The organism is Streptomyces sp. NPDC091682, from assembly GCF_044756625.1.
Taxonomy (GTDB): Bacteria; Actinomycetota; Actinomycetes; order Streptomycetales; family Streptomycetaceae; genus Streptomyces.
Genome location: NZ_JBIVTH010000016.1, coordinates 111,951 through 208,977, shown reverse-complemented (window position 1 = coordinate 208,977; position 97,027 = coordinate 111,951). Strand labels below are relative to the sequence as shown.

Here is a 97,027-nt window from a genome sequence, read left to right as displayed (position 1 = left end):
GCACCTGGACGCTCACCACGGCCACCGCATAAGCGAGAGGGCCTCCCGGCCTACGGCCGGACGGCCCTCCAACAAGATCTTCACGAGTCTTCTAGGCAGGTGTCGAAGTACGCGACCTGCTCGGTGTGGTGGATGTCCTCCAGTCCGCCGTAGCGCTTCTTCCTGCCGGTCAGCGCGTTGACGAACTCCCGAGCGCCGGTTCCGTGCCACGCCGTGGTTGCCTGTCGGATGCTCCAGGATGGTTCGGATGTCGTCCAGCCCATGGAGTTCAGCGTGTGGACGAGATCAATGAGACCGCCTTCGTCCAGACGGCGGACCGGGAGGTCCAAGGTGACCCCGTTGCCGCTGGCGATCACCCAGTCGACATCGGGCAGTTCATGGACGAAGACGAGTTCACCGAAGCTGTCGTCGGCGGTGACGTACGGCAGCGGCTCCAGGGTGTCCCCAAGCAGGGAGACGCTGGCTGCCGGCAGATCGTTGATCGGTCGGCGCTTGGTCTTCCTCGTGGTGTCCAGGCCAAGGTGGACACGACCGTGGGCGACAAGCTCCGCCTGCTTTGCCTTCAACAGGTTGGCGAGCGATTCTGGTGAACGGAGGAGCTGCAACAATTCCTTCTCACCGATGAGCAGTATGGGCTGTCGCCCTCGGAACTCGACGACCTGCTGGATGACGGATTCCGTGAAGCCCGCGATGCTGATGATCACACCGATAGTGGCGGGGCCGGCTCTCTCCACGCGGGCCCGCACGCTGTCGAAGGTGTTGACGTCAACGGGCGCCTGTTCCCATTTGGCCTCGATCACGTACCAGGCGTCGCCGTAGCCCGCGACTAGATCGGTTTGCCTTGGTCGTGCAGCGCCGGCATTTCGCTGGACGCGGAAGTGCGCGTTCTGGAACAGCCGCTCCAACAACTCCTCGAGCTTCCGGCCACGTCGATGCGCGTCCGAAGTGGACTGGAGTCGCTTGAACTCCGATACCAGCAAGGACTCCCACCCCATTGGGGTACCTCCCCATCGCCTTGGCCAGCCCACCGCAAGTAACCGCGTGCCGGCCACAACGACGCGGCATCGCTCCGGATGCTACGTCCCGGCACTGACACACGTTCAGGTCAGTGACTCCAGCAAGTCCGTGGCCGCCGTCCGGGCCAGCGCGGTCAACGGGGAGGTCGGAACATACCGCCAAGGCGTGCCATCGCCACCCGGTGAGCGAGCTCCGAGGCGACCGCTGGGCGGTGGATCTCGGAGGCCCGCAAGACGAGTGCATCCCCCGGCCAGGGCTTGATACGACGCCAGCCGTACGCAGGGGTATTGCGCGTACCGACCCCCCGTTGTCGGACCCCGCTGACACCATTGGCTCCCGGGGTTCAAGTTTGACCTGGAGGGGGCTCACATGCAGAAGGCAGTGCCGGCCGAGGTCCTACGCAAGGCCATCGTGGCGGAGCTGGTCGAATTCTCGGAGCACGTACCGGCGAGGCTCTCGGCGTTGTGCCGTCGCGTGGGCCTGGAGTCCCCGGCGGGCGTCTACCCCGAGGACGGGCTGGACGAGTACACGTGGGCCTGTACGGACGCGGTGGAGAACACGCAGGACTTGATCAACCTGGCTCAGCGCGTCGTGACGCAGGTCGGCAGCGAGGCGCTTGACAAGATGCTACGGACGCTGGGGGTTCGCGGCCGCAATGGAGAGTTCCAGAACCTAATCTTCGCGGGGGTCGGGGAGAAGCCGAAGATCGTGCTGACCGATGCGACCGAGAACCGCATCAAGCTCACGACCAACGCTCACTTGTGGCTGGTGTACGACCGGCCGCTGCTGTCGTCGGGGCTGAGCTGGCAGGCGCTGATCGACTGGTGGCGAGAGGAGCGGCCGGACATCACGGCCGGGTTAAACGATCTCAAGGTTGGGTTCCAGTTGCGGATGCGGCTGGCGCGGTCCCTGCCGCAGGAGTCGCCCCCGCAGAAGCTGTTCTTCGACGCGTACTACGAGCGCGTGGGACGCCTTCACCCGGAGGCCGGATTCGAGCAGCCGGCTCTGCTCCCCGAGGTCCACCTGCACTACGACCCTTACTCCCAGAAGGACCCCGCCAACCCGAAGGACCTGGAGCGGCAGCGCATGGACTTCCTCATGCTGCTGCCGAACGGCGAGCGGGTCGTGATCGAGGTCGATGGGGTGCAGCACTACAGCGAGAAGCATGAGCTGGCTGGACGGGAGAGGAACATCGCGTCGCCCAAGGTGTACGGGGCCATGATGGCTGCGGACCGGGACCTGAACCTGGACGGCTACCGCCTGTTCCGGTTCGGGGGTGCGGAGCTGCGGAAGGAGCGGCCGGAAGAAGCAAAGGCCATGGTGAACGACTTCTTCGACCGCCTGCTCCCCGCGCCCAAGTAGCCCCCGACGGTGGCGATCCGGAGATCCTGTACCTGAGCGCCTCCGACATCACCGCGACTGCGGAAAGGGTGGCGCCGCGGCACTGCTGGGCGATACATAGCGCACGATCCCCGGTTTCCGAAACGGTGGATCGTGCGGAAGATGGACTACTCCACCGCCACGTCCTCGCCTCCCACCGAAAGGCCCGATACCGAAACCCCGAACCGACCGCCGGGTCCGCCGGCCTATGCCGCCGCGTCGTAGGACAGCCGGAACAGCTCCATCGCCCGCTCGAGATCCTTGTCCGAGCGCAGCTGGACCTCCAGGTCGCCGGTGCCGTGATGCCCAAGCCCCGTCACGTCCCTGGTGAACCCCGGCACAAGATCGACAGCTGTAGGCGCCACCTTGAGGTATGCGAGGAGCTTGTCCTGCCGGGAGGTGACACAAGCGAGGTTGCGCAGCCGCTGGTACGCGTCGTACTGCTTGCGCTCGATCTTCGCCACGTCCTCGCCCAGCCCCAGCAGCGCCTCGTCCACGGCTGCCGCCAGTTCCGTGATCGCTTCGCACGCACGCCGAACGGGCACGGACGCGTCGGCGCGTCGGCGCCAAAGGCGCGACGGCACTTTGCCCTGCGCAGCCACTGAGGCGACGGTCTCCAACCCGATGTGATGCTGCCCGTACAGCCGATAGCGGACCAGGTCGATCGAGCGGCGATGCTCCCGCACGGCATGCAGGTCGTAGCGGGTGAAGTCGCCGGCGATGCAGATCAGCCGGGGCACGCTCCACAGAACCTGAGACGCTGCCGTCTCCCCGAGGCGCTCGCGGACCAGCGCTTGGAACTCGGTGCGGTGGTCCATCAGCCATGCCACGTAGAACAGCCCTTGCGACAGCACACCGGGGTCGGTGGATCGCTTGTACTCGACGATCACCGGAGCACCGTTCTCGTCGAGCCCCAGAGAGTCGATGCGCCCACCGTGGACAGGGCCGGTGCTGTATTCGGAGGCGAGGAATCGGACCCCGAGCATCGCCTCCATCGCCCCCTCGACCAGGCCCTGCACATCGGCCTCAGCCTCAGCCAATCGCGGCAGGACTTCGGTCACGCCGTCTTTCGTGGAGAACAGTTTCAGGCTCGACACCCCCTTGTCGTACATGCCGAGGGGTAACACCCGCAGGTTCAGGGATATTTCCGCCAGCCGGGGCCATCCGGGGATCGGACTCTCCGGGCCGGACTCCATCGGGGCAGTACTCACGCTCGAACGCTCTGAAGTCCAGCGAGCCCCAGGCCGCCCCTTCCGGAGTTCCCGTAGCCGATCTTCCCGTTCACCGCGCCGAGATGCCCCAGCCCTCCCCTCCGCCCATCCGTTCGGCCGAGCCACCGCGATGCCGATCGTGAGCAGGGCAGCTCAATGACGCACGAGGATCCCGGACGACCACCACCCCGCCAAGCCGAGCGCCCATAACTGATCAGCGCTGTTGCGTGCGGGTCCCGAAGGCCGTGACAGCGGCAGTGGTGGAGAGGATGGCCAGCAGCGCGAACAGCGCGGGGTAGCCGCCGAGGGGTCCGGCCAGGACTGCGCCGGCGAAGGGGGCGATGGCGGCGGCTGCGTGGGCTGGTGCACCGAGGAGGCCGGAAAGTCGGCCGTAGTGAATGGTGCCCCAGCGGTCGGTGACGGCTGTGGCCTGGAGGAGGGTGAGGTTTCCTCGGATCACCCCGGCGAGGACGGACACAGCAACGAGTAGAGCGTACGGGCCGGCCACGACGGCGAGCGCGGCGGTGGTGATGGCACCCAATGCGATCAGGGTGACGGTGCGGGCGGTGACACCTAGGCGGCGGGCGAGGGTCGCGTACAGGGTGCGCCGAGGGTCTGGCCCGCGCCACCGAGGCCGAGGACCCATGCGGCTTGGGTGGTGGTGTAGCCACGCGCCGTGCTGCCCGCCCTCTGCGTCACCCAGATCACCAGCTGGGGCGCCGCTCCGGCTAGGAACCATCCGGCGAAGAAGGCAGGCAGGTTGGGAGCTGCGGCGATCACCAGCAGGCCCAGGGCGCCCAGGACTGAGCCTGCGGTCATGACCAGGCGGGGGCCGCGGTGGTCCAGGACGCGGCCTACGTAGATCCCCGCTACGGCGGAGACGACGAGGGCAGCGGAAAACGCCGCGGTGGTCGCCCCCGCGCTCCAGCCGGTGTCGGCGGTGCGACATCGTCGTGGTCGGCGGCGGCGACACCGCCATGGAGGAAGCCACCTTCCTCACCCGCTTCGCCAAGTCCGTCACCGTCGTCCACCGCCGCTCCACCCTGCGCGCCTCCAAGGTCATGCAGAACCGGGCCTTCACCGACGACAAGATCTCCTTCGCCTTCGACAGCGAAATCGCCGAGATCAAGGAGACGGACGGCATGCTCTCCGGGGTCGTCCTCCGAGACACCTTCACGGGCAAGCTCCGCGACCTGGACGTCACCGGCCTGTTCATCGCGATCGGGCACGACCCGCGCACCGAACTCTTCACCGGACAGGTCGACCTCGACGACGAGGGCTACATCCAGGTCGCCTCGCCCTCGACCCGAACGAACATCCCCGGCGTCTTCGCGGCCGGCGATGTCGTCGACCACACCTACCGCCAGGCCATCACCGCAGCCGGCTCCGGCTGCGCGGCGGCCCTCGACGCCGAGCGCTACCTCGCCGCCCTGAGCGACGACAGAGCCAACATCCACGTGGCGCAGGTCAACGCCTGACTGATCGGCCCCCCACCCCAGGTGGGGGGTCGGCGCAGAACTCACTCAGTCCGTGCAGCCTGATCAGGACTCGTCCTCGGCGCGGTGGGTGTGCTCAGGTCCGGGGTGGGCTACGCCTGGGACGAGGGGATTGTCGTAGTCAAGTTCGATCTTGCCGAAGGCTGCGCCGGGGGTGGGCGCCGAGTCGTTGTCAGCGATGATCAGCTGGACCTGCGAGTCGTGGACCTCGGCGAGTGTTTGAAAGCGCTGGTAGGTCCGATGCCCGCGCGCCTGGTCGTCCAAGTTGCTCCCGGACGCCTTTCGAGGCGAGTCGATGATCAGCAGCGACGGCACCCGGACATCTGGGTGTGTGATGCCGAACTCCAGCAGGGAGAGGCTGTACGCGACGTTGATGCAGGTCACGATGCCCCCGCCGTCTGCCTGAAGGCTCTCGAATGAGACGTTGTCCACGACAGGCAGATAGGACGACGGGTCGATGGTCGCGGACTGGATCCATGGTGCGGGGCGCAGCTGGGAGATCATCGTGTTGAAGTCTCGGCCTAGGTCGCTCACGAGGGTTTGTCGCGCCGCGAGTTCGGCTGTGCGGGCCTTCTTTTCAGCGGTTGCGCGGGTTCGCTGTTCCTTGATGGCTCGGACGTCTCGTGCGATCGCGTGTGCACGCGTCCAGGAGTCTCGTAGCTGGGTTACGGAGTCGATGGCTGCTCTGAGCGAGGCCGCGCGGGCGCTGGCGTCTGCGATGGCGTCGAAGCGGGGTGCCACGAGGTCGCGGGTCTGTGCGTCGAGTTGACGGCGCAGGCTGTGGGCGAGGAAGTCGGTTTGCTGGGCTCGTTGTTGTGCGGCTTCCAGGACACCGCTATCGGCTTCGAGTACGGCTCGGGCGTCCTGGAGCTGAAGGTCAAGTGTCCTTCGGGTCTGCGCGATAGCGGCGGGATCGACGTCTTGGTCGTGTGGGTCGTCCTGCAGGCAGACCACGCAGTGGTCCTCGGGAACGGGGCGGGTGCTGAGGCGCTGCATACAACGTGGGCAGACAACGAAGTCGAAGGGTGACAGCTTCTCAATGGCGGTGGTTGAGCGGTCGAGTCGGGACAGGTCGAGCTCGACCTGGGCGACGACCGCGGCACGGGCCTCCACGAGCTCTTGTGCCGCAAGGACGTCCTGCTCGGCGTCGCGGGCACTGTCCAGTGCCGCACGCAGGTCTTGGCGAAGGACGGCGTCGGCGGCGGTGCTCTCCTCCAGTTCGTGGCGCAGGGATGCCAGCGCTGCATCTGCTCGCTGCAGCATGTCCCGCAGACTGGTGAGCTCGGCCCGCAGTTGGTCCTCGGTGCGGGGATCAGTCGCATTGAGGAAGTCCTTGACGTTCTCGTACTCGTCCGTCTTCTTGCGGAGCTCCTCCTTGAGCTCGCCCAGCTTCCGGCTGAGTTCCAGCACGGTGCTGTCGGTAAGCGCGAACATCAGCTTGAAGAGGGCGGTGCGTTTGGTCTTGAACCAGGTGTCGAGGTGTCCCACGACTTCGCGGTCGATGTTGCGGGCTTCCCGGTACACGTAGGCGAAGAGGTCGGTGAAGGTGAGGTCCCGCGTTGTGGCTTTGCCGTCGCGGCTGGAGGGGATCGTCTCGCGAGGGAAGTCGAGCGCCGCCAGAAGGTAGTCCGACAAGGGTGGCAGGTCGCCGTCCGCTTGTACGGCGTAGGTGTTGAGAGTGGCCAGGGTCCCTGGGTCCAGGACATCGACCTGGCCGGAGCGGGCGTCGTTGACGGTCCTCTTGAGGATCACGTGCTGCTCGCCGATGAAGACCTCGGCGCGGGCAGAGATGACGTGATCGCGGACGGCCGGGGTCAGTACGGCTTTGCCACCCACCACATGCTTGAGCAGCATCAGGAGGCTGGACTTGCCGGTGCCGCTGGGACCGCTGACGACGGTGGCCGGCCCGTCGAAGCGGTAGGTCTTCTCGGCGTCGGCGGTGGTGACGGTGAGGGAGCGGAAGCGAAGGTGGACTGCCATTTCAGATCTCCGTCCGCCAGGGCCTGTCGACCGCGTCCGGTAGACGGTCGTAGATGAGGGTCTTCAGGGTCGTACCTGACTTGTTGAAGTGCTTCTTGAGAAGAGTGATGCGTTTCGCCACCACGGACCACTCGTCCGTTTCTGCCAGCATTGCCGCGGCGACCGCGCCGGACGCTGTGATGCGGAACTCGGCCCGGTCAGTCCCGCTGTAGGTGATCAGGTCGCGGGCAGCCAGGGATCCCAGGACGGTGTAGTAGCGGTGGTCCCAGGGTCCGTACTTGTAGCGGGTCATGCGGCTCTCGACGGATAGGCGTTCAGCGGAGGTGGGTTGGGCTCCGTCGGGCCACGGGATTCCGTCCTCGGCCAGGAGGCGCTCCAGCATGGCCGGGTAGCGCAGCAGGAAGTCGAGCTTGGCAAGTTTGGTTAGACCTTCCAGGCCCTTCTTCGCTCCGGTGAAACGGTCGATCAGCAGCAGCACGCGGGCCTCGTGATAGTGAGCCTCATACTGCTCCTGTCGACGGGCCCGGTCTCTGAGGCGCGTGGTCGCCACCAGACGGTCGCCGGCGCTTGTCACGACGCCTCTTCCTCGGAGGGGTCGAACACGTCGGAGAAGTAGAAGTCGCAGTCGTCGCAGAGCTGGTAGGCCAAGCCCCGCAGATGACGCCCGTTGACGGGAAACGGAAGCCCGGCACCGAGTAGGTCTGGTGTCAGGAGCCGCGTCATCAGCTGGTTCATGCGGCGCCCGTAGGGTGCACCTTCGGGCGATTGCTCTTCGGCCTGCTCGCGGCAGGCGAAGACGGTGTCCAAGACCTCGTAGCTCGCGTTGGCCAGCTCCGTGGTGTCTCCCGCCAATCCCGACCGGTGCTGGGACCAGGCGACATACCAGGCTGATCGAAGGCGCTCGGCGTGGGCAGCCTCATCCGCCGGAATACGCCCGCGGGCCATCTTCTTGCGCAGGTTGCCCCCACCCGGAGCGACGATCGGCAGCTGGCCGCGGGCGAAGGTGGGCACTATGGAACGGCTGGAGACGAACGTGTCGAGGACCGTGGCCTTGGTCAGCCGGCGCCTCGCGATGCGCTGCTGGATCTGCACGCTGTGCAGGACCCTCGTCGGGTCGGCGATGTAGACAGCGAGCTGTCCGCGATCGCTCTCGTCGCGGTTCGACTGCTCGATTCGCTCGATCAGTGCGCGATAGGTGGCTTCAACATCCACATGGTCCCGCTGCAGGGCCGCGATCGCAGGAATGAGGAGACTCTGGAGATTGACGTCCGTGATGTGCCGGCGGGACGGCAGTTCATCGTCGATATGCAGCGCGGCGAAGAAGAGCTTCACCAAGTCGGTGAAACCGTCCGGGATGGCGATGTCGGCGAGTCGCGAAACCTGGGGGACTTCGGGGATGGTGGCGTAGGGCTGCTTCCATCGAACTTTCAAGAGGTACTGGGCGACGGCGCTGGCCATGTCGTCTATCCCAGAAGTGATACGCGGGTCGGGCCCGCACATCGCTTTCAGGGTGGTAGCGCCCCCCTTGCCTGTTGTGAGGCCGGCGTTCGTGGCAAGACGAAGCCGGACGTTGCTCAGGCCGTCGCACGCACGCCATCGGTCGAAGAGGTGCGCTAGCCCTCCGTCCTTGCACAGATCCGCCACGTTCCAGGGGTTCCGCCGCTTTCCGCGGTGCTTCACTGATACGAGTTCAACCGAACCGCCGGCGTACGAGACCACGAAGTCCTCGTGCCACTCGCAGACCACCGATTCGACAGAATCCTGTGTCAGCAGCGCAACGCAGATCTGGGCGGCGACCTCTGCCTGATACCGGTAGTTGCCCAGGGTGTCCGACCCGATGTCCTCCGCGGGTGCCACGCGGAAGATCGGGTGCACGAACTCCTCGTCAGACTCTGCGTCCTCTGCCGCCTCAGCCTCAATTGCCACTGCGCACCCCCCACTCCGCCGTTGGAGCTACGCCCCCAGGGCCGACGACGGAAGATCACCACAATTACCACAGCACCCATGCGCTCCGTAACCGGTCGACCACATTCGAGGCGCGCGGAAGAACGTGGGGCCTTCGCCTCGTTCGACGTCGGTGCACGGGAGTCCGGCTCCCCTGATCTTGGAACGACCGCACGTCGAGGCTGCGTGGCCTACGGCTGGGCGGCTTCCCCCTGGCCCGTCCGGTCCCGATCGCCCCCAATCTCTCTCGCTACAACCGAGACATGAACTGGGTGGGCGCCGCCGCACCAAGATCCGGACCTTTTCCGGACCAGGACCCGCCGAAGGGACGCTCCAACCGTTGTTTTTCCTGGTCAGCGTGCGTGCAGCCGCTGTACCACCAGGAGACGAAGAATCTGCTGGCACCGGCGATCCCTCGGCCAAACCGTCGGTCGGCATCCGGCGGGTGAAGTCGCCAACGACACGGTTCAGCCTGGGCGCGCTTCACAACACCTGATCAAGATGGACTACGGCCAGCTACCTACGTGCCGCTGTGCGCGTCATGCGCTCCCTGCCACGCCGCGGCTCATTAGGCCATCCTGGTGACATGGCGACCCTCCCGAAGGCTCCATGCCCCTCTTGCTTCGTACCCCACGCCTTGCTGCCTACCAAACGGATCGGCTACGGATCGGTCAAGGACCACAAGATCGAGCCCCGGGCATTGGTGCTGTGTCCCGGCAGTATGGTCCACGTCGCTTACGCCGAGGCGCGAGCGTGGCAGCTCGAGTTCGAGCGCGCACAGCAGGACGCAGCGGCGCCGACCGCGGTGGAAGAGATGCTCTTCGAGGAATGATCCCGTGAGTTCCCGAGAGGCGTCGCCGCCTGGCATTGCCGGTCCTGGGCGTCGCGTTGCTGGTGCCGTTGTGGTTCATGAAGGCCGAGTACTGCTCGTACGGCGACGGGTTGCAGAGGGCCAACTCTTATGGCAGTTCCCGGCGGGAAAAGTCGAACCGGGTGAGTCCTTCGAGGAGGCCGCGTCCGCGAGACAAAGGAGGAGGCCGGCCTGGACGTGGCCGCCGTTCGCCAGCTGGGGGAGCGCATTCATCCGATCACCGGTCGGCAAGTGTCGTACACCGTCTGCGAGGTAGTCCGCGGGACCGCGCATGTGGCGGACGCTGATGAAATCACTGAGATCTCGTGGGTGACCCTGTCCGAGATCCCGCGATACATCCCGTACGGACTCTTCAAGCCGGTCCAGCGCTACCTGGACGTGGCCCTTCGACCCTGACCGCGACTACCAGGACGCGATCCGCTGCTGTTTGACTACGCACGAACGTCCGAGATCTTGAACTGCATCCTGGCGTTGCGACCAGCATCGAACGGCGGGGGGTGAGCCCAGGTGTGGTTCGGAGGGCAACCCGCTAAGGAAGAACCTCGTCCCACAGGTGCCAGGCGGAGCGCCGCACCAGAATCACGACCGTCAACGTCAAGGCCTGCTATAAGCCACTCAATGGGCCAGCGCTCGCCGACCTCGGGGGCCTGGACAGGCGAGGGCATTGTCACTTGTGTACAAGATCCACCACGCACACGTCATCGAGAAATTGCACGCCCCGGCCGGATCCGAGGCCACGATCGCAGGAGCCGACGCCGCAGCGCCGGCCACCACTGCCCTTCGGGGCAAGGGGACCTGACCAACCGGCGGTCAGATCTACGATCGCCTCCTCGACCGCGCTGGTCGGCTTCGGCCTCGACTCGGTCATCGAGGTCTCCTCCGCAGCTGCGGTCGCCTGGCAGTTCTCCGCCCGTGAGCACGAGGTACGCGAGGCCAGGGAGAAGACAGCGCTGCGGATCATCGCCGTCTCCTTCTTCGCGCTCGCCGTCTACGTCGGCGTCGACTCCGTGCGCGCTCTGACCGGCACGGGTGAGGCCGAGCACTCCCTTACCGGTGTCGTCCTGGCCGCCGTGTCCCTCGCTGTGATGCCGTTCCTGTCGGCCGCCCAACGCCGTGCCGGCCGCGAACTCGGCTCCGCGTCCGCTGTCGCGGACTCCAAGCAGACCCTCCTGTGCACGTATCTGTCGGCGGTCCTGCTGGCCGGACTGCTGGCCAACATGCTCCTCGGATGGGCCTGGGCCGACCCGATCGCCGCCCTGGTGATCGCCACCGTAGCCGTCAAGGAAGGCCGTGACGCCTGGCGCGGCGAGTCCTGCTGCGGCCCCATGCCTGTCGGCGACGCGATCAAACCTGGCGAGACCGGGGCCAACTGCGCGTGCCCGCCCGGCTGCGACTGCTGCTGACAGCGCACGCGGTCAGCTGAGCACGTCGATCGCATACCGAAAGCCCCGTTCCCCGTTCGACACGTGCTCGCCTCCTCACGGCGATGGCGTCACCCGGCTCACGGAGTCAGCTCCCGCGGGTCCAGCGGCATTCTCCAGAAGTTGCGTCGACGGACGGCATCGAGCTCGCTCTGGAGTGGAGATGGGGGCACAACGAGAACAGGGCAGGCTGCGTGCGCGAGGCAGTAGCGGGCCACCGAGGGGCGGACGAGGCGGCGCACCGCAGCGCGTGATCCCGTGCCGACGACGAGGAGGTCGTCCACGTCGCGGGCAGCGTCCACGAGGGCCGCGCCCGGGGTCCCCCGTACCGTGAGGCCGGCGAGAGTGACACCGGGCTTTACGGCACCGAACGCCGTATCGAGGACCTCACGGAGTCTTTCGACAGCCGCGGCGCGGCATGTCGCCAGGGCGCAGGGCTCGAGGCCGTTGCGGCTTCCGAGTTCACCACCCGGTGACTGCCATGCAAGAACGACCCGCAGCTCCGCGTCGCGCACGCGGGCCTCTCCGGCCGCCCGGTGCAGGGCGGACAGACTCCCCGGCGTTCCCGTCACACCGACCACGACTCTTCGCACGGCCTCTTCCCTCTCTGCTTCGTCCACCAGTCCCCATAGAAGAGCCGGAGTGGAGGATGAGGCGATGTTGCTGATGGCCTTCTAACGCGGGGATCCGAAACCATGACGGGTTTTTGATGCCCGTGGCGCCGGCCGTCAGTGATCCGTAAGAACATGGCCGGTCGCCGTATGGGTCCCGTTACGAGGTGGCCACAGGTGCAGGGGTGCGGGGATAGCTTCGATGACGCGCCCCGGCCCGCCTCCCCGCAGCCGGGGCGCCAATCGCCACTCGTGGTTCCTCAGGGAGGGCCCCATGTGTTTGTTCCTGTACGACGACGACCCCGAGCCTGAAGAACAGGCCCCGGCCGGGCCTTTGTACGTGCCCGCCCGGCCGGGAGGAGCACACCAGGTGGTGCGGCTGTTCCGCACCCCGTTGGGAACCCGTACCGCCGTCGGCTTCACCAGCCCGGACCGGCTCGCCGCCGCGCTCGGCACGGCCCAGCCCTGGATCCGGCTCTCCGAAGCCGCTCTCCGGGCAATGTCCGAACCGCTCGGGGTGAACCTGCTGACCGTCGACCCGACCCTCACCGCTCCCCCGGTCACCGCGGCCGCGAGCACCGCCCTGCTCGCGGCACCGGTCACGCAGGCACCCGGAACCACGGCCCGGACGGCCTGAAGGGATCACACATGACTATCACCGCCCTCTCCGCCACACCGACCGACGCGCGTGAACTCTCCATATGGCCCGCGTCCATGACGCCGCTCCCGCAGGGCGGCCTGGCCGTCGGCGGGGTACCCCTCACCGAGATCGCCGACCGGTTCGACACACCGGCCTACGTGCTGGACGAGGGCGAGGTGCGCGGGCGCTGCCGGACCTACCGGGACGCGTTCCCGGACGCCGACGTGCTGTACGCCGCCAAGGCGTTCCTGTCCCGCGCGATGGTGCGCTGGGTGCTGGAGGAGGGACTGGGCCTGGACGTCTGTTCCGCCGGTGAGCTGGAGCTCGCCGTCACCTCCGGTTTCCCACCCGAGCGCATCGTGCTGCACGGCAACGCCAAGTCGCCCCGTGACCTGGAGGCGGCGCTACGCCTCGGCGTGGGGCGGATCGTCATCGACAGTCCGTCCGAGATTGCCAGGATCGCGGCCGCCGTCGGCCCCGACGGGCGCCAGAAGGTCATGGTGCGCGTGGTGCCGGGAGTCTCGGCAGGCGGCCACGACAAGATCCGCACCGGTACGGACGACCAGAAGTTCGGCCTCTCCCTCACCGACGGGGGAGCTCAGCACGCCGTCACACGAATCCTCGGCCAGCCGCAGCTCGAACTGACCGGACTGCACTGCCACATCGGCTCGCAGATCACCGACGTGAAGCCCTACCTGGTGGCCCTGCGCCGGATGGTGGGGCTGATGGCCCGCATCCGCGACGCGCACGGCGTCGTCCTGCCCGAGCTGGACATGGGCGGCGGCCACGGCATTGCCTACCGGCCCGGAGAACCCGCCTTGGACCTGACCGCGCTGGCCCGACGGCTGCGCGCGGAGCTCATTGAGGGCTGCGCCGCTGCCCGGCTGACCGTCCCCCGGCTTCTCATCGAGCCCGGGCGGGCCGTCGTCGGGCCGGCCGGAGTCGCCCTGTACCGGGTGCTCGCCGTCAAGCACACCGGCGAGAAGGTGTTCGTCGCTGTCGACGGCGGCATGAGCGACAACCCGCGGCCCGCCCTGTACGGGGTGCGCTACGCGCCCCGCCTGATCGGCAGAACCTCGGCTGCCGGACCCCGTACGACCACAGTCGTCGGCCGCCACTGCGAGGCCGGCGACGTCCTCGCCGCCGACGTGCATCTGCCCGGCGACATCCGCCCCGGCGACCTGCTCGCCGTTCCGGTTGCCGGTGCCTACCAGGTGTCCATGGCATCCGGCTACAACCTGGTCGGCCGCCCCGCCGTCGTCGCCGTCCACGAGGGCACTGCCCGGCTCCTTGTCCGGCGCGAAACCCTGCAGGACTACCGGAGCCGGGACATCGGCGTCTAGGGCCACGCCAAGGCACGTTCGCCGCCTGCGCTTCTTCATGTCTTCATGGTGAGATGCGGGAAGAAGTGGTCATGGACGATCGCGACGCGTAGCCATCCGAGCTGAGATCGCGTAGGTGCGGCGGCCGGGCGGATCGTCAGCCCTGATGACCGCCCGGTGCCTGCAGCAGCCGGTCCAGCTCCTTCCCGGCCTCTTCGTATCCGGCGTCCGAGATCCGTTGCAGCTCACGCAGGTCACCGGCTGCCACCGCGCGTCGGGTGAGTAGGAACCCGGCGTGCCGGGATCCCTCGTCCAACAGGTCGCTCAGCTCCGCGAGGTCGCCGGCTGCGTCCGCGAGGTCGGCCAGCCGGTCCAGCGCGGCCTCGTTGCCCTCGTCGGCCAGCTCGCGGAGGGTCTCCCGATCGGGATTCGTGTTCTCCATGACGCCATGCTGCAACCTTGCCCCTGGGGCAAGGTCAAGTGGGACGATGAGCGCGTGATCACCATCGGACAGCTGGCCGGCTACATCGGAGTGTCGATCAAGACCGTCCGCGTCTACCACGACAAGGGGTTGCTCCCCGAACCCGACCGCGACGCGTCCGGCTACCGGCGGTACGGTGCGAACGACGCCGTCGAACTGATCAAGATCCGGACACTGGCAGAAGCCGGCGTCCCTCTGGCTCGTATCCGGGATCTGAGAGCGGCGAGCGACGAGGAATTCCGGCAGGCGCTGGGAGAGATCGACGACGAACTCGGCGCCCGCATCCGCAGCCTGCAGGAAACACAAGGGCGGCTGCGCCGGCTCGCCGCCGGGCGGCTGGTACCGCTCCCCGGCGAAGTCGTCGCCCATCTGGAGGACCTGGCCCGTTGGGGATTCACGCCTCGATGGGTGGACCTGCAACGCGACTTGTGGATCCTCGTGTTCGCCACCCACCCGGACCGTGCGATCACCCTGTTTCACGACCAGGCCGAGATCTTGGCCGACCCAACGCTACGGCAGCTCTTCCTTGGCTACGACCACGCGCACGACCTCGACGCCGACGACCCACGCCTCGACGACCTCGCCCGCCGTATCGCCGAGGCGAATCGGGAGCGCTACGGGTCCGACGAACGGCCCGGGCTGGATACGGGCTCCGAGATCCCCGCCCTCATCCAGGGCAGGGTCAACGCTTCGTCCCCGGCGTGGGAACGGCTCGACTCGCTCATTCGCGCCCAACTGAACGCATAACATGAGCACCCGGGAGCGATCTGCGAGGCGCACCTCTTCTCGGACCGTCACAATTCCCGTGGCTGCGGCGTGGAGTTGGGTGGGCGAGGGCGCCTTCTCTTCCAGGTGGACCCGCATGGCACGGCCAGGGGTCTGTTCACCGTCCCAGTACGGCGCCGCAGACACGATCGACGCAGGCGGGCACCCCAGCGGTGGCGGACGACCGTAGACGGCCTCACCCGTCACTGGCTCGCGGTCACGCGTCCCAAGCGACCGGGAGGTACCTCACCCCGTAGGTGTCCCGCGTCTCGGGGCGCAGGACAACCTCCTCGGCCCGTACGGCCATGCGCAGCATGGGAACGCACTCGAGGAGCGCTGAGAATGCGACCCTCATCTCGACAGCCAGCTGCGCACCCAGGCACCGGTTCTCGCCGTGGCCGGAGGGCCAGGTGCTTGCCCCGCCGGACTCCCTCCGGAGGTCGAGCACGTGGGGAACGGCGTAGCGCTCGGGGGCGCGGCACCCCCACGTGTAGGCGGAGCGCCGGGGTTCGTCCCGTGCTGTCGCGATCCGCAGCGGCGCCGGGACGTCTACGTGGTCGACGACGACGCTTTGCACCACTCGATCGCGATCAGCTCGCGGCAGACGCTCGAGGCCGGCAGTGGCGCGGATCGCAGGGTCCGGTCCCCCTGTTCGCCGATTGCTGGCAACCTCCACTACTCGGTGATACCGTATAGCTGTACTCGGTACTACGCAGTACCGGTGACGCCGAGGAGGAAGACTTGAGATGGACGACCTGACGGAGATGCTGAAGGGCACCCTCGAAGGGTGCGTGCTCGAGATCATCGACCGCGAGGAAACCTATGGGTACGCCATCACCCGTCAGTTGAACGAGCTGGGCTTCACCGACGTCATCGAGGGGACGGTGTACACCATCCTGCTGCGGCTGGAGAGGAACGGACTCGTCCAGGTGACGAAGCGACCATCCGGGGTCGGTCCCCCGCGCAAGTTCTACGCGCTCAACGCCGCGGGCCGCGAGGAGCTCGCGAAGTTCTGGGCGAAATGGCAGTACGTCTCATCACGCATCGACAAGCTCAAGGAGGGCGGGCGATGAACTTCTGGGAGACCATCACAGGCAGCGATCTCACCAGGGAATGGAAGGCGTTCGAAGCCCGGGCCGCCGCCCTGCCGGGTGACTACCGGACGGCGTGGGAACAGATCAAGGTCGATCTCCTCCCCCACGGGGACTTCACCGGCCGCAACCTGATGCCGATCCTCGACGCCGCCCTGGGACTGCTCGAAGAAACAGCGGCGGACGGGCAGAGCGTCAACGAGGTGCTCGGCGACGACGTCCGGGGCTTCTGCACGGCACTGGCCGGCGGCGAAGGGGCCCGAACCTATCGCGACCGCTGGCGCGAGCAGTTGAACAGGAACGTCGCCAGGAAATTGAGCAGGCTGGGAGGCTGACATGGGAATCCAGGACATCATCGAGGGCAAGAAGCAGTGGCGGGCGCACACGGCTCGGGTCAAGGCCCTTCCACCGGACTACCAGATCGTCTACAAGGAAATGCAGAAGTACCTGTTCAAGGTCGGACCGATCGACCTGCCTGATGGGCCCCTGCTCCCCGGGATCGTCGACTTCTTCGAGGAGGGCGTCGCCGCGGGCAAGGGCGTCTTGCAACTCATCGGCAGCGACGTCGCGGCGTTCTGTGACGACCTGATCAAGGACTCTCCCACATATGCGGATGCCTACCAGGAATCCCTCAACAGGGAACCCGGCACGGCCGGGAAGTAGCCTCCACGGCTCACCTCAGTGGGCGTAGCACGCACGGCTCATCGCATCGGCGCGGCGCGCACAAATACGGTCCGACCGACCACCAGAGGCCGCCGCAGACCCTGCCCACCGAGGTGGCTGAGCAGCCCCGGCGAGGCCCGACTCAGCCCTGCCAACGCAGGCAACACCGTCGACGGTCAGGTCTCCGCGGCAGGGCGATCGTCACCCTCCCCAAGACGATGTGACATGACTGCCGTGCCGTCACAGACGTCCGCTTGAGCCGAATTCCGAAACAGCATCCCCCTGCGCCTCCTGCCTTCGAAAGGGAAGTCGCCATGCCCTCATTTGTCATGCCCACATCCAATCAGGTGGACGGTCGCCCGTCGCCGACCGCTGTCTCCGCCGTCGGACTACGCAAGTCCTACGGCGAAAAGCTCGTCCTCGACGGTATCGATCTGCACATCCCGGCCGGGTCCGTGTTCGCGCTGCTCGGCCCGAACGGCGCCGGCAAGACCACCGCCGTCAAGATCCTGTCCACGCTCATCACCGCCGACGCCGGCGAGCTGCACGTCGGCGGTCACGACCTGGCCGCCGACCCACAGGCGGTCCGTGCCGCGATCGGTGTCACCGGGCAGTTCTCCGCCGTCGACGGACTGATCACCGGCGAGGAGAACATGCTCCTCATGGCGGACCTGCACCATCTGTCCAAGAACGAGGGGCGGCAGGTCAGCCGCGAACTCCTTGAGCGTTTCGACCTGGTGGAGGCCGCGAAAAGGCCGGCGTCCACCTACTCCGGCGGCATGAAGCGCCGCCTCGACCTCGCGATGACGCTGGTAGGCAGCCCGCGGATCATCTTCCTCGATGAGCCGACGACAGGGCTCGACCCGCGCTCCCGCCACAACATGTGGGGCATCATCCGCGGCCTCGTCTCCGACGGCGTGACCGTCTTCCTCACCACCCAGTATCTGGAGGAGGCCGACGAACTGGCCGACCGCATTGCTGTGTTGAACGACGGAAAGATCGTCGCCGAGGGCACCGCCGAGGAGCTCAAGCGGCTCGTCCCGGGCGGCCACGTCCGGCTCCGCTTCACCGACCCGACCGCATACCAGTCCGCCGCTGACGCCCTGCGCGAGGTCACCCGGGACGACGAGGCACTGTCGCTGTCCATCCCCAGCGACGGCAGTCAGCGCGAACTGCGCTCCATTCTCGACCAGCTCGACTCCGCCGGCATCGAGGCGGACGAACTGACCGTCCACACCCCCGACCTCGACGACGTGTTCTTCGCCCTGACCAGCCCGGCCAACGTCCCCAACCAGCCCAAGGAGACAGCCCGATGAGCGCCCTCTCTCTCGCTGTGCGCGACTCCAACACGATGCTGCGCCGCAACCTGCTGCACGCGCGGCGCTACCCGTCAGGGACCCTGAACCTGCTGCTCACACCGATCATGATGCTGCTGCTCTTCGTCTACATCTTCGGCGACGTGATGAGCGCCGGCATCGGTGGCGGCGGCGCCGACCGCTCCGACTACATCGCCTACATCGTCCCGGGCTTGCTGCTGATGACCATCGGCAGCACCGTGATCGGGGCCGCGGTGTACGTCTCCATGGATATGGCCGAGGGCCTCATCGCGCGCTTCCGCACAATGGCGGTCTACCGCCCATCGGTACTCATCGGGCACGTCGTCGGCAGCGTGCTGCAATCCGTCATGAGCGTGGCCCTCGTCGGCGCCGTCGGCGCGGCCATCGGCTTCCGCTCCACTGACGCGACCGTCCTGGAGTGGCTGGCAGCGTTCGGGCTCATCGTGCTCTTCGCCCTGGCGCTGACCTGGATCGCTGTCGGCATGGGGCTGGCCAGCCCGAACCCCGAGGCCGCCAGCAACATGGCCATGCCGCTGATCCTTCTCCCCCTCATCTCCAGTGCCTTCATCCCGGCCGACACCATGCCTGGCTGGTTCCAGCCGATCGCCGAGTACCAGCCCTTCACCCCCGCCATCGAAACCCTGCGCGGCCTGCTCCTCGGCACAGAGATCGGCAATAACGGCTGGATCGCGATCGCCTGGTGCGTCGGCCTGATCGCGCTCGGCTACCGCTGGTCGACGGCACAGTTCAACCGCGACCCGAAGTAGCCGGGACGACCGCGCCGGCTGGCGTCCGTCCAGCTGCATGGCCTCTGGCTACAGCCGCGTGGGCCGTCCCACGGTCGTCGCGCTCCAGGACGGCACGGCCCGGGTCCTCGCACGGCGCGGACGCCGGAGGACTACCGCAACCGGGGCATCGGCAGCTAGGGGCGGTAGACGAGCTCGATCATCATCGCGGCGATCACCGCCCAGACGCCGAGGCCGAGCAGCCAGAGAGCCTCGAGGAGGGCGCCGGTGGCGATGACGGTCAGGCCGGCCGCGCCGAGGGCGAGGATTGCCGGCGGATGCCGCGATCGGGAAACCAGTCGATGGTCACGTCATGAGAATCGAGCCTGCCCCTCGCCTTGGCGAGGGGCAGGCTCGATTCCTGTCGGCATCTTGACGCCGGATCCAGGGTCAGCCGGCGTGGACGTGCGGTCGGCGGGTGCGATCGGGTTCGGCCTCGCGGATGACCTCGCGGGTGACGGGGGCTACCTCGCCCTGGCCGAAGAGGAAGAAGCGGAAGAAGTTGGCCATCGGGTTGCCCTCGGTCCACTCGAAGTAGATGTGGGGGCGCTGGCCGGTCTCGTCGCGGACGTGCAGGAGTAGCGCCGCCAGCGCGTTGGGGATGCTGGAGCTCTCCAGGGTCAGGACGCGGTAGCGGTCGTGCAGCACCTCGCCGCGCACCCGCATGCTGGATTCGAACTCGGACGCATCCAGGACGGTGACCTCGACGAACATGACGTCGTCCTCGGCCGGGATGTCGTTGTCCGCGCGGATCTGATGCTTCTTCTGCCGGTACTCGTCGAGGTCCCGACTGTCCGGCTCGTTGGCAATGAAGCGGATCGTCCGATGGGCGGTGTCGCGGATGAACCGCTGGGCCATGTCGTCGAATTCCATGTGGGTGACGCGCAGCTCGAAGACACGGGCGAGGCGGGAGAGAAGGGATAGCGCCATGATGCCGGCGATGAAGCAGGCGCCGATCTTCACGCCGTCGGGGCGCTCGGCGACGTTGACGGCGGTGGTGTAGACGAAGACCGCGGAGATCACACCGAAGCCGATCGTCCAGCCCCGCTGACCGGCCTTCCGGGCGGCGATGGTCACGGCGACCGCCGCCGAGGTGATCAGGACCAGGACACCAGTGGCATACGCGCCGCCCTGCGCGTCCACGTCCGCGTCGAAGATCCAGGTCACCAGGAAGGCGATCAGGGTGAAGACGATGACCATCGGGCGCAAGGCGCGGGCCCAGGACGGGGCCATGCCGTAGCGGGGCAGGTAGCGCGGCATCAGGTTGAGCAGGCCAGCCATCGCCGAGGCACCCGCGAACCACAGGATCAGGATCGTGGAGATGTCGTAGACGGTGCCGAAGGCGGAGCCGATGTACTCGTGCGCGAGGTAGGCCAGGGCGCGGCCGTTGGCCTCGCCGCCCGGCTGGAACTGGGCGGGCGGGATCAGCAGCGTGGTGATGAAACTGCTGGTGATGAGGAAGACGCTCATGATGAGGGCCGCGGTCGTCAGCAGCTTCTTGGCGCCGCGGATCCGGCCGGCGGGCTTCTCCTCGGTGTCGCCGGAGTCGCCCTCGACGTGCGGCATGACCGCCACACCGGTCTCGAAGCCGGACAGGCCGAGCGCGAGCTTCGGGAACACGACGAGGGCGATGGCGATCATCATGAAGGGGTTGCCGTGCTCGGCGGTCAGAGCCTCCGTCCAGTCGGTGACGACCTGCGGTTCGCTGAGCACCTCCCAAAGACCGACGGCCACGACGACGACGTTCAGCGCGAGGTAGGCAGCCACCAGGACCACGGCCACGCCGATGGCCTCGCTGAACCCCTTGAGGAACACCGCGCCGAGGAGCGCGATCATGATCAGGGTGATGAGCACCTGGTGGCCGTTGAGGGTGCTGGTGAGGTGCGGGTTCTCCACCAGGTGCGCGGTGGCGTCCGCGGCCGACAGGGTGATGGTGATGAGGAAGTCGGTCGCCGCGAACCCGAGCAGGGTCAGGACGAACAGCTTGCCCTTCCAGAACGTGAGCAGCCGCTCCAGCATGGCGATCGAGCCCTCGCCGTGCGGGCTCTCCTCGGCCACCCGCCGGTACACCGGCAGCGCACCGAAGAGGGTCAGCAGCACGAGCACGATGGTCGCGAGCGGCGACAGCAGGCCGGCCGCGAGCGCGGCGATACCGGGCTGATAGCCGAGGGTGGAGAAGTAGTCGAGACCCGTCAGGCACATCACCCGCCACCACGGCCGCCCGTGGGGCTGGGCCGCTGCCTCCTTGGCTGCGGGTGAACTGTTCTCGGCGGTCAGGCCTTCCAGCAGCCACGCGCGCAGGCGCGGGGAGCGGGCAGGGGTGGCCATCGTGGGGTGCTCCTGTCGTACGGCAAAGAATCAGCCATCGACATCGACGGCGGAGCAAGCGTACGCAGACTGATCGCTTATGCCCGCGGCTGAGCCAATCCTGACGCGTCCTTAACGCATACAGAGCCACCTGTGGAGTAGTGAACGTCTTCGCGCGCCAGTGACAGCAACCTGCCTGCGGGCGAGCGGGCAGCGGAGTGGTCATGAACGAGGAGCGGGGGCGGCCCGGCGGAGGCCGCCCCCGCAGGGGAACCAGCGGAGTGTGGATCAACGCTGGCCGGCCTTAGCGGCCGTGGTCTGAGGGGAGGAAGCCTGCGGTAAGCAGGTGGACGGCAGTGTCTGGGGGCTCAGGCGCCCCGACGTTCCTCTGATGAGCCGTTGCCGAACGTCAGCCGAGGCCGGGGATGGTGGACACCAGCAGGTCGATGAGCTTGATGCCGACGAAGGGCAGAATCAGGCCGCCGAGACCGTAGACACCGAGGTTGCGGCGCAGCAGATCGTGTGCGGAGGCCGGCTTGTAGCGGACGCCGCGCAGGGCGAGCGGGATGAGGGCGACGATGATCAGGGCGTTGAAGATGATCGCCGAGGTGATCGCGGAGGTGGGGCTGCTCAGGCCCATGATGTTCAGGGCTTCCAGTCCCGGGTAGGCCGAGGCGAACATGGCCGGGATGATCGCGAAGTACTTGGCGACGTCGTTGGTGATGGAGAAGGTGGTGAGCGCGCCGCGGGTGATGAGGAGCTGCTTGCCGATCTCCACAATGTCGATGAGCTTGGTGGGGTTGGAGTCCAGGTCCACCATGTTCCCGGCCTCTTTGGCGGCCGAGGTACCGGTGTTCATCGCCACGCCGACGTCGGCCTGCGCGAGGGCGGGGGCGTCGTTCGTACCGTCGCCCGTCATCGCGACGAGCTTGCCACCCGCTTGCTCCCGCTTGATGAGGGCCAGCTTGTCTTCCGGCGTCGCCTCGGCGAGGTATTCGTCGACGCCGGCCTCGGCGGCGATGGCGCGGGCCGTCAGCTCGTTGTCGCCGGTCACCATGACCGTACGGATCCCCATGGCGCGCAGCTCCGCGAACCGCTCCCGGATGCCCTCCTTGACGACGTCCTTGAGGTGGATGATGCCGAGGACCCGGGGCCCGTCCCAGTCGTGGACCGCTACCAGCAGAGGGGTCCCGCCGGACTGCGAGACCTGAGCGGACCATGCGGCGGCCTCCGCCTGTACGGTCCCGCCGCGCATCGCCACCCAGTCCATGACCTCCACCACCGCGCCCTTGCGGATGGCGCAGCCTGCGCCGTTGTCCCAGCTGAGGTTGATGCCGCTCATGCGGGTGCGGGCGCTGAACTCGGTGAAGCGGGGGTTGCTGAGGTCCTCGGCGGCGGCCGGCTGGAGCCCGTACTGCTGGGCCAGAGCGACGACGGACCGGCCTTCCGGGGTCTCGTCGGCGAGGGACGACAGCTGGGCGGCATCCGCGAGCTTGATGTGGTCGATCCCGGGGAGCGGGATGAAGGCGGCTGCCTCGCGGTTGCCGTGGGTGATGGTGCCGGTCTTGTCGAGGAGCAGGGTGTTCACGTCGCCGGCCGCCTCAACGGCGCGGCCGCTCATCGCGATGACGTTGCGCTGGACGAGCCTGTCCATGCCGGCGATGCCGATCGCGGAGAGCAGGGCGCCGATCGTCGTCGGGATGAGGGTGACGAGCAGGGCGACCAGGACGGTCGTGGACTGGGCGGCGCCCGCATACGCGGCCATCGGCTGGATGCCGACCACGATCAGGATGAAGATGACGGTCAGGGCGGCCAGCAGGATGTTCAGCGCGATCTCGTTCGGGGTCTTCTGCCGGGAGGCGCCCTCGACCAGCGCGATCATCCGGTCGATGAAGCTGTTCCCGGAGCGCGAGGTAACCCGCACGACGATCGAGTCCGACAGGACGGTCGTGCCCCCGGTGACACCGGACCGGTCACCGCCCGACTCCCGGAGCACCGGAGCCGATTCACCGGTGACGGCCGCCTCGTCCACCATCGCCGCGCCGTCGACCACGTCACCGTCGGCCGGAACCAGCTCCCCCGCCTCGACGAGCACGAAGTCGAAAGGCTGGAGTTCGGCCGGGGTTACGACCTCGGTCTCGGCGCTGCGCAGGTTCGTCCCGTAGGTCCAGTGCTTGAGCCGGAGCGCGACCGTGTCCGTACGCGCCTTGCGCAGCGACTCGGCCTGGGCGCGGCCGCGACCTTCGGCGACGGCCTCGGCTAGGTTGGCGAACAGGACCGTCAGCCACAGCCAGACGCTGATCACCCATGTGAAGACCGAAGGGTGGATAAGCGCCGACAGCGTGGTCAGGACCGAACCGACCGCGACGACGAACAGCACCGGCTTCTTCACCAGCTCACGCGGATGGAGCTTGGCGACGGCCTCCCTGGCCGAGGTGGCAAGGAGCTCGGGCTCCAGCACGTTCACCTGGCCGGAGCGTTTCCGGGAAGGCCGGTTGACCGGGGTCCGCGGAGGGGTGCCGAGATCCGGGGGAACGTGCTGCGCGGCGGCGGGAGGCATGAAGCGACCTTCTGGTGAGTTCGGCTGGGCACCCCCCTGCCGGCAGGGTCGGGCAAGGACTGGGTGCGGGTGAGGGGTGTCGCCGCCGGGGACTGTCTCGCATGGACCCCCTCGGCCGTCATGTGAGTAGTCGAGCTCCCCGGCGGCGCAACAGGCAGGAAACTACTGCCCGTTTCAGAGGAAAACCCCATGTGCGCGGGGGAATTGGCACCTTCTTGACGGCGGCGCACGAGACGCGTCAAGCCGCCGTCAACGGCACGTCAACGCGCGTCGGAGGTGATGCGGAAACGCAGCCGGCAGATGACCGCGTCGGTGTCGCGGCGGACCGCGTGGGCGACGACGGAGCCGCGCTGGTTCTGCAGCATCCGCTGCCACAGGCGGGCAGGTTCTGTTTCCGGGATGAGGACGGTCACCTGGGCGTCCGGGTGCGCCTGCGACAGCTCGCGCACGTACGCCGACACCGGGCGGCCGAGCGAACGGGTACCGGAGGAGACCTCGATCAGCTCGACGCCGGGCTTCCACAGCTCCCAGTCCCGGCGCAGGGCTTCGGCTGCCTGCCGGTCCTCCGGACCGGAGTGGGTGACGGTCACGGCGAGGACCTCGTCGCCGAGCGAGCTGGCGGCGGTGAGGGCTTGGCAGGTCAGTCGGGACAACCCTGAGACGGGAACGACGACCAGAGAGCGGGAACGCTGGGGCGGCTGAGGGATGCGGCCAAGCTCCAGACGTTCGCCGATCTGCGCGTAGGCGAGGTGGATGCTCTCGAAGGCAAGGACGATCAGCGGCAGGGCGAGCACGATCAGCCAAGCGCCCTCAGCGAATTTGGTGGCGGTCACGACGAGCGCCGAGACTCCGGTAAGCAGGGCGCCGAAGCCGTTGAGGGCGGCCTTGGCCTGCCAGCCCTTGGGGCGTTCGCCGTTCCAGTGCCGGACCATGCCGACCTGGCAGATGGTGAAGCCGACGAAGACCCCGATCGCGAACAGCGGGACGAGGGTGTTGGTGTCGCCGCCGGAGAACACCAGCAGGGCACCCGACACGAGCGCGAGCCACACCACTCCGTGGCGGTGCACCTGGCGGTCCGCCTTGAGGGCGAACACGTGCGGCAGGTAGTTGTCGCGGGCCAGCAGGCTCATCAGGACGGGCAGTCCGCCGAAGGAGGTGTTCGCGGCGAGCGCCAGCAGCACCATGGTGGCGAACTGGACGACGTAGAAAGCAGCGTTGTGGCCGAACGAGGCATCCGCGAGCTGGGCGAGTACGGTGACGCCCTCCACGGGCTGGAGATGGAACCGGCCGATCAGCACCGACAGCCCGATCAGCATCACGCCGAGCAGGGCGCCGAGCGCCACTTCGGTGCGCTGGGCCCGGCGGGCCGCCGGGGCGCGGAAGGACGGGACGGCATTGGCCACGGCTTCAACGCCGGTCAGGGCGGAGCAGCCGGACGCGAAGGCCTTCAGCAGCAACAGGGCGCCGACGGTGGTGGCGCCTTCCCCGAGCGCGGAGGCGTGTCCGGCGGCCGAGGCGGTGCTCACCGGTCCATCACGGAACAGTCCGACCACGACCATGGCCAGGATCGACCCGACGAACACGGCGGTCGGTACGAGGAACGCCTTGGCGGATTCCACGATCCCGCGCAGGTTCACCGCCGTGACCAGGACCAGGACCCCGAGGCAGATCCACACCCGATCCCCGTACAGCTCCGGGAAGGCCGAGGTCAGGGCGGCCACGCCGGCGGTGACGGAGACGGCCACGTTCAGCACGTAGTCGAGGATCAGCGAGGCCGCGGCCACCAGGCTGGTGCGTCGGCCGAGGTGTTTCTTGGCGACGGCGTACGACCCGCCACCGTCCGGGAACGCGGCGATCACCTGCCGGTACGAAGCCACCAGCACGGCGAGCAGTGCGGCGATCGCGAGGGTGACGGGGAGGGTGAACCCGAGGCCGTAGGCACCGGCTGCCGCCAGGACCAGCACGATCGACTCAGGCCCGTATGCGACGGAGGCCATCGCGTCGAGCGACAGCGCGGCCAGGCCTTGCAGGGCGGTCAGCCGGTGCCGGTCCGGTGCCTCGGGAGGCATCCGTACGCCGGTATCAGGAGGTTCCTCCGTGCCCGGCGCCTGTCCTGCCGCGGTCGTCTTTCCCCTGTGTATGGCCATCTTCGCTGTTCCTCCGATTGGACAAAGTGAGGACAGCGTCGGGATGGCGTGGCCGAATGACCAGTGCTCTTGGCGGAATCCATACGACCGCCGCCCCACTCTTCACGCACTCCTGACGCCGGGGCCGCAATGTCGTATGGGGGGCGTCAAGACCTCGCCAGGGTGCGTGGCTCCTTCATCGACCGGGGGCACGCTTCATATGGGCGACACATGTCCGACGGAACCAAGGGAGTACACGCTGATGGACGCGGAAAACGTGGTCGGGCTCATCGTCGCCGTCGCTCTGCTTGCCTATCTCGTGGCCGCCCTCATCAGGCCCGAGAGGTTCTGAACCAAGACCGTCATGTCCGGACGGGAGGCATCACATGTCCGGGTACCGACTCCACGACCGTGCCGTCCTGCTCGCGGCCCTCGTGATGCCCTTCTTCGTGGCGCTCGCGCTCGTGCCGTTCCGAACCGACCTTTCGGCGACCAACGAGGCTCTGATCATGGTCGTCGCGGTGGTCGCGGTCGCCGCGCTCGGCACCCGGGCAGCCGGGGCGCTGGCCGCACTCTCAGCGGCCGCCTGGTTCGACTTCTTCCTCACCAGGCCCTACCAGCAATTCGCCATCGCCGACGGTGACGAGATCCAGACAGCTGTCCTCCTGCTCGTCGTCGGGCTGATCGTCTCGCAGCTGGCCGTACGCGTACGGCGGCTCCGGACGGTGGTGGTCACCGACGCCGCGCACCTGTCCAGCCTCCAGGGAACCGCCCGGCTGGTCGAGGACGGCGGCTCGCCTGAGGCGGTGGTCGAGTGCGTGCGCCGGGAGCTCGTCGGCCTGCTGGGGTTGCGCGGCTGCCGCTTCGAGTACGGCAGGCTGCTCGGGCACCGGCCGCGCCTGGAGCACGACGGCAGCCTGTGGCTGCGCAGCGGCAGCCGGATCACCGAGTACGCCGACTGGCCGGACGGGGAGACCGAGCTGAGGGTGGTCGGCGGCGGCCACTACTACGGCCGCTTCCTCCTCGATCCGCTGCCGGACCGCCCCCTGCCCCCCGAAGGGGCCCGCCTGGTGGCTGTCGCGCTGGCCGCGCAGGTCGGCGCCGCCCTGGACACGGCCGGCCTGTCCCACCAGGGCTGACCGGCGATTCACGGCTTCACGCGTAAGCGTGGCGTTAAGAGTTCCCCTGCGCCCGTATGGACCCCGTCAAGGTGTCTTAACGCCGGGCTGAAGACACGGTTATCTCGTCATCGGCCATCTGGCCGATTCATTTCCTCCCTCTTCATCCAGGAGCTCACGGTGGCCGATCTGGCCTTCGTCGTCACCACGGTCGCGGTGTTCGCGCTGGTGGCTCTCATCGCCCGGGGGGTGACCAAGCTGTGAACGCCGAAAACATCATCGGCCTCGTGGTGGCCGTCTCCCTGCTCGGATACCTCGTCCTCGCCCTTGTGTACCCGGAGAGGTTCTAGCCACCGATGAGTCCCGTTCTCGCTGGTGTGCTCCAGCTCCTCGCACTGATCGCCGCGCTCGCGCTGGCCTACCGCCCGCTGGGCGACTACATGGCCCGCGTCTACTCCTCCGAGAAGCACTACAAGCCGGAGAAGTGGATCTACAAGGCGATCGGCGCCAACCCCGCCGCCGAGATGCGCTGGCCCGCCTACCTCCGCGCCGTCCTCGCCTTCTCCGCAGTCTCCGTCCTCTTCCTCTACGGCTTGCAGCGGGCCCAGGGCGTCCTGCCCGGCTCGCTCGGCTTCTCCGCGATTGACCCGGACCAGGCCTTCAACACCGCCGCCTCCTTCGTGGCCAACACGAACTGGCAGTCGTACTACGGCGAGCAGGCCATGGGCCACGTCGTGCAGACAGGCGGCCTGGCGGTGCAGAACTTCGTTTCCGCCGCGGTCGGCATGGCCGTCGCCGTGGCCCTCGTACGGGGCTTCGCCCGATCCCGCACCGGTGAGCTCGGCAACTTCTGGTCCGACATGGTCCGCGGAGTTGTCCGTATCCTGCTGCCGATCTCGGTGATCGGCGCGATCGTCCTGGTCGCCTGCGGCGCGATCCAGAACTTCTCCGGGATCCACGAGGTCGGCCAGTTCATGGGCGGATCGCAGCAGTGGAACGGCGGGGCGGTCGCCTCGCAGGAAGTCATCAAGGAGCTGGGCACGAACGGTGGCGGTTACTTCAACGCCAACTCGGCCCACCCGTTCGAGAACCCCACCCCGTTCTCGAACCTGTTCGAGATCTTCCTGATCCTCGTCATCCCGTTCGCGCTGACCCGCACCTTCGGCCGGATGGTGGGGAGCCTGCGCCAGGGCTACGCGATCCTCGCGACAATGGCCACCATCTGGATCGGGTTCACCGCGCTGATGATGTGGACCGAGTTCGCCCACCACGGCCCGGCCTTCGACATCGCCGGCGGAGCGATGGAGGGCAAGGAGACCCGCTACGGCATCGGCGCCTCCGCCATCTTCTCGGTCGCGACCACGCTCACCTCGACCGGCGCGGTCAACTCCTTCCACTCCTCCTACACCGGACTGGGCGGCGGTATCCAGCTGCTGGGCATGCAGCTGGGCGAGATCGCGCCCGGCGGCGTCGGCTCCGGCCTTTACGGCATGCTGATCATGGCGATCATCGCGGTGTTCATCGCCGGCCTGATGGTCGGCCGCACCCCCGAGTACCTGGGCAAGAAGATCGGCACCCGCGAGATCAAGTTCGCCGCCTGCTACATCCTCATCACCCCCGCTCTGGTGCTGGGCTTCACCGCCGCGGCCATGGCGCTGGACACCCCGGCCAACTCGATGACCAACACCGGGGCGCACGGCTTCTCCGAGATCCTCTACGCCTACACCTCGGGCGCCAACAACAACGGCTCCGCGTTCGCGGGCCTGAACGCCGACACGCAGTGGTTCAACAGCACCATCGGTATCGCGATGCTGCTGGGCCGCTTCCTGCCGATGGTGTTCGTCCTGGCGCTGGCCGGCTCGCTCGCCGAGCAGAAGCCCGTCCCCGAGACCGCAGGCACGCTCCGTACCGACAAGCCGCTCTACACGGGCCTCCTCGTCGGCACGATCCTCATCGTCACCGGTCTGACCTACTTCCCGGCCCTCGCGCTGGGACCGCTCGCCGAAGGGCTCGCATCATGAGCACCGCCACACCCACCAGGGCTCCGCACCAGGACGTGCCCACCGGCCACAAGCCGGGCGGCGGACGCGTGGGCGGCGGCCTCTTCGACCCCAAGCAGCTGCTGAAGTCATTCCCCGACGCGATCCGCAAGCTCGACCCCCGGATCATGATCAAGTCCCCGGTCATGTTCGTCGTCCTGATCGGCTCGGTCGTCACCACCGTCCTCGCGATCAAGGACCCGACGGACTGGTTCGGCTGGGCCATCACCGCCTGGCTGTGGCTCACCACGATCTTCGCCAACCTCGCCGAGGCCGTCGCCGAAGGCCGCGGCAAAGCCCAGGCCGACACCCTGCGCAAGGCCAAGACCGACTCCGTCGCCCGCCGCCTGACCAAGGACGGCAAGGGCGAGGAACAGGTGCCCGGCGCGGAGCTTCGTATCGGTGACCTGGTGGTCTGCGAGGCCGGCGACATCATCCCGGGCGACGGTGACGTCGTCGAGGGCGTCGCGTCGGTCGACGAGTCCGCGATCACGGGCGAATCGGCCCCGGTGATCCGAGAGTCGGGCGGCGACCGCAGCGCGGTCACTGGTGGTACGAAGGTGCTGTCCGACCGGATCGTCATCAAGATCACGACGAAGCCCGGCGAGACCTTCATCGACCGGATGATTGCGCTGGTCGAGGGCGCGGCCCGGCAGAAGACGCCCAACGAGATCGCCCTGAACATCCTGCTGGCGTCCCTCACCATCGTCTTCCTGCTCGCGGTCGTCACCCTCCAGCCCTTCGCGATCTACGCGGGCGCCGAGCAGTCGATGATCGTGCTCACGGCCCTGCTGGTCTGCCTGATCCCGACCACGATCGGTGCTCTGCTCTCGGCGATCGGCATCGCCGGTATGGACCGGCTGGTCCAGCGCAACGTGCTCGCCATGTCCGGCCGCGCCGTCGAGGCCGCGGGCGACGTCTCCACGCTGCTGCTCGACAAGACGGGCACCATCACCCTCGGCAACCGCCAGGCGTCGGAGTTCGTCCCGGTCAAGGGCACGACGGAGGCCGAGCTGGCGGACGCCGCCCAGCTCTCCTCCCTCGCGGACGAGACTCCCGAGGGCCGTTCCATCGTGGTCCTCGCCAAGGAGAAGTACGGGCTGCGCGAGCGCCACCAGGGCGAACTCGCCCACGCCGAGTGGATCGCCTTCACCGCACAGACCCGTATGTCGGGCGTGGACGTCGACGGCAAGCAGACCCGCAAGGGCGCGGCCGGCTCGGTCATCACCTGGGTCAAGGAGCAGGGCGGCGAGGTCTCCGACGACGCCGACACGCTCGCCAACAAGATCTCGGAAGCGGGCGGCACTCCGCTCCTCGTCGCCGTGAAGGACGACAAGGGGGCCCGTGTCCTGGGTGTCATCCACCTCAAGGATGTCGTCAAGGAGGGCATGCGCGAGCGGTTCGACGAGCTGCGCCGCATGGGCATCAAGACGATCATGATCACCGGTGACAACCCGCTGACGGCCAAGGCGATCGCGGAGGAGGCGGGCGTGGACGACTTCCTCGCCGAGGCCACCCCCGAGGACAAGATGGCCCTCATCAAGCGGGAGCAGGCCGGCGGCAAGCTCGTCGCGATGACCGGCGACGGTACGAACGACGCCCCGGCCCTCGCCCAGGCGGATGTCGGCGTGGCCATGAACACCGGCACCTCGGCCGCCAAGGAGGCCGGGAACATGGTGGACCTGGACTCCAACCCCACCAAACTCATCGAGATCGTCGAGATCGGCAAGCAGCTCCTCATCACCCGCGGGGCGCTCACCACCTTCTCCATCGCCAACGACGTCGCGAAGTACTTCGCGATCATCCCGGCCATGTTCGCCGTGGTCTACCCGGGCCTCGACAAGCTCAACATCATGGGCCTGGCCTCACCCGAGTCGGCGATCCTCTCCGCGGTCATCTTCAACGCACTGATCATCATCGCGCTGGTGCCGCTCGCTCTGAAGGGCGTCCAGTACAAGCCGACCAGCGCCGACAAGATGCTGCGCCGCAATATCGGGCTGTACGGCGTGGGCGGTCTGATCGCCCCGTTCATCGGCATCAAGATCATCGACCTGCTCATCTCCCTCATCCCCGGAATCGGCTGATCTGCCATGAACAATTCCGTATCCAGCACCGTCCGCCTGATCGGTGCGGGCCTGCGCGCCCTGCTCGTCCTGACCGTGATCTGCGGGGTCATCTACCCGCTCGCCGTCACCGGGATCGCCCAGGCCCTCTTCAACGACAAGGCCAACGGGTCCGAGATCAAGGACAAGAGCGGTCAGGTCGTCGGCTCCTCCCTCATCGGCCAGAGCTACAACCTGCCGAAGAAGGACCCTAACGACGCCGAAGAGGCGGCCAGGCCGGACCTGAAGTGGTTCCAGCCGCGTCCCTCCAACGGCCTGGGCAGCAACAGCGTCAACATGCAGTACTCGCTGATCCTGTCCGGCGCCACCAACCGCTCCGCCGACAACGGAGCCGTGGGCGGCCAGTGCACCAAGGACGCGGAGGAAGGCACGCTCTGCGCCCAGGTCGTGGATGCCAAGGACGCCGTGATCGCGGACAACTCCACCGCCGGCTACACGGTCAAGCCCGAGGACGTGCCGGCCGACGCCGTCACCTCCTCCGGATCCGGGCTCGACCCGGACATCTCCCCCGAGTACGCCAAGCTCCAGATCCACCGCGTCGCCGAGCAGAACAAGCTCGACGTCAAGCAGGTCGAGAAGCTCGTCGCCGACCACACCACCGGCCGGACCCTCGGCTTCATGGGCGAACCCCGCGTCAACGTTCTTGAGCTCAACATCGCCCTCAAGGCACTGACCAAGAGCTGATGTTCCACATCGCACGGTCTGAGCGCCGGCGGGGCGCGGAGCTCCCCCAGCTACCGCTGGGGCCCCCAGCTACCGCTGGGGGCCCCAGCGCCCCGCCGGCCTCGTGCCATGCCCGTTACGAAGGAAGGCTGCACACCCATGACCCGGGTGCTGGTGGTGGAGGACGACCCTCAGCTCGTCCGCGCGCTCAAGATCAATCTCCAGGCGCGCAAATTCGAGGTCGAGGAGGCCTCCGACGGCGGCTCGGCCCTGCGGCTCGCGGCCTCCCACAAGCCGGACGTCATAGTGCTCGACCTCGGACTCCCCGACATGGACGGCATCGAAGTCATCAAGGGTGTCCGCGTCTGGAGCAAGGTCCCCATCCTGGTCCTCTCCGCCCGTCACACCTCGGAGGACAAGATCCGGGCGCTGGACGCCGGCGCGGACGACTACGTGACGAAACCGTTCAGCATGGACGAGCTCCTGGCCCGGCTGCGGGCGGCCGCCCGGAGACATGAAGCCCCGGCGGCTTCGCCGGCCGACGAGGTCTTCGTGGTCACGACCGAAGAGTTCACCGTCGACCTGGTCGCGAAGAAGGTACGGAGGGGCGAGCGCACCGTACGCCTCACCCCGACCGAATGGCACCTGCTTGAAATCCTCATCACCCACCCCGGCCGCCTGATCACTCAGAGTCAGCTCCTTCTGGAGGTCTGGGGACCGACCTACGGGGAGAACACCAACTACCTGCGTGTATATATGGCCCAGCTACGGCGCAAACTGGAGGCGGACCCCTCCCACCCCCGGTACCTGATCACCGAACCGGGCATGGGCTACCGCTTCGAACCCTAGTCACCCGTCCGATCCACAGCAGAGAAAAAGAGTCGGAACATGGGACGCGGCAAGCTCCGCATCTACCTCGGCGCGGCGCCGGGCGTCGGCAAGACGTACGCGATGCTCTCCGAGGCGCACCGCCGGATCGAGCGGGGCACCGACTGCGTCGTCGGCTTCGTCGAGCACCACAACCGTCCGCGCACCGAGGTCATGCTGCACGGGCTCGAACTCATCGAGCGGCGCGAGCTGGAGTACCGGGACGCCACCTTCACCGAGATGGACGTCGACGCGATCCTCGCCCGCCGGCCCGCGGTCGCGCTCGTGGACGAGCTCGCGCACACCAACGTGCCCGGCTCGCGCAACGCCAAGCGTTGGCAGGACATCGAAGAGTTGCTCCAGGCGGGCATCGACGTCGTCTCCACCGTCAACATCCAGCACCTGGAGTCCCTCGGCGACGTCGTCGAGACCATCACGGGTGTGCGCCAGCGGGAGACCGTCCCCGACGAGGTCGCCCGCCGGGCCGACCAGATCGAACTCGTGGACATGTCCCCGCAGGCGCTACGGCGCCGCATGGCGCACGGCAACGTGTACAAGCCCGACAAGGTCGACGCCGCCCTCTCGAACTACTTCCGGCCCGGCAACCTGACCGCCCTGCGCGAGCTGGCGCTGCTGTGGGTCGCCGACCGGGTCGACGAGTACCTCCAGGAGTACCGCGGCGAGCACAACATCCGCTCCACCTGGCAGGCCCGCGAACGCATCGTCGTCGGCCTGACCGGCGGACCCGAGGGCCGTACGCTCATCCGCCGCGCCGCCCGCCTCGCCGAGAAGGGCGCGGGCGGCGAGGTCCTCGCCGTCTACATCGCCGCCAGCGACGGGCTGACATCCGCCTCGCCCAAGGAACTCGCCGTCCAGCGGACCCTGGTCGAGGACCTCGGCGGCACCTTCCACCACGTCATAGGCGACAGCATCCCCGACGCGCTGCTCGAGTTCGCCCGCGGGGTCAACGCCACCCAGATCGTGCTCGGCGTCAGCCGCCGCCGCTCCTGGCAGTCCGTGTTCAGCCCCGGCGTCAGCGCCACCGTCGCCCGCGAATCCGGACCCGACCTCGACGTCCACATCGTCACCCACGACGAGGCCGCCAAGGGCCGCGGCCTGCCCGTCGCCCGCGGCGCGCGGCTCGGCCGCTCCCGCATCATCTGGGGCTGGCTCGCCGGTATCGCCGGCCCCGCGCTGCTGACCGTCCTGCTGAGCCAGGTCGTCCCCGAGCTCGGCCTCGCCAACGACATGCTGCTCTTCCTCACCTTCACGGTGGCGGCGGCTCTCCTCGGCGGGCTCCTCCCCGCCCTGGCGTCGGCAGCCTTCGGGTCCCTGCTCCTGAACTACTACTTCACCCCGCCGCTGCACGAATTCACCATCTCCGACCCCTTGAACATCGTCGCCATCGCGATCTTCGTGGGAGTGGCCGTATCCGTCGCCTCGGTGGTCGACCTCGCAGCCCGGCGCACCCACCAGGCGGCCCGCCTTCGCGCCGAGTCCGAGATCCTCTCGTTCCTCGCGGGCAGCGTCCTGCGCGGGGAGAACTCCCTCGACGCCCTCCTCGAACGGCTGCGCGAGACCTTCGCCATGCAGTCGGTCACCCTGCTGGAGCGCACCAGCGACGTGGACCCCTGGACCACGGCCGCATCCGTCGGCACCAGCCCCGTCGGACGTCCCGAGGACGCCGACGTAGACCTGCCCATAGGCGACAACATGGCCCTCGCTCTGACCGGCCGGGTGCTCCCGGCCGAGGACCGGCGCGTACTCGGCGCCTTCGCCGCCCAGGCAGCCGTCGTACTCGACCGCCAGCGCCTCGTCGACGAGGCCGAGAAGTCCCGCGAACTCGCCGAAGCCAACCGCATCCGCACAGCACTGCTCGCCGCCGTTAGCCACGACCTCCGCACCCCGCTCGCCGGCATCAAGGCCTCCGTCAGCTCGCTGCGCTCCGACGACGTCGAATGGTCCGAGGACGACAAGGCCGAACTCCTCGAAGGCATCGAAGACGGCGCCGACCGCCTCGCCGCCCTGATCGGCAACCTCCTCGACATGTCCCGCCTCAACACCGGCACCGTCGTCCCCCTCATCCGGGAGACCGACCTCGACGAGGTCGTCCCGATGGCCCTGGGCGGCGTACCCGAGGACAGCGTCGAGCTGGACATCCCCGAAACGCTGCCGATGATCGCCGTCGACCGCGGCCTGCTGGAACGGGCCGTCGCCAACATCGTCGAGAACGCCGTCAAGTACAGCCCCGACGGCCAGCCCGTCAACGTCACCGCCAGCGCCCTGCACGAGCGCGTGGAACTGCGCGTCGTCGACCGCGGCCCCGGCGTCCCCGACGAGGCCAAGGACCGAATCTTCGAACCGTTCCAGCGCCACGGCGACGCCCCGCGCGGCGCCGGAGTCGGCCTCGGCCTCGCGGTCGCCCGCGGCTTCACCGAGGCCATCGGCGGCACCCTCACGGCCGAGGACACTCCTGGCGGCGGCCTCACCATGGTCATCACCCTCCCGATAGCAGTCGGCACATCGCCGGTGACCGCGGAACTCCCGACCTCGGCGGTCACCTGAACCGGCCTGCGGACCAAGCCCGATGATCGCCGGTCACATCCTGTGGCCGGCGATCGTCCCCCCGCATCAACTCAGAAGGCCCGCGATGGCCGTGAGGGCGGCGAGGTGACGCCGATAGGTAGTCATCCCCTCCTCGGTCAGAGATAGCCAGGTCCGGGGCCGACGCCCGACCTGCCCCTTCTCCACCGTCACCCAGCCCGCTTCTTCAAGGCGCGAGACCTGTTTCGACAGTGCAGAGTCCGTGATCTCCACGAGGTCCCGCACATAGGCGAACTCGGCCTTCTCCACAGGAGCGAGAGCCGCGACGATCGACAGACGCACGGCCGACGCGAGAAGGGGTGCGAGTCCGTGTCGCGGATGAGGGCCCTGACTGCCACCCACCGAGACTTCCGGCGTCATACGGCGCGCGCCTCACACCAGGCCGCCGCAGCGGCCGGCAGCGCGCAGGCGACAGCGGCCACGACCACGAAGGCGACACTGTCCAGGAAGACGGTGAAGCCGAGCACGAGCGTCAGGACGTAGGCAACCGCCCAGGCGCCGATCACCCTGAGATGCCTGCCCCCGTAGCCGCGCGGGACCACGGGCTGCCTCGTGGCGAACACGGACAACCCCATGACTACAACGGCGTTCGCCAACGTGCTGACGAGTGTCCCCGTCCGCCCGTGCCACATCAGCACCGCCGGAACGAGAGCGAGCTGCCACACGGCGAACAGCCAGAGATAGCCGACGTACCAGCCGCTTCGCCCCCGCGCGGTCGCCTCGATCCGCGCAATCCCCTTCAACGATGCGACCGCATTGGCCTGTTCAGACATGGCACACCCCTCCCGTAGTCGCCGAGCAGCCTTGAACCTGCCCACTCGGCATCTACTTTCCACATTAGCAACTACTTGCCGGGAGGGATGCCGGCTGGTGTGCGCGTTGACGGCCGAAACACACGAGCCGCCCAGCTCGGTATCCCCACACCGGAAGCTGGACGGCTCATGTGTTGTGCGACGGTTGACCAGCACGCGGTCGCATCGGCCCGTACCCCCACGGCCGGACCATGCGCATCCTCGGCGGTGTTCAGGTCACCGACCTCCAGCCGCGCGCCACCGGACCGTCACCGGCTCCGTCGCTCCGCCAGTCTGCTCCCGGCCGACGTCCGTGACAACGCTCCTTTACGCGTTCCTTCCGCACGGTCGTCGATCTTTGACGCGGCCCTGATGACCTGCGCGAAGAGCGGATTCGCGCGGTCACCCAACGGCCATCAGAAGGCCGTCAAAGTCCCGTCCAGGATCTTGCCCCGGCATCCCTGATGCGCTGGGATTGGGTCATGAACAGCGGTCCGCGCTACGACGATCGGCCACCGAATCCGGTGCAGCCGACAGCGCCCGCTGTCCGCCCGGCCCTCTGACATCGGCCGCGCGTCCTCCGCGTACCTGCCACCAGTGTCCTGAAGGACTCCGGCCAGGGCTTCGTACGCGTCCTCCCCTTCACCGCATGACCTGAGCCCTCGCCCCCTTCCCAACGCCGGGGGCGCCGGGCGCGTCAGCCATGCCTGCTTCCAGGAATCCGACATGTCTTCATCCCTGTCCGGACGTACCGTCCTCGTCACCGGCGCAACCGCCGGCATCGGCTACGAGACCGCTCGCCAGCTCGCCCAGCGCGGCGCGGTCGTCCTTCTCCATGGCCGCACCGCCGAGGAGGCCCAGGCCGCGGCCGACCGCCTGGTGACCACCGAGGGCATCGACAGCGCCCTGCTGCGCCCGCTCGCCGCCGACTTCGTCCGTCTGGAGGAAGTCGAGAACCTGGCCCACGCGGTCGTACGGGAACACCCGCGCCTCGACGTTCTCGTCAACAACGCGGCCATCGCCGCCCCCGAGCGTCACACCCTCACCGTCGACGGCAACGAGATCGCCTTCCAGGTCAACTTCCTCGCGCACTACCTCCTCACCAACCTCCTGGAACCCTCCCTCACCAGCGACCCGGGCGGGCGCGTCGTCAACGTCTCCTCCTCGCTCCACCGCACGGCCGCCATCCAGTGGAGCGACCCGAACCGGGAGCGCCGATACTCGCGGCTCGCCGCCTACGCGCAGTCGCAGCTGGCGCTGACCGTCTTCGCTTCCGACCCGCGCGTCACCGCGGTCTCCGTCCACCCCGGTGTCTGCGACACCGGGCTCCTCCCCCTCTACGGCAACGAGGGCGCGTCTGCCGCCGAGGGCGCCCAGCACGTCGTACGGCTCTGCGACCCCGCCACCGAGATCGTCAACGGCGCCTACTACGACCGCTCCGAGCGCGTCGCCCCAGCCGCCGTCGCCACCGAGGACCGCACGATCAAGCGCCTCAACAAGCTCGCCGACCTCCTCGTCGGCCACACCGCCTGAAGGGGTACCCGCACATGTCCAAGCGCGCACGCAAGAAGAGGGCCCGCCGCAAGAAGGGTTCCAACCACGGCAGCAAGCCCGCCTGCTAGCGATCAGCCCATCCCGCGGGGCGGCCCTCCGAACAGGGCCGCCCCGCCTCCATGTCCCGACAAGGAACCCTCGTGATCAACTTGCCGTCCCACCGACTCCCGGCCCTCGTCCGCTGGTTCCCCACCGGGGCCCCGGGCTCGGCCGCCCTGACCGAACACGTCCTGACCACCGAGGCCGGCCGCTGGTGGGTGGACCGCGTCATCCAGCCACGCGTGATCGCCGCCGATTGCGGGGACCACGTGCTGCTGCGCGGAGACCCGCAGGCTCTGACGCCGAAGAATCTCGCGGTCTTCGCGGACCACTACATCGAGGCACCGGGCCGCTTCCTTCCTCTGATCGGGGCCGCCTTCGACCGGGTCGTGCCGTGGAAGCGCATGGTGTACGTCAAGCGCTGCCCCGTACCAGCCACCCGAGCGCCCAGGGGTGTGACCGTACGGAGGATGCATGCCAAGGACACGCGCGCGCTCACCACCCTTCCGCCCGCGATGAGCTGGATCCACCGCACCTGGGGCGGACCTGACGCGCTCGCGCGCTCCGGCTACGCCTGGGCCGCCTTCCAGGGCGACCGCATCGTGGCCGTGGCCTGCACCTACTTCCTCGGCACCACCTACGAGGACGTCGCCTGCGTCACCGTGCCCGACCCGCGCCTCCAGTACCTGGCACTCGACTGCATCAACGCCCTGTGCTCGGACATAGCGGCCAGAGGGCACACCCCCAGCTGGACCTGCTCGGCGAGCAACCGCCCCGGCCGCCTGCTCGCCTGGACCGCCGGCTTCCGTCCCGAGCGGGAGTATGCCCACTACGCCGTCGGCACACCGGCGGCAACCGGAAGAGTGGCCGCGGGTTGAGGGGCGATACTCGCCGCGTGGACTCCGTCTACCGCAGCACGCCGGGCCGGGAGCACATCCGCCGCTGGTGCACCGACCGCCTCGACAAATGGCCGGTCCCGAACGAACGAACCATGGTGACCGCCAACGGAGCGCAGACCCACCTCGTCACTGCCGGCACCGGGCCGACCACGGTGGTCTTCGTGCCGGGTACGAACTTCAACGCCGCCGCATCCCTTCCCCTGGCCACCGCCCTTGTCGCGGCAGGCCATCGGCTCGTCCTGCCGGACGTCCCCGGACAACCCGGTCTCAGCTCCGAGGAGCGCGGGATCTCGGGCGGCCGCCTGTCGTGGTCCGGCACCTGGCTGAGCGAGGTCCTCGACGCTGCTGCCGTGACCGGGCCCGTGGTGGTGGTCGGGCACTCATTCGGCGCCGCCATCGCCCTGTCCTGCCCGTCACCGCGCATCGACCGGCTCGTGCTCGTCTCGCCCGGCGGACTGGGCAGGCTGCGCCTCACACCCGGGCTGCTCGGCGTCTCCGCCGCCTGGTTCGTCCGGCCGACTCCGGCGCGCAGCACCCGGCTCCTGCAGGCCATGCTCGCGCCCGGCCACCAGCCTCGCGAGGAACTGGTGGAGTGGATGACGCTGGTCGCACGCCACTCCCGCTCGAGTGGAGCTCCTGGCGTGGCAGACCTCCCTGCGCGGGCCGTTCCGCGACTGGTCACCACGGGAGCGCACGACACCTTCCTGCCACCGCGACGGCTCGCCCCGGCGGTCCGCACGATGCTGGGCACCGACCTGCACGTCATCCCGGACGCCGGCCACCTCGTGATCGAGGAACACCCCGGCCGGCTGGCGGCCCTTGTATGAGCGGACATCGAGCACGCCGATCTTCCCGCCCCTGCCCGCGTCCGTACTGCTCACCGGTCCCTCTCACCGGAACTCGGCCAGCCGGCGCCGCAGCCCCAGCACCGTCAACCCGGCCGTGAGCAGCAGCGACGCGCCGGCCATCGGGCCCTGCGCGTTCAGTGCCCCTCGGCCCTCCCGGACAGCGAGATCGAAGTGCCTCTGGTTGATGGCGGTGACCTGGTCCAGAGCCTTCATCCACTGCCCGAAGTGGGCGTTCGAGGTGTCCGATGCCCAGCCGATGCAGAAGACCGTGGCCTCCTGCTGCTTCCCTTCGGCCACCAGCCGCCGGAAGGTCCGGTCGTCGCGCTGGTAGACGGCGTACGCCTCGACGGTCTTCTGGGCGGCCTCCCGCTCGCCCGCGAAGGTGATGTTGTCCAGTTCGCGCCGGTACTCGCCGGTGAACCGTTTGTCCTCGTGGTTGTTCAGGTACGTGGCCCACGTGTCGGCGAGCTTCCGGTCGTACGTATCGAGTCCGACGCCCTGAATCCCGTACAGCTGATGCGACTTGTCGAGGAAGGAGAGCTCGTACGCGGGGCGGCGGTCGGGGTCCAGGAGGTAGCGGCTCTCGTCGGCGTTGGCGTCGTAGCCGATCGCTTTGGACCGTGACAGCGCGATGACGGAGTCGAAGGAGTCGCGGCGGGCGACCTTCATCCGGTCGTAGGTGATCGTGAGCAGCTGGGCGCCGCACACGACCGCGACCACGGCGCAGAGGGTGGCGGCGATCAGTCCCGGGTTGAAGACCCGGTGGAACCGGCGCGCGAGGTGGATCTGGAGCAGTACCAGCGCGGCGATCAGCAGCACGCCGAGGACGGCTTCGGCGGTCCGCTGCACGTCGAGGTCGCCTCGCGCTGCGACGTACTGCCGCTCGTACACCGCATTGTTGGCGTCAACGAGCTTGCGTGCCTCCGGGAGCAGCCGCCCCGTGAGGAGGTCGGTCGCGGTCCGGTAGTCCTCGCGGGCGGCGTCCTTGCCGCCGGGCCGGCTGTCGTTCTCCAGCGCCCGTCCGATCAGCTCCTGGTAGTGCGCGAAGTCATCGGTGAGCCGCACGACGGTCGCCTCGGTGGCCGGGTCGCCTTCTGAGGCGGCGGCGAGCGTGCGCAGGGAGCGGCTGATGATCTCCTGGGCGTCTCCGTAGTAGCCGCTCGCCTTGGCGTACGAATCTTCCAGGCGCCCCTTGCCGGTACCGGAATCACCACTGGAGAGCAGGATGTTGGCCGTCTGCGCGTCCATGTCGTTGAGTGCGAGGTTGAGCCGGGTCGCGGAGACGGTACGGGGCGCGTCGTGCTGGGCCGTTTCGTCCCAAGCGGTGGTCGCGCCCGTCGCCGCGACCGCGAGCAGGATCAGCAGCCCGGTGGCAAGCAGCACGCACGCCGCGCGAGCGAGGCGCAGCCGGCCGGGCAAGGTGGCCCAGTAGCGGTCGGCGAGCAGGCGGGCCGCCCGGGCGATCATGGTGGGAGGCCGTGGTCCCGGCGGCCCTCCTCCCAGCTCCCCTCCGGACGGCGAACGTGGGACGCTCACGCGACGGGCGTCCGGTGCGGGGCTCTGCGTGACATTCTCTGGAGCCCCCGCTCCCTGGGTCTGTTCGGTACCGGCGGTGATCGTCACTCGCGCTCCAGCTCACACCCGGGCCGTTCGTACGGCCCTGCGTGCACGCCAGCATCTGGCTCAACAGTTCGACCCACCAGGCACGTTGATGGTCTTCATACGCGGCGAGACGCAGAATTGACGGGGCCTTGACGGCGTGCCCGATCCGTCGGCTCCGCTGCACTCACGCCTCGAAGCGGTACCCCATGCCGGGGGCGGTGATCAGATGGCGCGGGTGTGACGGGTCCGCCTCCAGCTTCCGCCTGAGGTGAGCCATGTACACCCGCAAGTAGTTGGTCTGCGTTCCGTAGGACGAACCCCACACCTCCTGGAGCAGACGCCGCTGGCTGACGAGCCGGCCCCGGTTGCGGATCAGGACCTCCAGCAGATGCCATTCCGTCGGCGTGAGCCTGATGCTCTTCCCTCTGCGCCTCGCCTTCTTCGCGAGCAGGTCGACGGTGAACTCCTCGGTCTCGACGACCGCTTCGTTCGCTGCGGCCGACTCCTGAGTCGGTGTGCGGCGGATGACGGCTCCCAGCCGGGCCAGCAGTTCGTCCATGCTGAAGGGCTTGGTGATGTAGTCGTCGGCACCCGCGTCCAGGGCCTGGATCTTCTCCTCGGAGCCGTGGCGGGCGGAGACCACCAGGACGGGCACCTTCGACCATCCGCGCAGTTGCTTGATCACCTCGATCCCGTCCATGTCGGGCAGTCCGAGGTCCAGAAGGACCACGTCCGGGCGGCAGGCCGCCACGGCCTCCAGGGCCGTACCCCCGTCCTGCGCGCAGTCCACGTCGTACTTCCGCGCCTTCAGATTGATCACCAGCAACCGCGCAAGCTGCGGTTCGTCATCGACCACGAGCACCCGGGGCATTGGCGGGCCGCCTTCCTGTTGTATGTCCTGTGAGTACGGATAACCGGAGGGAACAGCGGTTTTCGGCCGCCTCGACAGGCGTTGACGACGTCCATACGGCCGTGGGTGCGACTTCGACGGCTTCCTTACGGCGAGGCTCGCGCGGCAGTGCACGGGACGGCCCGTCCGTGATGCGTCCCGGCTCCAGCCCGACCCCCCGCGGTCCGGACTGGGCGTGGTCTCGGCGCTGATCGTCACGCGCCCTCCAACCTCGCATCACGGACGGTCGTCCGCTTCCCCCTGCCACTCAGTCTGCGATCACCGTCATGTGCCAACGCACCACGTTGACGCCCTTCTTACGGCAAACCCGCACTTCCTGACGCGCTGCTGATGGCGGGCATCGGGGTGTCGTAAATGAGTCGTAAACACCACCGGCATCGGACGTAGCATCGGTGCGTTTGCTGTGATCTACGTGGTTCACGAGGGGGAATGTCATGGGCGTCGGCGGCAGGCAACGGGGGAGGTTCTTCGCCCTTGTTGCAGGTGGGGCGGTTCTTGCCTCGGGTGCGGGGTTGTACGGATTGAGCGCGACGGGCAGCTGGCCGTTCCGCGCGAGCTATTGCTGGGGGGCGTGGCAGGAGGACAGTGGTCCGTCCTTCCTCGGTGATGAGGCGCTCGGCAAGTCCGGCTCCGCGCGCCGGGCCACCGAGTCGGCGCCGCCCTCGTCCACCAGGCCGACCGCCACGTGCACGGTCACCGTCGCCTCGTCGGTCGCCGATGACGACTCCACCGAGCCGCTCACCTTCGATGAGCGCGTCACCCTCACGTACGGCCCCGTCCCGGCCTCGGCCGAGGAGCGCCGTGCGTGGATAGCCCACTTCTTCGACGGTTCGGCCTCGCCGTTGCCCGACGGACTCAACGGGCTGGTCGGCGGCGATCGGGCCATCCTGGTGCTGCCCGAGGCCTGTGATGTGGACGGCAGACCGTCCGCGGTCACCATCCGGAGCGAGAGCTGGGGCGACGGCCACCTGGGGAAGAAGGCCATGCCCTTCACCATCGGAAACCGGATGGACGTCGCCCGGATGCTGCTGGACGCGGCCGGCACCTCTGCCTCGAAGGCGGGCTGCAAGCCCGCCAAGCCGCTGCGCCTGTCCTCGCCGATGGTGGTCACCGCGGAGAAGGACGAGAGGGCCTCCAGTCCCCTGTGCAGGATTCCGGGGGTGACTTTCGAGTTCGGAAAGGACTCCGCCTATCAGCAGCAGGTGGGCGTGGTCGGTGAGCGGCTCCAGACCTGTTCGGTGGTGTGGCGCTCCCGGGGGGTGCCCGATGAGCCGGCGGCGCAGTTCGTGATGGCGTCCGAGCCCCGCATGGTCGCACTGTTCGACGGGCTTCCCGAGGGCAACGGTCAGGGACTGCTGCGGGCCACCTGTGGCGGTCGGCGGACCGTGTTCTACGGGAACGTCGAGCCCGGCCTCAAGGGCCGGAGCCGCCCGGACGACCAGCAGGTCTTCGCGAACTTCACCGCGTCCGTGGGCAAGCGCATCGGGTGCCAGGCCGGGGAGAACCGGTGACCGCAGACAACAACGGCAGCGTGGCGGACAACGGAGAGAGCGTGACACCGGCAGTGGACAGCGAAACGACCCCTGCCCGGCAGCCGGACAAGGAACTGGACCTGGTTCCCTCGGTCCCCTCTCCCGCGCGGCCCTCGTTGTTGCGCCGGCTGCTGCGGAACCACACGGTGCGGGCCACCGCCGCAGGCGTCCTGGTCGGCGGCCTGCTCGGGGCCGGCGCCGTCGCCTGGCGTACGGACACCCTGCCGCTGCTTGGCCCCGCCCCCTGCTGGGATTCCCTCAGCGACTCGACCGTGTCCTCCCTCTTCGGCGACCGCAGGACCGAGGTCGAGGAGCAGGTGCTGCAGACCGACCCCCACGGCCAAGGACTGTCCTACGGCCAGTGCCGCATCACCAGTTACAAGGACGACAGGGCCAGAAGGCAGCTGACCGTACGGGTGCACAAGCTGGACGGTCTCTACGGAAGCGACGGGCGGCAGTGGCCCGAGGAGTTCCTCGCGGCCGGCATGGTGGCACTCGGGGAAGGCCTGCCGGGCATGGCCTCCTCCTCCCGCGCCTGGGTGGCGCTTCCCCAGTCCTGTACCGGCAGGCCCGACCAGTTCGAGGGCCCGGTCGTGGTCGACGTCGGCATGGGGCCTGCGGGCCTTGACATCTCTTCGGAGTACGAGAGGGAGGACCGTGCCGCTCTGGCGCACGCCGTGGTGGACGCGGCCAACGGCGTCATACGTGAGCTGGGCTGCTCCGGGGTCTACCGGTCACCGGACCTGCCGAAGGACGTCGTCGCCTGGCGGGACACCCAGCCGGACGCCTTCTGCGGGATCAAGGGCCTCGCCCTCCCCGCTGCCTACCGCGAGAGCCTGTCACGTGCCCGGGTCAGCGGCGACGGCGGCGCTGCCCGGGTCTGCGAGGCCGCTGGCAGCTACCCCAGGGCTGCCGTTCGGATGACGACCGTCGTGGACCCGGCACTGGCCGAGGTCTTCTCCCAGGACCTCCTCAAGGGCGGCTCGTCCTTCAAGGGCACCAACGGGTTCGGCTCGTTCAACGTGAGCCGGGCCGTGTACCGGGCGCGGTGCCAGAGCGGGGACGTGATCTTCATGCTGGAGCAGAAGGACGGGTTCGGGGAGCAGGACTTCACGTTCGTCCGCGACCTGCTGCCCGCCTATGTCGAGGCGGAGTCCAGCCGCATCGGCTGCGGCCAGGAGAAGGTGACACTGCCCCGCGGGTGAGCCGCGGGTGGCGGATCGGGTTGTGCGGCCCGTGATCGGTAACACCCGTCGTGGCCGGGGCCGGTCATGCCGGCATCAGAGCTGTGTCAAGGACTGGGCGACCTCCTTGATCCCTGTCTCACCAAGCAGTTGGATGAACGATGTGAACAGCGGTCTGCTCCATGACGACCGGCCACCGCATACGGTGCGCCCGGCCTCGCGCGCTGCTCACCTGCCGGTGCGCTGACGCACCGATCGCAATCCGCGGCCGCCAACAGTCACCCGTATGACGGGCGGCCGCTTCCGTCCCGTGCCTGCCCCCGCCCCGGGCAAGCACGGGACCTCGCACGCACCTACTCGCCCAACCTGCAGGTGCCTGCGCCCGTCGGCCACCACGCCTTGAGGCGAGCCACGGCCCGGAGCTGAGCGGCCTCCTGCCCTGTACCGCCCGCTCCCCCTGCCCGAGAACCCGTTGCCGCTCCACCTGGAGACATTCGTGATCGAGCTCTCCCCGCAGCAGCTCCCCGCCCTGAGCCATTGGTTCCCCACCGGCTCCCCCGGTCCCGTGGCTCTCGCCGAGCACGTACTGACGACGGGCGTCGGCCTCTGGTGGGCCGACCGCCCCCACCTGCCTCGCGTCCTCGCCGTCAGCTGCGGGGACCACGTGCTGCTGCGCGGCGATCCGGGCGTGCTCGCCCAGGACGCCCTGACCCGGTTCGCCGGCCGGTACGTTGAGACGCCCGCCCGGTTCTGGCCGTCGCTCGGCTCGGCATTCGAACGCGTCGTCCCCTGGGAACGGATGCTGTACGTCCACCAGCCTCAGGCACCGGTGTCTCTCCCCCGCACCCCGCGTGGCGTAACGGTGCGGCGGCTGACTCCCCAAGACGTTCCGGCACTGGCCGCGATGGACTCCGAGAACGCCTGGATTCATGCCAGTTGGGGCGGACCCGGCGGGCTCGCCGCCTCCGGCCACGGCTGGGCCGCGTTCGCCAAGGGTCGGGTCCTCTCCGTCGCCTGCACCTACTTCCTCGGCAGCGCCTACGAGGACATCGCGGTCGTCACCGTGCCCGATCGCCGCCGTGAGCGCCTCGCACTGGCCTGCGTCGCCGGCCTGACGGCCGATATCCAGGCCCGTGGACACACCGCAAGCTGGTGCTGCTCACGTGACAACCGACCCAGCCGGTTGCTGGCCTGGACGGCCGGCTTCCGGCTGACCCGTGAATACGTCCACCACGTCACCGGCCGGGCCTTGGCAGAGGAGGTCGAGCACAGGCCAGCGGAGCGCCGCCCCGCCACCGCGCCCGCCCTCGCATCGTGATGGCGGGGTGACGCCCGCGCGCCGACTCAGTGGGTGCGCTGCCCGCCCAGGGCGTTCAGCAGGGCGGCGCCTCGTTCGGCATCGTCCACGCTCACCGCGAACTCGTTCCCCCGCCGGGGGCGGATCACCAGGCACTCGCCGGCGCGGAGCATCACCGTCGTGCCCATGCCGCTCAGCCGATACCCCCATCCCCCCACCTGGGCGGGGGTGCGGTTTTCGGCACGCGCCGATTCGATGTCCTCGGCCGGCCAGCGCCGCACCGGCCAGCCGAGCGGACCGAAGGCCACGGCCAGGCCCTTCTCGGTGACACGCGCCTGTACGGAGGCACACGAGAGAGCCGCGACTGAGACCGTGGCGAACGGTGCGACGACCGCCCACTCCACCTCGATCAGGCCGCTCACCGCGACGAGTACGGCAGCGAGCGCGAGCAGCCCGGACAGGGCGCCGATCCAGCGGAGCCACGGGTTCGTCGTACGGGAAAGCCACACGAACCTCTCGCCGGCCGGAACGTCCATGCTCGGACCGCCCGCAACCGCGTGCGGCGCCGCAGCCGGCCCGCGGCGGGCAACCGCCCACCCGGCCAGCCCCGCCACCGTCGCCACCCCGAACGTCAGCACCGTCCACAGACTCACGGAATCGGCATCCCGCCAGTCCGTGTGATCCAGGTTCGCCCGGACAATGGATGCCTGCGCACCGGCGAGGAGGACACCGCTGGACAGCAGTGCGGCTACGGGCCAGCCACGGATCGCCGGGCTTGAAGCCGCTCCCTCACTCCGCCGCGCAAGCACGACGGTCAGCAGCACCAGGAACAGCCAGATGAGCGCCGGAAACAGCGCGGCTGCCCACAGCGGCATCGAGCCGTCCGGTCCGCCGGAGCCGGCGCCCCAGTGAGTCGCCAACCGCTCTGGCAGCCGGTCACCGGCGGCCCAGGGAAGTGCGACGAGCGCGGCTAAGACCGCCACGGCCCAGATCGCAACACCCCACCATTCCCCACCCCTTCGCTCCGTACTGTCTTTCATTCCAGCCCCCTGATCATTTCCATGAGATCGGCCTTGCTGTAGCCCAGATGCGCCGCGTCACCGACCAGTTCGCGCACGCGGTCGAGCAACACCGAGCGCTGGTCCGCCCCCTCGGCCACGGTCACACCGCGACCGCGCCGGAACTCCAGCACTCCCTCGTCGCGGAGCCCACGAAGACCGCGGAGGACCGTGTTGACGTTCACGCCCAACACCTGGGAGAGATCTCGCGCCGATGGCAGGCGGTCGCCCGGGGCGCACTCACCCTCGGCGATGGCACGTCTGATCGCACCCGCGACCTGCTCGTGCAGAGGGCGGTTGTCCGCGATGTTCAGCTTAAACAGCATGGTGCCAATGAAACTATCACCATCGTCACCAAGGAGGGATGCCCAGAGGATCCACCAGGCAGAACCCGTGTGGGCGGCCGCTCGCATCATCTCGCCAAGTCCAGCCGCGCCTCCTCCAGGTCCAGGGAGCGCTGAAGGCGTCGGCGGGTGGTGTCGCTGATGTGGTGTTCGTCGTAGAGACGCTGGAGTTCCACGGCCTCCACCCGGATCAGGTCACGGCGCAGCAGCCGATAGACCTGGTCTGCGGATTCAGCCAGGTCGGCTTCCTCCAGGCGGTCGCGGGCGTGTTCGAGCCGGGCCTGGAGGCTGCGCCGGAGCCGGTCGGCAACGACGTCCGGTACCGCTTCGAGGTCGGACACCTCGTCCAGCCGACGGATGCCGGCTGCGGCAAGGGCGCACCGGGCGGAGGCCTCCTCCCGTTCGGTGTGATCCGGTTCGAGGGCGATTCCGGAGCGACGGACCACGTCGGCCAGGGTGAAGCCCTGGGCGACGAGGGTGACCACCACCACCGACGTGGTCAGGACGAGCACGAGCGGGCGCTGGCCCAGGAGGCTGCCGTCGCCCTCCGCGACCGGGATGGAGAGGGCCGCAGCCAGTGGGACAACGCCACGCGTGCCCGCCCAGGTCAGCACGGCCGGGACGCGCCAGGAGGGACGTACGCCCGCGTTCCGCTGGACGACGGCCGAGAGCGGCAGGACCCACAGCAGGCGAACGGTGATCAAGGTCGCGGCGACCGCCAGCGCGTACAGCGGCCAGAGCCCGTCGGCAGCGGTCAGCGCGGCGACCTGGCCAGGCAGGGTGAGGCCGATCAGGCTGAAGACGACGCTCTCCAGCAGGAAGACCACGGTGCCGTTGACGGCGTGCAGCTGGATCCGTATGCGGGCATTGGTGAACCGGTCCGCCCGGCCTCCGAGCACCACGCCCGCCACGACAACGGAGGTCACGCCGGACGCGTGCACCGCTTCGGCCAGCACGTAGGCGGCGTACGGGGTCACCAGGGCGATGACGGTCTCCAGTACGGGGTCCTCGGTCCTGCGGCGGATCAGCGCCACGACCCCGGCGACCGCTCCTCCGACGAGGGTGCCGCCGCCGGCGAGCAGCGCGAACTCAGTGCCCGCCGCCTGCCAGGACACCCCGGCGGAGGCCGCGGCGACGACGACCGCGACCCGGAAGAGGACGAGCGAAGTGGCGTCGTTGAAGAGGCTCTCGGCCTGCACGAGGACCTGGACACGGGGAGGCAGGGCAAGGCGCCGACCGAGCGCAGTGACCGCTACCGGGTCCGTACTCGCGAGGACGGCCCCCAGGACCAGCGCCATCTGCCAAGTCAGCGGGGTGAGCAGCGATGCGACCAGACCCACCGCGGCCGCCGAGGCCAGGACCAGACCGACCGCGAGCACGCCGACCGGCTTCCACACCAGCCGCAGCTCGCGCCAGGACAGTTCCTCGGCGCTGGCGTACAGCAGCGGCGGCAGAACGATGAGGCCGATGGCCTCCGGACTGACCCGGATCTCCGGAGTACCCGGTATCAGCGCGACGACGAGGCCCGCGACAACGAGCAGTGAGGGCGCGGGGATTCGCCAGCGGCGGGCACCCGTGGCCACGACCGTGGCCAGCACCACGAGGAACAAGACCGTACCGACGCTGCGCATTCCGCCCCCACCCGAGTCGACGCGGACCATGCGGTCACGCGACGCCGACCAGGCTTCCCGGCACACCGCCTTCACCCTATCGATGCAACGGCCGTCAATACACCGTCAAAGTCCCAGTCGACTCGCGTCAGGAGTGCGTCAGGGCCGTTTCCTTCGCGTCATCGCTGCTGTTCGCTGGTGAAGTTGAGGACGTGCGGAGGAGTCGGGTACGGGTGAGCACGGAAACTGTCGTAGGCATCATCGTCGCGGTCAGCCTGGTCGGGTACCTGGTCCTGGCCTTGTTCTTCCCCGAGAAGTTCTGAGCATGACGAACACGCACGAGGCGGGCCCGGTGGCCGACGCGGGACATCAGCTCGTACGGCCCGGGAGGCTCAAGGTCTTTCTGGGTGCGGCCCCCGGCGTAGGCAAGACGTACCGGATGCTCGACGAGGCACACCGCCGGGCCGCCCGCGGCGCGGATGTGGTGGCCGGTTTCGTGGTGTGCCACCGGCGCCGGCACACCGAGGAGAAGCTCGACGGCCTGGAGATCCTCCCGCCGGCCGGACAGGAATACCGTGGCGGCCGGTACACGGAGTTGGACCGTGAAGCGCTGCTGGCGAGGCGGCCGCAGGTGGTGCTGATCGACGAACTCGCCCATACCAATGTCCCCGGGGGCGGCCGGCACCCGAAGCGGTGGCAGGACGTCGAGGACATCCTCGCCGCCGGAATCGATGTCGTCACCACGCTCAACATCCAGCACCTGGAGTCGCTGAGCGACGTCGTCGAGAAGATCACCGGAGTCCCGCAGCGCGAGACGGTGCCTGATGAGTTCGTGCGCCGCGCCCATGAGGTCGAGCTGGTCGACATACCCCCCGAGGGACTTCGGCGCCGCATGGCACACGGCAACATCTATCCCCCGGAGCGGATCGACGCCTCGCTCGCCAACTACTTCCGCCCCGGCAATCTCATCGCGCTGCGGGAGCTGGCCCTGCTGTGGCTGGCCGGGAGGGTGGACGAGGCCCTCCACAAGTACCGTACCGAGCACGGCATCGGGGATGTCTGGGAGACCCGGGAACGCGTGGTGGTCGCCCTCACCGGCGGTCCCGAGGGCGAGACCCTCATCCGTCGCGCGGCACGCATCGCCGGCCGGTCCGCCGGCGGTGAACTGCTCGCCGTGCACATCGCGCGCAGCGACGGGCTCGCCGCCGGGGTCTCGCACGCGGCTCTGGCCGGCCAGCGGGCCCTCGTCGAGCACCTGGGCGGCAGCTACCACTCCGTCGTCGGCGACGAAGTGCCCACCGCGCTGGTGGACTTCGCGATGGCGGAGAACGCCACCCAGCTCGTCCTCGGCACGAGTCGGCGCCGCAGGCTGGAACGTTTCCTCACTGGTCGCGGGATCGGCGAGACCGTCGTGGCGCTGTCCGAGGACATCGACGTCCACATGGTCACGCACGAGCGGGCGGGCCACGGCCGACTACTCCCGTCCCGGCGCCGCACTCTCCCCACCTCCCGGCTCATTGCCGGACCCGTGGCCGGCGTGGTGCTCCCGGTGCTGCTCACCCTCGGCCTCGACCGCATGCGCGGCACACTGAACCTCACCAGCGAGGCGCTGCTCTTCCTGGTGGCCGTCGTGTGCGTGGCCTGCATCGGCGGAGTGGCCTCCGCCCTGATCGCGGCACTGACCGCCGCACTGCTCCTCAACTACTGGTTCATGCCGCCCATAGGCGAGTTCACCATGAGCGACCCGGACAGCGTGCTGGCGCTGGTGGTCTTCGCCGCCGTCGCCGCCACCGTCGCCGCCGCGGCTGACAGGTCCCTGCGGCTCTCCCGCCGTGCGGCTCGAGCCACGGCCGAGGCGGAGACGATGTCGTCCCTCGCCGGCAGCATCGTCCGCGGCGACCAGACGATCCCGGCGCTGCTGGAACGTACGCGTGAAACATTCAGCATGGACACCGTCGAGCTGGCTCCCGAAGCCTGCGACACAGGGGGCGCGACCGAGGCCGCCCTCGTGGTGGCGGCGGGCCCCGAGGCCTTCCTCGTCCTGCGCGGCCGTACGCTGCCGTCTTCCGAACGCCGCGTGCTGGCCGCCTTCGCCGCGCACGTCGGCGCGGCCGTCGAGCGGGCCCGGCTGGCCGAGGCCGCCGCCGAGGTCGAACCCATCAAGGCGGCCGACCGCCTGCGCACCGCCCTGCTCCGGGCCGTCAGCCACGACCTGCGGACCCCCTTGGCAGGGGCGCTGGCCGCGGTCAGCTCACTGCGCAACCAGGAGATCGAGTTCTCCGCCGAGGACCGCGCGGAACTGCTGGCCTCCGCCGAGGTGTCCCTGAACCGGCTCAACCGCCTGGTGGAGAACCTGCTCGATCTCAGCCGCCTCCAAGCCGGCGCCCTCACGCTCGACCTGCGGGCCACCACACTGGAGGAAGTCCTGCCGGCCGCGCTGGACTCGCTGGACCTGACGCCCGACGGCGGGCCCGCCGTCGATGTGCAGAACCTCGAATCGGTACCGGCGCTTCAGGCCGACCCGCCGCTGCTCGAACGGGTGCTGGCCAACCTCGTCGGCAACGCGGTCCGCCACGCGCCCGCGGAACACCCGGTGCTGGTGACAGCCAGCGCCCTGGCCGGGCGGGTCGACATCAGGATCGCCGACCGGGGCCCCGGAATCGCTGCCGACGACCGCGAGCGCGCCTTCGAACCTTTCCAGCGCCTCGGCGACCGCGACAACACCGCCGGACTCGGCCTCGGCCTCGCCCTGGCCCGGGGCCTCACCGAGGCCATGGACGGCACGCTCACCCCCGAGGACACCCCCGGCGGAGGCCTGACCATGGTCCTGTCCCTGCCGGCCGCCACCGATGTGACAGCAGGGCGGTTCTGACCGCATGTCCGCAACCCTCCAGCTCCGAGCGCGAGTCGGGCAGCGCTCCACACACATGATCATTTGTGGTGACGACGGCCTCGCACACCGCCTGGCACAGGAACTCGACGCCGTGTGCGGCGAGGCCGTCACGGTCGTCCTGCCGTCGCGCCGCGAGGGGCACGGCGCCGAGGTCGTCGCCCTGCACCGGGATCCCCACTCCCCCGTGGAGCTGCTCATCTCCGCGCGGCCCGACGAGCAGACCCTCCGGGAGGCCGGCGTCGAGCGTGCCGCGGCGCTTGCCCTCACCTACGGCGACGACCAGATCAACATGACCGCTGCCCTGCTCGCCCGCAGCATCAATCCGTCCGTACGCCTGGTCATCCGCATGTTCAACCGGGACCGCGGTCGCCATCTCGAACTGCTCCTCGACCGGGCCGCAGCCGCGCACGCCGGGCACGACGACGCGTTCATCGACGCGTCCACGACGGTGCTCTCCGACGCCGACACGGCCGTCCCCGAGTTGGTGGCCGCTGCGGCGGTCGGGCACGGGCCCACCCTCCAGGTCGAGGGCAAGGTGTTCCGCGGAGTGGTCCGCCCCGCCGGGACCCCGCCCCACACCACGGACCTGGCCACGCTCGCCGTTCTCTCCGGTACGCACATGGACGACCCACTGGGCGAGGACAGCGCGGAAACGCCGGGCGCCAACGGCACCCAGCTGCTGCCCGACACCGCGACCGCCTATCACCGGCAGTTCACGCACGGCCGGCTCATGCTCGAAGAGGTGACCCACCACCACGCGCCGGCGCCCCCCGCCAGGCGGCGGCGGGCCTACCGGGGCTGGCTGAGCGACCGGCTCGGGCACCTGCCCTGGAAGATCTTCGTATCCCGTGAAGTGACCGCTGTCTTCGGGGTTCTCGCCGCGGCCGTGGTGCTACTGGCCACCGCGACGGCCGTCGTGGAGGACGGACCGCTGTGGAAGTCGGTGTACCTGCCACTGCTGGACATCTTCACCATGGGCGACCCGGCAACCGAAGAGTCCACGGCCCGCCAGGTCCTCCAGCTCATCGCGGGTTTCGTCGGCCTGGCAGTACTCCCTCTCGTCGTGGCCGCCGCGATGAACGCCACGCTGGCCTTCCGCACCGCGTCGGCCAACCACGTACCGGATGCCGGCCTGCACGACCACATCATCGTGGTCGGACTCGGCAAGATCGGCACGCGTGCCCTGGCCCAGCTGTGCACCACCGACCACAAGGTCGTGGTGATCGAGCGGGACCCGCAAGCCCGAGGGATTGCGCTGGCACGCGAGCTCGGCGTGCACCTGCTACTCGAGGACGCTGCCGCTCCCGGAGTCCTCGATCTCGCCCGCATCGGCACCAGCAAGTCGTTGCTGGTCCTCACGCACGACGACGGCGAGAACCTCGACATCGTGATGGCCGCACGCGAGAGCAACCCCCGTGTGCGCGCCGTGATGCGCCTGTACGGCGACGACTTCGCCGCCACCGTCTCCCGCACCATGCGCGCCGGTTACCCGGACGCGCTCACCCGCAGCCGCAGTGTCTCGGCGCTGGCCGCGCCCTCCTTCGCCGCCGCGATGATGGGCCGCCACGTGCTGGGGGTCATGCCGGTGGAGCGCGGATCCCTGCTCTTCACCGTCGTGGACGTCGCCGGCCACCCGGAACTCGAAGGGCACTCCATACACGAGGCCTTCAAGGAACACGAGTGGCGCGTACTCGCCGTCGGCCCCGCGACCAGCCGCCGGTCGGCCTCCTCGACGGACACACTCGGCGGATTCCGCACGGACCGGCCTGCCTTCAACTGGCGACCACCACACGGACGGGTCCTGCGCCACGACGACCGCGTCGTGCTGGTGACCACACGCCGCGGCCTGGACATTCTGATGACCGGTGTCCAGCCACGCCCCGCAGGCCGCCGACCTCATCCGGCCCAATGATCTCGCTTGGACCGAAATCGCTCACCGAACAAGTCACTTTCACCACGGGGGTCCTATGTCATTCGATGCCGAATGGGCAGAGCTCAAGTCAGCCGCTGCTGCGAACCAGACGGCAATGCGGCTCAATCAGCTCGATCCCGGAGGGGGCGGCGGGCCCGGGCCACAGGGGGATCTGGTGGTCACCCAGAAGGACCTGGCGGCAGTAGGTAACGCCGCGTTCAAGCTGCGGCAGAGGCTCGGCACCGATGGGGACCATGCCAAGGCCAGTACGCACGAGGCGGCCGGCTCCTTGAAGAAGGACTTCGCTCTGGGGACCGCCCTCTCGACGCTCGCGGACAAGTGGCACGACCAGGTGGGAACGCTGCTGGACGCCTGCGCCCACATTTCCAACCACCTCGACTACACGCAGAACGCGCACGCCGAAGGCGAGTACTGGATCGCCACCCAGTTCAAGTTCGCGCAGCTCAATACAGGATTCGAGGAAAGGGCGCAGCACTGATGGACCTGGACGCACTGCGTTTCGCGGACTTCTCGAAGCTGTCAACCGCCGTCGCGGACTGGACGGCCATGGCCACGAAATTGTGGGAGCTGGAGTCGGATGCCCGTGGCGACCTCGGCGGTAAAGCCGCGAAGGCCGACTGGGCCGGGGTGAACGCGACCGTGACCCGGGAGTTCATCGGCAAGACCGCCAAGGAGTTCGCCGACGCCGCCACCGAGGCCACGAGTATCGGGAACATCCTGCGTGACACCCACGGTGAGCTCGTCGACTACAAGGCCAGGCTGAACGAGGCCATCCGGCGCGGGCTGGAGAAGAACCTCACCGTGGTGCCGGCGGGCAATGGCGGCTTCACCGTCACGATGAACATCCACCCCGACCGCGCCGCCAAGGGCACGACGGTGCCCGAGCACACCGAGGCCGATGCGACCGCCCTCCGCGACGAAGTACAGCGGATCCTCGAGGGCGCCACCGAGAGCGACACGACGGCCGCCCAGGCGCTGACCATGCTGGTTAGCCAGACCCCGTACGGCTTCTCCGACGCCGCCTACTACGACCGCGACCGCGCCGCGGACGCCATGAAGGACGCCGACCGGATCGCGAAGCTCCTGAAGACCAAGGGCGACGACATGTCCCCCGAGGAATTCGACAAGCTCAATGCCGACCTGGCCAAGTACAAGGACGACCGGCTCTTCCAGGAGCAGCTCGCCACCACGATCGGCCCACGCGGGCTGCTCGACTTCTGGGCCGACCTGGCAGACCCGTCCGACGGCGGCACCCTGCAGCGCTCCCGCCACGACCAGCTCGGCGACTTCCAGCGCAACCTCTCCCTCACCCTGGCCGGCGCCACCCAGTCCGACAGCCCGGCCATGCGCACCTGGGAGAACGACATGGTCAAGCTGGGCGAGGAGCGCATCCAGACCCGCGGCAGCCAGGTCTACGGCTACCAGGTGATGAGCAACCTCATGCGCAGCGGCGACTGGGACAACCGCTTCCTGAACGACTACGGCAACGCGCTCGTCGCCACCGAGAAGAAGATGAAGCTCCCGGCCAACTACTGGAACGGCGGCGTGCCACCAGTGCCGAAGTTGAACTTCATCGGCGAGGACTTCGGCCGCGACCCCATGACCGGCTTCATGACCGCCCTGGCCGCGAGCCCGAACGCCGCGACGGAGTTCTTCAACGCGACGCAGCCCACCGACAACGCCCAGTACGTCCTCGGCGACCGGCAAACCTTCGACGACACGCCCCTCAACACCAAGGACGGCAACGCCGCACGGGAGGCCACGGGCGCCGCCCTGGTCTCCGCGGCCACAGGAGTCGACCCCAACAACATGACAACGCGTCCCGACGACCTCACACCCGAACACCGCCAGGTTCTGGACCGCTCCCTGAAGTACCTCTCCGAGCGCGGCGACGAGTTCCCGTCCGAGATGCGCGACGACATGGCCAAGGTCCTCTCCGCCCACAGCGATGTCGTACACCACTCGGCCAGCGCCATGTCGGACACGCCGGACGACCCCCGCCAGCTCGACCGCCACCACCTCCTGGAGGTGAGCAAGCAGGTCTCCCGCGACCAGAACTCCTACGGCATGCTCAACGAGGCCATGAACCGAGAAATGATCAAAGACATCCACGCAGAACACCCGCGTGACCCCAACGAGACGCTGCAAGATGCGGGCCGTACGGTCGGCTTCCTCGAAGAGGCCCGCTATCAGGCCCTCAAGACCGACAAGGATGACCCCACGTGGGAAGCCAAGTGGGGCTACCACGGCTTCGGCGGAGCCGCCAACTTCATCCCGGTGGTCGGCGACATAGCGCAACGAGGTGTCGACGCTCTCGCCTACCAGTGGCAGCTCGACGAACAGGCGCGGATCGACGCGGGAGTCCAGGACCAGAACGCGAAGACGTTCACGCACCGGGAGAACCAGCTGAGGGCGCTCTCCGAGGAATGGGCCAAGGCGAACCCCGGGCACCCCTACACGCCGCGCACGCTGGAGCAGGAGATCAACACGTCCGCAGTGACGGGGAACGTCGCTGCCAAGGGTCTGGCAGGCACCCAGTGAAGCGCCTGCGCACGGCCATGCTGGCCGCCGCGGGGGCCGCGGCACTGATCTCCGTGACCGGGTGCAGCGAGGGCAGGGAGTACGCGCTGCCGGGCGACATATGCGGCGTGGCCGTCGATTCGGCTCTCATCGCACCGCTGCTTCCGCCTGGAGCCAAGCTGGAGCAGTCGACGTACGCAGCCAGGCCGCACGCTCCGCGGTGCGAACTGACCGTAGACAAGAACACCGTCCTGACTGTGAAAGGCGACGTGACCACGGCGGACGAAGACGTCATGGGTGGCATCGGACAGCGCTTGACGAGCTCCGGCGATCCCGCACAGATCGACGTGGGCGACGCCGCCCGCGTTGCCGACTCCATGGCCGTCGCGGTCGCACGGTGCACTTACGAGGGCAAACCCAGCCAGTTCGTCGTCGAGATCTACCCGCCTGCCAAGGCCTCCGACGTGCCCGCACGCCGTGAGGCCCTCACACGTCTCATGACCGTGTACTTCCCCGCGGCCCAGAAGGCAGTGGGCTGCGCCTCCTGACCGGAATGGCCGCTGGGGAATGCGCGCCGCCCCATACCTTCGACCCAGCTAGGACGCAGCCAGTGCATCACGACGACGAACCGGTCTTCAAGCGGAGCAAGTGGGGAACGAACCGCTACTACTACAACCCTCGCAACCCCGTCGGGCTCGTCCTCATCGCCATCACCGTGCTCGTCGTCGGGACGATGCTGATCCTCATGGCCAACCGGGCCGGACCGTTCGAGCCACCGCCTGCCCCCGCGCCGTGGAATCCCGCGCCGGTCACCACGGGCCCGCCAGGCCACTGAGCCGACGGGGGGGCCGCGGACCGGAGCTCCGTCAAAATGCCGTAGCGATCACATCAGCGGTGCGTCAGGGTCCGATGTCGAGGCCCGTACCGGCCCTAACGTCATCCCCATGGGACGACGTTTCGCGCAGTCCGCGACCGGCGCTCACGCCGGCGCGGAACCTCGAGGACCTATCGCACGCGACATCCACTGGGCCGGCGAGAGGCGCTCGGCCATCGGTGTCGCGTCCCTCCTGTACTCGGCCCTGCTCGCCATGGACGCGGGTTTCGGCGAGCTCGACGCGACCCGCGGCGCCCTCTGGACCGGCCTGGCCACCCTCCTGTTCGTGATCCTGCTGCCGTCCAGGGTCTCCGTAGGTCCCGGTCTGCTGAGCGCCCGAGGACTGCTGGTGGAACACACTGTCCGCACCGACTCCCTCGTCTCGGTCAGGTGGTCCGACGGGGTGGCCCAGCGGATGATCCTCCGCGACACGGAGGGAAGCCAGGTCGAGATCGATCCGACCGTCCTGGCCCGCAACCCCGCGATGTGGCGCCGCCTCGACACGGACACCCGCACATCGATCCGGCGCGGCACTCTGCTGTGCGGCGAGACAGCCCTGCGCCAGCTGGCAGAGCGTATCGACCGCGAGACGGCCCTCACGGTCTTCAAAGTCTCAGGCCTGCAGTGATCGACGGTCGGTGACTTCGGTGCACCCGGGCAGTGGCTGACGCGAGTCACTGATCCTCCGTCGGGGAGGGCGCAGACGGGGTGATCGGCCGCCGGGAGGCCGCCGCCGGAAGCCTGAGCGTCACGGCAAAGCCGGGGCCGACGGCTGCAGTTTCAAGGGTGCCCCCCATGGTCTCCGTAAGGTCACGGCACATCCGCAGGGTCAGACTGTCCGGCGTGCGACTCGGATGTGTGCCGCGTTCCGCGCCCTGCACTTCGTCGTTGGTGCCGTCCGTCATATGGATTTCCACCTGGCCGGACCGGGTCTTGCCAGTCAGCCGCGCGGGCCGGTCCGGCGGGCTGTGGCGCTGGGCCTCGGCCGCCAAGGCGGTCAGCACGCGAGTGAGCACGGCCGCGTCGGCGATCACGTCGGGCAGCAGCTCCGGCAGGCTGCATTGGATCATATGGCCGCCGGGGCCCAAGTCGTCCAGAACGGCGGTCAGCAGCTCATCGAGGTCGACGGGCCGCAGATACAGGTCGAGTGCCCCGGCGTGCAGGCGGCTCAGTTCGTCGAGATCCGAGAGCAGCTGGACCGCACGCCGCACCGACGACCGGGCTATGGCGAGGTTCCGGCTCTCCCTCGTATCCGTGCCGACGCCGACGCCGACGCCATCCAGCGCTTCGTCGGCTGTGCGCAGTGGGCCACGCAGATCGCGGCTCGCGGTGAGGAGGAGCGAGGTCCTGGTGTGCTCGGCTGCGGCGCGCAGGCCCGTTTCGGCATCGTGGGCAGCAAGCCGGCCGTGCGAGTAGGCCATGCCCAACTGGGCCGCGCACGCTCCCAGTACGCGCTGGTCATCGCTGCTCAGCGGGCGCCCTCGCGCAGCCAGGGTGAGGTCGTCGCCGACGGGGCTGTCCACATCCGCGTCGTAAGGGCGCTCGGGTGGATCCTCGCCGGTGCTGGCGACGACGTACCAGCGGGGCTCGGCGGCATGTCCCGTATCGCGTTCCAACAGACTCACCGCCTCCAGGCCGAAGTCCTCCCGTACCTGCTCGAGCAAGGCCGGCAGGTCCTGGCCGTGCATCATGGCGGTGGCCAGCCGACTCAGTGCCCGGGCCTCGGAACTCGCGCGGACGGCCTGGTACGTGCTGCGTGCGGCTGCACCCGCGGCCATGCCGACGATGACGGCCGTGACGACGTACACCACCAGCGCTATGACGTCGGCGAGGTGCTGGACGCGCAACGAGTGCATCGGCGGGGTGAAGTAATAGTCGGCCAGCAGTCCCGCGGCAAGAGCGGCAACCAGTGCGGGAGCTAGGCCACCGACCAGGGCGACCACGACAACAGCCAGCAGGTAGAGCACCAAGGCAAGGGAGAGGTCCACGTGCTCGCCCAGGAGAACCAGGAGGGCGGTCAGGCCCGGGAGCGTAATCGCCGCGAGCAGCATCGCCGTCCAGAAGCGCCGTGGGCCGGTGGCGCGGCTCGGATGCGGCAGTCGCAGGGCGGAAGTCGAGCCGGCGGCGTGCTCGTGGGTGATCACGAGTACGTCGATGGGGCCGGATCGCCGGATCGTCCGGTGCCCGACACCGCCGCGGAGGAACGTGGAGAGCCTTCCGCGGCGGCTCGCGCCCAGCACGATCTGCGTGACGTTCTCGGCCTCCGCGAACTGGAGCAGCGCCTCGGGGATGTCGTCACCGGTGGTCTGGTGGTAACTGCCGCCCAGCGACTCCACCAAGGCCCGCTGGGCCGCGAGGGTGGCGGGATCGCCGTGGGTGAGGCCGTCGCTCGGTACGACGTGCAATGCCAGCAGCTCACTGCCGGGGACTCGGGCGCTGATCCGGGCGCTGCGGCGGATCAGAGTGTCTCCCTCGGGGCCGCCGGTGAGGGCGACCATGATGCGCTCGCGGGTTTCCCAGGGGGTGGTGATGCCGTGTTCCGCGCGGTAGCGCTGCAGTCCTTCCTCGACGCGGTCGGCGAGCCACAGCAGGGCGAGTTCGCGCAGGGCCGTGAGGTTGCCGACGCGGAAGTAGTGGGTGAGGGCGGCATCGATGCGGTCCGAGGGATAGATCTCGCCGTGCAGCATGCGTCGGCGCAGCAGCTCGGGCGGCAGGTCCACCAGTTCGATCTGGTCCGCGCGGCGTGCCACCTCGTCGGGCAGGGTCTCACGCTGCGGGACACCGGTGATCTGCCGGACCACGTCGCCCAGGGACTCCAGGTGTTGAACGTTGAGCGTGGTGACTACGTCGATCCCCGCGTCGAGGAGTTCCTCGACGTCCTGCCATCGCTTGGCATGGCGGGAACCGGGCACATTGGTGTGGGCCAGTTCGTCGACCAGGGCGACCTGCGGCTGGCGGGCGAGCACCCCGTCCAGGTCCATCTCGGTGAAGCTCGCCCCCCGGTACTCCATGGCGCGCCGGGCAATGATCTCCAGCCCCTCGGCGAGGGCAGCGGTGGGCCGCCGCCCGTGCGGCTCGACGAAACCGACGACCACATCGGCACCGGCCGAGGCCAGCCGCTGCCCTTCCTCGAGCATCGCGTACGTCTTTCCCACCCCCGGGGCGGCCCCAAGGTAGATCCGCAATCGCCCACGCGCCATCGACGGGCTCCTGCCCGCTCGTCATACCGCTCGCCTTCGTCCTTCCATGGTGCGCCCACAGGACCGCCTGCGCGCTCCGCCACGCAGCGACCCATGTGCCAGTCGCTTCCTGGTTCAGGCTTCCGGCACCGCGCCATGCGGCTGCCGTGCCTGGAGGCAGTTGATCAGATCGAACGGCACGGTGGCCGCTCAGCACCCGTGCGAAACCCCTTGTTTGCCCGGCGCGGAAGCCCCCGAAGACGCGGACCAGGACGAGCAGCGCCCGGACGACCATGTAGCCGAAGAGCATGTGCCACAGCAGCTGCTCGTTGGTCCACGTGGTGCCGTGGGTGAGCCGCGCGAGAGGGTCCTTCGATGCCGCGTCGAGAAGGCAGTGGAAGGTCTGGCGGGCGTGCTCGTTCCTCGCACACGGCCTGCCGGTCCATAGGCTCCGTCTTCGTCATGGCCCTGACCGCTCTCGGTCGCCACTCGGGATTCCGCCCGGTCCTCAAGGATGCCCGCTCCAGGGCGTCCTCTCACCGGCCATGGCCGAGTTCAGCTGTCCTGGAGGAGCGGGCCGAAGGTCTGCTGCCCGATCTGCACAGCTCGGTCCTGGCTGACGACCTGGCCCCTGACCTCGCGGTGCGCCTGCTGCCACTGCTCGGCCGATGCTCGGCTGGAGAAGAAGATCAGCGCGTCGCAGCACACTGCGGCGGCGGGCCCGTTGCCGTCGCTGCGGCCGATGAAGACGACCGCGTCCGCCGGCTGCCAGAGCGTGGTGCCACCGGTGAACGTGACGGTGACCGGCTTGCCGTTGACCGGGTCGGAGGAGGAGATGCGTACGTCCTGGCCTCCAAGCATGGCGGAGACGCCGAGCGCGTCGACGGCGCACATCGACCACACTTCCACACCGCTCGCCAGCCGCATCCGGTGCCGGGTCTCCACCGCTGAGAAGGGGTAGGCGGCGCGGACCCGCCCTGCTTCGTCGAGGGTCAGGAAGTCCTCACGGTCGAGCTCGGCGAGGACATCAGCGGCAGTCCTTCCCGCTCGCGCGGCGACGGGCTCGAGTGCCGTCGGGTCCGGTGCTGTGCCGTGGGTGGCGACGTGCCGCAGCACCGCCTGGTGGACGGCGCGCAGGCCGCGCTCGGCCGGGGCCTTCCGGCCGCAGCCGGCCCGGCCGATCGGGTCCAGCAGCTCCGCCTCGCAGAGCTCCAGTCCGTCAGCAGCCGGGGCGGGCTTGGTCCCGGACAGGGCCTGGCGCAGGACCCGGATGCTCGGAGCCCCGTCGGCGTGTCCGTCCGCGTCCCGGTAGAGACGGCAGGACACGCTCGCCGGGGCGCCAGCCACCGCGAATGGGTCGATGCCGTCGAGCAGGACCGTGGGAGAGCCCGTCATTCCCCAGCGGGCGGCCTCGGCCTCCTCGCGTACCTCGACGAATTCCACCTCAGCGCTCCGGCCGGCGAGCGCGGTGGTGATCCGATCCCGTACGACCGGTGCGTTCGGGCAATCGGGCACGGTCAGGATGGTGATCCGCATGTGCGCCGTCCTCCTCGTTCCTAGCTGTCGCCGACGGTAGACCTTCCACTGCGCTGGAAGGTCAAGGCGTTAGCGTGGAGGTATGCGTATCGGCAAGCTGGCGGTGGCGGGCGGGCTGACCACCAAGACGATCAGGTTCTACGAGCAGGCCGGACTGCTACCCGCGCCTCCGCGTACTTCCGGCGGCTACCGCGACTACCCGCAGCAGACGGTCGCCCGGCTGGGCTTCATCCGCGATGCCCAGGCGGCCGGGCTGACTCTCGCCGAGATCCGCTCCGTGCTGGCCCTGCGGGACAGCGGGCAGGCCCCCTGCGCGCGGGTCGGGGCGCTCATCGACCAGCATCTGGCGGAGATCGAGCGGCGGATGGCCGAGCTGCGCGAGGCCCAAACGGAGCTGCGGAAGCTGGCCGGGCGGGCGGCGGTGACTGATCCCGATTCGTGTTCCGAGGGCGAGATCTGCACCATCCTCAGCCGGTCCTGACCGGCACCCGGTCCGGGACGAGCATCCGCTGAACGCGCCGCCAGGCATGGGGCCCTGTCGGCGCGTCCGCGGCGGCTCCAGCACGGCGCCTTGTTGACTGCCTACAACCTCGCAGGCCGACCTGCGCCGCGGGCCAACTGCGGGCTTGGACCCTGAAGGGGGAGTCGAACCGGCCCTGTCCGGGGCAGCCGAACGGTTCGCGACCGGCACCTCTGCGTGACGCGCCTCTGCCACGAGGAACCGTCCGACTCTCCCCCCAGAAATCTAACTACTCGTCAGTAGAGTCAGCAAAGTGTCAGCATTCGTTCGACTAGACCTGACCACACCCTGATCCACATGAGACTCGACGCCAAGATCGAAATGCCATTGCCGAGATCGTGTCGACTCCCGCCTGACCCTCGGAAGCGGAACGATGCGAGCCGCCACGTACAGCCCGCACCCTTGATGACATCAGCGCTGTTCAGCGCGTTCTACCCCTGGGCTTCAAGCGAGTTGGGGGAAGTTCCGGGGCAGGAATCGGAGCGCCGTCGTAGCCCTTCACCTCGCCGAAGCGACTGCCGTTCATCCAGTCCTCGCGGGCCTGTGCGATATCCTCTTGGGACCGTCCGATCCAGTTCCAGAACCATTGGATCTTCGTACGTTTCCCCAGGTCAGAGCGTTGCGAGTCCTCCAAAGTCACCAAAAGTCAGCATCAGGCCACTGAGGCACGACCACAGCCACGCAGATCTGTTCCTCCCCGAACTGGGATCGCAGCGCCCCGCCATGCCCGGGAGCATTGCCGGGGGTGCCGCCAGGCCGATGCCCTGACAGTCCTCTGACGCGGTCGGCCCGCGATTCCGACATCGGCCGCAGCCAGTCGTCAGCGATCCGTATGACCCGCGCCGGTGGAATTGCCGTCGCCTCACAGTGCACCGTCCAGCGGCCGCTGGCCATAGCTGTCGAGCTCGCACCGTAAGCACTCATGCAGTTGATCCCCTCGGGGCAGAACCTCGACAGTCCGTCCGACCAAGTGCATTCCTCAGCGGCTCAGCGCATCGATCTCTGCCAGATCACTCTCGGACAATGATCCTCCCTGCAGGGCGTCGAGGTTCTGGTCGAGTTGATTCACACTGCTCGCACCGATGATCACCGACACCACCCGGGGATCGCGCAGCACCCATGAGATCGCCAGCTGCGCCAGGCTCTGTCCGCGGTGTTCTGCCAGTCGGCCCAGCGATCGCAACTGCACCAGCTTGGCCTCGGTCAGGGCTCCCTCCTTGAGGAAGTGCCCGACGGACATCCGCGACCCGGCCGGCACCTCCCCGTCGAGATATCGGCTCGTCAGAAGGCCCTGCGCGAGCGGTGAGTAGGCGATCAGGCTGGTCCGGGTATCACCCACGGCGTCCAGTAGTCCGTCCTCCACCGTGCGGTCCAGGACCGAGTACCGGGCCTGGTTCAGCAGGACCGGTGTGCCCAGCTCACGCAGGATCGCCACCGCCGCGCGGTGTTGTTCGGCCGGGTAGTTGGAGATGCCGGCATAAAGAGCCCTGCCGGAACGCACCGCCGAGTTCAGCGCCCCCATGGTCTCCTCGAGCGGGGTCTGCGGATCGTAGCGGTGTGAGTAGAACACGTCCACGTACTCCAGACCCGTCCGCCGGAGCGACTGGTCCAGGCTCGCCAGTAGGTACTTCCGGCTACCGCCGTGTCCGTACGGGCCGGGCCACATGTGGTAGCCCGCCTTGGTGGCGATGAACAGCTCGTCGCGGTAGGGACGGAAGTCCTGCGCGAAGAGACGGCCGAAATTGCGCTCCGCGCTCCCGTTGGGCGGGCCGTAGTTGTTCGCCAGGTCAAAGTGCGTGACCCCCCGGTCGAAAGCCCGGCGAAGCACCGCCCGTTGCACCTCCAACGCGTGGCCCTCACCGAAGTTGTGCCAGAGGCCCAGCGAGATGGCGGGCAATTGCACACCGCTACGTCCGGCCCGACGATAGGCCATACAGGCATAGCGGTCCTGCTCGGCGAGATAGTCCATGGATTACATCCTGCCCGACTTCGATCAAATTCGGAAGAAAATCAACACACTTCAACATCGCGGGAGTGTGGGTCGAACTGCCGTGGGAGGAGGCGAAGTCCTGGGCCCTGGACGGGCGCCAGGACACCCGGGGGCCCCTCTCCCACTGCCGTTGCCGGACGGGCCGGCGCCGAGCCCTCTATTCGACGACGGTGAACCCCTGCTCCGTGCCGTACTTGGCGATGGTGGCCCGCCAGGCCTCCAGCCCCTGGGTCAGTGTCGTCGGGGAGACGTAGGCCTTGCCGACGGTGTCGTTGAAGACGGAGTTCGCGTACACCTGGTACGGCAGGTACGACCAGCCCGCGGCGACCTCACGGGCCGCGTCGGCCAGGATCCGGTTGGCCTGCTGCCCCCCGAAGTAGGGGAACGGCGTGTCCAGGAAGGCCGGAGATTCCAGGTCGGCCCGCGTGGCGGGGAAGGCGCCGTCGGAGACGCGACTCGTGGCGCCGGCCCCTGTGGTCGCGTATTCGATGAATGCATAGGCCAGCGCCTTGTTCTTCGACGCCTTCGGCACTGCGAGGGAACTGCCACCGTTCTCCGCACCTGCCTTGGCGCCCTTGGTCCACTGCGGGAGGGGCGCCACGCGCCAGTCCCCCGAGGCGGCCGGTGCGCCCGAGGTGAAGTTGGCGGGCATCCAGGCGCCTATGGAGAGGGTCGCGATGCTGCCGTCCGACAGACCCTGGTACCACTCGTCGCTCCACGACGTGACCGGCGCGAGCAGTCGCTCGTCGATGAGCTTCTGCCAGGTGGACGTGTACTGCGCCGTGCCGGCGTCTTTGAAGTCGATGCCGATGTCGGTGCCCGCCACCTTGTACGGGCGTCCGCCCGCCTGCCATATCAGGCTGGTCGTGGCGCCGGCGTCGCCGGTGTCGTTCGTGATGTAGAGCTTCGGATCCGCCTTGTGCAGGGCGCGCGCCGCTTCGACGTACTCGTCCCAGGTGGTGGGGACCGCGATGCCGTGCCGGTCGAAGACCTTCTTGTTGTAGAACAGCGCCATGGGTCCGGAGTCCATGGGGAGGGCGTAGATTCCCTTCCCGTACCTGACTCCGTTCCAGGGGCCGGTGGTGAAGGTCTGGTCGAGGGCTGAGGCGCCGTAGGAGGAGAGTTCTTCCAGGGATTTGCCGATGGCGAACTGGCCAATGGCGTAGTACTCGACCTGAGCAACGTCCGGGGCTCCCGAGCCGGCGGTGATCGCGTTCTGCAGCGCGGTGTACTGCTTGTTGCCCGTGCCTGCGTTGACGAGTTCGATGTCCACCTTCGGATGCTTCTTCTCGAAGTCGGCGGCCACCTTCTTCAGCGTGGGCTCCCATGCCCACACCGTCAGCTTGCCTCCGGCTTCGAGTGCTGATGCCACGTCCTTCGCGGAACCGTCGGTCCCCGGGTCCGGCGAACCGCAGGCAGTGGCGCCGAGGGCCAGGGCGCACGCCGTGGCGACGGCGGCGACGATGCGACGGCGGCTGTTCGATCTCATCGGTGGTGCTCCTGATTCGGTGTGCGGACGAGGTGGATCGGGCGGGAGGGCTGGACCGGCGCGTCACTCCTTGACGCTGCCGGCGGCCAGACCGGACTGCCAGTAGCGCTGGAGCAGGAGGAAGACGGCGACGATCGGCACGATGGTGAGCAGGGAGCCGGTGATGATGAGGTCGAAGACGGGCTCCCCGCCCGCGGTCCTGGCTTGGGCGCTCCATGCGTTGAGACCGAGGGTGAGCGGATACCAGTCCGGGTCCTTGATCATGATCAGCGGCAGGAAGTAGTTGTTCCAGGTCGCGACCATGGAGAAGAGCAGGACCGTCACGGTTCCCGGCATCAGCAGCGGGAGGGCGATCCGGAAGAAGATGCGCAGCTCGCCCGCGCCGTCGATGCGGGCGGCTTCGAGCAGTTCGTGCGGTACCGCTTCCGCGGTGAACACCCACATCAGGTAGAGCCCGAAGGGCGAGATCAGGGAGGGGATGATCACCGCCCAAGGAGTGTCGGTCAGTCCGATGCCGCTGAACATCAGGAAGGTGGGTACGGCCAGGGCCGTCCCGGGGATGGCCACCGCTCCGATGACGACGGCGAACACGGCGCGGCGGCCTGGAAACTCGTACACCGCCAGCGCGTATCCGCCGAGGACGGCAAGCAGTGTTGCACCGCCCGCGCCGGCGGCGACGTAGAGCAGGGTGTTCAGGGTCCAGCGGAGGAATACGCCGTCGTCGTAGGCCAGCGTGCGCGCGATGTTGTCCCAGAGCTGGACGTCCTTGCCGAACCACAGGCCGAAGGACCCGAGGAGGTCTTTCTGGTCCTTGGTCGCGTTGATGACCAGCCATGCGAGGGGAAGGAGTGTGTAGACGAGGACCAGGCCGGTGATCAGCGTCAGCGGGATGCTGGGCCTGGGGTCGAGCGGGGTGTGAGCCCGTCGGGGGCGGGGCCCTGGCGACCTGCGGGGCGGGTCTGCGGCGGGTCCGGCTGATCCGGCGGAAGCCGCGATGGGGTCCGCGCCGGAGCGTGCGGTGCGCTCCCTGGTGTCCGAGGAGGCACCGGTGGAATCCGTGATCATGTTCTCAGCCCTTCCGCATGCCGCGGAGCTGGACCGCGTAGGCGATGACCGCGGTGAAGACCCCCATCACGATGGCGACGGTCGCCGCGTAGTTGTGCTGCTGGCCGGAGAAGGCCAGCGAGTACGTGTAGAGGTTCGGGGTGTAGTCGGTCGTGATGGCGTTGGGAGCGAGGTTCTGCATGATGTTCGGCTCGTTGAACAACTGGAAGCTGCCGATGATCGAGAAGATCGTCGCGATGACCACCGCTCCACGGATGGCCGGCAGTTTGATCGCCGTGACGATCCGCCACTCGCCGGCGCCGTCGATGGCCGCCGCCTCGTAGAGAGAACGCGGAATCACCCTCAGGGCGGCATAGAAGATCAGAGTGTTGTAGCCGACGAACTCCCAGGTCACGATGTTGCCGATGGAGGTGAGCACCAGGGAGGGCGAGAGCGGGTCCGGTAGGGACAGGCCGAACGCGTCGTTCAGGTTGCCCACCAGGCCGAACCTGGTGCCGTAGAGGAAGCCCCACATCAGGCTGGCCACCACGGCCGGAACGGCATAGGGCAGGAAGACGGCGACCCTGAAGACGTCCTTGCCGTACAGGCGGCCGCCGTCGATGGCGAGCGCGACGAACAATGCGATACCCAGCATGACCGGCACCTGGACGAGCAGGAACAGCCCTACCCGGGCCGATCCCTCCCAGAACCGCGAATCGTTGAGCACTTGGAGGTAGTTGGCCGCGCCGACGAAGGAGGTACCGCCGATGAGCCGGTCACGCATCAGGCTGAGGTAGAACGCGTACCCGATGGGGGCCAGGAAGACCAGGGCGAACACCGCTGCGAACGGACCGGCGAACCCCCAGCCGACGAGGGCGTCCCGCCTTACACGGGGACGGGCACGGGAACGAGGCGGAGGGCCTGCTTTTGCCGGCGTCGGCAGGAGCGTCATGGTGGGTCCTTGTGTCAGTGACCTGGGGTCCGCGACCGAGGGAGAGATGAAGGCCTCCGGGCCGGAATCGGCCTCATGGGCAGGACCTGATGGCAAATGTTTACGTAATCATCGGTCACGCGATGGTGGCATTCCCCTTGGGGAGCGTCAAGCATCTTGCCTTCACTGACCGAAAACCAGCCGTCGACCCTCGGAGTCCGGCAACCGCGGAAGCTCAACTCGCGGCATCCACAGGCAATGCGGCCCGGCCCCCCACCCGGGCGCCTCCATCACGCCGACACCGCACCCGAGCCGGTTGTGACGATTCGCGTCCGACCGCTTGACACGCGCTGGCGCGGCTCTCAGACTCGCAGCCAACCGCTGAGTGTTTACGTAAACATTACAGAGGTGGAACGGCGACTTCACCGGAGCCTGCTGCACCGCCGGCTCTCCAGCCGTGGGCGCCTCCTTGCCCGCCAGCCCATCGCGAGGTACTCATGCGACGTCACCCCCCATGCCTGCTCCCCCTGTACGCCGTTGTGGCAGCCCTCTTTGCGAGCCTCCTCGGCGGTCTCGGCACCGCCGCGGCCTCCCCTTCCCCCGTGACCGTCGTCAACGCGACGCAGTTCACCGACCCTGCCGGCCGCCCCGTGCACGCACATGGCGGTGGGGTCATCAAGGTGGACGAGTACTACTACTGGTTCGGGGAGGACCGGAACCCTGACAACAGCTTCCGCTACGTCTCCGCCTACCGTTCCACCGACCTCAGGACGTGGGAGCCCCGCGGTCACGTCCTGTCCCAGGCCAGCCACCCGGAGCTGGCCACCGCCAACATCGAACGCCCCAAGGTGATGTACAACCGCGCCACCGGACAGTTCGTCATGTGGATGCACAAGGAGGGCAGCGCCACCGACTACAGCGAGGCCCGTGCCGCGGTGGCCGTCTCCTCCACGGTCGACGGCGACTACTCCTGGCGCGGGAGCTTCCGGCCGCTGGGGCACATGTCCCGGGACATCACGACCTTCGTGGACACCGACGGCACCGGCTACATGATCTCCGCCGCCAACGAGAACGCCGATCTCCACATCTACCGGCTCACTGCGGACTACACCGGCGTCGAGACACGGGTGCAGAAATTGTGGGCCGGCCAGTGGCGCGAGGCTCCGGCCCTCTTCAAGCGCGACGGCGTCTACTTCCTGGTCACCTCCGGAGCCACCGGCTGGGCGCCGAACCAGCAAAAGTACGGCACGGCGGACAGCATCACCGGCACCTGGAGCTCGCTGCGGGACCTGGGCGACGGCAGGACCTACGGTTCCCAGACGGCCTTCGTGCTGCCCGTCGAGGGGACGTCCGGTGTCACCACCTACCTGTACATGGGCGACCGGTGGGGCAACTCCATGGGCGGTATGGTCAACGACTCGCAGTACGTATGGCTCCCGCTGAAGTTTCCCACCAAAACCACCCTGTCCATGGACTACTACCCGCAGATCACCATCTCCACGGAGAACGGAACCGTGCGTGGGATCGGCGACTGGAACACACTGACCGCCGCGCACAGCGGCAAGTGCGCCGACGCCGCAGACTGGTCGGTGGCCGAGGGCGCGGCGTTGATCCAGTGGGGCTGCGCGGCAGGCAGTGTCAACCAGCAGGTGTGGTTCCGGGGCGTGGGAGACGGCACGGTACGGATCATGCTCCGCCACAGCGGGAAGTGCCTCGCGGTCCGGGACTCTTCCCCTCATGACGGTGCCGCCATTGTCCAGGCCGCCTGCAGCGACGCACCCGAACAGCGGTGGAAGACGGCCCAGGCCGGCCCGACCGGAATGCGGCTCGTCGCCCAGCACAGCGGCAAGTGCCTGGACGTCGCGGACCAGTCCTGGGCCGACGGCGCCCGGCTCGTCCAGTGGACGTGCCACGGCGGCGACAACCAGAAGTGGCGGCGCTCCGCCGTCTGACGCGCCTCCTGCCGGCGGGGCCGTGCCCGTGTCGGGCTCGCGGCCCCGCACGGCCTGCCCTCGTGGCGTCAGTCCTCCACGGGGCCGAGGTCCGGCGCGTCCCGGAAGGCCACCGTGCGTTCCCGGCCGGGTGCGTGCAGTTCGAGTACGACGACTTCGTTGAGGCCCGTGCGCAGTACCGGACCTGGCACGTAGAGCGAGCGCTGGGGGCCGCGCGACCAGTAGCGGCCGAGGGCGAAGCCGTTGATCCAGACATTGCCCTTCGTCCAGCCGTCGAGGTGGAGGAAGGTGTCGGCCGCCCGGTCCACGTCGAAGGTGCCACGGTGGAAGGCGGGCCCGGTCGGCGTGCCCGGCCCGGAGCCGAAGGGAAGGTCCTCGATCGCGGTGAGCGGTACCGGACGGCTGGTCCATCCGTGGAGCGGAGATCCGTTCAGCAGGACGTGGCCGAGCAGCCCCTTGCGGTCGTGGATGCCCTGGCCGTAGTTGACACGGCCCTGGTTCTCGACGAGGACGGTCAGGACGGCGCCGCGGCGCGGAGCCGTGAAGGTGAGGGCGTGCTCGTGGCTCTCGCGCTCCAACACCCCTACGGGCTGGCCGTCGAGGAAGACCTGGGCCCGGTCGCGCACCTGCTCGACTTCGAGCAGGGAGGGTCCAGCATCCGGCAGTTCCGCCTCGTACAGCACGAAGCCGTAGTTCTGGCCGAGTTCCTCCATCGTCAGCGGTCGGTGCGCGGCAATGGCGTCCCCGAGGGCCGGCGCGGTGTCCAACAGAGCGATGCTCTCGGTCAGTGCCACCGCCTCCAGGCTGAATTTCGCAGCACGTGGCGGCGGGGGCTCTGAGGGGACGGGAGCGTAATTGGCGATGACCTTGCGGAAGGCGGCGAACTTCTCGGTAGGGTCGCCGGCCTCGTCGAGGGGTGCGTCGTAGTCGTAGGAAGTGCTGGTGGGCCGGTAGGTGTGCTTGTCGTTGGCGCCGTTCATGAAGCCGAAGTTCGTGCCGCCGTGGAACATGTAGAAGTTCACGGAGGCGCCCGTGGCTAGCAGTTCGTCCAGCTCCTGAGAGGCATGTTCGGCAGCCCGGACGACGTGGTTCCCGCCCCAGCGGTCGAACCAGCCGATCCAGAACTCCGTGCACAGCAGGGGCCCGGAGGGCCTGGCAGTCCTCAGGGTGGCGAGGTGTTCGGTGGAGCGGCTGCCGAAGTTGGCGGTGGCGAGCACTCCCGGCAGCGCCCCGCGTTCGAGGTCGGCCGGCTGATCACAGGTGAAAAGCGGCACGTCGACGCCGTGCCGGTGCAGTGCACCCGCCAGGTGCTCCATGTAGGCCGTGTCGTCTCCGTAGGCCCCGTACTCGTTTTCCACCTGTACCGCCAGCACCGGGCCGCCCCGGGGGGCGAGCCGGTCGTGCAGGGGAGGCAGAAGCCTGCTGAAGTAGTCCTCGACCGCGGCGAGGAACCGCGGATCGCGGCTGCGCAGCCGCATGGACGGGTCGGTCAGGAGCCATGAGGGCAGACCGCCGCCCTCCCATTCGGCGCAGATGTAGGGGCCCGGGCGCAGGAGTACGTGCAGCCCCTCGGCGGCGGCGAGATCGAGGAACCGGGGCAGGTCGAGGCCGGCGTCCATGCGGAACTCGTGGGGCCGCGGCTGGTGGAGGTTCCACGGTACGTACGTCTCCACCGTGTTGAGGCCCATGAGGCGGGCCTTGTGCAGCCGGTCGCCCCAGTGGTCAGGATGGACGCGGAAATAGTGCAGTCCGCCCGAGATGATGCGGAAGGGATCCCCGTCGAGCCGGAATCCGTCGTCTTCGATCTGGAGAAGGGGCATGCGCGTGCTCCTCAACTGAGCAGGGGGGCGCGGTTTCGCGCTCGCGGGCCTGTCACCCGCCTGAATGTTTACGCAAACATCCTGCTTCTGGCAAGCCCCTCCCGCGAACGGTCAGGTAGGCAGCTCGGCCCAGACGAGCTGGCCGGCGGCCGTCGCCCGAACTCCCCAGGCGCTGCTCAGCGTTTCCACCAGCAGCAGGCCGCGGCCCGTACAGCTCTCGACGCGGATCGCGTGTGGACGGGAAGGGGGGTCGAAGCCGGGGCCGGAATCCTCAACCTCCAGCCGTACCACCCGGCGGCCGTTGCCGGGACACCGCAGGGCCAGGGTGACCCGGGCGGGAGTGCCGCCGTGGCGCACGGCGTTGGTGGCCAGTTCGCTCGCGATCAGAACGAGGTCGTCGCTCAGGCCGTGGAGGTGCCATCCGGCGAGCCGGGCCGTGATCCAGGGCCGCAGCAGGCGTGGGGCGGTGATGTCGGCGGCGAGCTCGTAGCGGTGGGCGCACGGTGTGCCCTTGTGGGAGCGGGGGGCGGCTGTGGTGAGGTGGTCGATGCGAGGCATGAGATCTCCTCGGCTTGCTGGGGTGAGGGAGCCCGCCCATGACGGGCGGGCCCGGTGGCCGTCAGGCCGGGTCGGCTGTGGCGGTGACAGTGGTGGGAACCTCGCGCAGTGGGATCAGCCCGATCGGCTCGGCCAGGAGTTCTTCGAAGCGTGCTGCGAAGGCCTGGAAGTGGGGCGTTGCCATGTGGAAGTCGAGGGCTGCCTGGTCGGCCCAGGTCTCGCGGACGTAGAAGGTTCCGGGCTCCTCGAGCAGTTCGAACGGCGTGTAGTCGAAGCACCCGTCCTCGGCGCGGGAGGGTTCGACCAGTGCGGTCAGGGCGTCCTGGAGGTCTTCGCGTCGTGCTGGTTTCGCGCGCACGCGTGCGAGGGCGACGAGCGGGTGCGAGCGGGCGGTCATGGTTCTTCTCCTCGGGTCGACGGCGCCGGGGGCGCGGTGGGTGAGTCTGGTCGCCGGTTCAGAAGCCGGTGAGGGTGATCTTGCCGATGGCGCTGCCGGATTCCAGGATCCGGTGGGCTTCGCGCAGGTTGGCTGCGGTGATGGTGCCCAGGTCCGTGGTGGCGGTCGTGGTGAGGGCGCCCCGGTCCACGAGCCCGGCGACGCGGGTGAGGATGTGGTGCTGTCGTGCCCTGTCGGGGGTGCGGTGCAGCGACCGGGTGAACATCAGCTCCCAGTGGAAAGAGATGCTCTTGGACTTCAGGAGCCCGATCTCCACGGGGCCGAAGTCGTCGATGGCGACGATCCCGCCGAAGGGCACCAGCATGTCCGCGTAGGCGGCGAGGTTGCGGTCGGTACCGGCCGTGCTGAAGACGTGGTCCAGGCCGCCGGGGGCGACCTCGGCCACCTGCTGCGGCAGCGGGCTGTGGTGGTCGACGATGTGGGTGACGCCCATCCGGCGTGCGAACTCGGCGGTCTCGGGCCGCGAAGCGGTGCCGATCACCGTCAGGTCGGTGAGGGCGCGGGCCAGTTGCGCCACCATGGCGCCGACACCGCCGGCAGCCGCGGTCACCAGCAGCGTGCCTGTTTCGCGACCGGCTTCTCCCTCGCGCAGGCCGAGCCGTTCGAAGAGGCCTTCCCAGGCGGTGAGGGAGGTCAGCGGGAGAGCAGCGGCGTCGGTGAAGGAGAGGGTGGCCGGCTTGGGTCCGACGATGCTCTCCTCGACGACGTGGTACTGGGCGTTGGTGCCCGGGCGGTCGATCGCGCCGGCGTAGTAGACCTCGTCGCCGACCGCGAACAGTTCGACCTGGTCGCCGACCGCGACGACGGTGCCGGCGGCGTCCCAGCCCAGGACTTTGGGTCGGCCGCCCGGGTCGCTGTTGCGGCGGACCTTGTAGTCGACCGGATTGACCGCGACGGCTTCGATCCTGACGAGGAGGTCGTGCGGGCCGGGCTGCGGGACGGGCAGCTCGACGTCGACCAGGCTGTTGCCGTTCTCGACCGGCAGGCTCTCGCGGTAGGCGACCGCCCGCATCGTGTCGTGCGGCATCTCGTTCATCTCGCTTCTCCTCGTGATGGTCTTCTTCGCCACGGGTCCTGACAAGGGCTGTCCGGGGTTCTGATCCGGGGGTGCCCCCTGAGCTTGCGACCCGTTCGGGACGGTACCCCTGGGGACGTAGTAACCTGCAAGGGAGGCTACTTCCCATTGGGAAGCATCGAGGTGGAAGACGCACCGGAGGAGAGTGGACGCCATGGTCATGAGCTGCACGTCGGAGCGGCACGACCATCACGATGTCTACGCGGCGCAGTGCCCCTGCCGCGAGGTGCTCGACCTCCTGGCCAACAAGTGGTCCGCGCTGGCCATCGGCGCCATGGGAGACGGCCCGCAGCGCTTCGGCGCCCTGCTGCGCCGCCTGGAGGGCGTCAGCCCGAAGGTGCTGACCAGCACGCTGCGCCGGCTGGAGGAGAAGGGGTTCGTCGACCGGACCGTGTACCCGGCGGTGCCACCGCACGTCGAGTACGCGCTCACGGCTCTCGGGCACAGTGTTGCGGAGCCTCTGGCTCAGCTGCGGTACTGGGTCGAGAGCCACCTCGACGAGATCCAGTCCCTCGACCCGGCCTGAGGCTCCGCAGGGGCCGGAATCTCTGCCAGTCTCAGGGCTGCGTCGTGCCCAGAATCAGCTGTCCGACCGAATCGCGCAGGACGGAGCACGCCTCGGGGTCGAGGCCGTCGTCGGAGACGAAGTAGTCGATCTCGGAGAGCGCGATGAACCGGCTGAGACCCACGACGCCCCACTTGGTGTGGTCGGCGACCACGACCACCTGAGTGGCGCATTCGATCAGAGCACGGTTGGTCTGGGCTTCCGCCAGGTTCGGCGTCGTCGCCCCGGCCCGTTCGGACACCCCGTGGGCGCCGATGATGAGCAGGTCCACCTGGAGGGAGCGGAGTGCCTGGTCGGCGAGGGGTCCGACGAGCGAAGCCGACTTGGTGGGCGCGCCGCCGGTCAGGAGCAGTGTGGGAGCCGCCGGGCCGGTTTCGGCGCCGGTGGGTCGCAGCAGTTGGGCGACCGGCAGGGAGTTGGTCACCACCGTGAGGGCCGGTACGTCCCGGAGCCGGGCGGCTACCGCGTAGGACGTCGTACCGCCGGAGATGGCCACGACGCTGCCCGGTTTCACCAGGGCGGAGGCGGCCTCGGCCACCGCTGCCTTGGCACGTGACTCCAGCCCGGCTTTCGTCTCGAAGGGCGGTTCGTCTGCGGTGGTGACGGAGGCGCTGATGGCGCCCCCGTGCACCTTCGACAGGGAACCGGTCCGGGCGAGCACGTCGAGGTCGCGGCGGATGGTCATGTCCGAGACGCCCAGCTGTTCCACGAGGTCGGCCACACGCACCGCGCCGTCGCGGCGCACGATGTCGAGGATCAGCGCTCTGCGCTGGGGTGCGAGGCGAGCTGCTTCGGTCACGATTCTCGTCCCGCTCCTCTGTGCGTCAGGCTTGGCACCGTCGAAGTCACACGGAATTCCTCACGAACGAACAGTCTAGTCGCCGGGCGTCGCCCTTACCGCTCTCACGAGATACGTCTGGCGCCTGCGGCCGGGGTGATCGGGAACAGGTGGGGAAGTTGGTATCCGGCCGCGCGGAACGCGGTGGTGACGGCGACGCCGATCCCCTCCGCCCGGCCCTCTTCCGCCAGCACGATGACGGACCCGCCGAATCCGCCACCGGTCATGCGTGCTCCGAGGGCTCCGTAGGCCAGGGCGGTGTCCACGACGAGGTCGCTTTCGGCACAGGAGATCCGGAAGTCGTCGCGCAGCGAGGCGTGACCGTCGGTGAGGATCGACCCGAGCGCCGCCAGATGTCCCGCTCGTAGGTGCGAGACGGCGTGGGTGACTCGTGCGTTCTCCTTCACTACGTGCCGGACCAGGGGCAGCAGGTGGGCTGGGAGGGCTCTCGCCGCCCGGGGCAGGTCCGCAGGGGTGAGGTCGCGTAGTGCCTCGAGCCCGAGCAGGCTGGCGGCCCGCTCGCACCCGGTCCGCAGGGCCGCGTATGCGCCGTCACCGAGGTCGTGCTTCACGCGGGTGTCGACGACCAGCAGGCTCAGGCCCTGGGCTTCCGGGGCGAAGGGGACCTGCTCGTGGGAGCCGGCCCGGATGTCGAGGTGCAGGGCCGCACCGGCGGTGCAGCAGGCGGAGGCCAACTGGTCCATGGCCCCGCAGGGCACGCCGGCGAAGCCGTTCTCCGCGCGTTGGCAGATCAGCGCGAGGGCGGGTGCGCTCAGGTTCAGGTCGTAGAGGTCGTTGTAGGCGAAGGCGACCGCGCACTCGAGCGCGGCGGAGGACGAAAGGCCGGCGCCGACGGGGACCGTGCTGTCGATGTGGAGGTCGGCGCCACCGAGCCGGTGTCCGGCCTCGCGCAGCGCCCAGACGACCCCTGCCGGGTAGGCGGCCCAGGTGGTGACCGCTCCAGGGGTCAGCTGGGTCACGCGGAGGTCGAGGACCGGGCCGTCCCCCTGGGCACTGTGCAGCCGGAGCCGGTCGTCCTGTCGCTTCCTTGCCGCGACCAGGGTGTGCTGGGGGATGGCGATGGGCAGCGCGAAGCCGTCGTTGTAGTCGGTGTGTTCTCCGATCAGGTTGACCCGGCCGGGCGCTGCCCAGACCCCCTCCGGGTGGGCGCCGTAGATGCGTCGGAAGGCCTCTTTCATACGGTCACCTCGCGTGCGAAGGCCCAGGCGTCGGCCACGATGGCGTCCAGGTCGGGGCGGCTGGGCCGCCAGCCGAGGCGCTCGCGCGCGCGGGTCGCGGATGCGACCAGTACAGCCGGGTCGCCGGGACGGCGGGGGCGGACGATTTCGGGGATCGTCCGGCCCGTGACCCGTCGCACGGAGTCGATCACCTCCCGGACCGTGAAGCCTTCGCCGTTCCCCAGGTTGCAGATCAGATGCTCGCCGGGGCGTGCTGCCTCCAGTGCCAGGAGGTGGGCCTCGGCGAGGTCGGCGACGTGGATGTAGTCGCGTACGCAGGTGCCGTCGCGGGTGGGGTAGTCGTCGCCGTGGACGTCGATGTGCGGCCTTCGCCCCAGGGCCACTTGGAGGACGAGGGGGATGAGGTGCGACTCGGGTTCGTGGCGCTCGCCGAAGCCCGCGTGCGCTCCCGCGACGTTGAAGTACCGCAGGGACACGGCGGCCAGCCCGTGGGCGGCGGCTTCACCGGTGATCAGGTGATCGACGGCCAGCTTGGTCGCGCCGTAGGGGCTGGTGGGCAGGGTGCGGGCGTCGTCGGCTATCGGCAGCTCTGCGGGTTCGCCATAGACCGCGGCGGTGGAGGAGAAGACCAGGGTGCGCACGTTCGCTTGTCGCATGGCGGCCATCAGCTCCAGCGAACCGGTCACGTTGTTGCGCCAGTACTTGTCCGGGTCCCGTACGGACTCGGCCACCTGTGAGGAGCCTGCGAAGTGCAGGACCGCGGCGTAGTCGGCCGACAGGATGGCGGCGGCGTGCGCGAGACCCCCGCGAACGAACTCGGCTCCCGCCGGGACGGCTTGGTGCACGCCGGTCGACAGGTCGTCGAGCACCGTCACCCGGTGGCCGGCCACGAGGAGGTGGGCCACGACCACGCTGCCGATGTATCCGGCTCCCCCGGTCACCAGGTAGCGGCTCATGATGCGACCTCCCGCAGTCGCGCGGCGGCGGCCTCCGGGGCCACGTCGTTGACGAAGGAGTCCATGCCGGATTCGACCCCGGCGAGGAACTTGAGCTTGCCGGCAGACCTGCGCACGGTGAACAGCTCCAGGTGCAGGGCGAGTTCCTCTCCCCCGGTCCTGGGCGCCTGGTGCCAGGCGGAGATGTAGGGGGTGGGGGCCGCTTGTGCGGGCTCCCCTTCCTGGCGGAACAACCGGTCGAACCTGCGCAGCAGCTCCAGGTACATCCCGGGGAACTCGGTGCGTTCGGCCTGGGTGAGGTGGGTGAGGTCGGGGATGCGGCGATGCGGGTAGAGGTGCACCTCGTACGGCCAGCGGGCGGCGTAGGGCACGAACGCCGTCCAGTGCTCCCCGGCCAGGACCACACGTGAGGTGGCGGCCCGTGCTTCGGCCAGCAGGTCTTCGAAGAGGTTTCCGCCGGTGACGGCCCGGTGTGTGTCGGCGACGGCGATCATCTTGGCAGTGCGCGGCGGGACGAAGGGAAAAGCGTAGATCTGCCCGTGCGGGTGGGCGAGGGTGACGCCGATCTCCACGCCGCGGTTCTCGAAGCAGTACACCTGCTCGACTCCGGGAAAGGACGACAGCCGCTCGGTGCGGTCCGTCCAGGCTTCGAGCACGAGGCGGGCGCGGTCCTCGGTCAGATCGGCGAAGCTCGCTCCGTGTTCGGACGTGAAGCACACGACTTCGCAGCGTCCGACACGTCCCGCCAGGGAAGGAAAGCGGTTTTCGAACACGGCCACGTCGTAGTCCGCGGCCGGTATCTCACTGTGGCGCCCTCCCCCTGAGGGGCACAGGGGGCACGCGTCGGTCGGCGGATGGTGGACGCGTCCCTGACGGTGCGAGGCGATCGTGACCCAGTCCCCCGTCGCCAGATCCAGGCGCAGCTCCGGATGACTGTCGACGGCCTCCAGTGCACGCCGGTCGACCGTGTCGCGTTCGGCGCTCTCATCGAGGTCGTAGTAGATCAGTTCGCGGCCGTCCGCGAGCTTCGTCGAGGTTCTCTTCACGGAAACGTGCCCGTCTCTCGGAGTACGGTACGGCGCTGTCGCAAGCCATACATCGACAAGAGTAAACATAATTCAACTAAAGTCAACGCTCGATCCTGTCAGGTGCGCGCCCGGTGGTGTGCGCCGCGAGGAGAGCCCTTCGCGTTGCGCCGCCGCAGCAGGACGAGAGTGCCGCCGGCCAGAATTGCGGCGCCGCCCACGGCGCTCCCGATGACAACGGTCCGGCCGCTCCCGTGCGCGGTCGCGCCGGTCCGCGCCTCGTGCGACCCCTCACCGGGAGCGGCGTCAACTCCGCCAGGAGCGTCGACGGCCGGGGCGGGCGGGGAGCTCGCGGGCGAGCCTGTGGGGGTGGGGCCGGGCGACAGTGTCGGGGACTGCGAAGGCGAGGCATCGCCACCGGGTCCGCTCGCATGGACCTCCGGGCGGGAACCGGCGGTCGTGCTGGTGATGACGATGTCATCGATGAAGAGGATCGCCTCGGACGCTCCGGCTCGCTTCGCCGGCCCCTTCTCGGGGCGCCAGTTGGGGCGGTAGGCGCCGATCCTGAAGTGCGGCGGATCGCCGCGGTGGTAGTTGTTGGCGCCCTGGTGGGAACCCACGGTGACGCCGTCCCGCGCGATGGTGATCGAGCCGGGCCTGCCGGGGACGGACCACGCGATGTCGAAGGTCCACCGGTTCCAACGGCCCGGACGCGCGGTACCCAGCGGGATGACGGCCTCCTGTATCTCGCCACCGGTCATCCAGTGGACCTTCAGCTGCCAGTTGCCGCCATGGACCGAGAGTGCGACGACGGGCTTGATGCCGCCGCCGTCGTCCTGCGTGCTGAACCACTGGGCGACGATGGTGTCGAGGTCCCGTTCCTGCCAGTCGGCGGGGAGGTAGTTGGCGAATCCGAAGCGATGACTGCCTTCGTCCAGACCCTTGATGACCAGTTCCGACTTGAACGAACGTCCGTCGTTGGGGATGTTCACTCGCGCAGCCTGCCCCGCCTTTCCTCCGGGTGCGGGTCCGACGAGGACGCGGCCGAAGCCGTTGATCGCCATGAACGGCAGTTTCTGGGAGGGGGACTCGAAGTCGTACGACACCGAATCGGCGGCGGCTGCAGGAGAGGCGGCGGCCAGGCCCGCGACGAGAAGGGTGCTGGTGCAAGCAGCGAGGAGGCGGGTCGGGCGAGCGGCGGGCATGGAGTGGCTCCTTGCAGGAGTAGTCGGTGGGCGCTGCGGCCGCACGATCGGCGGGGGGGCGGGTGGGGCGAAACCGGAGGACGGCGAAGCCGGCAAGGTCTTCTCGAGACCGCCGCTGCACCGCGGGCAGTGGGTGACGGGAAACCGATGCGGTAGGCCAGGTGCGGCGCCTTCACGGCAGGCGGAGCGTCGCGGCACCCGCTCGACGGACCGGCAACGTGGCTGACTGCGGCATCGGTTGCGCTCCGGGGCGGTGCTGGTCCCCCTGTGCGCAGGCGGCACCCTGCATGCGCAGCCCGAGGAGCCCGACGGATCGACGAACAGGCTCTCGCAGGGGCAACCGGCGCTGCCAACAGCACCGTTCGCTGAGGTCGATTCGGGCGGCCTCGACCGTCAGGAGCGCACCCCGTTGCTGCACCACTTCTCCCAGCGTGGCCGAGGGAAGGTTCTCCGTCACGCTGCACGGTGCCCTTAGCCCCCAACCCGCCCTGCACAGAGCTCACATGGGGGGTGGGGCATCCTGGGCCGCACCGCGCTCCTCGCGACGTGTTCGCTCGTTAAGCGTGCGGATCGCCTCGTCCGGTCCGTTCGGGGGGACGTGAAGCACCTTCACGGCCGCGGGCCGCCCTTGTCCCTCCACTCTCCGTTCCCCGCCTTCCTTTTGCTCGACCGTACGGCGGACCATAACGCCATTTCCATACCCGGCCAAGAGGTGCGGGGGAATACACGGCACGGCCGCCCGAAGCTCCAAGTGGCGGGAAGCGTCGTGGATTTCGGGCCGCTACGCCCCCCTTCGCAATTGTTGACACCCGCCAGATCCGGCTCATCGGCGCCCTGAATTCTTTCCGAGCTCAAGTGGCACTTCTGTACTCATGTACCGGGGTGCCGCAAGCTCGACCCACGCGGAGCGCGCACGGACCGGCGGAGGCCGCCGTGAGCGTCGTACCGGACCGGGAAGCCGGCGCCTACGCCTGCGTCACGAAACCACGGGCATACCGTTCCTGGCGGTACGCACAGGGTGCGCGCTGCACCGTACCGCTGATGGCCCGACGGTCCGTCGCTTCAGGTCCTGTGGGTGTCTGCCACGATCAGCCGGCCGACCTGCTCACCGAGAACGGTGCGCGCTTCTTCGGCAAGGCCCTGGTCGGACACGAAGTAGTCGATGTCGGACAGCTCTGCGAACCGGCTCAGGCCGACGACGCCCCACTTGCTGTGGTCGGCCACAACTGCCAGCCGGGTCGCAGCGGAGATCAGCGTGCGGTTGGTTTCCGCCTCCGCGAGGTTCGGGGTGGTCACGCCGGCGCGCTCGGAAACGCCGTGCGCGCCGACAATGAGGAGGTCGACCTGCAGCGAGCGGACCGTCTGGTCCGCCAACGGCCCGACCAGGGACGCGGACTTGGTGGGTGCTCCACCCGTGACCAGCAGGGTCGGGGCCGCGGCACCGTCTTCCGCCCCGAACGACCGCAGCAGCTCCGCGACGGGCAGGGAATTGGTGACCACGGTCAGGTTCGCGATGTCGCGCAGACGGTGGGCAACGGCATACGTCGTCGTTCCACCGGAGATCGCCACGACGCTTCCGGGCTGGACCAGTTGGGCGGCCGCTTCGGCGACGGCGGCCTTGGCCGCCGACTTCAGGGTGGACTTGGTCTCGAAGCCGGGCTCGTCGCACGTGGTGCCCGAGGTGCTCACAGCGCCACCATGCACCTTCTCGACCGACCCGGTCCTCGCGAGGACGTCCAGGTCGCGGCGGATGGTCATGTCGGACACGCCGAGCTGCTCCACGAGCGCGGCAACTCGCACCGCCCCCTTGCGGCGAACGGTTTCGAGGATGACTTCTCGCCGCTGAGCCGCCAGCGGTGCCGAATCCGTCACAGTCCCACCCATTGATCTCTAGCGAATTCCGAACAGAGATCAATTGTACACTGCATCCAATAAGGCTGGGCAAGCGGTTCACAGCACCTCCCCCGAACTCACGCAGTAAAGGGCACATTTGCCGGGTTCGTATCCGATCGAGCAGCCCCGGCGACTTTCCCCACAGTTTTGCCCCCGCGAGCATTTACGCCGAATGGCTGTCTTCGATCCCCTCGCCCTCCGTGTGATGGATCGCGATGCAGGCCCTATGAACCCTCACCCGGCGAGGCCCGCCCCGGAAGGGGCGGGCCTCGCCGCGCCGACCGCGCCGTTCTGCTGTCGTGCGTGCCCGGGTCAGTGCGGCAGGCCGACAGCCCGTTCGCCGCTGCGGCGCTGCTGGATGACGACAGCGGCCACGAGGAGTGCACCCTGGGCGACGTTCTGCCAGAAGGTGTTGATGCCCTCGACGGTCAGTCCGTTCTCCAGGGCGCCGAGGAGTGCGACGGCGAGGAGGGTGCCGCCGATACCGCCCTTGCCGCCCTTGAGCGCACAGCCGCCCAGCGCGGCTGCAGTGATGGCCTTGAGTTCGAGGCCCTCGCTGCCCGAGACGGGCTGCCCCGAGCCGGTCCGCGCGGTCAGCAGGATGCCCGCGACCGCCGCAACCACACCGATGAGCGCATAGACGGCCACCAGGTACTTGTTGATGTTGATGCCCGCCAGGCGCGCCGCGGTGTCGTTGCCGCCGATCGCGTAGACGTTGCGGCCGATGTCCGTGTACTTCAGCATGACGTGCACGGTGAGGGCCACGACCACCAGGATCCAGATCATGACCGGTACCCCGGCGATCTTTCCCCGGCCGAGGAACACGAAGAAGGGGTCGTTGAGTACGTAGCCCTGCGCGCGGCCGCCGGAGATGAGCTGGGCGACGCCCTTGTAGGCGGCCAGGCCCGCGAGCGTGGCGATGGTGGGGTTGACCCGGCCGTAGACGATGGCCACTCCGTTGACCACGCCGACGAGGATGCCGACTCCGATCGCGGCGGCCATCCCGAGGTAGGGGTTGGATCCGCCGGACGTGAAGACCATGGCGCTCACGACGGATGCCAGGCCGGCCTGGGAGCCGACGGATATGTCGAGGCCTCCGCAGATGATCACGACGGTCTGCACGATGGCGAGCAGGCCGGTGATCGTCGCCGCCTCGCCGATGACCTGGATGTTGGCGAGACTGAGGTAGTTGTCGTTCAGGAACCCGAACAGGGCCAGGACGAGGACGAGGGCGCCGATCAGGCTGAGGTTCTGCCCTCCGAGCGAGGAGAGCAGGGTTCCCGCCGTCTTCCGTGCCGGGGCGGGGAGGCTCTCGGTGGTGGCCGGCGTCTGGGTGGTGGTCATCGAGCGTCTCCATCGGCGGAGTCGGTGAGCGGTCGGTCGGATGCGACGGGGGCGAGGTCGTCGGCCATGGCGAGGTTGAGGATGGCTTCCTCCGTGGCTTGCGACCGGTCGAGTTCGCCGGTGATGCGGCCGTTCTGCATCACGACGATCCGGTCGGCGAGCCCCAGGACCTCAGGGAGTTCGGAGGAGATAACCAGCAGGGCGACCCCCTCCCGGGCGAGGTCGGCGATGATGCGGTATATCTCGGCCTTGGCTCCGATGTCGATCCCGCGCGTCGGCTCGTCCAGAATCAGGACCTTCGGTTTGCGCAGCAGCCACCGGGCGAGCACGACCTTCTGCTGGTTGCCGCCCGACAGTTTGCGCACCTCGTGCTCGATCGAGGGGGTGCGCACCCGCAGGCGGTCGGAGAAGTCCTGAGCCACCACCTTCTCCTGGCGACTCCGGACGAAGCGCCAGCGGCGCAGCCGGTCCAGGCTCACCAGAGAGGTGTTGTCCCGGATCGAGCGGTGGAGGAACAGCGCCTGGGCTTTGCGCTCCTCGGGGGCGAGACCGATACTCGCGCGGATCGCGTCGCGGGGGCCGCGCAGACGCAGGGGCCGGCCGTTCACGCAGACGCTGCCCGATCGGATGGACCGGTCGCCGGCGAGGGCGAGGGCCAGTTCGGACCGCCCGGCTCCCATCAGTCCGGCCAGGGCGACGACCTCTCCGGCTCGGACCTGGAGGTCGATCTCGCTGACGTCGTCCGTGGTGACGCCTTCCAATTGGAGGACTACCTCGTCGCGGGCGACGTCCTGGCGCACGAACAGGGAGGACAGGTCACGGCCCACCATCAGGCGGACAACCTCCCCCTCGTTGGTGTTGCGGGCCTCCAGGACGCCGGCGACGGTGCCGTCGCGCAGGACGGCGATGCGGTCGGCGAGGCGGAAGATCTCCTTCATACGGTGGGAGACGTAGATGACGGCAATGCCCTGGTCCCTGAGCCGGTCGATCAGAGCGAAGAGCGCTTCGACCTCGTTGTCGGAGAGGGAGGAGGTGGGCTCGTCGAAGGCGATGACTTTGGCCTCACCGGTCAGCGCCCGCAGGATCTCGACCAACTGGCGCTGTGCGGGGGTGAGTTCTGAACCGAGCTGATCGGGGTGGATGACCTTCTCGAATCCGAGCCTGGCCAGGTCTGCGGTGATGCGGCGGCGCAGCTCCGCGCGGTCGAGGCGGCGCAGGGCGGTACGCGGCAGGGCCCCGGCATAAACGTTCTCGGCGACCGAGACGTGCGGGATGATCTCGGGCTCCTGGGGGATGATGCGGATCCCGGCCTTGTGGGCGTCGTGAGGCGAGGACAGGGTCCGCGGGCGCCCGTCCCAGAGGATGCTTCCCTCGGTGGGCTGGTGGTCACCGGTGAGGATCTTCAGCAGGGTCGACTTGCCCGCTCCGTTCTCTCCCATGAGGGCGGTCACCCGGCCCCGGGGGAAGGTGAGCGTGACGCCGCTGAGCGCCTGTACCGCGCCGAACCGTTTGGTGATGTTCTCGACGGAGACCTCTTCGCCGGAATCCTGGACGGGGGCGGGTGGCTCTGTACCTGCTGTGGTCATGGGGGCCTCGCAAGCTGGGGTTACGTGGGGCATTCGTTCCAGCGACGCTGCTGGTCGGCGGTGGTGGTCCGGGCGGGTGGCGGGTACGGCCTCGCCGGTGCGGCGGCCGTACCCGTCCTGGTCTCGGGCGCGGGCTCAGCCGCAGGTGACGCCAGCAGCCTTCCAGTTGGAGGCGTCGACCATCTTGGTGGGGGCGAAGGCCTCCTTGGGGAAGTCCTTGCCGTCCTTGAGCTTGTCGAACATCGTCTGCACTGCCAGGGCGCCGACGTCCTTGCCGTTGATGAAGAGTGCCGCCTTCATGCCGGAAGGCTTGCCGGAGCTCCAGTTCTTGCAAGCGAGGTAGGCGCCGAGGCCGACGCCGATCACGTTGTCGGCGGTGAAGCCGGCGTTCTCCAGGGCGGTGACCCCACCCTGGACGTTCTCGTCGTTGCAGCCCCAGACCACCCAGTGCTTCACGGAGGCGTTGGCGGTGATCGTCGCGGCGATTTTGTCCTGTGCGCCCGTCGGGGAGTTGTCGGTCGGCACGTCAATGTTCTGTACGGGCGTGCCTGCGGCCTCCGCGAACGCCTTCTTCGCGGCATTGACACGGTCGGTGCATACGGTGACGTCCTGCTTCCAGGCCGATATCGTGCGCGTCTCCGCCGGGTTCCAGCCGGCCTTCTTGAACTCTTCGGCGGCCCGCTTGCCGACCTCGCCGCCCATCTGCTGGCCGCTGAACCCGATGCGGGGCACCAGGTCGTCGGGGCCGCAGGCGGAGGGGTCCGGACCGGTGCTGCAGATCTGGTCGTCCGACGTCAGGAGGGCCACCTTGCCGGTCTTCGCCAGCTGGACGACCTGCGGCCCCACGGCCGGGTCGGGGACGACCACGATCAGCCCGTTGCTCTTCTGCGAGATGGCCGCCTGGGCCTCGCTCACTGTCTTGTTGGCGTCGTTGCCCAGGTTCACCACCTTCAGGTCGATCCCGAGTTCACTCGCCTTCGCCTTCGCGCCGGCGGCCTCGCCGATGAAGTACTCCTGGTCGCCCTGCTTCTGCAGGTAGGTCAGGGAGATCTTCCCGTCGACCTTCCCGACGTCCGCGGTGCCTCCGGTCGTCTCCTGACCACTGGAACACGAGGAGAGGACGAGCATGGTGGCCAGGCTCAGGGCCGCGGCCGCTACCGGGCGGCGGTGGTGGTGAGTGAGCATGTCGATCCCTTTGCTTGAACGGGTCGCAAGCGACCAGTGGGGCACGTGCGATGGGTGGGTTCGGTCCGGCTGCCGTCGTGAGTGCCGCCGGTGCTGAGGGTCCCTGGAGGCTCTGAGGGAGGGTTGTCCGGCCTCGGCGGACGAGTCCCCGCAGACGATCCCCTGGGGAATCCGCCACAGTCAGCCGTTTTCAAACTTGATGCAACAGAGAAAAGCGCCGTTTCCGCCATAAGTCAACAGCGTGAACCAGGGGTTTCGGATTGATGCACCGCCGTGACCTCTGGTGACACCGCAGGGCAGCAGGGACTACCGGTGCGGCACCTGTCGGGCACAACGGCCGTCAGCGCAGGCCAGAAGGCCCTGCGGACCGACGCCGCCGCAGACGTGCGTCGGGGTCACCCACAGGCGTTGGTTTCTATCGGAACATGTCTGAAATTGTTTGACCACTGAGTCAGGGTGTCTGCCTGGCCGGCTCGTTCCAGCGCTGTTCCGCCGACGGACCGGTGCGGCCGAAGGTGACGGGCGCTCCGGGCTCGCCTCTCCCGGACGTCACGGCGTAGCCGGGTGCTATCCGGGGCTTGATGCGTCCGGTCGCATCGGTGGAGAACACCAGGTTGTCGCCCTCGGCCCGGCCGAACGCCGAACACGACCAGATGCCTACGCCGTCCCCTGCGGAACCGCGTGCGTCCAGGCAGTAGGCCGGGTTGGCGGCATTGCGCAGGAGGCCTTTCTCGTCCAGACGCCACTGCTGCACCTGCGCCCCGGCGCGGCAGCGTGCGGTGATCACGTCGACGCCGTTGGCGAAGGTGCCGCCGCGGACGTCCAGGCACAGGCCGGTGGCGGAATTGACGGCCGGAACGTAGGCCGACGCTCGGAAGGGCTGTACGGGATCGGTCGTCGCGGAGTCCGTCGTCGGGGTGGGGCTGATTGTGGGCCCGTCACTGGGCGATGGGCCTGTCGCAGAGGGAGACGCGCTGGGGGAACGATGGGGCGAGGCGGATGCGGAAGGACGTACCCTGCTCGCCGACGGGGCCGGTGACCCCGCGCCGCCCGCCCCGATGTCCGGCCCCGGCGGCTGCCCTTCAGCCGCGGTGGGCGGCGGCGCGGGCCCCCAGGCCGCGGGGACGACGAAGGCGAGCGCCGCGGTCGTGATCAAGGCCGCCGGGGCGAGGAGGAGCCGCGCGTCCGGCTTCCGTACGAGGCCGGACAGCTTCCGGTCGCGGGCGGGCGGCTTTCGCCGGCTTGCGGTCGCAGTGGTGACAGCGAGAGGCATTGTGTCCTCGGCGTCCGGGCCCGTGCCGTCGCGGGATGCGGCGGAGGCGTGGAGCGCGCCGGCAGGACCAAGCAGGGAGCCGGCCAGCAACGGACCCGGGGTGTCGCAGAGGGCGACCAGGCCGCGCAGCGCGGCAGCGCACCCGGGGCAGTCCTCGACGTGCAGCGTCAGGTCCGGGTTCTCCCGGATGTCGGCGCGCACCGCAGCGGCATCGAGCATGCGCGCGTACTCGGGACAGTGCGGGGTGGGCCGAGCCTGCAGGTGTACGCGTAGGAAAGCGTCCCGGCAGGCGGCCAGTGCGCGGTGAGCCAGGTCCGGTACGGCGTCGGGCCGGTCACCGGTGATGGTCGCGACGTCCTCGTCCGGCTCCCGTTCGACCACGGAATGCCACAGGACCGCCTGGGTGCGGGGCGACAGGGTCGCGAACCCCTTGCGGACGAATGACTGGAGGCCCTGGTCCGGCGGGACATCGGCGGCGTCGGCCGACTCCCCGGACACCAGTGCCAGCAACGACAGGCGAGGGGGACGGTCCACGGCGTCGGTTGTGGTGGCCAGCACGTCGATGAACCGCCCGATCGCACGGTCCGCGGCGCGTTGGGCCGGCAGCGGGTGGCCGTCCGCGGCGATCCGGGCGAAGGCGGAGACCCTCGGGCCATGCCGTCGGCGCAGCTCGGTCTCGGCCGTCGGGGCGGCCGGGCCCGCTGCGCGGATGGTGTCACACAGTTGCTGGTCGGTCATGCGACTCACAACGGAGGGGTGGTTTGTCGACACGTAGGACATCCTCGGTGGGGAGGGAGAGTCGCCCTATTGTTCAGGACACGACACGCCTCTCGATAGTTCTTATCGGAGCGAATTCGGGAAAGCGTCCCCGGAGAATGAATCCGTTGCATTTCCGGGCAGGGTGAGACGCCGGAGTTCTCCATAACGAGAGCTCCGGTTTTCATTCCACCTGCCGCCGACCTGGAAATAGGGGCAGCGCAACATCGACCGCACCGGTCGGCGCGCCTCGAACATGACGGCAGCGCCCACCCTTGCACCGAACAGAATCAGACATTCACGCAAGGAAGTCAACACTGACGATCTTGCGTGATTGATCACGGAACCCCCCGCTAACCCAAGGCTCGCCTGGGTAGAGACGATCCGCCTTATTGACAGAAGGTCGAACAGTTCAAGACACGGGCGGCTGTCGTGGCTCGGGAGGAGAGCTCGACGCAACCCGGGTCGCACGTTTAGCCGATCGTTATCAATCAGGCGTCCACTGGGCTGGATTCAAGACCTTCACACACAGTAGATTCACCGATCACCCCCTCCTTCACCACAAGGCCGTCCACAGCGGACGACCTTCGGAGGCACCCTCTACGCATGGGGCCCCGGCAATTCAAGAGCCGTATGGCGTGAAGCACCGAGGGCTCATTCTGTTTTTCCCGGAACAGCCGACTGGAGTTTGGTGAGCACCCCCTTCTGTCCTCGCTGCGGTGACCCCCTCCGCTGTGATTGCGGCCCCGTGCACCCCGACGCGCGCGCAGGGCGGGCCACCGCCCCGGCGCAGTTCGACGGCGACTGGGTCAGGCCGTACATCGCCCCGCACGAACCCGCGTCGGCGGACGAACCGACCACCATGAGCACCGCCACGGTGTCGTGGGTCGTGACGCAGGTCGTGCACGAGAGCGGCCCACCGCCCGGCGCTGCCGGTCACGCCTTCGGCCAGCCCGTTGTCATGAGCAGACCGAAAGGCCACCGGGCGCACCGGCCCGCGAAGCAGCGCCGTCCGTTGCGCGTCACCGCGGCCCTCGCCACCCTGATCGGCTCCGCGGCCATCGCGGGTACGTACGCCTTCGCCCGGAGTCAGGAATCCGGAGAGACGACGGCACACGCGCCCGCGAGCCGGCTCGACGTACTCGATGTGGAGGACGAGCCGAGTGTGCCGCCCGAGGTGTCCCGGTCTCCTGCCCCGCCCCCGAGCCCACCTCGGGGCACCCCGCCAACAGCCGGGAGCAGCCCGGCGCGTTCACCGTCGGCGGCGCCGTCCGCGCACCCCGCGGGCACACCCACGGGTACGGACGCGGCGCCGGCCGTCGGGCAGCAATCGGGCAGCCCGAACACTCTGCCACCTTCTCCCCCGTCGTCGGCGCCTTCCGAGAAGCCGACGCTGCGCCGCCACGACTCCGGGCCTCAGGTCGTCGAGCTGCAGCGGCGTCTCACGCAGCTCGGGTTGTGGTCCCTCCCCCTGCGAGGACGTTACGACCGGCACCTCGACGACGCGGTGCAGCGGTTCCAGGCGAAGTACAGCGTCCGCGGCGACCCTGCGGGGGTCTACGGCCCGGCCACGCGAAAGCGGCTGGAGTCCTTGACCTCCTGATGCCCGGGCGACCGGCGTGCCCGGACCGTGCTGGGGTCTAACGCCTCACCATTCGGCGAGGGAGCCGTCGCCCCGCCGCCACACCGGGTTCCGCCAGCGATGGCCGGTCTCGGCGGCGCGTTCGACGGCCTTCTCGTCGACGTCGATGCCCAGTCCGGGCGCGGTGAGCAGGGCGACGTGGCCTTCCTCGTAGCGGAAGACGGACCGGTCGGTGAGGTAGTCCAACAGGTCCGATCCTGCGTTGTAGTGGATTCCGAGGCTCTGCTCCTGGATCAGCAGGTTGGGGGTGGCGAAGCCGACCTGGAGGCAGGCGGCCAGCGCGATGGGGCCGAGTGGGCAGTGCGGTGCCAGGGAGACGTCGTGGGCTTCCGCCATCGCCGCGATGCGCCGCACCTCCGAGATTCCGCCGGCATGCGAGAGGTCGGGCTGGGCCACGGCGATTCCCTGCTGGAGCACCGGCTTGAAGTCCCAACGGGAGTAGAGCCGCTCTCCGGTGGCAATGGGGATGCTGGTGGAGCGCACGACCTCGCCGATGTGGGCGCTCATCTCGGGAACCACGGGTTCCTCGACGAAGAACGGCAGGTACGGCTCCAGGAGGGGAAGCACCCGCCTCGCCATGGGCAGAGTGAGGCGGCCGTGGAAGTCCACGGCGATGTCGAAGCCGTCGCCGACCTCCGAGCGGACGCTCTCCACCCGTTCCACGATGCCGCGGACGGCATGCGGCGTGTCGATCAGTTCCAGCTGGGGCGAGGCGTTCATTTTGATGGCCGTGAAGCCCTCGGCCTTGCGGGCGGCGGCCTGTTGCGCGACGTCGGCCGGGCGGTCTCCGCCGATCCAGCTGTACACCCGTGCCCGGTCCCGGACATTGCCGCCGAGCAACTGCCACACCGGCACGCCCAGCGTCTTGCCGGCGATGTCCCACAGGGCCTGGTCGATGCCCGCGACCGCGCTGGAGAGGACGGGGCCTCCTCGGTAGAAGCCGCCCTTGGTGAGGACCTGCCAGTGGTCCTCGATGCGCAGGGGGTCCTGCCCCACGAGGTAGTCGGAGAGTTCCTCGACGGCCGCGGCGACGGTGTGCGCGCGGCCCTCCACGACCGGTTCGCCCCAGCCCGTGATGCCTTCGTCGGTGTCCACGCGCAGAAAGCACCAGCGGGGGGCAACGAGGTAGGTCTTCAGGGAGGTGATCTTCACTTGGACTCCTTCTTCACGGTCCAGCCGCCGTCCACGGTCAGGTTGCTGCCGGTGATGTACGAGGCGTCGTCGGACGCGAGGAAGGCGACGGCGGCCGCCACCTCCTCGGGGCGGCCCAGCCGGCCGAGGGCCGTGGCACGGGCCGAAAGGGTGCGGCCCTCTTCGTCCACGTCCTGCCAGTTCTCGGTGAGGATGGGACCGGGCAGTACGGAGTTGAACCGCACGTCCGGTCCGTACTCGACGGCGAGCTGCCGGACGAGGGCGCACATGCCTCCCTTCGCCGCGGCGTAGGCCGGATAACCCGGCAGGCTGCACAGTGCGTGCACGCTGGACGTGGCCACGAAGGAGCCGCGGGCGGCGCGCAGGTCGTCGAGGAAGGTGCGTACGGCCAGGTAGGGCGCCTTGAGGTTGACGGCCATGTCACGGTCCCAGTCGCTGCCGGGCAGTTCGTGGGCGGGCGCGGGCGTGTGGGTGAAGGCGTTGCTGTGCACGACGGCCACCGGACCGAACAGCGTGTGCGTGCGGTCCTTCAGGTTGCGCCAGTCCTGTTCGGAAGAGACGTCGCACGGCACGAACTCCGCGCGGCCCCCGTCGTCGCGGATCTCCCGCGCGAGTGCGGTGCCCGCCGCCTCGTCGATGTCGGCGAGGACGACGGCGGCCCCTTCGGCGGCCAGACGTACGGCGCTGGCTGCGCCGATGCCGGACGATGCGCCGGTGACGACGGCGGTTCGCCCTGTGAATCGCTTCATGGCAGGTCTTTCGTGGGTGGAGTGGGTGGGGGTGCAGTGGGTGGAGGGTGGCGCCGAGCCGTGCTGGTGGACGGGGGCCGGGAAGCACCGGTCAGCGAGTGACGTCCGCTCCGTGGAGCAGGTCCAGGTCGGCACGCCGGGGCAGGCCCTCCCAATCGCCGGGCGAGGCCACCGCGAAGGCCCCGCACGTCGCGGCGAGCAGGAGCCGGCCTGGGAGGTCGGTGTCGTCGAGGAGCCCCGCGAGGTATCCGGCGACGAAGGCGTCGCCCGCGCCGATCGGATCCACCGGGGTGACCGGCACGATGTCCTGGACGGCCTCGGCGCCGGGCGTGACCGCGACGGCCCCTCGGGAGCCGAGTTTCAGGACCGCTTCGTGCGGGCCGAGGTCGAGCAGGGCGCGTGCCATGGTGGCGGGTTCGGCCTCGGGAACGACCAGCGAGGCCTCGTCGGGACCGGCGAAGACGATGTCCGCGCGGGTGACGAGGTGGGTCAGCTCGGCTGCGGCCTCCTCCCGGTTCCACAGCCGGGCCCGGTAGTTGAGGTCCAGGCTGACGGTGACGCCGGCGGCGCGGGCCAGGTCGACGGCTCGCCGTACGGCCGCCCGCGGGCCGTCGCCGAGGGCGGGGGTGATGCCGGTGACGTGCAGGACCCGGGCCCGGGCGACGAGTTCCGGGTCGATGTCCTCGGGGCCGAGGCGGGCGCCCGCGAGTCCGCGCCGGTAGTAAGTGACACGGGTGTGGTCGGGTGTGCGTCGCTCGCGCAGCATGAGCCCGGTGGGTGCCGTGTCGTCGACGCGTGCGCGGGTGACGTCGACCGCCTCACCGCGCAGCCCGTCAAGGATCATCGTGCCGGCGCTGTCGGCGCCGACCCGCCCGGTCCAGGACGCCGCGTGGCCGAGGCGGCTGACGCCGATGGCGACCGTGGCCTCCGCGCCCGCGAATCCCAGACGGAGCGAAGTGCCGGAGGCGAGCGGGCCGGGCCGGGCCGCCGCCAGGACGGCCATGGTTTCCCCGAGGGTGACGAGCGCGGTCACGAGCGGATGCCGTCCAACAGTGTGGCGGCGCGTTCCCGGAGCGCGTCCAGGTCGCCGCCCTCGCACGCGTCCCCGATTAGCGGGCTGCCCATGCCCAGGGCGCTCGCGCCCGCGGCGAAGTAGGCCGGCGCCTGGTCGAGGTCGATCCCTCCCGTGGGAACGAGCGGGACGTGCGGCAAGGGTGCCCGGACTGCGCGCAGATACTCCGGGCCTCCGGCCGAGGCGGGGAAGAGTTTGACCCTGGTGGCGCCCGCCCCCCACGCCGCCACTATCTCGCTCGGCGTCAGGGCGCCGGGGAGCACCGGGACGCCGAGGCGACGGGCCTCCCTGATGACGTCCAGGCAGATGGCCGGCGTGATGAGATAGGTGGCGCCGGCTTCCACGGCGCGCATCGCATCGGCCGGGGTCATGACGGTGCCCGCGCCGAGGGCGGTACCGGCCGGCTTGGACTCGGCGTACTCGCGCAACGCGTGCAGGACTCCCGGTGTAGTGAGGGTGAACTCCATGGCCCGGATGCCCGCTTCGTGCAGGGCGTCGGCCGTGGCGGCGAAGTGGCGGGGCGACTGGGAACGCAGGATCGCTATCACGGGTGCGACGGCGAGTGCGGGAACCAGGGGGTCGGTCGTCATGCGGAACCTCGGAGGTCGTATGAGGTGGTGGGGGACCCGGAGAACTGCGCCGGATCGTCGGCGAAGGGCGCGACCGGCAGACCGGTGGCACCGGGCCGGCAGATGAAGATCCGGCCGGCGTGCGGCTCGGCCGCGAGTTGCGCGGCCGTCAGCCCGTCGGCCGCGGTGGTGATGATCAGGAGGTCCAGGTCCGGGCCCGCGAAGGTGCAGCTGGACACCTGGGAGGCGGGGACCGTCACGACGGCGTGGAGCGCGCCGTCGGGGGCGTAGGCCCTCACCTGTCCCGCTCCCCACACCGCCACCCAGGCCCGGCCCTCGGTGTCGACGGCCAGGCCGTCCGGCATGCCGGCGGGGCTGGTGTCGGCGAAGGGACGGCGGGCCGAGAGGGTGCCGGTGACGGGGTCGTAGCCGAAGACGTCGACACGGTGCGTCGGGCTGTCCGCGTAGTACAGCAGCCGACCGTCAGGACTCCAGCCGAGGCCGTTGGAGATGCTGACGGGGCTCAGGGCGGTCGTCACGGTGCCGTCGGGATCGAGGCGGTAGAGGGCGCCTGCGCCGGGGGTCGCGTCGTACGCCATGGTGCCGGCCAGCAGCCGCCCGCTCGGGTCGCACTTGGCGTCGTTGAACCGTCGCGGCGTGCCGTCGTCGGGGACGGCGGGGGCGGCGAACTCCGTGGCCACGCCGTCCTCGTCGACGCGCAGGAAGGAGGTTCCGGCGGCCGCGATGAGCCCGCCGGACGCGCAGGGCGCGACCGCTCCGACGGGCCGGTCGAGGCTGACGGTCGTCCGGTCCCCCAGGTCCGGCAGACCGCTGTCGTCGTCGCGGGCCACCAGCGGGGCCCGGTGGACGAGGCCCGCCGTGATGTCCACCCACAGCAGGTCACCGCGTCCGGCGTGCCAAACGGGTCCCTCGGTCAGGCGTCCCGGCACGGGCGCGCACGGCAGTGCGGTCAGGTGCATGGTGTCGCTCCTCTCGTTGCGACGAAACTCTAAGAGTTCTTCTAACTCATGTAAATACACATCGTCCAATGCATGGAATAAGCTCGCCCCGCACACGACGACGACCTCTGCCCTCACACGGAAGGACGCACCCATGGCGAAACGCACCGCCCAGGACATCCGCCGCCGCAACCGGTTCGACACGCTGCGGTGCGTCTTCGCCGCCCCCGGCCCGGTGAGCCGGCAGGAGATCGCCGCGGCCACCGGCCTGTCCTTCGCGACCGTGGCCAACCTCGTCGTGGAGCTGCTGGAGGCGGGAGTCCTGCGCGAGGCCGGCCACGAGGACTCCAAGGGCGGGCGCCCGCGGGCCCGCCTCGCGGTCAACGCGGAGCGCGGTGCGCTGGTCGGGATCGACGTGGCGGAGACCTCCGTCCAGGTCGAGCTGTTCGACCTGGCGCTGACGGTGCTGCGCAGCGTACGGCTGCCGCTGCCGCAGACCGACGTCCGTCCGGACGACGTGGTGGACGCCATCGTCACGGGGGTCGAGGGCCTCTCGGACGCCTCGGGCGCGCCCCCGCGCATCCTCGGCGCAGGGGTCAGCATCCCCGGTCTCGTGGAGCGCGAGGGCGGCGTATCCGTCTTCTCGCCCTACTGGTCCTGGCGCGACGTGCCCCTGCGTTCCCTCCTCGCCGAGCGCCTCCCGATGCCCCTGTACCTCGACAACCCCCTCAAGGCCGGCACGGTCGCCGAGATGTGGTTCGGCGCCGGACGCGAGGTCGACGACCTACTCGTACTGACCCTCCGGGCCGGCGTCGGCGCGGGCATCGCGGTCGACGGGGCCCTCTACCGGGGCGCCACCAACAGCGCCGGGGAGTGGGGCCACACCTGCCTGGTCCGCGACGGACGGGAGTGCAGGTGCGGCAGGCGGGGATGCGTCGAGGCCTACGTCAGCACCCGCGGCATCGCCCGCACCGTGCGGGAACTGGACGCGGAAAGCCCCCTCCTGGACCCCGACGAGGACGCCGTGGTCAGCAAGGTCGCCCGCGCCGCGGCGGAGGGCGACGCGGTGGCCGCCGAAACCGTGGCGCGGACCGCCCGTCACCTGGGGGAGGCCGCGGCCGATCTCCTCAACCTGTTCAATCCGCAGACCCTGGTACTGGGCGGCTGGGTGGCCGACCGGCTCGGCGAGCCGCTGCTGCGGCAGACCCGCGACGTCATCGCGGCGCACGCTCTACCGGCGACGCTCCAGGCGCTCTCCTTCCAGCTGAGCACCGTGCCGGAGAACCCGGTGAACCTCGGAGCCGCCACCTTCGCGCTCGAGGGCTTCCTCGACGACCGCGAGACCTTCGGCACCGTGGCGGCGGGGCGCCGTGCCGCCAGGGCGGCGAAGGCCGGAACGTCCTGAGGGCGCTCCGGCGTCCGGCCGCTCAGGCGGCCGGGGCCGCCGTACTCTCGCGCACCACCAGGACGGGCGCCACCGATGCCTGGCGCGGGCTGCCCGCCACGCCGCCTATCTGATCGAGGAGCAGTCCGACGCAGTGGCGGCCCACGGCGTCGAAGTCCTGCCGGACCGTGGTGAGGGGGGCGGGAAAGAAGGCGGCCTCGGGAACGTCGTCGAATCCGGTCACGCTCACGTCCTGCGGCACGCGCCGACCCACCTCCTGCAGGGCGCGCATGACGCCGAGGGCCATCTGGTCGTTGGCGGCGAAGATCGCGGTCACCTCCGGGCGGCCGGCCAGTTCACGTCCGGCGCGGTAACCCGAGGCCGCGGACCAGTCACCGTAGAGGAGTGGTGGTACGACGGTGCCCGCATCCTTGAGCGAGCGGTGCCACGCCTCGGCCCGGCGGCGCGCCGCGTAGGAGTCGCGGGGCCCCGCGACGTGCCAGACCGTACGGTGACCGAGGCCCAGCAGGTGCTCCACGACGCTGCGGGTGCCCTCGGCCTGATCGACGTCGACGTTGGCGTAGCGGTGACCGGTGTCCCCGTCGGCGAAGACCACGGGAACGGCGGACGGCAGCCGGAGTTCGGGGGTGTCCAGGATCTGCGACTCGATGAGGATGATGCCGTCCACCGACTGGACCATCAGCTGCTGGAACGCCTGGCGCACGGCGGCTTCGGTCTGCGCCCGGGCTCCCATGAAATTCACGAACAGGTCGGCTTCGCGGGCGGCGTCGGAGATGGCGGCGAAGGTCCTGGCGTTGCCGTAGGCACTGATGTCGAAGCTGATGACGCCCAGCGTGCCGAACCGCCCGGTGACCAGCGCCCGGGCGGCCGTATTGGGGCGGTACCCGAGCATCTTCATCGCGGCCTGCACCCGCTCGCGGGTGGACGCGTCGACGTTCTCCCGGTTGTTGGCCACACGGGAGACCGTCTGCGACGAGACCCCCGCCATCGCGGCGACGTCGGCCATGGAGGGTGACTGGCGCAGCGGACGGGACCTCGGTGATCTTGCTCCGACCTCGCGCGGCATATGAACCGGACCTCCGAACCCCTACTCCGAGCCGAGTGCGTGGTGCACTCCGTACGGATGTTAGCGCTGTGCACCGAATGGGTGGGACGCATGCTACTCGCCGGTTCTCTTGACATGCCTGCCCGCCGCTTCGACACTCTCCCCACTGTGTGATGTTTACGTAAACATTACGTTGCGCCTGGCGGGACACGTTCACGCCCGCCCGCTGCCGGAGGACGCCGAAGCGGCTCCATCGCAACCGCCTCCATCGGCCCGGCGCGGCCCGCCCTCCCTGTGTACGCATCCGCTTCCGACAGGAGACGATCTGTGCTCGGTACCAGAAACAGGCCCCCGAGCGGCGCCCGACGCCGTACGCCCACCGCTCTCGCGACCTCACTCGCGGCCGCCTGCGCACTCCTCGCCGGCGGTACGGCGGCACCTCCGGCCGCAGCCGATCCCGTCCCGTCGTCCGCGGTCCCGGTCCGCCTCGATCCCGCATACCAGCAAGCACCGTTCGAGGGGTGGGGTACCGCGCTGTCGTGGTTCGCCAACGTCACGGGCGGCTGGCCCGACCCCCAGCGCAACCGGCTCGCCGACGCCCTTTACGGCAATGAGGGACTCGGCTTCACCATCGCCCGCTACAACATCGGCGGAGGCGACAGCACCGAGACCGCGCCCTACATGCGCGCCGGGGCTGCCGTACCCGGCCACTGGAGCCGGTCCGGGGCCGAGGCGCCCCACGGGTGGG

The 97,027-nt window shown here is 69.0% G+C and carries 83 protein-coding genes and 4 pseudogenes (1 of these 87 running past the window's edge); 41 read left to right on the top strand and 46 right to left on the bottom strand.

Going from position 1 to position 97,027, the window contains the following annotated elements; translation table 11 throughout:
• Positions 1 to 80: 80 nt before the first annotated feature.
• The gene (locus ACIQK6_RS31825; RefSeq protein WP_402696118.1) at positions 81 to 980 is read right to left on the bottom strand and encodes a restriction endonuclease; all 900 of its coding nucleotides are present in this window, start codon (positions 978 to 980) and stop codon (positions 81 to 83) included.
• A 406-nt stretch (positions 981 to 1,386) separates the two neighbouring features.
• Between ACIQK6_RS31825 and ACIQK6_RS31820 the strand changes: the two genes are divergently transcribed.
• Positions 1,387 to 2,379, top strand: a complete 993-nt coding sequence (locus ACIQK6_RS31820) for a hypothetical protein (RefSeq protein ID WP_402696117.1) — start codon at positions 1,387 to 1,389, stop codon at positions 2,377 to 2,379.
• A 224-nt stretch (positions 2,380 to 2,603) separates the two neighbouring features.
• Here ACIQK6_RS31820 and ACIQK6_RS31815 read toward each other — a convergent pair whose 3' ends face one another.
• Entirely contained in the window at positions 2,604 to 3,494 is an 891-nt protein-coding gene (locus ACIQK6_RS31815; protein WP_402696122.1) for a transporter, read from the bottom strand.
• 328 nt (positions 3,495 to 3,822) lie between these two features.
• Positions 3,823 to 4,550, bottom strand: a pseudogene (locus ACIQK6_RS31810) (MFS transporter); the annotation flags it as partial.
• Between the two features lie 2 nt (positions 4,551 to 4,552).
• Between ACIQK6_RS31810 and ACIQK6_RS31805 the strand changes: the two are divergent.
• A pseudogene (locus ACIQK6_RS31805) lies at positions 4,553 to 5,086 on the top strand (NAD(P)/FAD-dependent oxidoreductase); the annotation flags it as partial.
• Between the two features lie 63 nt (positions 5,087 to 5,149).
• Here ACIQK6_RS31805 and ACIQK6_RS31800 read toward each other — a convergent pair.
• From ACIQK6_RS31800 to ACIQK6_RS31790, 3 genes are read right to left on the bottom strand one after another with little or no spacing between them, the layout of a single operon-like run.
• The gene (locus ACIQK6_RS31800) at positions 5,150 to 7,084 is read right to left on the bottom strand and encodes a hypothetical protein (protein WP_402696115.1); all 1,935 of its coding nucleotides are present in this window, start codon (positions 7,082 to 7,084) and stop codon (positions 5,150 to 5,152) included.
• Position 7,085: 1 nt separating this feature from the next.
• Positions 7,086 to 7,658: a hypothetical protein gene (locus ACIQK6_RS31795; protein WP_053628804.1), complete on the bottom strand. Its 573-nt coding sequence runs from the start codon at positions 7,656 to 7,658 to the stop codon at positions 7,086 to 7,088.
• Positions 7,655 to 9,010 carry a dsDNA nuclease domain-containing protein gene (locus ACIQK6_RS31790; RefSeq protein WP_402696113.1) on the bottom strand — a complete coding sequence of 452 codons (1,356 nt, stop codon included), beginning with the start codon at positions 9,008 to 9,010 and terminating at the stop codon, positions 7,655 to 7,657. Before ACIQK6_RS31790 ends, ACIQK6_RS31795 begins: the two co-directional genes overlap by 4 nt.
• Positions 9,011 to 9,614: 604 nt before the next feature.
• Between ACIQK6_RS31790 and ACIQK6_RS31785 the strand changes: the two genes are divergently transcribed.
• The 3 genes and pseudogenes from ACIQK6_RS31785 (at position 9,615) to ACIQK6_RS31775 (ending at position 11,302) form a co-directional block, all read left to right on the top strand.
• Positions 9,615 to 9,860, top strand: coding sequence for a hypothetical protein (locus ACIQK6_RS31785; RefSeq protein WP_359944793.1), 246 nt, complete (start codon positions 9,615 to 9,617; stop codon positions 9,858 to 9,860).
• A 34-nt stretch (positions 9,861 to 9,894) separates the two neighbouring features.
• Positions 9,895 to 10,295, top strand: a pseudogene (locus tag ACIQK6_RS31780) (NUDIX hydrolase).
• A 275-nt stretch (positions 10,296 to 10,570) separates the two neighbouring features.
• Positions 10,571 to 11,302, top strand: a complete 732-nt coding sequence (locus ACIQK6_RS31775; RefSeq protein ID WP_402696111.1) for a cation diffusion facilitator family transporter — start codon at positions 10,571 to 10,573, stop codon at positions 11,300 to 11,302.
• 98 nt (positions 11,303 to 11,400) lie between these two features.
• Here ACIQK6_RS31775 and ACIQK6_RS31770 read toward each other — a convergent pair whose 3' ends face one another.
• The gene (locus ACIQK6_RS31770; RefSeq protein ID WP_399913384.1) at positions 11,401 to 11,913 is read right to left on the bottom strand and encodes a universal stress protein; all 513 of its coding nucleotides are present in this window, start codon (positions 11,911 to 11,913) and stop codon (positions 11,401 to 11,403) included.
• A 292-nt stretch (positions 11,914 to 12,205) separates the two neighbouring features.
• On the opposite strand from ACIQK6_RS31770, the gene ACIQK6_RS31765 reads away from it, so the two are divergent.
• Both ACIQK6_RS31765 and lysA read left to right on the top strand, forming a co-directional pair.
• Positions 12,206 to 12,568: an SAV_915 family protein gene (locus ACIQK6_RS31765; RefSeq protein WP_329097292.1), complete on the top strand. Its 363-nt coding sequence runs from the start codon at positions 12,206 to 12,208 to the stop codon at positions 12,566 to 12,568.
• Between the two features lie 11 nt (positions 12,569 to 12,579).
• The gene (gene lysA / locus ACIQK6_RS31760; protein ID WP_402696110.1) at positions 12,580 to 13,914 is read left to right on the top strand and encodes a diaminopimelate decarboxylase; all 1,335 of its coding nucleotides are present in this window, start codon (positions 12,580 to 12,582) and stop codon (positions 13,912 to 13,914) included.
• 136 nt (positions 13,915 to 14,050) lie between these two features.
• Here lysA and ACIQK6_RS31755 read toward each other — a convergent pair whose 3' ends face one another.
• Positions 14,051 to 14,335 carry a hypothetical protein gene (locus tag ACIQK6_RS31755; RefSeq protein WP_402696108.1) on the bottom strand — a complete coding sequence of 95 codons (285 nt, stop codon included), beginning with the start codon at positions 14,333 to 14,335 and terminating at the stop codon, positions 14,051 to 14,053.
• A gap of 54 nt (positions 14,336 to 14,389) precedes the next feature.
• Here ACIQK6_RS31755 and ACIQK6_RS31750 point away from each other — a divergent pair, with 54 nt between their 5' ends.
• Positions 14,390 to 15,121, top strand: coding sequence for a MerR family transcriptional regulator (locus ACIQK6_RS31750; protein WP_393783199.1), 732 nt, complete (start codon positions 14,390 to 14,392; stop codon positions 15,119 to 15,121).
• 235 nt (positions 15,122 to 15,356) lie between these two features.
• Here the strand turns inward: ACIQK6_RS31750 and ACIQK6_RS31745 are convergent, their stop codons facing one another.
• A complete protein-coding gene (locus ACIQK6_RS31745) occupies positions 15,357 to 15,716 on the bottom strand; it encodes a hypothetical protein (RefSeq protein ID WP_402696106.1) in 360 nt (119 codons plus the stop codon).
• A 169-nt stretch (positions 15,717 to 15,885) separates the two neighbouring features.
• Between ACIQK6_RS31745 and ACIQK6_RS31740 the strand changes: the two genes are divergently transcribed.
• From ACIQK6_RS31740 to ACIQK6_RS31720, 5 genes are all read left to right on the top strand, one after another.
• Positions 15,886 to 16,212: a PadR family transcriptional regulator gene (locus tag ACIQK6_RS31740; protein ID WP_402696104.1), complete on the top strand. Its 327-nt coding sequence runs from the start codon at positions 15,886 to 15,888 to the stop codon at positions 16,210 to 16,212.
• Positions 16,209 to 16,565 carry a DUF1048 domain-containing protein gene (locus tag ACIQK6_RS31735; RefSeq protein WP_402696102.1) on the top strand — a complete coding sequence of 119 codons (357 nt, stop codon included), beginning with the start codon at positions 16,209 to 16,211 and terminating at the stop codon, positions 16,563 to 16,565. Before ACIQK6_RS31740 ends, ACIQK6_RS31735 begins: the two co-directional genes overlap by 4 nt.
• Before the next feature lies 1 nt (position 16,566).
• Positions 16,567 to 16,893 carry a DUF1048 domain-containing protein gene (locus ACIQK6_RS31730; RefSeq protein ID WP_266845870.1) on the top strand — a complete coding sequence of 109 codons (327 nt, stop codon included), beginning with the start codon at positions 16,567 to 16,569 and terminating at the stop codon, positions 16,891 to 16,893.
• 329 nt (positions 16,894 to 17,222) lie between these two features.
• Positions 17,223 to 18,209, top strand: a complete 987-nt coding sequence (locus ACIQK6_RS31725) for an ATP-binding cassette domain-containing protein (protein WP_402696100.1) — start codon at positions 17,223 to 17,225, stop codon at positions 18,207 to 18,209.
• A complete protein-coding gene (locus ACIQK6_RS31720; protein ID WP_402696098.1) occupies positions 18,206 to 18,997 on the top strand; it encodes an ABC transporter permease in 792 nt (263 codons plus the stop codon). The genes ACIQK6_RS31725 and ACIQK6_RS31720 overlap by 4 nt, the downstream gene beginning before the upstream one ends.
• 408 nt (positions 18,998 to 19,405) lie before the next feature.
• Here the strand turns inward: ACIQK6_RS31720 and ACIQK6_RS31715 are convergent, their stop codons facing one another.
• From ACIQK6_RS31715 to ACIQK6_RS31705, 3 genes are all read right to left on the bottom strand, one after another.
• Positions 19,406 to 21,343: an amino acid transporter gene (locus ACIQK6_RS31715; RefSeq protein ID WP_402696096.1), complete on the bottom strand. Its 1,938-nt coding sequence runs from the start codon at positions 21,341 to 21,343 to the stop codon at positions 19,406 to 19,408.
• A gap of 388 nt (positions 21,344 to 21,731) precedes the next feature.
• Entirely contained in the window at positions 21,732 to 23,882 is a 2,151-nt protein-coding gene (gene kdpB / locus ACIQK6_RS31710) for a potassium-transporting ATPase subunit KdpB (protein WP_402696094.1), read from the bottom strand.
• A gap of 260 nt (positions 23,883 to 24,142) precedes the next feature.
• Complete coding sequence (locus ACIQK6_RS31705) at positions 24,143 to 26,029, bottom strand: APC family permease (RefSeq protein WP_402696092.1); 1,887 nt, start codon at positions 26,027 to 26,029, stop codon at positions 24,143 to 24,145.
• Positions 26,030 to 26,270: 241 nt separating this feature from the next.
• On the opposite strand from ACIQK6_RS31705, the gene kdpF (ACIQK6_RS31700) reads away from it, so the two are divergent.
• The 8 genes from kdpF (ACIQK6_RS31700) (at position 26,271) to ACIQK6_RS31665 (ending at position 35,383) form a co-directional block, all read left to right on the top strand.
• On the top strand, positions 26,271 to 26,360 hold the full coding sequence (gene kdpF, locus ACIQK6_RS31700; protein ID WP_037789532.1) for a K(+)-transporting ATPase subunit F: 90 nt from the start codon (positions 26,271 to 26,273) through the stop codon (positions 26,358 to 26,360).
• Between the two features lie 34 nt (positions 26,361 to 26,394).
• Entirely contained in the window at positions 26,395 to 27,147 is a 753-nt protein-coding gene (locus ACIQK6_RS31695; protein WP_402696090.1) for a DUF4118 domain-containing protein, read from the top strand.
• 239 nt (positions 27,148 to 27,386) lie between these two features.
• Positions 27,387 to 27,476, top strand: a complete 90-nt coding sequence (gene kdpF / locus ACIQK6_RS31690) for a K(+)-transporting ATPase subunit F (RefSeq protein ID WP_033223114.1) — start codon at positions 27,387 to 27,389, stop codon at positions 27,474 to 27,476.
• A gap of 6 nt (positions 27,477 to 27,482) precedes the next feature.
• Positions 27,483 to 29,147 (top strand): potassium-transporting ATPase subunit KdpA, encoded by a 1,665-nt coding sequence (kdpA, locus tag ACIQK6_RS31685; protein ID WP_402696088.1) that lies wholly within the window; start codon positions 27,483 to 27,485, stop codon positions 29,145 to 29,147.
• Complete coding sequence (gene kdpB, locus ACIQK6_RS31680; protein ID WP_373040473.1) at positions 29,144 to 31,249, top strand: potassium-transporting ATPase subunit KdpB; 2,106 nt, start codon at positions 29,144 to 29,146, stop codon at positions 31,247 to 31,249. Before kdpA ends, kdpB (ACIQK6_RS31680) begins: the two co-directional genes overlap by 4 nt.
• A 6-nt stretch (positions 31,250 to 31,255) precedes the next feature.
• Positions 31,256 to 31,972: a potassium-transporting ATPase subunit C gene (locus ACIQK6_RS31675; protein WP_402696086.1), complete on the top strand. Its 717-nt coding sequence runs from the start codon at positions 31,256 to 31,258 to the stop codon at positions 31,970 to 31,972.
• A gap of 138 nt (positions 31,973 to 32,110) precedes the next feature.
• Positions 32,111 to 32,800: a response regulator gene (locus tag ACIQK6_RS31670; protein WP_402696084.1), complete on the top strand. Its 690-nt coding sequence runs from the start codon at positions 32,111 to 32,113 to the stop codon at positions 32,798 to 32,800.
• Between the two features lie 39 nt (positions 32,801 to 32,839).
• Positions 32,840 to 35,383 carry an ATP-binding protein gene (locus tag ACIQK6_RS31665; RefSeq protein WP_402696082.1) on the top strand — a complete coding sequence of 848 codons (2,544 nt, stop codon included), beginning with the start codon at positions 32,840 to 32,842 and terminating at the stop codon, positions 35,381 to 35,383.
• A gap of 66 nt (positions 35,384 to 35,449) precedes the next feature.
• Here ACIQK6_RS31665 and ACIQK6_RS31660 read toward each other — a convergent pair whose 3' ends face one another.
• Together ACIQK6_RS31660 and ACIQK6_RS31655 are read right to left on the bottom strand one after the other, a co-directional pair.
• On the bottom strand, positions 35,450 to 35,782 hold the full coding sequence (locus ACIQK6_RS31660; RefSeq protein WP_373040477.1) for a winged helix-turn-helix domain-containing protein: 333 nt from the start codon (positions 35,780 to 35,782) through the stop codon (positions 35,450 to 35,452).
• On the bottom strand, positions 35,779 to 36,195 hold the full coding sequence (locus ACIQK6_RS31655; protein ID WP_399913432.1) for a hypothetical protein: 417 nt from the start codon (positions 36,193 to 36,195) through the stop codon (positions 35,779 to 35,781). Before ACIQK6_RS31655 ends, ACIQK6_RS31660 begins: the two co-directional genes overlap by 4 nt.
• 744 nt (positions 36,196 to 36,939) lie before the next feature.
• On the opposite strand from ACIQK6_RS31655, the gene ACIQK6_RS31650 reads away from it, so the two are divergent.
• The 3 genes from ACIQK6_RS31650 (at position 36,940) to ACIQK6_RS31640 (ending at position 39,532) form a co-directional block, all read left to right on the top strand.
• A complete protein-coding gene (locus ACIQK6_RS31650) occupies positions 36,940 to 37,746 on the top strand; it encodes an SDR family NAD(P)-dependent oxidoreductase (protein WP_402696080.1) in 807 nt (268 codons plus the stop codon).
• 161 nt (positions 37,747 to 37,907) lie between these two features.
• Positions 37,908 to 38,684 (top strand): GNAT family N-acetyltransferase, encoded by a 777-nt coding sequence (locus ACIQK6_RS31645; protein WP_402696079.1) that lies wholly within the window; start codon positions 37,908 to 37,910, stop codon positions 38,682 to 38,684.
• 17 nt (positions 38,685 to 38,701) lie between these two features.
• Positions 38,702 to 39,532, top strand: coding sequence for an alpha/beta fold hydrolase (locus tag ACIQK6_RS31640; protein ID WP_402696077.1), 831 nt, complete (start codon positions 38,702 to 38,704; stop codon positions 39,530 to 39,532).
• A gap of 63 nt (positions 39,533 to 39,595) precedes the next feature.
• Here ACIQK6_RS31640 and ACIQK6_RS31635 read toward each other — a convergent pair whose 3' ends face one another.
• Together ACIQK6_RS31635 and ACIQK6_RS31630 are read right to left on the bottom strand one after the other, a co-directional pair.
• Positions 39,596 to 41,020, bottom strand: a complete 1,425-nt coding sequence (locus tag ACIQK6_RS31635) for a hypothetical protein (RefSeq protein WP_402696075.1) — start codon at positions 41,018 to 41,020, stop codon at positions 39,596 to 39,598.
• Between the two features lie 319 nt (positions 41,021 to 41,339).
• Positions 41,340 to 42,026, bottom strand: coding sequence for a response regulator transcription factor (locus ACIQK6_RS31630; protein ID WP_402696073.1), 687 nt, complete (start codon positions 42,024 to 42,026; stop codon positions 41,340 to 41,342).
• 560 nt (positions 42,027 to 42,586) lie between these two features.
• Between ACIQK6_RS31630 and ACIQK6_RS31625 the strand changes: the two genes are divergently transcribed.
• The 3 genes from ACIQK6_RS31625 to ACIQK6_RS31615 all read left to right on the top strand — a co-directional run bounded on the left by ACIQK6_RS31625 (position 42,587) and on the right by ACIQK6_RS31615 (position 46,099).
• The gene (locus ACIQK6_RS31625; protein WP_402696071.1) at positions 42,587 to 43,576 is read left to right on the top strand and encodes a hypothetical protein; all 990 of its coding nucleotides are present in this window, start codon (positions 42,587 to 42,589) and stop codon (positions 43,574 to 43,576) included.
• On the top strand, positions 43,573 to 44,802 hold the full coding sequence (locus ACIQK6_RS31620) for a hypothetical protein (protein ID WP_402696069.1): 1,230 nt from the start codon (positions 43,573 to 43,575) through the stop codon (positions 44,800 to 44,802). The genes ACIQK6_RS31625 and ACIQK6_RS31620 overlap by 4 nt, the downstream gene beginning before the upstream one ends.
• 475 nt (positions 44,803 to 45,277) lie before the next feature.
• On the top strand, positions 45,278 to 46,099 hold the full coding sequence (locus ACIQK6_RS31615) for a GNAT family N-acetyltransferase (protein WP_402696067.1): 822 nt from the start codon (positions 45,278 to 45,280) through the stop codon (positions 46,097 to 46,099).
• Positions 46,100 to 46,125: 26 nt separating this feature from the next.
• Here ACIQK6_RS31615 and ACIQK6_RS31610 read toward each other — a convergent pair whose 3' ends face one another.
• The 3 genes from ACIQK6_RS31610 to ACIQK6_RS31600 form a co-directional block, all read right to left on the bottom strand.
• Positions 46,126 to 47,118, bottom strand: coding sequence for a DUF1648 domain-containing protein (locus ACIQK6_RS31610; protein WP_402696065.1), 993 nt, complete (start codon positions 47,116 to 47,118; stop codon positions 46,126 to 46,128).
• On the bottom strand, positions 47,115 to 47,462 hold the full coding sequence (locus ACIQK6_RS31605; RefSeq protein ID WP_402696063.1) for a GntR family transcriptional regulator: 348 nt from the start codon (positions 47,460 to 47,462) through the stop codon (positions 47,115 to 47,117). The genes ACIQK6_RS31610 and ACIQK6_RS31605 overlap by 4 nt, the downstream gene beginning before the upstream one ends.
• 86 nt (positions 47,463 to 47,548) lie before the next feature.
• Complete coding sequence (locus ACIQK6_RS31600) at positions 47,549 to 49,111, bottom strand: Na+/H+ antiporter (protein ID WP_402696121.1); 1,563 nt, start codon at positions 49,109 to 49,111, stop codon at positions 47,549 to 47,551.
• A 212-nt stretch (positions 49,112 to 49,323) separates the two neighbouring features.
• Between ACIQK6_RS31600 and kdpF (ACIQK6_RS31595) the strand changes: the two genes are divergently transcribed.
• From kdpF (ACIQK6_RS31595) to ACIQK6_RS31560, 8 genes are all read left to right on the top strand, one after another.
• Positions 49,324 to 49,413 (top strand): K(+)-transporting ATPase subunit F, encoded by a 90-nt coding sequence (gene kdpF / locus ACIQK6_RS31595; RefSeq protein ID WP_107093322.1) that lies wholly within the window; start codon positions 49,324 to 49,326, stop codon positions 49,411 to 49,413.
• A 2-nt stretch (positions 49,414 to 49,415) separates the two neighbouring features.
• Complete coding sequence (locus ACIQK6_RS31590; protein WP_402696062.1) at positions 49,416 to 51,962, top strand: ATP-binding protein; 2,547 nt, start codon at positions 49,416 to 49,418, stop codon at positions 51,960 to 51,962.
• A gap of 55 nt (positions 51,963 to 52,017) precedes the next feature.
• Positions 52,018 to 53,895, top strand: a complete 1,878-nt coding sequence (locus ACIQK6_RS31585; RefSeq protein ID WP_402696061.1) for an NAD-binding protein — start codon at positions 52,018 to 52,020, stop codon at positions 53,893 to 53,895.
• Between the two features lie 55 nt (positions 53,896 to 53,950).
• Positions 53,951 to 54,394: a hypothetical protein gene (locus ACIQK6_RS31580; RefSeq protein ID WP_214346496.1), complete on the top strand. Its 444-nt coding sequence runs from the start codon at positions 53,951 to 53,953 to the stop codon at positions 54,392 to 54,394.
• Positions 54,394 to 56,457, top strand: coding sequence for a hypothetical protein (locus ACIQK6_RS31575; RefSeq protein WP_402696059.1), 2,064 nt, complete (start codon positions 54,394 to 54,396; stop codon positions 56,455 to 56,457). The genes ACIQK6_RS31580 and ACIQK6_RS31575 overlap by 1 nt, the downstream gene beginning before the upstream one ends.
• Positions 56,454 to 56,984, top strand: a complete 531-nt coding sequence (locus ACIQK6_RS31570) for a hypothetical protein (RefSeq protein WP_402696057.1) — start codon at positions 56,454 to 56,456, stop codon at positions 56,982 to 56,984. Before ACIQK6_RS31575 ends, ACIQK6_RS31570 begins: the two co-directional genes overlap by 4 nt.
• A gap of 62 nt (positions 56,985 to 57,046) precedes the next feature.
• Positions 57,047 to 57,271, top strand: coding sequence for a hypothetical protein (locus tag ACIQK6_RS31565; protein ID WP_402696055.1), 225 nt, complete (start codon positions 57,047 to 57,049; stop codon positions 57,269 to 57,271).
• 109 nt (positions 57,272 to 57,380) lie between these two features.
• Positions 57,381 to 57,938 carry a hypothetical protein gene (locus tag ACIQK6_RS31560; RefSeq protein ID WP_402696053.1) on the top strand — a complete coding sequence of 186 codons (558 nt, stop codon included), beginning with the start codon at positions 57,381 to 57,383 and terminating at the stop codon, positions 57,936 to 57,938.
• Between the two features lie 46 nt (positions 57,939 to 57,984).
• Here the strand turns inward: ACIQK6_RS31560 and ACIQK6_RS31555 are convergent, their stop codons facing one another.
• Positions 57,985 to 60,510, bottom strand: a complete 2,526-nt coding sequence (locus ACIQK6_RS31555; RefSeq protein WP_402696051.1) for a DUF4118 domain-containing protein — start codon at positions 60,508 to 60,510, stop codon at positions 57,985 to 57,987.
• A gap of 534 nt (positions 60,511 to 61,044) precedes the next feature.
• On the bottom strand, positions 61,045 to 62,025 hold the full coding sequence (locus ACIQK6_RS31550; RefSeq protein WP_402696049.1) for an alkylmercury lyase family protein: 981 nt from the start codon (positions 62,023 to 62,025) through the stop codon (positions 61,045 to 61,047).
• Positions 62,026 to 62,107: 82 nt separating this feature from the next.
• Here ACIQK6_RS31550 and ACIQK6_RS31545 point away from each other — a divergent pair, with 82 nt between their 5' ends.
• Positions 62,108 to 62,506, top strand: coding sequence for a heavy metal-responsive transcriptional regulator (locus tag ACIQK6_RS31545; RefSeq protein WP_402696047.1), 399 nt, complete (start codon positions 62,108 to 62,110; stop codon positions 62,504 to 62,506).
• 460 nt (positions 62,507 to 62,966) lie between these two features.
• Here ACIQK6_RS31545 and ACIQK6_RS31540 read toward each other — a convergent pair.
• From ACIQK6_RS31540 to ACIQK6_RS31520, 5 genes and pseudogenes are all read right to left on the bottom strand, one after another.
• Positions 62,967 to 63,128: pseudogene (locus ACIQK6_RS31540) on the bottom strand (pirin family protein); the annotation flags it as partial.
• A gap of 396 nt (positions 63,129 to 63,524) precedes the next feature.
• A complete protein-coding gene (locus ACIQK6_RS31535) occupies positions 63,525 to 64,514 on the bottom strand; it encodes an aldo/keto reductase (protein WP_402696045.1) in 990 nt (329 codons plus the stop codon).
• Between the two features lie 178 nt (positions 64,515 to 64,692).
• A complete protein-coding gene (locus ACIQK6_RS31530) occupies positions 64,693 to 66,024 on the bottom strand; it encodes a sugar ABC transporter substrate-binding protein (protein WP_161295383.1) in 1,332 nt (443 codons plus the stop codon).
• A gap of 63 nt (positions 66,025 to 66,087) precedes the next feature.
• The gene (locus ACIQK6_RS31525) at positions 66,088 to 67,089 is read right to left on the bottom strand and encodes a carbohydrate ABC transporter permease (protein WP_161295385.1); all 1,002 of its coding nucleotides are present in this window, start codon (positions 67,087 to 67,089) and stop codon (positions 66,088 to 66,090) included.
• Between the two features lie 4 nt (positions 67,090 to 67,093).
• Positions 67,094 to 68,020, bottom strand: coding sequence for a carbohydrate ABC transporter permease (locus ACIQK6_RS31520; RefSeq protein ID WP_402696042.1), 927 nt, complete (start codon positions 68,018 to 68,020; stop codon positions 67,094 to 67,096).
• Positions 68,021 to 68,496: 476 nt separating this feature from the next.
• Between ACIQK6_RS31520 and ACIQK6_RS31515 the strand changes: the two genes are divergently transcribed.
• Positions 68,497 to 69,951: an RICIN domain-containing protein gene (locus ACIQK6_RS31515; RefSeq protein ID WP_161295389.1), complete on the top strand. Its 1,455-nt coding sequence runs from the start codon at positions 68,497 to 68,499 to the stop codon at positions 69,949 to 69,951.
• Positions 69,952 to 70,019: 68 nt separating this feature from the next.
• Here ACIQK6_RS31515 and ACIQK6_RS31510 read toward each other — a convergent pair whose 3' ends face one another.
• The 4 genes from ACIQK6_RS31510 to ACIQK6_RS31495 form a co-directional block, all read right to left on the bottom strand.
• Entirely contained in the window at positions 70,020 to 71,771 is a 1,752-nt protein-coding gene (locus ACIQK6_RS31510; RefSeq protein ID WP_402696040.1) for a beta-galactosidase family protein, read from the bottom strand.
• Positions 71,772 to 71,882: 111 nt separating this feature from the next.
• Positions 71,883 to 72,329: an ATP-binding protein gene (locus ACIQK6_RS31505; RefSeq protein ID WP_161295393.1), complete on the bottom strand. Its 447-nt coding sequence runs from the start codon at positions 72,327 to 72,329 to the stop codon at positions 71,883 to 71,885.
• A 61-nt stretch (positions 72,330 to 72,390) separates the two neighbouring features.
• A complete protein-coding gene (locus ACIQK6_RS31500) occupies positions 72,391 to 72,726 on the bottom strand; it encodes a putative quinol monooxygenase (protein ID WP_161295395.1) in 336 nt (111 codons plus the stop codon).
• A gap of 58 nt (positions 72,727 to 72,784) precedes the next feature.
• Entirely contained in the window at positions 72,785 to 73,822 is a 1,038-nt protein-coding gene (locus ACIQK6_RS31495) for a zinc-binding alcohol dehydrogenase family protein (protein ID WP_161295397.1), read from the bottom strand.
• Between the two features lie 199 nt (positions 73,823 to 74,021).
• On the opposite strand from ACIQK6_RS31495, the gene ACIQK6_RS31490 reads away from it, so the two are divergent.
• Positions 74,022 to 74,387, top strand: a complete 366-nt coding sequence (locus ACIQK6_RS31490; RefSeq protein WP_402696037.1) for a winged helix-turn-helix transcriptional regulator — start codon at positions 74,022 to 74,024, stop codon at positions 74,385 to 74,387.
• Positions 74,388 to 74,418: 31 nt separating this feature from the next.
• Here ACIQK6_RS31490 and ACIQK6_RS31485 read toward each other — a convergent pair whose 3' ends face one another.
• From ACIQK6_RS31485 to ACIQK6_RS31440, 10 genes are all read right to left on the bottom strand, one after another.
• Positions 74,419 to 75,225 carry a DeoR/GlpR family DNA-binding transcription regulator gene (locus ACIQK6_RS31485; protein ID WP_161295401.1) on the bottom strand — a complete coding sequence of 269 codons (807 nt, stop codon included), beginning with the start codon at positions 75,223 to 75,225 and terminating at the stop codon, positions 74,419 to 74,421.
• 104 nt (positions 75,226 to 75,329) lie between these two features.
• Positions 75,330 to 76,463, bottom strand: a complete 1,134-nt coding sequence (galK, locus tag ACIQK6_RS31480; RefSeq protein ID WP_402696035.1) for a galactokinase — start codon at positions 76,461 to 76,463, stop codon at positions 75,330 to 75,332.
• Entirely contained in the window at positions 76,460 to 77,419 is a 960-nt protein-coding gene (gene galE / locus ACIQK6_RS31475) for a UDP-glucose 4-epimerase GalE (protein WP_402696034.1), read from the bottom strand. The genes galK and galE overlap by 4 nt, the downstream gene beginning before the upstream one ends.
• Positions 77,416 to 78,465, bottom strand: coding sequence for a galactose-1-phosphate uridylyltransferase (gene galT, locus ACIQK6_RS31470; protein ID WP_402696033.1), 1,050 nt, complete (start codon positions 78,463 to 78,465; stop codon positions 77,416 to 77,418). The genes galE and galT overlap by 4 nt, the downstream gene beginning before the upstream one ends.
• Positions 78,466 to 78,563: 98 nt before the next feature.
• Positions 78,564 to 79,649 (bottom strand): heparin lyase I family protein, encoded by a 1,086-nt coding sequence (locus ACIQK6_RS31465; RefSeq protein WP_402696031.1) that lies wholly within the window; start codon positions 79,647 to 79,649, stop codon positions 78,564 to 78,566.
• A 1,062-nt stretch (positions 79,650 to 80,711) separates the two neighbouring features.
• Positions 80,712 to 81,521, bottom strand: coding sequence for a DeoR/GlpR family DNA-binding transcription regulator (locus ACIQK6_RS31460; RefSeq protein WP_402696029.1), 810 nt, complete (start codon positions 81,519 to 81,521; stop codon positions 80,712 to 80,714).
• Between the two features lie 333 nt (positions 81,522 to 81,854).
• Entirely contained in the window at positions 81,855 to 82,886 is a 1,032-nt protein-coding gene (locus ACIQK6_RS31455) for an ABC transporter permease (protein ID WP_402696028.1), read from the bottom strand.
• A complete protein-coding gene (locus tag ACIQK6_RS31450; protein WP_402696026.1) occupies positions 82,883 to 84,472 on the bottom strand; it encodes a sugar ABC transporter ATP-binding protein in 1,590 nt (529 codons plus the stop codon). Before ACIQK6_RS31450 ends, ACIQK6_RS31455 begins: the two co-directional genes overlap by 4 nt.
• 135 nt (positions 84,473 to 84,607) lie before the next feature.
• Complete coding sequence (locus ACIQK6_RS31445) at positions 84,608 to 85,657, bottom strand: substrate-binding domain-containing protein (protein ID WP_402696025.1); 1,050 nt, start codon at positions 85,655 to 85,657, stop codon at positions 84,608 to 84,610.
• 451 nt (positions 85,658 to 86,108) lie between these two features.
• Positions 86,109 to 87,668, bottom strand: coding sequence for a ricin-type beta-trefoil lectin domain protein (locus tag ACIQK6_RS31440; protein ID WP_402696023.1), 1,560 nt, complete (start codon positions 87,666 to 87,668; stop codon positions 86,109 to 86,111).
• Between the two features lie 766 nt (positions 87,669 to 88,434).
• Between ACIQK6_RS31440 and ACIQK6_RS31435 the strand changes: the two genes are divergently transcribed.
• A complete protein-coding gene (locus tag ACIQK6_RS31435; protein WP_161288733.1) occupies positions 88,435 to 89,289 on the top strand; it encodes a peptidoglycan-binding domain-containing protein in 855 nt (284 codons plus the stop codon).
• Positions 89,290 to 89,334: 45 nt separating this feature from the next.
• On the opposite strand, the gene dgoD is transcribed toward ACIQK6_RS31435, so the two are convergent.
• The 5 genes from dgoD to ACIQK6_RS31410 all read right to left on the bottom strand — a co-directional run bounded on the left by dgoD (position 89,335) and on the right by ACIQK6_RS31410 (position 93,850).
• Positions 89,335 to 90,480: a galactonate dehydratase gene (dgoD, locus tag ACIQK6_RS31430; RefSeq protein WP_161288730.1), complete on the bottom strand. Its 1,146-nt coding sequence runs from the start codon at positions 90,478 to 90,480 to the stop codon at positions 89,335 to 89,337.
• The gene (locus tag ACIQK6_RS31425; protein ID WP_402696021.1) at positions 90,477 to 91,229 is read right to left on the bottom strand and encodes an SDR family NAD(P)-dependent oxidoreductase; all 753 of its coding nucleotides are present in this window, start codon (positions 91,227 to 91,229) and stop codon (positions 90,477 to 90,479) included. The genes dgoD and ACIQK6_RS31425 overlap by 4 nt, the downstream gene beginning before the upstream one ends.
• 91 nt (positions 91,230 to 91,320) lie before the next feature.
• Complete coding sequence (locus ACIQK6_RS31420) at positions 91,321 to 92,262, bottom strand: sugar kinase (RefSeq protein WP_402696019.1); 942 nt, start codon at positions 92,260 to 92,262, stop codon at positions 91,321 to 91,323.
• Positions 92,259 to 92,891 carry a bifunctional 4-hydroxy-2-oxoglutarate aldolase/2-dehydro-3-deoxy-phosphogluconate aldolase gene (locus tag ACIQK6_RS31415; RefSeq protein ID WP_266355708.1) on the bottom strand — a complete coding sequence of 211 codons (633 nt, stop codon included), beginning with the start codon at positions 92,889 to 92,891 and terminating at the stop codon, positions 92,259 to 92,261. Before ACIQK6_RS31415 ends, ACIQK6_RS31420 begins: the two co-directional genes overlap by 4 nt.
• Positions 92,888 to 93,850, bottom strand: a complete 963-nt coding sequence (locus ACIQK6_RS31410; protein WP_402696017.1) for an SMP-30/gluconolactonase/LRE family protein — start codon at positions 93,848 to 93,850, stop codon at positions 92,888 to 92,890. The genes ACIQK6_RS31415 and ACIQK6_RS31410 overlap by 4 nt, the downstream gene beginning before the upstream one ends.
• Positions 93,851 to 93,983: 133 nt before the next feature.
• Here ACIQK6_RS31410 and ACIQK6_RS31405 point away from each other — a divergent pair, with 133 nt between their 5' ends.
• On the top strand, positions 93,984 to 95,234 hold the full coding sequence (locus ACIQK6_RS31405) for an ROK family protein (RefSeq protein ID WP_402696016.1): 1,251 nt from the start codon (positions 93,984 to 93,986) through the stop codon (positions 95,232 to 95,234).
• 22 nt (positions 95,235 to 95,256) lie between these two features.
• Here the strand turns inward: ACIQK6_RS31405 and ACIQK6_RS31400 are convergent, their stop codons facing one another.
• The gene (locus tag ACIQK6_RS31400; RefSeq protein ID WP_402696014.1) at positions 95,257 to 96,240 is read right to left on the bottom strand and encodes a LacI family DNA-binding transcriptional regulator; all 984 of its coding nucleotides are present in this window, start codon (positions 96,238 to 96,240) and stop codon (positions 95,257 to 95,259) included.
• A 366-nt stretch (positions 96,241 to 96,606) separates the two neighbouring features.
• Between ACIQK6_RS31400 and ACIQK6_RS31395 the strand changes: the two genes are divergently transcribed.
• Positions 96,607 to 97,027 carry the 5' end (the start) of a glycoside hydrolase gene (locus ACIQK6_RS31395; protein ID WP_329106940.1) on the top strand. It continues 1,598 nt past the right edge of the window, so the window shows 421 of its 2,019 coding nt (coding positions 1-421); the start codon lies at positions 96,607 to 96,609; its stop codon lies off the right edge, out of view.

Coding starts and splice junctions, on each gene's coding strand:
- ACIQK6_RS31510 (WP_402696040.1), bottom strand. CDS start 71,771: ATGCCCCTTCTCCAGATCGAAGACGACGGATTCCGGCTCGACGGGGAT.
- ACIQK6_RS31630 (WP_402696073.1), bottom strand. CDS start 42,026: ATGCCCCGGGTGCTCGTGGTCGATGACGAACCGCAGCTTGCGCGGTTG.
- ACIQK6_RS31500 (WP_161295395.1), bottom strand. CDS start 72,726: ATGACCGCCCGCTCGCACCCGCTCGTCGCCCTCGCACGCGTGCGCGCG.
- ACIQK6_RS31580 (WP_214346496.1), top strand. CDS start 53,951: ATGTCATTCGATGCCGAATGGGCAGAGCTCAAGTCAGCCGCTGCTGCG.
- ACIQK6_RS31695 (WP_402696090.1), top strand. CDS start 26,395: ATGTCCGGGTACCGACTCCACGACCGTGCCGTCCTGCTCGCGGCCCTC.
- ACIQK6_RS31465 (WP_402696031.1), bottom strand. CDS start 79,649: ATGCCCGCCGCTCGCCCGACCCGCCTCCTCGCTGCTTGCACCAGCACC.
- ACIQK6_RS31400 (WP_402696014.1), bottom strand. CDS start 96,240: ATGGCCGACGTCGCCGCGATGGCGGGGGTCTCGTCGCAGACGGTCTCC.
- ACIQK6_RS31820 (WP_402696117.1), top strand. CDS start 1,387: ATGCAGAAGGCAGTGCCGGCCGAGGTCCTACGCAAGGCCATCGTGGCG.
- ACIQK6_RS31730 (WP_266845870.1), top strand. CDS start 16,567: ATGGGAATCCAGGACATCATCGAGGGCAAGAAGCAGTGGCGGGCGCAC.
- ACIQK6_RS31800 (WP_402696115.1), bottom strand. CDS start 7,084: ATGGCAGTCCACCTTCGCTTCCGCTCCCTCACCGTCACCACCGCCGAC.
- ACIQK6_RS31590 (WP_402696062.1), top strand. CDS start 49,416: ATGACGAACACGCACGAGGCGGGCCCGGTGGCCGACGCGGGACATCAG.
- kdpA (WP_402696088.1), top strand. CDS start 27,483: ATGAGTCCCGTTCTCGCTGGTGTGCTCCAGCTCCTCGCACTGATCGCC.
- ACIQK6_RS31405 (WP_402696016.1), top strand. CDS start 93,984: ATGGCGAAACGCACCGCCCAGGACATCCGCCGCCGCAACCGGTTCGAC.
- ACIQK6_RS31670 (WP_402696084.1), top strand. CDS start 32,111: ATGACCCGGGTGCTGGTGGTGGAGGACGACCCTCAGCTCGTCCGCGCG.
- kdpB (WP_373040473.1), top strand. CDS start 29,144: ATGAGCACCGCCACACCCACCAGGGCTCCGCACCAGGACGTGCCCACC.
- ACIQK6_RS31495 (WP_161295397.1), bottom strand. CDS start 73,822: ATGAACGAGATGCCGCACGACACGATGCGGGCGGTCGCCTACCGCGAG.
- ACIQK6_RS31740 (WP_402696104.1), top strand. CDS start 15,886: ATGGACGACCTGACGGAGATGCTGAAGGGCACCCTCGAAGGGTGCGTG.
- ACIQK6_RS31635 (WP_402696075.1), bottom strand. CDS start 41,020: ATGATCGCCCGGGCGGCCCGCCTGCTCGCCGACCGCTACTGGGCCACC.
- ACIQK6_RS31555 (WP_402696051.1), bottom strand. CDS start 60,510: ATGGCGCGTGGGCGATTGCGGATCTACCTTGGGGCCGCCCCGGGGGTG.
- ACIQK6_RS31410 (WP_402696017.1), bottom strand. CDS start 93,850: ATGCACCTGACCGCACTGCCGTGCGCGCCCGTGCCGGGACGCCTGACC.
- lysA (WP_402696110.1), top strand. CDS start 12,580: ATGACTATCACCGCCCTCTCCGCCACACCGACCGACGCGCGTGAACTC.
- ACIQK6_RS31650 (WP_402696080.1), top strand. CDS start 36,940: ATGTCTTCATCCCTGTCCGGACGTACCGTCCTCGTCACCGGCGCAACC.
- ACIQK6_RS31605 (WP_402696063.1), bottom strand. CDS start 47,462: ATGCTGTTTAAGCTGAACATCGCGGACAACCGCCCTCTGCACGAGCAG.
- ACIQK6_RS31675 (WP_402696086.1), top strand. CDS start 31,256: ATGAACAATTCCGTATCCAGCACCGTCCGCCTGATCGGTGCGGGCCTG.
- ACIQK6_RS31490 (WP_402696037.1), top strand. CDS start 74,022: ATGAGCTGCACGTCGGAGCGGCACGACCATCACGATGTCTACGCGGCG.
- ACIQK6_RS31530 (WP_161295383.1), bottom strand. CDS start 66,024: ATGAGATCGAACAGCCGCCGTCGCATCGTCGCCGCCGTCGCCACGGCG.
- ACIQK6_RS31505 (WP_161295393.1), bottom strand. CDS start 72,329: ATGCCTCGCATCGACCACCTCACCACAGCCGCCCCCCGCTCCCACAAG.
- ACIQK6_RS31755 (WP_402696108.1), bottom strand. CDS start 14,335: ATGGAGAACACGAATCCCGATCGGGAGACCCTCCGCGAGCTGGCCGAC.
- ACIQK6_RS31415 (WP_266355708.1), bottom strand. CDS start 92,891: ATGACGACCGACCCCCTGGTTCCCGCACTCGCCGTCGCACCCGTGATA.
- ACIQK6_RS31715 (WP_402696096.1), bottom strand. CDS start 21,343: ATGGCCACCCCTGCCCGCTCCCCGCGCCTGCGCGCGTGGCTGCTGGAA.
- ACIQK6_RS31705 (WP_402696092.1), bottom strand. CDS start 26,029: ATGGCCATACACAGGGGAAAGACGACCGCGGCAGGACAGGCGCCGGGC.
- ACIQK6_RS31440 (WP_402696023.1), bottom strand. CDS start 87,668: ATGACCGACCAGCAACTGTGTGACACCATCCGCGCAGCGGGCCCGGCC.
- kdpF (WP_037789532.1), top strand. CDS start 26,271: ATGGACGCGGAAAACGTGGTCGGGCTCATCGTCGCCGTCGCTCTGCTT.
- ACIQK6_RS31665 (WP_402696082.1), top strand. CDS start 32,840: ATGGGACGCGGCAAGCTCCGCATCTACCTCGGCGCGGCGCCGGGCGTC.
- ACIQK6_RS31525 (WP_161295385.1), bottom strand. CDS start 67,089: ATGATCACGGATTCCACCGGTGCCTCCTCGGACACCAGGGAGCGCACC.
- ACIQK6_RS31655 (WP_399913432.1), bottom strand. CDS start 36,195: ATGTCTGAACAGGCCAATGCGGTCGCATCGTTGAAGGGGATTGCGCGG.
- ACIQK6_RS31520 (WP_402696042.1), bottom strand. CDS start 68,020: ATGACGCTCCTGCCGACGCCGGCAAAAGCAGGCCCTCCGCCTCGTTCC.
- ACIQK6_RS31735 (WP_402696102.1), top strand. CDS start 16,209: ATGAACTTCTGGGAGACCATCACAGGCAGCGATCTCACCAGGGAATGG.
- ACIQK6_RS31455 (WP_402696028.1), bottom strand. CDS start 82,886: ATGACCACCACCCAGACGCCGGCCACCACCGAGAGCCTCCCCGCCCCG.
- ACIQK6_RS31600 (WP_402696121.1), bottom strand. CDS start 49,111: ATGCGCAGCGTCGGTACGGTCTTGTTCCTCGTGGTGCTGGCCACGGTC.
- ACIQK6_RS31725 (WP_402696100.1), top strand. CDS start 17,223: ATGCCCACATCCAATCAGGTGGACGGTCGCCCGTCGCCGACCGCTGTC.
- kdpB (WP_402696094.1), bottom strand. CDS start 23,882: ATGCCTCCCGCCGCCGCGCAGCACGTTCCCCCGGATCTCGGCACCCCT.
- ACIQK6_RS31535 (WP_402696045.1), bottom strand. CDS start 64,514: ATGGACTATCTCGCCGAGCAGGACCGCTATGCCTGTATGGCCTATCGT.
- ACIQK6_RS31610 (WP_402696065.1), bottom strand. CDS start 47,118: ATGAAAGACAGTACGGAGCGAAGGGGTGGGGAATGGTGGGGTGTTGCG.
- ACIQK6_RS31445 (WP_402696025.1), bottom strand. CDS start 85,657: ATGCTCACTCACCACCACCGCCGCCCGGTAGCGGCCGCGGCCCTGAGC.
- ACIQK6_RS31785 (WP_359944793.1), top strand. CDS start 9,615: ATGGCGACCCTCCCGAAGGCTCCATGCCCCTCTTGCTTCGTACCCCAC.
- ACIQK6_RS31765 (WP_329097292.1), top strand. CDS start 12,206: ATGTGTTTGTTCCTGTACGACGACGACCCCGAGCCTGAAGAACAGGCC.
- galE (WP_402696034.1), bottom strand. CDS start 77,419: ATGAGCCGCTACCTGGTGACCGGGGGAGCCGGATACATCGGCAGCGTG.
- ACIQK6_RS31720 (WP_402696098.1), top strand. CDS start 18,206: ATGAGCGCCCTCTCTCTCGCTGTGCGCGACTCCAACACGATGCTGCGC.
- ACIQK6_RS31515 (WP_161295389.1), top strand. CDS start 68,497: ATGCGACGTCACCCCCCATGCCTGCTCCCCCTGTACGCCGTTGTGGCA.
- ACIQK6_RS31545 (WP_402696047.1), top strand. CDS start 62,108: ATGCGTATCGGCAAGCTGGCGGTGGCGGGCGGGCTGACCACCAAGACG.
- ACIQK6_RS31550 (WP_402696049.1), bottom strand. CDS start 62,025: ATGCGGATCACCATCCTGACCGTGCCCGATTGCCCGAACGCACCGGTC.
- ACIQK6_RS31425 (WP_402696021.1), bottom strand. CDS start 91,229: ATGAAGCGATTCACAGGGCGAACCGCCGTCGTCACCGGCGCATCGTCC.
- ACIQK6_RS31575 (WP_402696059.1), top strand. CDS start 54,394: ATGGACCTGGACGCACTGCGTTTCGCGGACTTCTCGAAGCTGTCAACC.
- ACIQK6_RS31450 (WP_402696026.1), bottom strand. CDS start 84,472: ATGACCACAGCAGGTACAGAGCCACCCGCCCCCGTCCAGGATTCCGGC.
- ACIQK6_RS31660 (WP_373040477.1), bottom strand. CDS start 35,782: ATGACGCCGGAAGTCTCGGTGGGTGGCAGTCAGGGCCCTCATCCGCGA.
- ACIQK6_RS31560 (WP_402696053.1), top strand. CDS start 57,381: ATGGGACGACGTTTCGCGCAGTCCGCGACCGGCGCTCACGCCGGCGCG.
- ACIQK6_RS31585 (WP_402696061.1), top strand. CDS start 52,018: ATGATCATTTGTGGTGACGACGGCCTCGCACACCGCCTGGCACAGGAA.
- galK (WP_402696035.1), bottom strand. CDS start 76,463: ATGAAAGAGGCCTTCCGACGCATCTACGGCGCCCACCCGGAGGGGGTC.